The 115,343-nt window shown below is 60.4% G+C and carries 103 protein-coding genes, 2 pseudogenes and 1 riboswitch (2 of these 106 cut by a window edge); of the genes and pseudogenes, 61 read left to right on the top strand and 44 right to left on the bottom strand.

Going from position 1 to position 115,343, the window contains the following annotated elements:
* From ISN39_RS27035 to ISN39_RS27015, 5 genes are all read right to left on the bottom strand, one after another.
* Positions 1-724, bottom strand: partial view of a carbohydrate ABC transporter permease gene (locus tag ISN39_RS27035; RefSeq protein ID WP_022717691.1) — the 5' portion only. Its footprint begins 104 nt before the window's first position; only the first 724 of its 828 coding nucleotides appear in the window; it begins with the start codon at positions 722-724; the stop codon falls past the left edge of the window.
* Positions 721-1,623: a sugar ABC transporter permease gene (locus tag ISN39_RS27030; RefSeq protein ID WP_074071876.1), complete on the bottom strand. Its 903-nt coding sequence runs from the start codon at positions 1,621-1,623 to the stop codon at positions 721-723. The genes ISN39_RS27035 and ISN39_RS27030 overlap by 4 nt, the downstream gene beginning before the upstream one ends.
* A gap of 129 nt (positions 1,624-1,752) precedes the next feature.
* On the bottom strand, positions 1,753-2,985 hold the full coding sequence (locus ISN39_RS27025; RefSeq protein ID WP_194731171.1) for a sugar ABC transporter substrate-binding protein: 1,233 nt from the start codon (positions 2,983-2,985) through the stop codon (positions 1,753-1,755).
* Positions 2,986-3,050: 65 nt separating this feature from the next.
* Positions 3,051-3,953, bottom strand: coding sequence for a sugar phosphate isomerase/epimerase (locus ISN39_RS27020; protein WP_194731170.1), 903 nt, complete (start codon positions 3,951-3,953; stop codon positions 3,051-3,053).
* Between the two features lie 11 nt (positions 3,954-3,964).
* Positions 3,965-4,999, bottom strand: a complete 1,035-nt coding sequence (locus ISN39_RS27015) for a Gfo/Idh/MocA family oxidoreductase (protein WP_194731169.1) — start codon at positions 4,997-4,999, stop codon at positions 3,965-3,967.
* Positions 5,000-5,413: 414 nt separating this feature from the next.
* Here ISN39_RS27015 and ISN39_RS27010 point away from each other — a divergent pair, with 414 nt between their 5' ends.
* The 3 genes from ISN39_RS27010 to ISN39_RS27000 all read left to right on the top strand — a co-directional run bounded on the left by ISN39_RS27010 (position 5,414) and on the right by ISN39_RS27000 (position 8,440).
* Entirely contained in the window at positions 5,414-6,457 is a 1,044-nt protein-coding gene (locus tag ISN39_RS27010) for a LacI family DNA-binding transcriptional regulator (RefSeq protein ID WP_074073070.1), read from the top strand.
* A 459-nt stretch (positions 6,458-6,916) separates the two neighbouring features.
* A complete protein-coding gene (locus ISN39_RS27005; RefSeq protein WP_074071880.1) occupies positions 6,917-7,156 on the top strand; it encodes a DUF1127 domain-containing protein in 240 nt (79 codons plus the stop codon).
* A gap of 246 nt (positions 7,157-7,402) precedes the next feature.
* A complete protein-coding gene (locus ISN39_RS27000; protein WP_194731168.1) occupies positions 7,403-8,440 on the top strand; it encodes a substrate-binding domain-containing protein in 1,038 nt (345 codons plus the stop codon).
* Between the two features lie 36 nt (positions 8,441-8,476).
* Here the strand turns inward: ISN39_RS27000 and ISN39_RS26995 are convergent, their stop codons facing one another.
* A complete protein-coding gene (locus ISN39_RS26995) occupies positions 8,477-9,676 on the bottom strand; it encodes a multidrug effflux MFS transporter (protein WP_194731167.1) in 1,200 nt (399 codons plus the stop codon).
* Between the two features lie 177 nt (positions 9,677-9,853).
* On the opposite strand from ISN39_RS26995, the gene ISN39_RS26990 reads away from it, so the two are divergent.
* Entirely contained in the window at positions 9,854-10,585 is a 732-nt protein-coding gene (locus tag ISN39_RS26990; RefSeq protein WP_194731937.1) for a TetR/AcrR family transcriptional regulator, read from the top strand.
* Positions 10,586-10,588: 3 nt separating this feature from the next.
* Here ISN39_RS26990 and ISN39_RS26985 read toward each other — a convergent pair whose 3' ends face one another.
* A complete protein-coding gene (locus tag ISN39_RS26985) occupies positions 10,589-10,987 on the bottom strand; it encodes a response regulator (RefSeq protein ID WP_074071884.1) in 399 nt (132 codons plus the stop codon).
* A 307-nt stretch (positions 10,988-11,294) separates the two neighbouring features.
* Between ISN39_RS26985 and ISN39_RS26980 the strand changes: the two genes are divergently transcribed.
* From ISN39_RS26980 to cueR, 5 genes are all read left to right on the top strand, one after another.
* Positions 11,295-16,763 carry an alpha-2-macroglobulin family protein gene (locus ISN39_RS26980; protein ID WP_194731166.1) on the top strand — a complete coding sequence of 1,823 codons (5,469 nt, stop codon included), beginning with the start codon at positions 11,295-11,297 and terminating at the stop codon, positions 16,761-16,763.
* Entirely contained in the window at positions 16,763-18,844 is a 2,082-nt protein-coding gene (gene pbpC, locus ISN39_RS26975; protein WP_194731165.1) for a penicillin-binding protein 1C, read from the top strand. Before ISN39_RS26980 ends, pbpC begins: the two co-directional genes overlap by 1 nt.
* A gap of 73 nt (positions 18,845-18,917) precedes the next feature.
* Positions 18,918-21,437, top strand: a complete 2,520-nt coding sequence (gene treY / locus ISN39_RS26970; protein ID WP_194731164.1) for a malto-oligosyltrehalose synthase — start codon at positions 18,918-18,920, stop codon at positions 21,435-21,437.
* Between the two features lie 74 nt (positions 21,438-21,511).
* A complete protein-coding gene (locus ISN39_RS26965) occupies positions 21,512-24,025 on the top strand; it encodes a heavy metal translocating P-type ATPase (protein WP_194731163.1) in 2,514 nt (837 codons plus the stop codon).
* A gap of 12 nt (positions 24,026-24,037) precedes the next feature.
* Positions 24,038-24,433, top strand: a complete 396-nt coding sequence (gene cueR / locus ISN39_RS26960; protein WP_074071889.1) for a Cu(I)-responsive transcriptional regulator — start codon at positions 24,038-24,040, stop codon at positions 24,431-24,433.
* Here cueR and ISN39_RS38010 read toward each other — a convergent pair.
* Positions 24,430-24,588, bottom strand: coding sequence for a type II toxin-antitoxin system VapC family toxin (locus tag ISN39_RS38010; RefSeq protein ID WP_348651999.1), 159 nt, complete (start codon positions 24,586-24,588; stop codon positions 24,430-24,432). The genes cueR and ISN39_RS38010 overlap by 4 nt on opposite strands.
* A 231-nt stretch (positions 24,589-24,819) precedes the next feature.
* Here ISN39_RS38010 and ISN39_RS26955 point away from each other — a divergent pair, with 231 nt between their 5' ends.
* From ISN39_RS26955 to ISN39_RS26945, 3 genes are read left to right on the top strand one after another with little or no spacing between them, the layout of a single operon-like run.
* Complete coding sequence (locus tag ISN39_RS26955; RefSeq protein ID WP_194731162.1) at positions 24,820-25,359, top strand: sigma-70 family RNA polymerase sigma factor; 540 nt, start codon at positions 24,820-24,822, stop codon at positions 25,357-25,359.
* Positions 25,346-26,113, top strand: a complete 768-nt coding sequence (locus tag ISN39_RS26950; RefSeq protein WP_194731161.1) for an anti-sigma factor — start codon at positions 25,346-25,348, stop codon at positions 26,111-26,113. Before ISN39_RS26955 ends, ISN39_RS26950 begins: the two co-directional genes overlap by 14 nt.
* Before the next feature lie 21 nt (positions 26,114-26,134).
* Positions 26,135-26,851 carry a Bax inhibitor-1/YccA family protein gene (locus ISN39_RS26945; protein WP_074071892.1) on the top strand — a complete coding sequence of 239 codons (717 nt, stop codon included), beginning with the start codon at positions 26,135-26,137 and terminating at the stop codon, positions 26,849-26,851.
* A 127-nt stretch (positions 26,852-26,978) separates the two neighbouring features.
* Here ISN39_RS26945 and ISN39_RS26940 read toward each other — a convergent pair whose 3' ends face one another.
* The 3 genes from ISN39_RS26940 to ISN39_RS26930 form a co-directional block, all read right to left on the bottom strand.
* Complete coding sequence (locus tag ISN39_RS26940; protein ID WP_194731160.1) at positions 26,979-28,097, bottom strand: RHE_PE00001 family protein; 1,119 nt, start codon at positions 28,095-28,097, stop codon at positions 26,979-26,981.
* Between the two features lie 76 nt (positions 28,098-28,173).
* The gene (gene hutC, locus ISN39_RS26935) at positions 28,174-28,887 is read right to left on the bottom strand and encodes a histidine utilization repressor (protein ID WP_194731936.1); all 714 of its coding nucleotides are present in this window, start codon (positions 28,885-28,887) and stop codon (positions 28,174-28,176) included.
* A gap of 56 nt (positions 28,888-28,943) precedes the next feature.
* Positions 28,944-30,290, bottom strand: coding sequence for a formimidoylglutamate deiminase (locus tag ISN39_RS26930; protein WP_194731159.1), 1,347 nt, complete (start codon positions 30,288-30,290; stop codon positions 28,944-28,946).
* 119 nt (positions 30,291-30,409) lie between these two features.
* Here ISN39_RS26930 and hutI point away from each other — a divergent pair, with 119 nt between their 5' ends.
* Genes hutI through ISN39_RS26910 form a run of 4 tightly spaced genes read left to right on the top strand, consistent with a single transcriptional unit; the run spans position 30,410 to position 35,446 of the window.
* Entirely contained in the window at positions 30,410-31,660 is a 1,251-nt protein-coding gene (gene hutI / locus ISN39_RS26925) for an imidazolonepropionase (RefSeq protein WP_194731158.1), read from the top strand.
* Positions 31,657-33,192, top strand: a complete 1,536-nt coding sequence (gene hutH, locus ISN39_RS26920) for a histidine ammonia-lyase (protein ID WP_194731157.1) — start codon at positions 31,657-31,659, stop codon at positions 33,190-33,192. The genes hutI and hutH overlap by 4 nt, the downstream gene beginning before the upstream one ends.
* Before the next feature lies 1 nt (position 33,193).
* Positions 33,194-34,867, top strand: a complete 1,674-nt coding sequence (hutU, locus tag ISN39_RS26915) for a urocanate hydratase (protein ID WP_194731156.1) — start codon at positions 33,194-33,196, stop codon at positions 34,865-34,867.
* Positions 34,868-34,870: 3 nt separating this feature from the next.
* Positions 34,871-35,446 (top strand): HutD family protein, encoded by a 576-nt coding sequence (locus ISN39_RS26910; protein ID WP_194731155.1) that lies wholly within the window; start codon positions 34,871-34,873, stop codon positions 35,444-35,446.
* Positions 35,447-35,676: 230 nt separating this feature from the next.
* On the opposite strand, the gene cobM is transcribed toward ISN39_RS26910, so the two are convergent.
* Both cobM and cbiE read right to left on the bottom strand, forming a co-directional pair.
* Positions 35,677-36,435, bottom strand: coding sequence for a precorrin-4 C(11)-methyltransferase (gene cobM / locus ISN39_RS26905; RefSeq protein WP_074071899.1), 759 nt, complete (start codon positions 36,433-36,435; stop codon positions 35,677-35,679).
* Positions 36,436-36,437: 2 nt separating this feature from the next.
* On the bottom strand, positions 36,438-37,670 hold the full coding sequence (gene cbiE, locus ISN39_RS26900) for a precorrin-6y C5,15-methyltransferase (decarboxylating) subunit CbiE (protein ID WP_194731154.1): 1,233 nt from the start codon (positions 37,668-37,670) through the stop codon (positions 36,438-36,440).
* Between cbiE and ISN39_RS26895 the strand changes: the two genes are divergently transcribed.
* Positions 37,669-38,439: a cobalt-precorrin-6A reductase gene (locus ISN39_RS26895; protein ID WP_194731153.1), complete on the top strand. Its 771-nt coding sequence runs from the start codon at positions 37,669-37,671 to the stop codon at positions 38,437-38,439. The genes cbiE and ISN39_RS26895 overlap by 2 nt on opposite strands.
* Here ISN39_RS26895 and ISN39_RS26890 read toward each other — a convergent pair.
* From ISN39_RS26890 to ISN39_RS26865, 6 genes are all read right to left on the bottom strand, one after another.
* Positions 38,403-39,167 (bottom strand): precorrin-3B C(17)-methyltransferase, encoded by a 765-nt coding sequence (locus ISN39_RS26890; RefSeq protein ID WP_194731152.1) that lies wholly within the window; start codon positions 39,165-39,167, stop codon positions 38,403-38,405. The two genes, ISN39_RS26895 and ISN39_RS26890, sit on opposite strands and share 37 nt — an antisense overlap.
* Positions 39,164-39,895 carry a precorrin-2 C(20)-methyltransferase gene (locus ISN39_RS26885; protein WP_194731151.1) on the bottom strand — a complete coding sequence of 244 codons (732 nt, stop codon included), beginning with the start codon at positions 39,893-39,895 and terminating at the stop codon, positions 39,164-39,166. Before ISN39_RS26885 ends, ISN39_RS26890 begins: the two co-directional genes overlap by 4 nt.
* Positions 39,892-40,524, bottom strand: coding sequence for a precorrin-8X methylmutase (locus ISN39_RS26880; protein ID WP_074071904.1), 633 nt, complete (start codon positions 40,522-40,524; stop codon positions 39,892-39,894). Before ISN39_RS26880 ends, ISN39_RS26885 begins: the two co-directional genes overlap by 4 nt.
* Positions 40,525-40,526: 2 nt before the next feature.
* Complete coding sequence (cobG, locus tag ISN39_RS26875; protein ID WP_246763504.1) at positions 40,527-41,861, bottom strand: precorrin-3B synthase; 1,335 nt, start codon at positions 41,859-41,861, stop codon at positions 40,527-40,529.
* A 101-nt stretch (positions 41,862-41,962) separates the two neighbouring features.
* Positions 41,963-42,721, bottom strand: a complete 759-nt coding sequence (gene cobF / locus ISN39_RS26870; protein WP_194731149.1) for a precorrin-6A synthase (deacetylating) — start codon at positions 42,719-42,721, stop codon at positions 41,963-41,965.
* Positions 42,722-42,746: 25 nt separating this feature from the next.
* Positions 42,747-43,226, bottom strand: coding sequence for a DUF2938 domain-containing protein (locus tag ISN39_RS26865; RefSeq protein WP_194731148.1), 480 nt, complete (start codon positions 43,224-43,226; stop codon positions 42,747-42,749).
* 164 nt (positions 43,227-43,390) lie between these two features.
* On the opposite strand from ISN39_RS26865, the gene ISN39_RS26860 reads away from it, so the two are divergent.
* The 10 genes from ISN39_RS26860 to ISN39_RS26815 all read left to right on the top strand — a co-directional run bounded on the left by ISN39_RS26860 (position 43,391) and on the right by ISN39_RS26815 (position 53,512).
* Positions 43,391-44,323 (top strand): dihydrodipicolinate synthase family protein, encoded by a 933-nt coding sequence (locus tag ISN39_RS26860; RefSeq protein ID WP_194731147.1) that lies wholly within the window; start codon positions 43,391-43,393, stop codon positions 44,321-44,323.
* A 416-nt stretch (positions 44,324-44,739) separates the two neighbouring features.
* Positions 44,740-45,312, top strand: coding sequence for a GbsR/MarR family transcriptional regulator (locus ISN39_RS26855; RefSeq protein ID WP_194731146.1), 573 nt, complete (start codon positions 44,740-44,742; stop codon positions 45,310-45,312).
* A gap of 4 nt (positions 45,313-45,316) precedes the next feature.
* A complete protein-coding gene (gene cydD, locus ISN39_RS26850; RefSeq protein ID WP_194731145.1) occupies positions 45,317-47,017 on the top strand; it encodes a thiol reductant ABC exporter subunit CydD in 1,701 nt (566 codons plus the stop codon).
* The gene (locus ISN39_RS26845) at positions 47,017-48,705 is read left to right on the top strand and encodes an ATP-binding cassette domain-containing protein (RefSeq protein ID WP_194731144.1); all 1,689 of its coding nucleotides are present in this window, start codon (positions 47,017-47,019) and stop codon (positions 48,703-48,705) included. Before cydD ends, ISN39_RS26845 begins: the two co-directional genes overlap by 1 nt.
* Before the next feature lie 69 nt (positions 48,706-48,774).
* Positions 48,775-50,355 (top strand): cytochrome ubiquinol oxidase subunit I, encoded by a 1,581-nt coding sequence (locus ISN39_RS26840; protein ID WP_194731143.1) that lies wholly within the window; start codon positions 48,775-48,777, stop codon positions 50,353-50,355.
* Between the two features lie 5 nt (positions 50,356-50,360).
* Positions 50,361-51,512: a cytochrome d ubiquinol oxidase subunit II gene (cydB, locus tag ISN39_RS26835; RefSeq protein WP_194731142.1), complete on the top strand. Its 1,152-nt coding sequence runs from the start codon at positions 50,361-50,363 to the stop codon at positions 51,510-51,512.
* Between the two features lie 13 nt (positions 51,513-51,525).
* Positions 51,526-51,636 carry a cytochrome bd-I oxidase subunit CydX gene (gene cydX, locus ISN39_RS26830; RefSeq protein ID WP_040115511.1) on the top strand — a complete coding sequence of 37 codons (111 nt, stop codon included), beginning with the start codon at positions 51,526-51,528 and terminating at the stop codon, positions 51,634-51,636.
* A gap of 145 nt (positions 51,637-51,781) precedes the next feature.
* On the top strand, positions 51,782-52,087 hold the full coding sequence (locus tag ISN39_RS26825; protein WP_194731141.1) for a hypothetical protein: 306 nt from the start codon (positions 51,782-51,784) through the stop codon (positions 52,085-52,087).
* Between the two features lie 142 nt (positions 52,088-52,229).
* Complete coding sequence (locus tag ISN39_RS26820) at positions 52,230-52,844, top strand: TerC family protein (protein ID WP_040115513.1); 615 nt, start codon at positions 52,230-52,232, stop codon at positions 52,842-52,844.
* Between the two features lie 392 nt (positions 52,845-53,236).
* Positions 53,237-53,512, top strand: coding sequence for a hypothetical protein (locus ISN39_RS26815; RefSeq protein WP_194731140.1), 276 nt, complete (start codon positions 53,237-53,239; stop codon positions 53,510-53,512).
* A gap of 86 nt (positions 53,513-53,598) precedes the next feature.
* Here the strand turns inward: ISN39_RS26815 and ISN39_RS26810 are convergent, their stop codons facing one another.
* From ISN39_RS26810 to ISN39_RS26800, 3 genes and pseudogenes are all read right to left on the bottom strand, one after another.
* Positions 53,599-54,144, bottom strand: coding sequence for a substrate-binding domain-containing protein (locus ISN39_RS26810; protein WP_194731935.1), 546 nt, complete (start codon positions 54,142-54,144; stop codon positions 53,599-53,601).
* A gap of 50 nt (positions 54,145-54,194) precedes the next feature.
* A pseudogene (locus ISN39_RS26805) lies at positions 54,195-54,889 on the bottom strand (AraC family transcriptional regulator); the annotation flags it as partial.
* 131 nt (positions 54,890-55,020) lie between these two features.
* The gene (locus ISN39_RS26800) at positions 55,021-55,854 is read right to left on the bottom strand and encodes an amidohydrolase family protein (RefSeq protein WP_194731139.1); all 834 of its coding nucleotides are present in this window, start codon (positions 55,852-55,854) and stop codon (positions 55,021-55,023) included.
* Between the two features lie 159 nt (positions 55,855-56,013).
* On the opposite strand from ISN39_RS26800, the gene ISN39_RS26795 reads away from it, so the two are divergent.
* Together ISN39_RS26795 and ISN39_RS26790 are read left to right on the top strand one after the other, a co-directional pair.
* Positions 56,014-56,472 carry a YbaK/EbsC family protein gene (locus ISN39_RS26795; protein ID WP_074071923.1) on the top strand — a complete coding sequence of 153 codons (459 nt, stop codon included), beginning with the start codon at positions 56,014-56,016 and terminating at the stop codon, positions 56,470-56,472.
* An 85-nt stretch (positions 56,473-56,557) separates the two neighbouring features.
* Complete coding sequence (locus tag ISN39_RS26790) at positions 56,558-57,568, top strand: Tim44 domain-containing protein (protein ID WP_194731934.1); 1,011 nt, start codon at positions 56,558-56,560, stop codon at positions 57,566-57,568.
* Positions 57,569-57,572: 4 nt separating this feature from the next.
* Here ISN39_RS26790 and ISN39_RS26785 read toward each other — a convergent pair whose 3' ends face one another.
* Positions 57,573-58,850, bottom strand: coding sequence for an L-fuconate dehydratase (locus ISN39_RS26785; protein WP_194731138.1), 1,278 nt, complete (start codon positions 58,848-58,850; stop codon positions 57,573-57,575).
* A 26-nt stretch (positions 58,851-58,876) separates the two neighbouring features.
* Positions 58,877-59,611: an SDR family oxidoreductase gene (locus ISN39_RS26780; protein WP_194731137.1), complete on the bottom strand. Its 735-nt coding sequence runs from the start codon at positions 59,609-59,611 to the stop codon at positions 58,877-58,879.
* A gap of 290 nt (positions 59,612-59,901) precedes the next feature.
* On the opposite strand from ISN39_RS26780, the gene ISN39_RS26775 reads away from it, so the two are divergent.
* Positions 59,902-60,504: a gamma carbonic anhydrase family protein gene (locus tag ISN39_RS26775; protein ID WP_194731136.1), complete on the top strand. Its 603-nt coding sequence runs from the start codon at positions 59,902-59,904 to the stop codon at positions 60,502-60,504.
* Positions 60,505-60,746: 242 nt separating this feature from the next.
* Positions 60,747-61,064, top strand: a complete 318-nt coding sequence (locus tag ISN39_RS26770) for a hypothetical protein (RefSeq protein ID WP_246763441.1) — start codon at positions 60,747-60,749, stop codon at positions 61,062-61,064.
* Positions 61,065-61,288: 224 nt separating this feature from the next.
* On the opposite strand, the gene ppk2 is transcribed toward ISN39_RS26770, so the two are convergent.
* The gene (gene ppk2 / locus ISN39_RS26765; RefSeq protein WP_194731135.1) at positions 61,289-62,209 is read right to left on the bottom strand and encodes a polyphosphate kinase 2; all 921 of its coding nucleotides are present in this window, start codon (positions 62,207-62,209) and stop codon (positions 61,289-61,291) included.
* Positions 62,210-62,665: 456 nt separating this feature from the next.
* Here ppk2 and ISN39_RS26760 point away from each other — a divergent pair, with 456 nt between their 5' ends.
* The gene (locus tag ISN39_RS26760; RefSeq protein ID WP_194731134.1) at positions 62,666-63,439 is read left to right on the top strand and encodes a TIGR01458 family HAD-type hydrolase; all 774 of its coding nucleotides are present in this window, start codon (positions 62,666-62,668) and stop codon (positions 63,437-63,439) included.
* A 242-nt stretch (positions 63,440-63,681) separates the two neighbouring features.
* Here ISN39_RS26760 and ISN39_RS36805 read toward each other — a convergent pair whose 3' ends face one another.
* Complete coding sequence (locus ISN39_RS36805; RefSeq protein WP_348651991.1) at positions 63,682-64,014, bottom strand: DUF6665 family protein; 333 nt, start codon at positions 64,012-64,014, stop codon at positions 63,682-63,684.
* A gap of 243 nt (positions 64,015-64,257) precedes the next feature.
* On the opposite strand from ISN39_RS36805, the gene ISN39_RS36800 reads away from it, so the two are divergent.
* On the top strand, positions 64,258-64,488 hold the full coding sequence (locus tag ISN39_RS36800; protein ID WP_074073078.1) for a hypothetical protein: 231 nt from the start codon (positions 64,258-64,260) through the stop codon (positions 64,486-64,488).
* A gap of 238 nt (positions 64,489-64,726) precedes the next feature.
* Here ISN39_RS36800 and ISN39_RS26755 read toward each other — a convergent pair whose 3' ends face one another.
* Positions 64,727-65,785, bottom strand: a complete 1,059-nt coding sequence (locus ISN39_RS26755; RefSeq protein ID WP_040115523.1) for a LacI family DNA-binding transcriptional regulator — start codon at positions 65,783-65,785, stop codon at positions 64,727-64,729.
* A gap of 260 nt (positions 65,786-66,045) precedes the next feature.
* Between ISN39_RS26755 and ISN39_RS26750 the strand changes: the two genes are divergently transcribed.
* The 6 genes and pseudogenes from ISN39_RS26750 to ISN39_RS26725 form a co-directional block, all read left to right on the top strand.
* A complete protein-coding gene (locus ISN39_RS26750) occupies positions 66,046-67,029 on the top strand; it encodes an autoinducer 2 ABC transporter substrate-binding protein (RefSeq protein WP_194731133.1) in 984 nt (327 codons plus the stop codon).
* A gap of 93 nt (positions 67,030-67,122) precedes the next feature.
* On the top strand, positions 67,123-68,634 hold the full coding sequence (locus ISN39_RS26745; RefSeq protein WP_194731132.1) for a sugar ABC transporter ATP-binding protein: 1,512 nt from the start codon (positions 67,123-67,125) through the stop codon (positions 68,632-68,634).
* Complete coding sequence (locus ISN39_RS26740; RefSeq protein ID WP_194731131.1) at positions 68,627-69,628, top strand: ABC transporter permease; 1,002 nt, start codon at positions 68,627-68,629, stop codon at positions 69,626-69,628. Before ISN39_RS26745 ends, ISN39_RS26740 begins: the two co-directional genes overlap by 8 nt.
* Positions 69,625-70,620: an ABC transporter permease gene (locus ISN39_RS26735; RefSeq protein ID WP_194731130.1), complete on the top strand. Its 996-nt coding sequence runs from the start codon at positions 69,625-69,627 to the stop codon at positions 70,618-70,620. Before ISN39_RS26740 ends, ISN39_RS26735 begins: the two co-directional genes overlap by 4 nt.
* 4 nt (positions 70,621-70,624) lie before the next feature.
* The gene (locus ISN39_RS26730; RefSeq protein WP_074071935.1) at positions 70,625-71,473 is read left to right on the top strand and encodes a sugar phosphate isomerase/epimerase family protein; all 849 of its coding nucleotides are present in this window, start codon (positions 70,625-70,627) and stop codon (positions 71,471-71,473) included.
* 98 nt (positions 71,474-71,571) lie between these two features.
* Positions 71,572-72,023, top strand: a pseudogene (locus ISN39_RS26725) (hypothetical protein); the annotation flags it as partial.
* Here ISN39_RS26725 and ISN39_RS26720 read toward each other — a convergent pair.
* A complete protein-coding gene (locus tag ISN39_RS26720; RefSeq protein ID WP_194731129.1) occupies positions 71,953-72,918 on the bottom strand; it encodes a GNAT family N-acetyltransferase in 966 nt (321 codons plus the stop codon). The pseudogene ISN39_RS26725 and the gene ISN39_RS26720 overlap by 71 nt on opposite strands.
* A gap of 167 nt (positions 72,919-73,085) precedes the next feature.
* Positions 73,086-73,325 carry a hypothetical protein gene (locus ISN39_RS26715; RefSeq protein WP_194731128.1) on the bottom strand — a complete coding sequence of 80 codons (240 nt, stop codon included), beginning with the start codon at positions 73,323-73,325 and terminating at the stop codon, positions 73,086-73,088.
* Positions 73,326-73,622: 297 nt separating this feature from the next.
* On the opposite strand from ISN39_RS26715, the gene ISN39_RS26710 reads away from it, so the two are divergent.
* Positions 73,623-75,758: a PBP1A family penicillin-binding protein gene (locus ISN39_RS26710; protein WP_194731127.1), complete on the top strand. Its 2,136-nt coding sequence runs from the start codon at positions 73,623-73,625 to the stop codon at positions 75,756-75,758.
* A gap of 482 nt (positions 75,759-76,240) precedes the next feature.
* Here ISN39_RS26710 and ISN39_RS26705 read toward each other — a convergent pair whose 3' ends face one another.
* Genes ISN39_RS26705 through ISN39_RS26695 form a run of 3 tightly spaced genes read right to left on the bottom strand, consistent with a single transcriptional unit; the run spans position 76,241 to position 79,171 of the window.
* A complete protein-coding gene (locus ISN39_RS26705; RefSeq protein WP_194731126.1) occupies positions 76,241-76,918 on the bottom strand; it encodes an ABC transporter ATP-binding protein in 678 nt (225 codons plus the stop codon).
* Positions 76,915-78,156, bottom strand: a complete 1,242-nt coding sequence (locus ISN39_RS26700; RefSeq protein ID WP_194731125.1) for an ABC transporter permease — start codon at positions 78,154-78,156, stop codon at positions 76,915-76,917. Before ISN39_RS26700 ends, ISN39_RS26705 begins: the two co-directional genes overlap by 4 nt.
* 7 nt (positions 78,157-78,163) lie before the next feature.
* Positions 78,164-79,171 carry an efflux RND transporter periplasmic adaptor subunit gene (locus tag ISN39_RS26695; protein ID WP_194731124.1) on the bottom strand — a complete coding sequence of 336 codons (1,008 nt, stop codon included), beginning with the start codon at positions 79,169-79,171 and terminating at the stop codon, positions 78,164-78,166.
* Positions 79,172-79,314: 143 nt separating this feature from the next.
* Between ISN39_RS26695 and ISN39_RS26690 the strand changes: the two genes are divergently transcribed.
* The 9 genes from ISN39_RS26690 to ISN39_RS26650 all read left to right on the top strand — a co-directional run bounded on the left by ISN39_RS26690 (position 79,315) and on the right by ISN39_RS26650 (position 89,158).
* Positions 79,315-80,004: a TetR/AcrR family transcriptional regulator gene (locus ISN39_RS26690; RefSeq protein ID WP_194731123.1), complete on the top strand. Its 690-nt coding sequence runs from the start codon at positions 79,315-79,317 to the stop codon at positions 80,002-80,004.
* Between the two features lie 396 nt (positions 80,005-80,400).
* A complete protein-coding gene (locus tag ISN39_RS26685; protein WP_194731122.1) occupies positions 80,401-81,747 on the top strand; it encodes an extracellular solute-binding protein in 1,347 nt (448 codons plus the stop codon).
* 55 nt (positions 81,748-81,802) lie between these two features.
* Positions 81,803-83,104: a sugar ABC transporter permease gene (locus ISN39_RS26680; protein WP_074071945.1), complete on the top strand. Its 1,302-nt coding sequence runs from the start codon at positions 81,803-81,805 to the stop codon at positions 83,102-83,104.
* Positions 83,105-83,106: 2 nt separating this feature from the next.
* Positions 83,107-83,949 (top strand): carbohydrate ABC transporter permease, encoded by an 843-nt coding sequence (locus tag ISN39_RS26675; protein WP_074071946.1) that lies wholly within the window; start codon positions 83,107-83,109, stop codon positions 83,947-83,949.
* Positions 83,949-85,004 (top strand): ABC transporter ATP-binding protein, encoded by a 1,056-nt coding sequence (locus ISN39_RS26670; RefSeq protein ID WP_194731121.1) that lies wholly within the window; start codon positions 83,949-83,951, stop codon positions 85,002-85,004. Before ISN39_RS26675 ends, ISN39_RS26670 begins: the two co-directional genes overlap by 1 nt.
* Positions 85,004-85,783: a glycerophosphodiester phosphodiesterase gene (locus ISN39_RS26665; RefSeq protein WP_194731120.1), complete on the top strand. Its 780-nt coding sequence runs from the start codon at positions 85,004-85,006 to the stop codon at positions 85,781-85,783. Before ISN39_RS26670 ends, ISN39_RS26665 begins: the two co-directional genes overlap by 1 nt.
* Positions 85,767-86,771, top strand: a complete 1,005-nt coding sequence (locus tag ISN39_RS26660; RefSeq protein ID WP_194731119.1) for a LacI family DNA-binding transcriptional regulator — start codon at positions 85,767-85,769, stop codon at positions 86,769-86,771. Before ISN39_RS26665 ends, ISN39_RS26660 begins: the two co-directional genes overlap by 17 nt.
* Entirely contained in the window at positions 86,771-87,592 is an 822-nt protein-coding gene (locus tag ISN39_RS26655; RefSeq protein ID WP_194731118.1) for an inositol monophosphatase family protein, read from the top strand. Before ISN39_RS26660 ends, ISN39_RS26655 begins: the two co-directional genes overlap by 1 nt.
* Before the next feature lie 78 nt (positions 87,593-87,670).
* Complete coding sequence (locus ISN39_RS26650) at positions 87,671-89,158, top strand: sulfatase (protein WP_194731117.1); 1,488 nt, start codon at positions 87,671-87,673, stop codon at positions 89,156-89,158.
* Between the two features lie 61 nt (positions 89,159-89,219).
* Here ISN39_RS26650 and ISN39_RS26645 read toward each other — a convergent pair whose 3' ends face one another.
* Positions 89,220-90,137 (bottom strand): LysR family transcriptional regulator, encoded by a 918-nt coding sequence (locus ISN39_RS26645; protein ID WP_194731116.1) that lies wholly within the window; start codon positions 90,135-90,137, stop codon positions 89,220-89,222.
* A 123-nt stretch (positions 90,138-90,260) separates the two neighbouring features.
* On the opposite strand from ISN39_RS26645, the gene ISN39_RS26640 reads away from it, so the two are divergent.
* The 3 genes from ISN39_RS26640 (at position 90,261) to ISN39_RS26630 (ending at position 93,801) form a co-directional block, all read left to right on the top strand.
* Positions 90,261-90,872, top strand: coding sequence for a glutathione S-transferase (locus ISN39_RS26640; RefSeq protein WP_194731115.1), 612 nt, complete (start codon positions 90,261-90,263; stop codon positions 90,870-90,872).
* A gap of 11 nt (positions 90,873-90,883) precedes the next feature.
* Entirely contained in the window at positions 90,884-91,831 is a 948-nt protein-coding gene (locus tag ISN39_RS26635) for a pyridoxamine 5'-phosphate oxidase family protein (RefSeq protein ID WP_246763439.1), read from the top strand.
* 206 nt (positions 91,832-92,037) lie between these two features.
* Positions 92,038-93,801, top strand: a complete 1,764-nt coding sequence (locus ISN39_RS26630) for an adenylate/guanylate cyclase domain-containing protein (RefSeq protein ID WP_194731113.1) — start codon at positions 92,038-92,040, stop codon at positions 93,799-93,801.
* Between the two features lie 21 nt (positions 93,802-93,822).
* Here ISN39_RS26630 and ISN39_RS26625 read toward each other — a convergent pair whose 3' ends face one another.
* Entirely contained in the window at positions 93,823-94,725 is a 903-nt protein-coding gene (locus tag ISN39_RS26625; RefSeq protein WP_194731112.1) for a DMT family transporter, read from the bottom strand.
* 149 nt (positions 94,726-94,874) lie between these two features.
* Here ISN39_RS26625 and ISN39_RS26620 point away from each other — a divergent pair, with 149 nt between their 5' ends.
* Entirely contained in the window at positions 94,875-95,732 is an 858-nt protein-coding gene (locus ISN39_RS26620; protein WP_194731111.1) for an AraC family transcriptional regulator, read from the top strand.
* A 474-nt stretch (positions 95,733-96,206) separates the two neighbouring features.
* Positions 96,207-97,469 carry a glycerate kinase gene (locus ISN39_RS26615; protein ID WP_194731110.1) on the top strand — a complete coding sequence of 421 codons (1,263 nt, stop codon included), beginning with the start codon at positions 96,207-96,209 and terminating at the stop codon, positions 97,467-97,469.
* Positions 97,470-97,491: 22 nt separating this feature from the next.
* On the opposite strand, the gene ISN39_RS26610 is transcribed toward ISN39_RS26615, so the two are convergent.
* On the bottom strand, positions 97,492-98,505 hold the full coding sequence (locus ISN39_RS26610; RefSeq protein WP_194731109.1) for an AraC family transcriptional regulator: 1,014 nt from the start codon (positions 98,503-98,505) through the stop codon (positions 97,492-97,494).
* Between the two features lie 143 nt (positions 98,506-98,648).
* On the opposite strand from ISN39_RS26610, the gene ISN39_RS26605 reads away from it, so the two are divergent.
* The 7 genes from ISN39_RS26605 (at position 98,649) to lpdA (ending at position 106,744) form a co-directional block, all read left to right on the top strand.
* Positions 98,649-99,416, top strand: a complete 768-nt coding sequence (locus ISN39_RS26605; protein WP_194731108.1) for a 3-hydroxyacyl-CoA dehydrogenase — start codon at positions 98,649-98,651, stop codon at positions 99,414-99,416.
* 21 nt (positions 99,417-99,437) lie between these two features.
* Entirely contained in the window at positions 99,438-100,625 is a 1,188-nt protein-coding gene (locus tag ISN39_RS26600; protein WP_194731107.1) for an acetyl-CoA C-acyltransferase, read from the top strand.
* Between the two features lie 13 nt (positions 100,626-100,638).
* On the top strand, positions 100,639-101,766 hold the full coding sequence (locus tag ISN39_RS26595) for an acyl-CoA dehydrogenase family protein (RefSeq protein ID WP_074071965.1): 1,128 nt from the start codon (positions 100,639-100,641) through the stop codon (positions 101,764-101,766).
* Between the two features lie 64 nt (positions 101,767-101,830).
* Complete coding sequence (locus ISN39_RS26590; RefSeq protein ID WP_074071966.1) at positions 101,831-103,063, top strand: 3-methyl-2-oxobutanoate dehydrogenase (2-methylpropanoyl-transferring) subunit alpha; 1,233 nt, start codon at positions 101,831-101,833, stop codon at positions 103,061-103,063.
* 1 nt (position 103,064) lies between these two features.
* Entirely contained in the window at positions 103,065-104,078 is a 1,014-nt protein-coding gene (locus ISN39_RS26585) for an alpha-ketoacid dehydrogenase subunit beta (RefSeq protein ID WP_022717608.1), read from the top strand.
* Between the two features lie 3 nt (positions 104,079-104,081).
* Positions 104,082-105,341 (top strand): dihydrolipoamide acetyltransferase family protein, encoded by a 1,260-nt coding sequence (locus tag ISN39_RS26580; RefSeq protein WP_194731106.1) that lies wholly within the window; start codon positions 104,082-104,084, stop codon positions 105,339-105,341.
* Between the two features lie 5 nt (positions 105,342-105,346).
* Positions 105,347-106,744 (top strand): dihydrolipoyl dehydrogenase, encoded by a 1,398-nt coding sequence (gene lpdA, locus ISN39_RS26575; protein ID WP_194731105.1) that lies wholly within the window; start codon positions 105,347-105,349, stop codon positions 106,742-106,744.
* A gap of 326 nt (positions 106,745-107,070) precedes the next feature.
* Here lpdA and ISN39_RS26565 read toward each other — a convergent pair whose 3' ends face one another.
* From ISN39_RS26565 to ISN39_RS26525, 9 genes are all read right to left on the bottom strand, one after another.
* A complete protein-coding gene (locus ISN39_RS26565) occupies positions 107,071-107,679 on the bottom strand; it encodes a thiamine phosphate synthase (protein ID WP_194731104.1) in 609 nt (202 codons plus the stop codon).
* On the bottom strand, positions 107,676-108,449 hold the full coding sequence (locus ISN39_RS26560) for a thiazole synthase (protein ID WP_074071973.1): 774 nt from the start codon (positions 108,447-108,449) through the stop codon (positions 107,676-107,678). Before ISN39_RS26560 ends, ISN39_RS26565 begins: the two co-directional genes overlap by 4 nt.
* 3 nt (positions 108,450-108,452) lie before the next feature.
* The gene (gene thiS / locus ISN39_RS26555; RefSeq protein WP_074071974.1) at positions 108,453-108,650 is read right to left on the bottom strand and encodes a sulfur carrier protein ThiS; all 198 of its coding nucleotides are present in this window, start codon (positions 108,648-108,650) and stop codon (positions 108,453-108,455) included.
* Entirely contained in the window at positions 108,647-109,630 is a 984-nt protein-coding gene (gene thiO, locus ISN39_RS26550) for a glycine oxidase ThiO (protein WP_194731103.1), read from the bottom strand. Before thiO ends, thiS begins: the two co-directional genes overlap by 4 nt.
* 1 nt (position 109,631) lies before the next feature.
* Positions 109,632-111,458 carry a phosphomethylpyrimidine synthase ThiC gene (gene thiC / locus ISN39_RS26545; protein WP_194731102.1) on the bottom strand — a complete coding sequence of 609 codons (1,827 nt, stop codon included), beginning with the start codon at positions 111,456-111,458 and terminating at the stop codon, positions 109,632-109,634.
* Positions 111,459-111,550: 92 nt separating this feature from the next.
* A riboswitch (TPP riboswitch) is annotated at positions 111,551-111,662 on the bottom strand.
* A gap of 63 nt (positions 111,663-111,725) precedes the next feature.
* On the bottom strand, positions 111,726-112,481 hold the full coding sequence (kduD, locus tag ISN39_RS26540; RefSeq protein ID WP_074071977.1) for a 2-dehydro-3-deoxy-D-gluconate 5-dehydrogenase KduD: 756 nt from the start codon (positions 112,479-112,481) through the stop codon (positions 111,726-111,728).
* A 5-nt stretch (positions 112,482-112,486) separates the two neighbouring features.
* Positions 112,487-113,323, bottom strand: a complete 837-nt coding sequence (kduI, locus tag ISN39_RS26535) for a 5-dehydro-4-deoxy-D-glucuronate isomerase (RefSeq protein WP_194731101.1) — start codon at positions 113,321-113,323, stop codon at positions 112,487-112,489.
* Positions 113,320-114,090: a GntR family transcriptional regulator gene (locus ISN39_RS26530; RefSeq protein WP_194731100.1), complete on the bottom strand. Its 771-nt coding sequence runs from the start codon at positions 114,088-114,090 to the stop codon at positions 113,320-113,322. The genes kduI and ISN39_RS26530 overlap by 4 nt, the downstream gene beginning before the upstream one ends.
* Positions 114,091-114,280: 190 nt before the next feature.
* Positions 114,281-115,343, bottom strand: the 3' portion of a protein-coding gene (locus ISN39_RS26525) for a DUF5054 domain-containing protein (protein ID WP_194731099.1). It continues 863 nt past the right edge of the window; the window shows 1,063 of its 1,926 coding nt (coding positions 864-1,926); its start codon lies off the right edge, out of view; its stop codon occupies positions 114,281-114,283.

Below are 115,343 nucleotides of genomic sequence, written 5' to 3'. Positions count from 1 at the left end.
TGTTCCACTCGTTGGTGTTCGGTCCCATGAAGGAATTGAGACCGACACTCGCCGGCTGAAGCTCGGCGGCCTGGATCATCGATTTCGCATAGACGAATTCGCCGAAGGCCTGCATGAAAATGAGGATCGCGCTGACGAGGATGCCGTTGCGCGCCAGCGGCAGGACGATGTTGAAGAAGGCGCCGATGCGGGAATTGCCGTCGACAAGAGCGGCCTCTTCCAGTTCCTGCGGCACGGCCATGAAGGTGGCACGGACGAGGACGACGAAGAAGGGCATGCTTTTTGCTGCAATGGCGATGATAACGGCAAGGCGCGGATAGTTGAGCATGCCGAGCTGCGAGAACCCGACGAAGATCGGTGTAACCATCAGGGAGGCCGGAAGAACCTGCAGCATGAGGATCAGGAACAGGCCAATATCCACCCAGATGCTGCGATAACGCGCCAGCACGTAAGCGCAGCCAACGCCGAGAATGGTGATGAGCGCCACGGAACCGAGCGCGATCACCAGCGAATTCCAGAGATAGCGGCCCATGTTCCGGCTCTCCCAGACATAGGCATAGGTGCTCCATTGCGGAGAAGACGGCCAGAAGCTCGGCGGCGTAGCGAACATCTCCGAGCCGCTTTTCAGCGCCGTGATGTACATCCAGTAGAGCGGAAAGAGATAGATCGCCGCCATGGCGATGGCGATTGCGAACATCAGTCGGTTGCGGTTTGTATCACTCATCCGCGCACCTCATGGCGTGTCGAGCGGACATAGACCACAGAGGCGATCATGACGAAGACGATCATGATGACGGAGATCGTGGCACCCTTGGCGAAATCATATTGGCGGAAAGACAACTCCCAGGCCCAGTATTGCGTTACATTTGAGGAATTGTTCGGCCCGCCAGAGGTGATCGCGGCGAAGAGGTCGAACTGTTGCAGCGTGAAGATCAGGCCAAGGGCGATGATGGCGCCGATCGTCGAGCGCATCATCGGCACAGTGATGGTCCAGAAGCGCTGCCAGGCATTCGCACCATCGAGTTCTGCAGCTTCATAGAGATCGCCGGGGATGGCCGAAAGGCCGACGGATAGCAGGATCATGTTGAAGGAAGTGCCGAGCCAGATATTGGCAATAATGACGGCAAAGAGCGAATAGTGCGGGTCGGAACGCCAGAAGATGTTTCCCGAGATGATGCCGCTTTCTCGCAGGATGAAATTGAGCACGCCGAAGTCGCCTGACAAAATCCAGTTCCAGATGGCGCCGACAACGAGGCCCGGCATGACCCAGGACACGAGGAAGAGACCGCGCAGCCACGATGCACCGGGAAAGTTCACCCAGAAGAACAACGCAAGCCCGAAACCGATCAAGAACTGACCGGCGATCGAGCCGGTGACGAAGATCAGCGTGTTGTAAAGGATCCCCAGCGTCTCGGGCTGCGCGAAGATATCCGTGTAATTCTTGAAGCCGACGAAGGGGCGCGAGAAGGTCCCGAGGCTGAACATGTCAACCTCTTGGAAGCTCATCACAACATTGTAGATGAGCGGCAGACCCGCCATCAGGAACAGAAAGCCGAGCGGAAAGGCGACAAGCACGATATCGAAACCGCGGCCGTCCTTGACGCTCATCAGGATCCTCTTCATCGGGCCTCCGATAACTCCGAACGGGGCTGCCTGGCGCTCTCGCGGAAGACAGCCCCTGCCGGGAGGAATGGTTGAGTTTCTCCTTCTCCCCGGAGCGGGGAGAAGACGAAGCGATTAACTGGGTGCCAATTATCCAAGAACGGCCTTGATTTTGTCGGCGGCCTGGTCGAGTGCTTCCTTGGCGCTCATCTGGCCCGTCAATGCTGCCTGTATTGCGTCTTGGATCGCCTTGGAGATCTTCGGCCACTGCGGGTGCGGGCCGCGGGGCTTGGCATATTTCATCTGCTCGAGGAAGACCTTGAGAGCGTCATCCTTCAGCTTTTCGCCGGTCACCGGGGTGGTGATGTCGGAACGGGCCGGAAGGTGGCCGTAGTTCTTGAACAACTTGTCGTCCTGAGAGGCGAAATATTCAAGCGCCTTGAAGGCTTCGGCCGGGTGCTTGGAACTTGCGAAGATCGCCCAGTTGAAGTCGCCCATGGCCGACGAGCGGTCCGCGCCTGCCTTCGGAACCGGAAGCAGCGTTACACCCCAATCGAACTTGGCTTCCTTCACCATGCGGTCGAGTTCCCACGGACCGGAGATCGCCATTGCTGCATTGCCGGAATTGAAAGTGCCGGTCGAGTCCCACTGGCCGCGCGTCAGTGTATCGGGCGAGGCAAGCTTCTCGTCCATAATGGTCTTCCAGGTCTCAAGCGCCTTGACAGCGCCGTCGGCATTGATGTTCTCGTAGCCGCCACCGCCCATTTGGGCCCAGGGAAGGAACTGGAAGGTGCCCTCCTCGTTGGCTTTTGCAGAGAAGGCCAAGCCATAGACGTTCTTAGCCGGATCGGTCAGTTTGCGCGCGTCTTCAACGAGCTCATCCCAGGTCTGCGGCGGCTTGTTCGGGTCGAGGCCCTTCGCCTTGAACATATCCTTGTTGTAGTAGAGGGCGATCGTGTTGGTTGCTTTCGGCACGCCATAGTATTTCCCGTCCCATTCGACCGACTTCAGCGGCCCGGGAAAATAATTCTCCGGCTTGATCACGGTCGACTTCGAGATCATGTCGGTCAGATCGAGGAAGGCGCCACGCGAAGCGAACATCGCGTGTTCCGGATTATCGACGGCAATGATGTCGGGCGCCTGACCGGAGGCATAGGCGCGCATCGCTTCGGTAACGACGTCATCGAACTGGATCAGGCGGTACTCGATCTTAATGCCGTTGTTCTGCGCGTTGAATTCCTTGACGAGATTGGGCGCTGGTTGAATGTCGCGATCAAGCGACCAGACGCTGATGGTAACGTCTTCCGCCTTGGCTGAAAGGCCGAAGAGCGAGACGCCGGCAAGTGCCAAAGCGCCCAGAACTGCGAATTTGCGGATAGCCATGGTTCTCCTCCTTTGTGGTTACCCCCGACTGCCCGGCAAAATCCTCCTTGCCGGGCGCGGTATCATCAAACCGGATCGGCGACGAAATCGCCGCCCCGGGCATGCTTCAGATAATTCAGTGCGTAGACCTGGCCCGTCATCTCCAGCACGTCGCGGTAAACCGGATCGTGCCAGCCTTCGATATCGATCGAGCCCGACCAGCCGGCCAGACGCAGCTCCGAAATGATGTCCATCCAGTTGCTGTCGCCGAAACCCGGCGTGCGCATGAAGACGAACTTTTCCTTGCCGAAGATGCCATGCTCCTTGATGACATCCCAGCGGATCGTCGCATCCTTGCCGTGGACATGGAAGATTTTCTTTGCCCACTTTCGAATCTGCGGCAGCGGCTCGATCAGGTAAACCATCTGGTGGCAGGGTTCCCACTCAAGGCCGATATTGTCGTCCGGCGTCTCATTGAAGATCAGCTCCCAGGCATCCGGATTATGCGCGATGTTCCAGTCACCGGTTGCCCAGTTGCCGTCCATAGCGCAGTTTTCGAAGGCGATCTTGATGCCCTTGTCGGCGGCGCGCTTGGCAAGCTCGCTCCAGATCTGCTTGTAGCGCGGCAGGCTGTCGGTCAGCGGCGTACCGCGGATGCGGCCGGTAAAGCCGGCAACGCAGGTGGCGCCAAAATGATGGGCATTGTCGATGCAGTCCTTCCAGCCCTGCAGCGTCTGCAAGTCGATATCGGTTTCTTCCAGCGGATTGCCAAACATGCCGAGCGTCGAAATTGTAATGTCGCGATCGCCGATCGCGTCGAGTGAGCGCTTGCCGAGCTCGGCAAGATCCTGTCCGTTGGTCGTCTGCCAGAAAAAGGGCTCGAAGCTCTCGAACCCCATATCGGCGATCTGGCCGATGCGCTTGTCGGCGCCGCCCTTGGACGCGCTGACCATAGTTCCGATACGGATGGATTTTGCAGGATTGCTCACGATCTCATTCCTTATGCTGAAATTTCAACGCGCTTGCCGGTTCTGGCGCTCTCGATCGCGCCGAAGACCATGGCAAGGCTTCTGATGTTGTCGCTGCCGGCCGTCTCCGGCCGCTTGCCGGTCCGGATGGCGTCCACGAAACCGGCAATCACGCTGGCATGGCCGTGCGTCTCCTCGTCCCGCTCCGCCCCAGGAACGTCGACGGGCGTAACGCCGCGAAGCAGGCCCGTCTCTTCGCCGGCAACTGCGGCGCGGAATATTTGATCCCCGTCCCAGGTTAGCATTCCCTTGGAGCCGACGAGACGCCACTGGCTTTCCCAGCTCGTACGCTCGCCTTCTGCGCACCAGGAGCCGCGATAGGTGAAAACGACATCGTCGGAGAATTCAAAGGTGGCGTTGGCAGAGGCGCCGTGACGATACCACGACCCTTTTGGATTACGCTCGACGCAATAGACGGCGAGCGGCTTCTTGCCGGCGACAAAGCGTGCGGCATCGAAGGTATGGATCGCCATGTCGAGAAGCAGGACATTGTCCATGTCCTCGCGGAAGCCGCCGAAATGCGGGGCTATGAAGAAGTCGCAATGGATCGCGGTCACATCGCCGATTGCGCCGCTTTCGACAAAACGGCGCATGCGGCGAACTCCGGAAATGAAGCGTCGGTTCTGGATGATCGCATGGATCTTGCCGGTCTCCGCCGCAAGATCGATCAGGGCAGCTCCTTCCGCCAGCGAGGTAGCCATCGGCTTTTCGCTCAGCACATGGCATCCCGCCTTAAGTGCCGTAGAGACGACATTGAAACGGGCAGCAGGGGTGACGACGTCAAAGACGATATCCGCCCTCGCCTTTGCAATAACGCTGGAAAGATCAGTGCCGATGGAGGCCTTATTCAGGCCGAACTCCGAGGTGAGCGCTTCGGCCGCAGCCAGGTTCACATCGACGAGGCCGGTGACCTCGATCGATTCGGCTAGAGCCGGGGTTTCCTTTAAGGCGCGCAGCCAGCCTTTGGACATGGCTCCGCAACCGCACAGAACTGCATTCAATGTCACGATTTCCTCCCGCGGCGCGCGTCCGGCAAATCTCCGTTTGCGTGTCCCGTAAACGTTTACGATAGTAAGCGGAAACGTTTCTTGCTGTCAATAGAGGGCGAACCGGGGCGAAATGCTGCGGAAAACAGCTTTAAATGCGCGATCTTAGACAAATTCACATTGCAAGGCAGCACGGTCATGCCGGGCATGTCATCGGGCTGTCAAACAGACATTTTACCAAACCCCAAACCAGGTTGCACAGCGATGCAACGCAAGGGCAAACACGACGACCTACTGCTGTTTGCATGGCAAGCGCCAGTGGCAACTCAGGTTGCAGTGATGACCGCGCTCATTCTTGCATCCTGGATGTTTATGCTAATGATGAAGCGGGTCCTAACGGCAGACGTGCTTTCGCGGGTGGATAAAGGAATGCCAATGAAGGACGGCCCGACGATCGACGGAAAGAAGACCAAGCGCAAGGAGCGCATGCGATTTGTCAGCGCAGATCAGGTCGCACAGCTTGCGGGCGTTTCACGCTCCGCTGTTTCACGGACTTTCACGCCAGGCGCAAGCGTTGCGCCCGCCACCCGCGAGCGGGTGCAGAAGGCTGCCGAGGAGCTTGGTTATCATGTCAACGATCTGGCACGCGGCGTCCTTGCAAATCAAAGCCGCCTGGTCGGCATCGTTGCGACGCGGCCGGAAGTCGGCTTTCGCGCCCATCTGGCCGCAGCACTTGCAAAAGCGCTGATAAAGCGGGGCAGCATCCCGATCCTGATCAACACCGGCCAGACCGAGGATGAATTGCTTGCAGCGCAGAAGATGTTGATCGGCCACCGCGCCGAAGCAACGATCATTCTTTCGGGATCCCCACCCGCGAGCTTCGTAGATATCGCGCATCGCAACGGCCAGCCGCTGGTGGTCATCGGCCGCACCGAACCGGATGCGGACCATGTCAGTGCCGGAAACGCCGAAGCCTCCCGCAATGCAGCGACGGCCTTCTTCGACAAGGGATACCGGCGGCTTGCCGTTGCAGCGTCGCATTCGGCAACGTCCAGCATTGCCGAGCGCGAGGATGCCTTCTTGGCGGCAGCCGAGGAGTTCGGCGCTTCGGTCTCGGTCGGACGCGGCATAGATTCCGACTATGACAGCGGCATCGATGCCGCGCGTCAACTCTTCTCCCGGGCCGAAAGACCCGATGCGGTCTATTGCGCCAACGATTTGATTGCCTTCGGATTGATGGATCATGTCCGAAAGACGCTCGGCTTGCGGATACCGGAAGACGTCGCCGTGATCGGCTTTGACGATGTACCGGAGGCAGCCTGGCTCAGCTACCGGCTTACGACTTTCCGCCAGGATCCGGTCGTCATGGCACAGCGCGCCGTCGACCTTGTCGAGCGTCGGCTTGCCAGCCCGGACTTGCCGCCTGCCTATGAGAGGGTCATTCCGGAACTTATCTTCCGCGACAGCTTCACCCCCTGACCTCAGCGCTCGATATGTGTCACTTTTGCCGCTCGCCGGAGGTCATTCTCGATGCTGCCGAACGAGAGGTGTCGCATGATGGCGTGTTGCCGTTAGGCAACAAACTTCTCGGTGATAGTTACAATTCAAGATTTAATATTGCTGATCATCCGCTGTTGTGCAAATATAAGCCTATCTCGCAAATTTAATCAGAGGAGGCGTGAAATGAATCCCATTCTCGTGTTCATACGCCCCGCTGGCGGGATGGCTCGCAAGACGTCGATGCGTTGTGCATCCAATCCGGGCCGACATTCCTCCGAGGCTGTATAAACCCCGGATCACTGCCATTTCGGCATTTCCCAACTTGACCTGAATTGAGCCGGACCGCCGAACGACTACGTGTGTTCCACGTCCGCCTCCATGTGTCTTTTTAACCTTCGAGAGGACCTGGCTGCTTGAGCGCGCCGGGACGGAAAAATCATGCGTGAAGCACAAGTAGTAGTTGCTGAAACCCTTTCGGCGACGGTCGATGAACTGTACCAGAAATTTGGCGTCTGGAGGACAGCCCGCGCGCTGGTTCTGGCCGCCTGGAGGCATCACCAAACGGTGAACCAGGTCTCCCAGCTGTCAGATCGTATGCGCCGCGATATCGGCCTTCCGGAGGCCGAGGATGCGTACGGGGCGGCGAGATTCTGGAGCATCTGGCCCGATACAAGATGACTTCCAGCCCCGGCGGCCTGGCTGCCGGGGCTGGCGTCTGCCTGCGGACCATCGTCATGAGAAGCATACAATAGACGTCGGCTGCCGGCGCGAAGACGATGCGGCATCTTCATCTCGTGCCGATCTGACGTCTGTGCCGCACACCGCTGCCGCCCACGAGCGGGACCGCAGCCGCTTTGCGGAAACGCATTCCTGTGGCAATAAGAGAAGATCATGCGTTTTGATCGGGGAGGAAGAACGCAGCCGATGAAGGGAATCCGACAGCTTGCCAAGCATCTCGACATTTCGATCGGGACGGTTTCCCGCGCGCTAAACGACAAACCGGACGTCAACGAGGAAACGCGCAAGCGCGTGCTGGCGGCTGCCGAGGAGCTTGGCTATGTGGCAAATCAGTCCGGCCGCAGCCTGAGGCAGGGCACGACCAACGTTATCGGATTGATGATCGAATCCAGCAAGGAAACCGTCGAAAATAGCGACAACTTTTTTCTCGGCCTCACCGGCGGTCTGCAGAGCGTGCTTGCGCGGCACAAGCTCGACCTCGTGATGCTGCCCTGCCCCAGCGACGAGGATCCCTATGAATACCTGAAGCGCATGGTGGCGCGGCGCGTCGTTGACGCGATGATTATTTCAGCGACGCAGCGGATCGATAGGCGCATCGATCTTCTGGTGAAAGCCAAGATTCCTTTCGTCGCGCTCGGACGAAGCTCATCGGGCGGCAACTACACCTGGATAGATCTTGATTTCGAGGGCGTGGCGGCATCGGCGGTCGACCGGCTGGTGGCCAAGGGACATCGTAGGATCGCGATCGCAGCACCTTCGAGCGATATCAATCTCGGCTATGTCTTCGTCGATGCCTACCATCAGTCGCTTGAGCGCCACGGCATCCCGTATGATCCCAAGCTCGTCATTCGCGTCAAATCGAGCGAACAAGGTGGCTACCAGGCCGGACACGAATTGCTGCTCTTGGACAACAAGCCGACAGCCATCATCCTGATCTACGAGTTGATGGCGATTGGTCTTTACAGACGCTTGGTCGAGGCAGGCGTCGTTCCGGGGCGCGATCTGGCAGTGATCGGCTTCCGTGAGGAGCCACGCGCCAAATTCCTGCAACCTGCCCTCACCTGCTTCCGCATGTCGCTGCGCGATCTCGGTGTCGAACTGGCCGAAACGCTGCTTGCGACCATGCCCGCTTATGCGAAATATTATCCGAAGGGCGCGCGCAACACGATCTGGCCGCTGGAACTGGTCCCAGGCGAAAGCGACGCCTTTTTCCTCAATCCATGAAACTGGCCGCGCCGTTTTGGGACGCGGCCGCAATTGTCATTCAGCCGGTGCTGCGGCGGCGCGGCGGCCGAGCGTTGCTTGCGTCAGGACGAAGGCAAGCAGCGCGCAGGCCGCAATGCCTGCCGCCATCGGAACGGCCGTGCCATCGGCAAACAGGGCGGACACCACCATTGCGACAGCCGCAATGACGAAGTGCAATGTCCCCATCAACGACGAGGCCGTACCTGCGATCTGACCGTGATCCTCCAGAGCAAGAACCGCGCTCGTTGGAATGACAAGTCCGAGAAAGCCATATCCGATGAAAAGGAAGACGGCCATCACCGGAAGCTGGTTGATGCCCGCCGCCATTACGACGGCCATCACGACCATGACGAGGCAATAGAAGGTGACGGCTGAGCGCATGACGCGAACGAGGCCGAAACGCTCGCCGAGCCAGCCGGTCGCCTGCGATACGGCGAAGAAGGACACGGCGTTGACGGAGAATGCGAAGCTGTACTGCGTCGGCGTCAGGCCGTAGTGCTGGATGAGCACGAAGGGCGAGTTGGCGAGATAGACGAGGAAGCTCGAGATCCCGAGGCCACCGATGAAGGTGAGCGTCAAGAAGTTCCTGTCGCGCAAAAGGAAGCCATAGGCAGACATCGCGCTGCCGAGGCTGCTGCCCTTGCGATCCTGCGTCGGGCGAGTCTCGTCAAGCTGTGTGGCAAGCAGCACGAGCCCGATGAAAGCCGCGACCGTCACCGCCCAGAAGACACCGCGCCAGCCGTAGAACTCGATGACCGCACTGCCGGCCAGCGGAGCAAGAATGGGGGAAATTGAGAAGACGAGCATGAGAAGCGACATTAGACGGGCTGCCTGAATGCCAGTGTGCATGTCACGAACAACAGCGCGTGGTATGACCATGCCGGCCGCACCGCCGATGCCCTGGATGAAGCGGAAGGCAATCAGCGTTTCTATGTCTTGGGCCAGCGCGCAGCCGATGCTGGCAACGGTGAAGATGCCGATACCCAGGTACAGTGGCAGCTTGCGGCCCCACATGTCGGACAACGGACCGTAAAGCAGCTGGGCCAGTGCAAAGGAAATGAAGAACGACAGAAGGCTCAACTGGGTGACGTTGTTATCCGACCCCAGATCGACGCCAATCGAAGGCAGTGCCGGAAGGTACATGTCGATGGCAAAGGGACCTATGGCTGATAAAAGCCCAAGGATGAGCGCAATGCGAAAGAATGAAGCGGTCATTTTGATGATCTTTCATAAATGCGCAGCGAAAGGAAGCGGACTATGTCTCTCCGCCGCGTTGCTCTCGAGGGGTTCAAATGAGGGGCGGCTGCAACCCGCGACGCGCTTGGGAGAAGCGTCAGCGAATGCGAACCGAGGTGTCTAGTATTTTGGACACGAGTGTAAAATTAGACAGTGTTGTCTAACACGTCAAGGCGCATTATCCTTAGAGCGATGAAAAATCTCGCGCCACCCGAAAAGAGATTGGATGGGCCGACCCAGCGCGGCCAGTTCAAGAAGCGCGCTTCCATCCTGGAAGCAGCCGCGGATGTATTCTGCCGCCAGGGCTTTGCAGGAGCAAGCATCGACGAGATTGCGGTAGAGGCCAATGTCTCGCGCCAGACGATCTATAATCACTATTGCGAGAAAGAGACTTTGTTCGTCGCCGTCGTAGACGACGTGCTGAAGCGCGCCAATTCGATGGTTTTTTCGATGCTGGCAACGTTTCCGGTCAATGCCGACAATTTGGAAGAAGACCTTGTCGCCTTTGCGATCCGGATCAACAAAAACTGCATCTGCAACCAGGACGGAAAGTTCCTGCGCCGTCTCGTCCAGAACGAAGGTGAGCGCTATCCGCATCTTTTCGAGACCTGGCGCCAGCAAGGCCCGGGCCGGATCATTTCCGCGCTCGGCGCTCTGTTTGCGCGGTTGAGCGCCAGTGGTGCGCTGAAGATCGAAGACTTCGATGTGGCGGCACGCCAATTCCTCGCTCTCGGGAATGCGGATCTGCAGATCATGATGCTGTTCGGGCAAACGCCGAGCGATGAGCAACTCGAAAGTGCCGCCCGCAACGCGGTCAGGACGTTCCTTCGCGCTTACGGCACGGAGAGGTCCGCCGAGCGACCAGAGCTTGCGGCCGTCAGCGGCTGAGCGTCAGGCAAAGACGAGCATCTGCGACGGAACGGCAGCGAGCGCGCCATTGCGGCGTGCGACGGCATACTTCAGCGACTGCTCGACGACGGACGGCTTGACCGGCTTTTTGACGACGCCGAGCGTCCCCTTGACGCCGCCTGCCACCATCTCCGGGTTGCCTGTCATGAAGACGACGGCAATACCGTGGTCTTGCGCCAGCCGGCGGCCGATTTCCGGGCCAGTCGCACCATCCGACAGGTTGACGTCTACAAAAGCGACGTCCGCCGTCGGCGCAAAACGCAACGCCTGTTCCTTATTTGCGGCAAGCCCCGTCACTTCCATGCCCATGGCTTGAACGGTTGCTTCAAGATCGAGGGCGATCAAGAGCTCGTCCTCAACGATCAATACTCTCTGGTTCATGAGGTTATCCTGTAGCCAGCTTACGCAAAACATTCGTGGCCAGACGCCCTTGCCGGCCCGGGCACGCGAAAAACTTCGCACCAGTCGGCCGTGGCCGGCGGAACTTGAGCGGATAACGGGCAACGGCCGGATATGTTCCGAGCCGATACGCATTATTTTTCGATTAAGCCATTGTTAATACTAATAAAACATTAAGATCGGCGTAAGCCTTTGATAAAAAGCAGCTCTAAATTTGAAGTTGTATTGACAAGTCTTTTCGGCAGCAGGAGAGTGCCCCAATCCAGCGCCAGCGACCGGGGGGAAACCTATGTCTGTACGCTCGTTTTTCGCATCCGCCGCCATTGCTCTTTTAGCCATCGCGGCCAGCCTTCCCGCGACAGCTGCGGAGACCAAGCGCGATATCCAGACGATTAAGGACGCCGACTTCTTCGGCTTCGATCTGCGGACGGAGCAGAACGTTTCCCTCGAACAATGCAAAACCGCATGCATTGGCGACAAGAGCTGCAAGGCTTTCACCTATAACCCGAAGGTGAACTGGTGTTTCCTGAAGTCCGACTTCAAGACGATGAACGCTTTTCCAGGCGCAATTGCCGGTCGGATCGTCGAAACGACTGCGGGACCGCGCGAGCCCGATATCGGTGCGCCACCTCGCCTCAGCTTTCTCTCAGAAGACATCATCCAACAAGCCCGCGACTTCAAGGCCAATCTGGCGCTCACCGACGCTCAGCCGGGCCAGACCGTCGACAGCCTGACAGCAACGGCGCGCCTTGATCTTACCGCCAACAACCTCGCAGGCGCGATCGACGCTTTCCATCGCGCGCTGGCGCTGACGCCCGACGATGCCGATCTCTGGCTGGAGACGGCCCGCGCCGCAAATTCGCTCGGCGGCACTGGCAGCCAGGCCTTCGGCCAGGCACTTCTCGATGGGTTGAACGGCTACGAACTGACGCGCACAGCCTCAAAGCGGGCAGATGCTCTTGCCGTGCTTGCGACCTCGCTCGCCAAGAATTCGAATTTCCGCGCGGCCCTCAACGCCTATAAGGCAAGCCTTGCGCTGGCAAGCTCCAGGGAAGTCCAGGCGGCCTATCTCAAGCTCAAGTCGGAACAGGGCTTCCGCATCACCGAACACAATGTCGATGCCGACAGCGCAACGCCGCGTGCCTGCGTGACGTTCTCGGAATCCCTCGTCAAGACGGTCGACTATGCACCGTTTGTGACGCTGAACGGACAAGCCCCCAAGGCGCTCGAAGCCAAGGACAAGCAGATCTGCGTCGAGGGCCTGGGTCACGGCGAAACCTACAAGATTAGCTTCCGCACCGGCCTTCCCTCTTCCGTCGACGAGGTCCTGGACGCACCCGTCAGCCTCGATGTCTACGTCAAGGACCGCAGTCAAATGGTGCGGTTTACCGGCGATAGCTTCGTGCTGCCTTCGACGGCGCGCCGCGGCATTCCGCTCGTCAGCGTCAATATCGAAACTGCCAACCTCAAGCTCTACCGCATTGGCGATCGCGGTATTGCTCCGCTTCTTACCAGTTCGCAGTTCCTGACGCAGCTCGACGGCTATAGCGCGCAGCGCATTCAGGATGAAAGCGGCGAGCTCGTGTGGCAGGGTTCGATCGAGATCGCCAACGATCTTAACAAGGATGTCGTCACCAGCTTCCCCGTTGATGAAGCCTTGCCCGCGCGCAAGCCGGGCATCTATGTGCTGATCGCCTCGCCTGCCGACAAGCCGGAAAACGAGTGGGATTCCAAGGCGACACAATGGTTCGTCGTTTCCGATATCGGCGTTACTACCTACGCCGGAACCGACGGGCTCAACGTCTTTACGCGCTCGCTCGCTTCCGCCAAGCCGATCGCCGGCGTGGAGCTGCAACTGCTTGCCAAGAACAACGAGGTTCTGGGCACCGCGACGACGGATGAAAACGGCCGAGCCACCTTCACTGCCGGGCTGCTGCGCGGCACGGCAGCACTCGCTCCAGCAGTCCTGGCTGCCAGGAACGGGGCGTCCGACTACGTCTTCCTCGATATGACGAGGGCAGGCTTCGACTTGTCTGATCGCGGCGTGACGGGACGAGCCTCGCCCGGGGCGATCGATGTCATGACCTGGACCGAGCGCGGGATCTATCGGGTGGGCGAAACCGTCCATGCCACCGCCCTTGCTCGCGATACGGATGGCAGGGCGATCGAAAAGCTGCCGCTGACCTTCATCTTCATGCGCCCCGATGGCGTCGAAGACCGGCGCATCGTCCGGCAAAGCAGCGACGTCGGCGGCTATTTGATCGATCTCCCGATCCAGGAAAATGCCATGCGCGGCAGCTGGACAATGAACGTCCATACCGACCCCAAGGGGTCGCCGATCGGTACGAGAACATTCCTCGTCGACGATTTCGTCCCCGATCGCACCGACCTGGAGCTGAAGACAGAAGCCAAGGAAATCGGTCCCGATACGCCGGCAACGATCGATATCAGCGGCAAATATCTCTACGGCGCGCCGGCAGCCGGCCTGACGCTTGAAGGCGATGTCGTCATCAAGCCGGCTCGCGAAAGCCGAACCTTCCCGGGCTACTTCTTTGGTCTTTCTGACGAGGAGGCGAACGAGGAAAGCCGCCAGGCGATCGAAGGCCTGCCGGAATTGGACGAGAACGGCCAAGCAACGACCGATCTTTCGGTCGGTGATCTTCCCGCAACCACGCAGTTGTTGAACGCGACGGTCTATATCCGCATGCAAGAAACGGGCGGCCGGGCGCTGGAGCGCACGCTGCTGATCCCGGTCAAAAACCAGGGACCGATGATCGGCATCAAGCCTGAATTTTCAGGCGATATAGCCGAGAATTCGATCGCCAGCTTCAACGTGATCGGCGTCTCGGCCGACGGCCAGAAGCAGGAAATGAAGGGGCTGCGCTGGAAGCTTTCGCTCCTTGAGCGCGAATACCAATGGTATCGGGAAGGCACGGCATGGAAATACGAAACCGCTTTCAATGCGCGCCAGGTTGCCAGCGGCACGACTGATGCCGGCTTGGACGGCGGCAAGATAGCGCCTCAGGTTGGCTGGGGCCGCTACCGACTTGAAGTCGAGAGCCCGGACGCGGATGGCCCGACATCAAGTGTCGAATTCGACGCCGGCTGGATGGTGGAGGCTGTCTCGACCGAAACGCCGGACGGCCTCGAGATCGCGCTCGACAAAGAGAGCTACAAGGCCGGCGAGACGGCGAAGCTCAAGGTTTCTTCCCGTTATGGCGGCGGGTTGATGGTGACGGCCGGGACGGAAAACCTCCTTGCCGTACAAAATGCAACGATCGGCGAGACTGGGGGTGAAGTGGAGATCCCAGTCACCGCCGAATGGGGCGCTGGCGCCTATGTGACAGCAACCCTCTTCCGTCCGGGCGACGCACAGGACAGCCATATGCCGATGCGCTCGATCGGCATCAAATGGCTGAAGGTCGATCCCGAGCAGCGCGCGCTGCAGGTCGCAGTCGATGCACCGGAAAAGATGCTGCCGAACGCACCGCTGAACATCAGCCTTGCAGTGACGGGTGCTGGAGCCAATGAGGATGCTTATGTCACGGTTGCCGCCGTCGATGTCGGCATTCTCAACCTGACGCGCTACGAGGCCCCCAACCCCGAGGACTGGTATTTCGGCCAGCGCCAGCTCGGTCTTGAAATCCGCGATCTCTATGGCCGGCTGATTGACGGTTCGCTCGGCGCGACAGGCAAGCTCAGAACCGGCGGCGATGGTGGCGCGGTGGCGCTGCAGGGCAGCCCGCCGACGCAAAAACTGGTCGCCTTCTTCTCCGGTCCGGTGAAGCTTGACGCTGACGGAAAGGCCAATGTCAGCTTCGACATTCCGCAATTCAACGGCACGGCGCGTGTCATGGCCGTTGCCTGGTCGAAGGATGGAGTCGGCCACGGCATCAAGGATATCGTCATCCGAGATCCGGTGGTCGTCACCGCCAGCCTGCCGAAATTCCTGGCGCCTGGCGACATGGCGGAACTGCGCCTTGACATCGCCAATACCGATGCGCCGGCCGGCGATTTCAAACTGCAGCTGACCGGCAACGAAGCCATCGGCATCGAGGAGGCCGCAGCTTCGCGGACGATCCATCTGGATGCCGGTGCGAAATCCGATTTCACGCTGTCGGTGATCGGCAAGCAGCCCGGCAACGGCGCTGTTTCGATCAACCTGTCGGATGCATCTGGACTGTCGCTTGCTCAGACAGTCGACGTACCAGTCCGCCCATCGTCACTGCCCGTGACCGAAAGGCGCGTCATCGCCTTAAAACCAGGGGCGAAACTGAGGGTCGACAAGGAACTTCTGGCCAACAGCGTTTTGCCGGGCGCCTCGGTCAGCGTCAACGTCACGCGTTCGGCCGCCTTCGACATTCCCGCACTGCTGATGTCGCTCGACCGTTATCCTTTCGGCTGCGCCGAACAGACGACGAGCCGCGCCCTGCCGCTTCTTTATCTCAGCGAGCTTTCAAAACAAAACGGGCTCGAAGACGATGCAGACGTGAAGAAGCGCGTCCAGGATGCGATCTATCGTGTGCTGTCCTATCAGGCATCGGCGGGCAGCTTCGGCCTTTGGGGACCGGATTCGGGCGACCTCTGGCTCGATTCCTATGTCACGGATTTCCTGACGCGGGCGCGTGAAGAGAAGTACGATGTGCCCGACCGTGCGCTGGTCCAAGCGCTCGAGAACCTGCAGAACGCGCTGAGCTACGACGTCGACGTCAAGACGCAAGGCGATCAAATTGCCTATGCAATCTATGTTCTTGCCCGCAACAGGAAGGCCTCGATCAGCGATCTGCGCTACTACGCCGATACGATGATCAACGACTTCCCGACGCCGCTTGCCAAGGCGCATATCGCCGCGGCATTGGCACTTTACGGAGATGCGACGCGTTCGAAGAACATCTTCGTCGACGCTTTGCAGATGACCGAAAATTCCATCGTTCATCGCGTCAATCTTTCGCGCACCGACTACGGCTCGATCCTGCGCGACGGTGCGGCCATCCTGGCACTTGCGGCCGAAAGCCGCCCTGTCCCGCCAGTCATTCCGGAACTGGCAAAGGCCGTCGGCAGGGAGTGGGACCGCAGCAAGTGGACGAGCACCCAGGAGCAGGCCTGGACGCTGCTTGCCGCGCGCGCGATCCAGAGCGGCGATGATTCGCTGAAAGTGGACGTCAACGGCGCGCTGCATACCGGTGCCTACATGGCGAAGATGAGCGGCGACGCGCTGATGAACAATCCCCTGACACTGACGAGCGCAACGACCGATCCGGTATCGGCGGTCGTCACGACAGTCGCAGCGCCCGTCACGCCTCTGCCTGCCGGCGGCAACGGCTTTGCCATCGAGCGCACCTATTACACGCTTGATGGCGAGCCGGTGAATATCAGTGAGGCGCAGCAGAACGAGCGTTATGTGGTCGTGCTGCACGTGACCGAAACCAACGCCTGGCCGTCGCGTGTCGTCATGACCGATCTGCTGCCTGCCGGCCTCCAGATCGATAATCCGAGCCTGGTCGACAGCGCTCAGCTCACCAATTTCGACTGGATCGGCGAACAGACGGCGGCGCACACCGAATTCCGCAACGATCGCTTCGTTGCGGCCTTCAACCGGACTTCGGACGACAACCGTGAAATCAACGTCGCCTATATCGTGCGGGCCGTCACCCCAGGCGTTTATGACCATCCGGCGGCGACCGTTGAAGATATGTACCGCCCCGAATATTCGGCTCGCACCGCGACCGGCAAGATGGAGGTTGTCGCAGCACGATAATGCGGCTCTGGCGCAAGCTCACGATTGGAACTGCGACCGGTTTCATTCTTGCCGGCGCGGTTTTCTTCGCGTTGGACGCTGCCGACAGGGTCTTTCCGCCGCCGCTCGAAATGACCGGTGCGGTGTCGGCCGAAGTGCTCGATGCCGACGGTCAGTTGCTGCGCGCCTTTGCGACGCCGCAAGGCCGTTGGCGTCTGAAAACCACGGTTGCGGATGTCGACCCGCAATTCATGCGCATGCTGATCGCCTATGAGGACCGGCGCTTCTACGAGCATCACGGCATCGATCCGCTGGCGATCGGGCGGGCGGGCCTGCAGCTGGTCACCAACGGCCGCATCGTTTCCGGCGCCTCGACGCTTTCCATGCAGGTGGCGCGGCTGATCGAACCGCGCGCCGGACGTTCGCTTTCGGCGAAAATCCTGCAGGTGATACGCGCCGTCCAGATCGAGCGGCGGCTTTCGAAGGAAGAGATTCTCGATCTGTATCTGACGCATGCACCCTATGGCGGTAATCTGGAAGGCGTGCGCGCCGCAAGCCTTGCCTATTTCGGCAAGGAGCCGAAGCGGCTGACGGTGGCGCAGGCTGCCCTCCTCGTTGCCCTCCCCCAGCTTCCTGAACGGCGACGCCCCGACAAAAACCTGGCGGCAGCGGAAGCGGCACGAAAACGCGTTCTTGAGCGCTCCGCCGTGGCCGAAGTCATCGGCGAGGGTGAGGCCGAGCGCGCCGAGGCGACACTCGTTCCGGCAACGCGCATGCAGCTTCCAGCTCTTGCCGCGCATCTTGCCGAAGCAGCCCTTCGCAGCAAGCCGAACGAGCGCGAGCATCGCACGACGCTGAAGAAGCAGATACAGGCAGGACTAGAAGCGACGGCGAAAAGTGCCGCGATGAAACTTCGTCCGAGACTTTCTCTCGCGATCGTGATGGCCGATGCGCGCACGGGCGAGATCGTCGGCGAAGTGGGATCTGCGGACTATTTCGACGCGAGCCGTTCCGGCTGGATCGACATGACGCGTGTCAGCCGCTCGCCCGGCTCGACACTGAAACCCTTCATCTATGGACTTGCCTTCGAGCAGGGGCTGGTCAGCCAGGAAACGATCATCGAGGACCGGCCAGCCGATTTCTTCGGTTACCGGCCGCGCAATTTCGACATGAGCTATCAAGGCGACGTAACGGTCCGAGAGGCATTGCAGCTTTCGTTGAATGTGCCGGCCGTCAGGCTGCTTGACGCCGTCAATCCGGCGCGGCTTTTGGTGCGCTTCCGCCGCGCCGGCGTTCGCCCCATCCTGCCGCCGAACGAAGCGCCGGGACTGGCGATTGGGCTCGGCGGCGTAGGTATCACGTTGAAAGACCTCGTGCAGCTTTATGCGGCGCTTGCCAACAAGGGCGAGCCGGTTCGCATCGGCGACGGTGTAACTGCAAAGCCCGGCAAGATAGACGGCGAGCCGTTGCTGGAGCCGGTCGCCGTTTGGAATGTTTCGGATATTCTTTCCAGCGTCATCCCACCGACAGGCGCCCCGCAGCGCGGCATCGCCTACAAGACGGGGACCAGCTACGGCTATCGCGACGCATGGTCAGTCGGCTACGACGGGCGGTATGTGCTCGGTGTCTGGGTTGGAAGGCCGGACAATGGCGCGGTGCCGGGGTCGACCGGTTACGGCACGGCAGCCCCCATCCTGTTTGAGGCCTTTGCAAAGTCGAGCATTGCAACCACACCTTTGCCACGCCCGCCTTCTGGCGCAGTGCGCGTCGCCCAGGCGGATCTGCCGGTGAGCCAGCGGCGTTTCTCGATAAATGCCAGCGGATTGCCTTCCACCTCCAGCCGCGAACAGGCACCGCAGATCGTCTATCCACCGGAGGGCGCGCATGTCGACCTCGGCGCAAGAAGCGGTGATCTCTCGCCATTGATGTTGAAACTGCACGGCGGTCGGGCGCCGTTCCGCTGGCTTGCAAACGGCAAGCCGCTGCCCGATCTTTCTCGCCGCCGCACCAACCAATGGATGCCGGATGGTGGTGGCTACTCGAAACTGACGGTGATCGACGCGATGGGCCGTGCCGCAAGCGTCGGTGTCTTCATCGATTAAACCTTGGAATTGGGGGGAACAAAGGGCCCGTTATCACCGTTCCGGGCCGTCTCCTCCGGAACGGCAGGCGAACATGATGCTTCCGACATCGACATACCGCATTCAATTCCGCAACGGCATGACATTCGACCGGGCCATCGAATGTGTGCCCTATCTCAAAGCCCTTGGCATCAGCCATCTTTACGCTTCGCCGATCTTTGCCGCGACGAGCGGTTCCACGCATGGCTATGACGTAACCGATGTCAATGAAATCGAGCCGGCAATCGGCGGACGCGATGGCTTTGACCGCTTGAGCCATGCTTTGAAAGACGCCGGGCTCGGCCTCATCCTCGACATTGTGCCGAACCATATGGCCGCCTCGACGGAAAATCCCTGGTGGCGAAGCGTGTTGAAGCTCGGCCGGGGAAGCCCCTATGCGCGCCATTTCGATATCGACTGGAGCGAACGGCTCACCCTGCCGATCCTCGGCAAGCCGTTCAAGGATGCACTGTCTGATGGCGAGTTGCGGCTTAAACGCGATCCGGAAAGCGGCGAACTGGCGCTTGGCTACTGCGATACGCTTTTGCCCTTGAACCCCGACAGCACCAATCTTGTTCCAGCAAGCGCAGATGAGCCGGCGTTGGTCGACCTCGCAATAGACCAAGAGCTGATCGTCAGCCTACACCAGGCCCAGCATTGGCGGCTGACATATTGGAAAGAGGCGGCCAGACATCTGAGCTACCGGCGGTTTTTCGAAGTAACGGGTCTGGTCGGCCTGCGCGTTGAAGACGAGCAGGTTTTCGAAGATAGCCATCGGCTCATTCTCGAACTCGTTCGGTCCGGCCAGGTAGAGGGTTTGCGGCTCGACCATATCGATGGCTTGGCCGATCCGAAGCAATATCTGCAAAGGCTCCGCACTGAGACAGGACCCAAGACCTATATAGTCGTCGAGAAGATCCTCGGCCATGACGAGACACTGCCCGCAAGCTGGCCGATCGCCGGGACCACCGGCTACGAATTCATTTCGGCACTCGGCCATCTCTTCCTCGACGGCGGCGGCTTGCAACAGCTTGGTACCGCCTATGCGAATATTGCCCCGGATATGGCCGATATTACTGCTGGTCTTCGCGCGGCCAAGCAAGTGATGGTGGAGCGGAACTTTGAAGGCGAGACGACGCGGCTGGTGAAGATCGTCCATGGCCTTTATCCCGACCTTGACCGCGCCGCAATTGCGGCAGCTATCCACGAATCGCTGATCGCCTTTCCCGTCTATCGCATCTATGGCAGCAAGGGTCCGCTTGATGCACGGGATGCGGACGTGCTCAGCAGGGTCATTTCCAGCGCGGCTGCAAGGCTTGCCGACCGGCGGGCGATCGACGTTGTGGCAAGGCTATTGAAAGGCGAGGTACGGGAAGCAGCGGCGAAAGAATTCCGCCGCCGATTCCAGCAATTGAGCGGACCGGTCATGGCCAAGGCAATGGAGGACACGCACTTTTATCGCTACAACCGGTTGCTTGCGGTAAACGAAGTCGGCGGCGATCCGGATATCAAGCCGGGCGGCGTCGAGGCTTTCCATGCGCTGATGCTTAAGCGCGGGAAGCTTAATCCGCACGGGCTTTCGGCGACATCGACGCACGATACCAAGCGCGGCGAGGATGCGCGTGCGAGGCTTTATACCTTGAGTGAAGGAGCCGATGTCTGGGCGCAGGCGGTGGAGCGCTGGCGCGAGATGAACCGCGACCGTCTGATCGAACTGCCGGGCGGATTGACGCCGGAACCGAATGTCGAATGGATGCTCTATCAGGCGCTTGCCGGGATATGGCCGGAGGATTTCTTAAACGGAGAGGCCGAAGCGCTGATCGGGCGCTTCACGGCCTTTGCGGAGAAGGCGATCCGTGAAGCAAAGCTCGGCACGAACTGGAATGAGCCGCATGCCGGATACGAGGCGGCGGTCAGAGCTTATGCAACAGCGTTGCTTTCATCGACCAATCTCGTCTTCCACGAGGATTTCGGAGCGGTCATGCGGCCCTTCATCGAGGCCGGCTATCTAAACAGCCTGTCACAGACGCTGATTAAGCTGATGGCGCCCGGCATTCCAGATATTTATCAGGGGGCCGAGCTTTTGGATTTGAGCTTCGTCGATCCTGATAACCGCAGGCCTGTCGACATGACGGCCTTGTTTGCCAGCCTCTTAGAAGGAACGCCAATTGCAAGTCTGACGGTGCCCGCGCTGAAACAGCGCATCGTCCAAATCGGTCTTCATCTTCGAAAGCGGCAGCCGGAGCTTTTTGCGAAAGGCAACTATGTTCCGCTTAAGGTGTTAGGCGGCCGCAAGGATCATGTTGTCGCCTTTGCGCGAGAGTTGAACGGAACCTATGCGATGACCGTCGTTCCACGGTTGATGCTCGGCTGGCTCGATCCAGGCGTTTTATTCGCCGGTCCGGAATTTTGGAACGATACGGCAATTCAGGTGCCGGCCTTCCTTGAAGGTCGCCGCTGCGATCTCCTGACCGGTCGAATTCTTGATCCGGTAGGCCAGCTGCAACTTTCGGCGCTCCTTGGCAGCCAGCCTGTGGCGCTCATCGAACCTGTCGGAACCGACCGAGGACCATGAAATATCGCTTGACCATCCAGTTGCTGGAAGGTTCATAAGCCTATCCACTGCCTGTCCGGGCAAAGGAGAAGCCTATGAATACACAAGATCATCATCATCACCACGGAAGTAGCAATTGCTCCTGTCACCAAAGCCTGGACAATCTCGGCGAGGCCGCTTTGGCACGCGATCCCGTCTGCGGCATGACGGTTGATCCGGACGCGGGCAAGCCGAGCCTCAATTACCAGGGCCACGCTTATCATTTCTGCAGCGACGGTTGCCGGAAGAAATTCGAAGCCAATCCGAAAGATTATCTGACGGCGAAGGATCCGGTTTGCGGCATGTCCGTCGAGCGCGCGACAGCGCAGCATTTCCTGAAGCACGACGGTGATAAATTCTACTTCTGCTCGGCAGGGTGCAAGGCAAAGTTCGAGGCCGATCCAGAAATCTATCGTCAGGAAAAACGGCAGGGGCCGAAGCCTATGCCCAAGGGTACGCAGTATACCTGCCCCATGCATCCGGAAGTCGTCAACGATCACCCTGGCGACTGCCCGAAATGCGGCATGGCGTTGGAACCGATGGGTATTCCGCCGGCAGAAGAGGGTCCGAACCCGGAGCTTGCCGATTTCACGCGGAGGCTCTGGATAAGCGCCGCGTTGGCCATTCCGCTGCTCGTACTCAGCATGGGTCCGATGATCGGACTGCCGTTGCGCGATGCGATCGGCGAACCGCTGGTGAGTTTCACCGAACTCTTGCTCGCAACCCCTGTCGTGCTCTGGGCGGCCCTGCCCTTCTTCCGCCGGGCCTGGAACTCACTCCTCAACCGCAGTCCGAACATGTGGACGCTGATCGGCCTCGGCGTTGGTACCGCCTATGTCTACAGCGTCGTCGCCACCCTTGCGCCCGGCCTCTTTCCCATGAGTTTCAGAGGTCACGGCGAGACGGTGCCTGTCTATTTCGAGGCGGCTGCCGTCATCGTGGCGCTGGTCTTCGTCGGACAGGTGCTGGAACTGAAGGCGCGCGAGCGGACGGGCTCAGCCATTAGGGCGCTGCTCGACCTTGCGCCAAAGACGGCGCGCCGCCTTAGTGCCGACGGCAGCGAAACGGACATCGAAGTGGACGAGATCGCAAGCGGCGACCGACTGCGGGTGCGGCCGGGCGAGCGCGTGCCGGTCGACGGGTCGGTCAGCGAAGGGCGATCAACCGTCGATGAATCGATGATCACCGGTGAGCCGCTCCCCGTTGAAAAGACAAAAGGCGATGCTGTCACCGGCGGCACGATCAACCGCAACGGCACTTTCGTGATGACGGCCGAGCGCGTGGGCGCGGAAACAATGTTGTCGCGTATCGTCGATATGGTCGCCAAGGCACAGCGCTCGCGTGCGCCAATCCAGGGCGCAGTTGACCGGGTCTCGGCCATTTTCGTGCCTGTCGTCGTTGTAACAGCGATTGTTGCCTTCCTCGCCTGGGCCATTTTCGGACCGGAGCCGTCGATGGCGCATGGACTGCTTGCCGCAGTTGCCGTGCTCATCATCGCTTGCCCGTGCGCACTCGGCCTTGCGACGCCGATGTCGATCATGATTGCGACCGGCCGTGGCGCGCAGGAGGGCGTGCTGATCAAGGATGCCGAAGCACTGGAGCTTTTTTCGAAGGTCGATACGTTGATCGTCGACAAGACGGGCACATTGACCGAAGGCAATCCGCGTCTTACCGACGTCGGGCCGATGGACGCCATAAGCGAAGAACGGCTGCTGCTGCTGGCGGCGAGCCTGGAGCGCGGTTCCGAACATCCGCTTGCCGAAGCGATCGTTGCCGGCGCAGAAGAGCGGAACGTCAAACTGGTTGATGTCACCGGCTTCGAGGCTGTGACCGGCAAAGGCGTAAAAGGCAATGCCGACAATACGGCCGTGGCGCTTGGCAACGCCGCGATGATGAGTGATCTCGGCATCGATCCCGCGCCGCTTGCCGAAAGGACCCGCGCCTTGCGTGACGAAGGCAAGACCGTAATGTTCGTCACCATCGACGGCAGCCTTGCGGGTTTCGTTGCGGTTGCCGATCGCATCAAGGCGACGACGGCCGAGGCGATCGGCGCGTTGCACGAAAGCGGGCTGCGAATCATCATGGCGACCGGCGACAACGAGCGCACGGCAAGCGCCGTCGCAAAAAGCCTCGGGATCGATGAAGTGCGCGCCGACGTTTTGCCGGAAGGCAAGAAAGCGCTGATCGACGAACTGCATGCAAAGGGCGCGGTCGTTGCAATGGCCGGCGACGGCGTGAATGACGCTCCGGCGCTTGCGGCTGCAGATGTCGGTATCGCCATGGGAACGGGCGCAGATGTTGCGATGGAAAGCGCCGGCATTACCTTGGTGAAGGGTGACCTCAACGGAATCGTGCGTGCCCGGCGGCTGGCGGAGGCGACGATGCGCAACGTCCGCCAGAATCTTGGCTTCGCCTTCGGCTATAATGCGCTTGGCGTGCCAGTCGCCGCGGGCGTGCTCTACCCGGTCTTCGGCCTACTGCTCTCGCCGATGATTGCCGCAGCGGCCATGAGCCTGTCGTCGGTCTCCGTGATCGGCAACGCGTTGAGACTGAGGCTCCAGAAACTCTGAAAGGACACGAGGATGAACATCGGCGAAGCATCGGACCGGTCCGGTCTGCCATCAAAGACCATCCGCTATTACGAGGATATCGGCCTGATCCGCCCCGGCAGGGGCGGAAACGGTTATCGCGACTATGCCGCAGTCGATGTCCATAAGCTGCGCTTCCTCCAGCGCTCGCGTGGCTTGGGTTTCTCCGTCGAGGAATGCCGCCAGCTTTTGGCGCTCTACGAAGACAAAAGCCGAGCAAGCGCCGATGTGAAGGAGATCGCGCAAGGCAAGCTCAATGAGATTGATCGCAAGATCCGCGAGTTGATGGAACTGCGCCGGACGCTGGAGCATCTGGTGCATGCCTGCCACGGCAACGGCCGGCCGGATTGTCCAATTCTGGAGGAGTTGTCGGATGGAAAAACCGTCTAGAAATCAGGACCATTTGTCTTGAGATCGGTCAGCGCGAAACCGGCATCCCTCGTCAGGATCGGCATCTTGCCTGCCTTTGCCGCCGCATAGTGAAAACAATCTGCCAGATTGAGCGCACTGTTGCGGTTAGTAACGATGGCGGCCCTATTTTTCAAAGGCGCTGAGGCAATGTTATCGATACGACTGCGATCTCTGCAGACCGCAGAAATTCCTGGATCTGAGCCTCGGCTTCGGCCATCGGAATCTGTTTCTTGCGATAGAGGGCGGCCGACGCCTCCTACACAGCAAGCACGGAAGTGACGAGCTTGCCGCAAGAGTTCCTTCCATCCGTTAAAAAACTTCAGAAGAACTGGAATAAAACCTCACGGACAGTCGTATACTCAATCATGGAACGGAAAGAACGGCCATTCGACGTCATCGGGCAGCTCGCGGCGCTGAGGCGCTATGCGCGTGCCTTGGTGCGCAATTCGGATGACGCCGAAGATCTTGTCCATGATGCGCTGGTGCGTGCCTTCGAGAAGCGGCAGAGCTTTAGGCGCGGCGGCAACCTGAGGACCTGGCTGCTTTCCATTCTCCACAACGCCCATATCGACCGGGTTCGTCAGAACCGGTCTATAACGCGCCGCCACGATAAGGCAGCCATCGAGGCAGACCAGTCGCTGCCGGCGGGACAGGAACACGCTGTGCGACTTCAGCAGGTTCGCGATGCTTTCTTCAACCTGCCGGAAGAACAGCGCGAAGCACTGCATCTCGTTGCGATCGAGGATCTTTCCTACCAAGAAGCTGCAGCCTCGCTCGGCATCCCGGTCGGAACGCTGATGTCGCGCATCGCGCGCGCCCGGGCCCAGCTTCGCGAATTCGAGGCAGCGACGCCGCGTGCCTCGCACCTGAGGTTAATCGGAAGGAACGGCAATGAAAGCAGTTGATCCGATCATCGATGCCGATCTCGACGCCTATGTGGATGGCGAACTGGACGTGGCGCGCCGCATCCAGGTGGAGTCTTATCTCTCTGAGAATCCGGCGATTGCCGCAAAGGTAATGGCCGATCTTAGCATCAAGGGCGAGCTGCGTCTGGCGCTTGCCGGAGAGAACGCCTTTGGCCGGATCGAGACCCGCGATGCCGCACGGCGTCTGGAGCGGGGTCTTTCTTACGGCCGTATCTTGCATTCGGTTCAGCGGATTGCCGCCGTCGGCGTGCTCGTGACGGCAGGCTGGGTGGCGCATACATCCTTTGGTGCCTTTACTGCGACGGAGGTGGCCGCATCCGTTCCGGCCCCGCCCTACGTCGAGGATGCGGTGCGCGCCTACCAGACAGCCAAGCTTCGCGAAACGATGCCTTCGCAGCCGGCGGCGCAATATAATGCCGACGACATTCGTGCGGCGACCGCAATCGCGATGCCGGAGCTCCCGAAAGACTGGAAGGTTTCCGATGTCCAGATCTTTCCGTCTGAGTTCGGCCCCAGTGTCGAAATGGCAATCCGGGAACCGGACGGAAAGCGGCTTTCGCTTTTTGCCGTGCGGCCCGGCGCGTTTGCTGTTCAGCCGGTCAGCCATCTGGCGCTCGACAATGCCGAGGCTGCTTACTGGCAGATCGGCGAGGTCGCCTATGCGCTGATTGCCAGCGACAAGGATCTTGAACTCGATCGGGCTGCCGAAGGGCTCGCCCGTTCGCTCTACTAGTGTCAACCCGAGGAGATCAACATGAATCCGAACAATCCGCGATACGGCTACGGCTCCGCCGCAGGCTCGCAAGCTATCTTCGACGAGGGCCTCCGCCAGCATATGCTGCGCGTCTACAACTACATGGGTCTCGGCCTGGTCATCACCGGGATCGTCGCCTTCATCGTCGGCAGCACGCCGGCCCTTTACGTGCCGATCTTCCAGTCACCCTTGAAGTGGGTGGTGATGCTCGCACCGCTTGCCTTCGTCTTCTTCTTCACGTTCCGCATCCAGACGATGTCGGCAAGTGCTGCGCAGATGACTTTCTGGGCGTTCTGCGCGGTAATGGGACTGTCGCTTGCCTCGGTGTTTCTGGTCTTTACCGGCACGAGCATCGCGCGCACTTTCTTCATCGCCGCGACGATGTTCGGCGCGACCAGTCTCTATGGCTACGCGACAAAGCGTGATCTTTCCCGCTTCGGCTCGTTTCTGATCATGGGCCTGATCGGCGTCATCATCGCCAGCATCGTCAACCTCTTCCTGGGTTCGAGCGCGCTGCAGTTCGCCATTTCGGTGATCGGTATCCTCGTCTTCGTCGGCCTGACCGCCTGGGACACGCAAAACATCAAGGAACAGTTTTCGGAAAATCACGATCAGGAATCGAACCAGAAGCTTGCTGTCTTCGGCGCGCTCTCGCTCTATCTGAACTTCGTGAACATCTTCCAGCTCCTGCTCAATTTCACGGGAGAGCGGGAATAAAGACTGCGCTTCTGGGGGCAATGGAAGCGCAAGAACGCTCGGTCCGTAGTCTGTGACAGGATGGCGGGCCGGGCGTTCACTGAGAAAAAGACGGCCGGGCCTCATGCCCGGCCGTCTTCATTTTGTGTCAGATGATACCCCAGGCGCGGTAGCGTCCGCGGCCGGTGATTTCGCGGATGCCAATCTCGTTGAGAAGATTGAGTGCGCCCCGGCTCGTCACCCGCAACTGACGGGCAACCATCGTCGAGGAGACCATGGGCCGCGAAAGGACGAATTCCGCAAGCTGCGGCAGGCTGCTGTTCGAGCGGCGATCCCTGAACCGCAGTTCCATCTGGGTGCGGGCAAGGGACAAACGATCCATATCCTTCAGGCCGGCCGCCGCACTCTCACGCATTGCCTCCAGGAAGGCGAGCAGGCGCGTCGCCCGATCGCGCGAGCGGCGGCGCTCATGGCGGATTACCTTCAATCCGGCATAGAAGGAAAAGAGATGAGAGGCGACCTTGCCGCGTGATCGTAGATAGCTCGAAACCAGAAGGCCGCCCAGCCAGTGCTGACGTCGAAGCGGTTCGGTTCTCTCCCAGGCCTCGAAAAGGACGGCTGCGCCTAAGGCGGCAGGCAGCTCCTCGGCGAGCGGAATCACCGCACGCCAATCGGATAGACGCTGGGCCTCGTCCCATTCATCGTCGCCGAACAGGCCAAGCGGATCGGCAGGCGTCTCCTTCGGCCTTTCTTCCACCTTAGAACCTCTGCCGAGATGAGTGTCGAGCAATCGTTGAGAGCGCGCGAGTACGGCGTCGATCTCGGCAAGTTCCATCGACAGCAGCGCTTCGCCTTCGTCCTTTTCCTCTTCAGGCGACGCTAGCGTGCTCCTTACCTCGGGTGCCCGCCCCGCATCCTCTAGACCGGCGCCGGCAAGTACATTCAATCCGGCGCCACTCAGCGCCCAGATGGGGTCGGCCGTCCAGATGCGACGCCGTGCGCGCAGCACGGCATGGGCAATCGTCAACTCGTGGCTCGGCGTCCGGCTGTCCATATGCGCGTCATGCAGCACCAGGTCTTCGACATGCACGAGTTCTCCAGCAACCCAGAGCGCGCTTGCAGCGTCGAAAAAGTGGCCGCGCTCGGCAAAACCAGCGCCGACCGGCGAACGGGCCACCCTCTCATCCAGCCTGGCCAGCATATCCTCCGCCAGCGCGAATGCGGGCAGCAGGCTCTTCAGCAGGGTATTGTCGATTTCGTAGCGCATCTCATCGGCCGGAAGTCATCTTGATGTTTACTTCCGCTATTTGTGGGATGATTCGCAATAGACCTGCTGCGAATTCTCAGGAGGCCGGGCTGAAACGGGCAACGAGCGCATGGCGGTCGCCGGGATAGGTAAGGCGCACATGCGTCACAGGCCCGGCACTGCTCCAGGTGCGGCGCTCGATGACGAGGCAGGCCGCAGAGCGGGGAATGTCGAGTGCTGCGGCTTCCTCAGCACCAGCCGCAAACGCGTAAATCTTGTGCTCCGCCTTGCTCCACGGAACTTGTTTTAGAAGCCAGGGGCCAGGCGCGATTGCGCCGAAGTCGGCATCAACCGCTTCCGGAACGGTGCCAAGATTGATCAGGCGCTCTTCCAGGCAGAAAGGCCGGGTACCCGCAAAATGGACGCAAACGACCTCTTTAACGAGACCGCCGACCGAAAGATCGAGTTTGTCATCCGCCTTTGTTTTGCGGCTCGCGTTTTTTGTGACCGAATAGGCGTACGGCAAATTCAGCGATTGAACTTCTGCTTTGATGTCGTGGATTTCCAGCACAGCGGACTGCGCCTGCGGCTGGGTGACGAAGCTGCCGGACTTCTTGCGGCGCTCGATCAACCCGGCCTTCGCCAGCTGCGTCAGCACTTTGTTGACGGTCATTCGTGAGCAATCGTATTGCGCAGCGAGATCGACCTCGAAGGGGATGCGATAGCCCGGCGGCCACTCGCCCGAAACGATGCGACCTTCGATCTCGCTCAAAATGCGCTGATGCAGGGTCGCATCCTTGCTGTCGTTCATCATTCTCTCCGCTTCGCGCCACCTGCTCTATTGCGAATGCAGCAGCAAGGAAAGACTTAGGCGGCAAGCAGTTCGCGCATCGCAGCGAGGAAACGCCGACTGATCGCCTCGCGCTGCCGATGACGGCCGGCTTCGACCTGTTTGCGGCCAAGGGCCCAGAGGCAATCGACAGCGACGCTGCCGGCGAATATCCAGTGGTCGAGGATTTGATCATCTGCGAGATAAGGCACCGTGCTGCAGTCAAGCGCGACGATATCCGCATAATTGCCTTCGGCGAGGCCCCCGGCAGCACCGAGCGCGGCACCACCACCTAAAAGCGCGTGATCGAACAGCGTGCGGCCCGTCGAGCCGCTGGTTTCTGCAATCACGTTGCGGGCCCGAAGCGCCAGGCGCTCGGAATATTCGAGCTGGCGGAGTTCTCCGGCAAGCGTAATCTGCACATTCGAGTCCGAACCAATGCCATAACGCCCGCCCTCTTCGAGAAAGATCGGCGCTGGAAAAACCCCGTCGCCGAGATTGGCTTCAGTGATGGGGCAGAGACCGGCGACCGATCCGCTTTTTGCCATGCGCCGCGTTTCATCCTCGGTCATGTGGGTAGCATGGATGAGGCACCAGCGGCGGTCGACGGGCGCATGCTCAAGGAGCCACTCGATAGGTCTTGCGCCTGACCAGGCGATGCAATCGTCCACTTCCTTGACCTGTTCGGCGACGTGGATATGGACCGGACCGCCTTCTGCAAGCGGCAAAAGCTTTGCCAACTCATCAGGCGTGACGGCGCGAAGGCTGTGTGGCGCAATCCCAATCTTTGCGCCTTCCAGCTTGCGGGTGATCGTGTGAGCCCGCTCCATCAGCTTGCCGAAGCTCTCAAGCGAGTTGATGAAGCGCCGCTGGCCTTCGAGGGGAGCAGCACCACCGAAGCTCGAATGCGCGTAAAAGACCGGTAGCAATGTCAGGCCGATACCGGCCGTCTCGCTCGCCGCGCCGATGCGTTCCGCCAACTCCGCAATATTGGCATAAGGACTGCCGTCCTTGTCATGATGCAGATAGTGGAATTCGCCGACGCGCGAAAAGCCGGCTTCAAGCATTTCCATGTAAAGCTGTGCGGCAACGGCCTGGACATGCTCCGGCGTCATTGAATGCGCGAACCTGTACATGACCGTCCGCCAACTCCAGAAGCTGTCGTTTGCAGGACCACGGACTTCAGCAAGGCCCGCCATGGCGCGCTGGAAGGCATGGCTGTGCAGGTTGGGCATCGCAGGAACAAGGAGGTTGTGACACTCGTCGCTCGACTCGGCCTTCGCGCCGACCTCAATCTTCGCGATAAGGCCGCCATCAATTGTGAGACGTACGTCGCTTTGCCACCCCTTAGGCAGGAGCGCAGTCGCCGCATGAAGTGTCGTCATCGTCTTTTCCCTTCCTGTCGGCCTTCCATCTTTCTTTTCCATGGAAACGCCCAATTTTCCACTTGTCACCCGATTATTATGTATATACATGTTTCGACCTAAGGAAAGGCGTAAAGCTGATGAGCGGGAACAATCTTTTTACGCGGCAGCAGAGACCGAACCTCTGGCGAAATGGCCGGCTCGCGACGCTCGATCCGGGTAAGCCGGGGCTGGGTATTGTTGAAAAAGGCGCGATCGTCACGGAAAACGGCCGAATCCGCTATGCCGGCCCGGAGGGCGAATTGCCGGTTTCCGTCATCGAACGTGCCGAAATCATCGACCTTGAGGGCCGCTGGGTGACGCCGGGGCTCGTCGATTGCCACACCCACATCGTTCATGGCGGCAACCGGGCGCGCGAATTCGAAATGCGCCTTGACGGCGCGACCTATGAAGAGATTGCCCGCGCTGGCGGCGGCATCGTCTCCTCGGTCAAGGCGACGAATGCGCTTTCAGTCGAAGGCCTTGTGCAAGCTTCCCTGCCCCGCCTCGATACGTTGCTTTGCGAAGGGGTGACGACGATCGAGATCAAGTCGGGCTACGGCCTCAGCATCGCTGGCGAAGTGAAGATGCTGGAGGCCGCCCGTGTTCTCGGCAGTATGCGGCCAGTGCGCGTCAAGACGAGCTATCTCGGCGCCCATGCGACACCCGCCGAATACAAGGACCGCAATAGCGACTATATAGCCGAAATCGTGCTGCCCGCGCTCGAAGAGGCACACGGCAAAGGCCTTGTCGATGCCGTCGATGGGTTCTGCGAAGGCATCGCCTTCTCAACGGAAGAGATCGGCCTTGTCTTTGATCGCGCCGAGGCGCTTGGCCTTCCGGTGAAGCTGCATGCCGAGCAGTTGTCCAATCTCGGCGGAGCTGCACTTGCCGCTGAGTATGGTGCGCTTTCAGCGGATCATCTCGAATATCTCGACGATGACGGCGTGGTCGCCATGGCGGCAGCCGGAACCGTCGCGGTGCTGCTGCCCGGCGCATTCTATTCCATCAACGAAAAACAGAAACCACCCGTGAAGGCGCTGCGCGCCGCCGGTGTTCCGATCGCGGTCGCGACGGATTGTAACCCAGGCACATCACCTCTCACCTCCCTGCTTTTGACGATGAATATGTCGGCGACGCTCTTCGGCCTAACGGTTGAGGAGTGTATTGGAGGGGCCACACGTGAAGGCGCTCGCGCACTCGGCCTTATTGCCGAAACGGGAACAATACAGGCCGAAAAATCCGCCGATCTTGCCATCTGGGAGATCGAGAGCCTGGCCGAACTTGTCTATCGCATCGGCTTCAACCCGCTCTTTGCGCGTGTCTTCAAGGGCGAAAGGATCGACCGTTGACCATCATTCTCCACCCAGGCTCCGTTTCGCTGAAACAGCTGGAAAAAATTTACTGGACCGGCGAACCGGCAGAACTCGATCCCGCATTTGATGCCGGCATAAAGAAGGCGGCGGCGCGCATAGCAGAGATCGCCGCCGGCAATGCGCCCGTCTACGGCATCAATACCGGCTTCGGAAAACTCGCTTCGATTAAGATCGACAGTGCCGATGTCGCCACACTTCAACGCAATCTCATCCTCTCGCATTGCTGCGGTGTGGGCGCGCCGCTACCCGAAAATATCGTGCGTCTCGTCATGGCGCTGAAGCTCGTCTCACTCGGTCGCGGCGCCTCCGGCGTGCGACTGGAACTGGTGCGGCTGATCGAAGCAATGCTCGACAAGGGCGTCATACCGGTCATTCCGGAAAAAGGTTCCGTCGGCGCCTCGGGCGATCTTGCGCCGCTTGCGCATCTGGCGGCCGTGATGATGGGAGAGGCCGAAGCCTACTTCAAAGGCGAGCGGCTTCCAGGCGCGGAAGCCTTGAACAAGGCGGGCCTTACGCCGGTCGTTCTCGCCGCAAAAGAAGGCCTTGCGCTGATCAACGGCACGCAGACCTCGACCGCACTTACACTTGCCGGCCTATTTCGTGCGCATCGTGCCGCCCATGCGGCCCTGATCACCGGCGCCATGTCCACCGATGCGGCCATGGGCTCTTCGGCACCGTTCCATCCGGATATCCACACGCTTCGCGGTCATCGCGGCCAGATCGATACGGCCGCGGCTTTGCGGGCGCTGCTTGAAGGCTCCGTTATCCGTGAAAGCCATATTGAGGGCGACGAGCGCGTGCAGGATCCCTATTGCATTCGTTGTCAGCCGCAAGTCGATGGCGCCTGCCTCGATCTTCTCCGGTCGGTCGCACGCACGCTCGAAATCGAAGCCAATGCAGTGACCGACAATCCGTTGGTGCTTTCCGACAACTCCGTCGTTTCCGGCGGCAACTTCCATGCGGAGCCGATCGCCTTCGCTGCCGATCAGATCGCGCTTGCGGTCTGCGAGGTCGGTGCAATTTCGCAGCGCCGCATCGCGCTGCTCGTCGATCCGGCTCTATCTTACGGGCTTCCAGCCTTCCTCGCCAAGAAGCCAGGGCTCAATTCCGGTCTGATGATTGCGGAGGTCACCTCTGCCGCGCTGATGTCCGAAAACAAGCAGATGTCGCATCCAGCTTCCGTCGACTCGACGCCGACTTCGGCGAACCAGGAAGACCATGTTTCCATGGCCTGCCATGGCGCACGCCGTCTGTTGCAGATGACCGAAAACCTCTTCGGCATCATCGGCATCGAGGCATTGACGGCCGCACAAGGCGTAGAATTGCGCACACCGCTTGCGACCAGCCCTGAACTGCAAAAGGCGATCGCTGCCATCCGCAATGTGGTACCGACGCTGGAGGTCGATCGCTACATGGCGGGCGACCTGCAAGCCGTCAGCGAACTTGTTGCAACCGGCGTATTGAACGCGTCCGTTTCCGAAAACATCCTTCCGTCCCTGGAGATCTGAGATGAGCAATCCCCGTCACAACATCCGCGAAATCCGGGCACCTCGCGGACCGGAGCTCAATGCCAAGAGCTGGATGACCGAAGCGCCGCTTCGCATGCTGATGAACAATCTAGATCCAGATGTGGCGGAAAATCCGAACGAACTCGTCGTCTATGGCGGCATCGGCCGCGCCGCCCGCACCTGGGAGGATTTCGACCGCATCGTCGCGACGTTGAAGACGCTTACCGAAGACGAGACGCTTCTGGTGCAGTCCGGCAAGCCGGTCGGCGTCTTCCGCACACACAAGGATGCACCGCGCGTCCTGATCGCCAATTCCAACCTCGTGCCGCACTGGGCGACTTGGGACCACTTCAACGAGCTCGATAAGAAGGGCTTGGCGATGTATGGTCAGATGACGGCAGGCTCATGGATCTATATCGGCACACAAGGCATCGTCCAGGGGACCTATGAAACCTTTGTCGAGGCGGGCCGGCAGCATTATGGCGGCAACCTCAAGGGCAAATGGATTTTGACCGGTGGCCTTGGCGGCATGGGTGGCGCGCAGCCCCTCGCTGCCGTCATGGCAGGTGCCTGCTGCCTTGCCGTCGAGTGCAATCCGGACTCGATCGATTTCCGCTTGCGTACCCGATATCTCGATGCCAAGGCCGAAACGTTGGACGAAGCCCTCGAGATGATCGGCGGCTGGACAAAGGCAGGCGAAGCCAGATCGGTCGGTCTTCTCGGCAACGCCGCCGAAATCCTGCCTGAAATGGTCCGCCGCGGCATCCGCCCGGATATTGTCACCGACCAAACGTCAGCGCACGACCCGATCAACGGCTATCTACCGAAAGGATGGACGATCGCGCAATGGAAAGCGATGCGCGAAAGCGATCCGAAGGCTGTCGAAAGAGCGGCTCGCGCATCTATGCGCGAGCATGTCGAAGCGATGATCGCATTCTGGGATGCAGGTATTCCGACGCTCGATTACGGCAACAATATCCGGCAGGTTGCTCAAGATGAGGGTCTCGAAAACGCCTTCGCTTTCCCCGGCTTTGTACCTGCCTATATCCGCCCGCTCTTTTGCCGCGGCATCGGTCCCTTTCGCTGGGCAGCACTCTCGGGCGATCCGGAGGATATCTACAGGACCGACGCCAAGGTGAAGGAATTGCTGCCGGACAACAAGCACCTGCACAACTGGCTGGACATGGCCCGCGCGCGTATCGCCTTCCAGGGTCTGCCGGCGCGCATCTGCTGGGTCGGCCTTGGCGACCGCCATCGTCTCGGCCTTGCCTTCAACGAGATGGTGAAGAGCGGCGAGTTGAAGGCGCCGATCGTGATCGGCCGCGACCACCTCGATTCCGGCTCGGTTGCATCACCGAACCGCGAGACGGAAGCGATGAAGGATGGTTCTGATGCCGTCTCCGACTGGCCGCTGTTGAACGCTCTTTTGAACACCGCCTCCGGCGCAACTTGGGTTTCGCTCCATCACGGCGGCGGCGTCGGCATGGGCTATTCGCAGCATTCAGGCATGGTCATCTGCTGCGACGGCACCGACGATGCGGCGCGCCGCATCGAACGCGTGCTTTGGAACGACCCGGCAACCGGCGTCATGCGCCATGCCGACGCGGGCTACGATATCGCGCTTGATTGTGCCAAGGAGAAGGGGCTAAGGCTGCCGGGGATCTTGGGGGATTGAACCATGCAGATCCTTCGCGCGGCCAATCACCGGCGCATGCCGTGGAAGAACGGCGGCGGCGAGACAGTGGAGGTGGCCGTTTCGCCGCAAGGTGCAACCCTCGGCGATTTCGACTGGCGGGTCAGCATGGCCACGGTTGCTTTCGATGGACCGTTTTCGATCTTTCCCGGCATCGACCGCACACTTTCAATCCTGTCCGGCAGTGGCATGACGCTGGAGATCGATGGGCATGAGCCTGTGCTCTTGGCGCAGCAGAGCCCGCCATTTGCTTTTGCAGCCGACATTGCCGTGACGGCACAGCTTATCGCGGGGCCGATCACCGACCTCAATGTCATGACGCGGCGCGACGCCTTTATGCACAAGGTCGAAAGGCTGCATATCGAGCGGAGTTGGAGCGGCTCTCTACCGGCCGCAATATCGCTTGTGCTGTGTCACGAAGGCGAAGCAGCATTCGAATTGGCCGAAGAAAGCGGCATGATATATGCCGGCGACGTATTGATGATCGAGGCTCATTGCCGCGCCTCTTTGACGCTTGCTGGTGCCGCCACCTGCTATTTGATCAGCATCACAGCCGTCTGAAGCGGCGACGATTTACTCGGATTTCGAGGTCGTCGAGACGCTCATCAACCGCGAGGCTCATGCGCGATCCGCACTCGAGTTCTCGTCGGCGCCTCCGACCGCCTCGAAAATGCCGGGCAGATGCGCGCGCTCTTGCAGGCTCAAAGGTCCCTTCTCCTTCGAGCCTTTCGCAGCCGAACTATCTGTCGGCAAAGCTCTGAGCGTGGATAGCGAGCCGGCATTCCGGCTCGCTATTGTCTGCCCCTGAACCGCCGCTGATAGGCGGCGTCGTAAAGGGCGCTTTCGCGAAAATCGCGGGCAGCAAGCGTTGGACCGACGAAGATGATCGCCGTGCGCTCGATCGGCTCGATGGCGACCCTCGCCTCGATGTCAGCAAGCGTGCCATGCAGGACGCGCTCGTCCGGCCAGGAGGCTTTGACGACGATCGCAACAGGACAATCAGCGCCATAAAGCGGTGTCAGTTCTTCGACGACCTGGCCGAGTGCATGAATTGCCAGATGGATTGCAAGCGTCGAACCCGTTGCGCCAAACCTGGCAAGCGTTTCTTCATTCGGCATCGGCGAAGCGCGGCCCGAGACGCGGGTCAGCACCAGGCTCTGGGCAACGGCCGGAATTGTCAGTTCCCGGCCAAGTGCGGAGGCCGCAGCAGCAAAGGCCGGAACGCCCGGTGTCATCGTGTAGGCGATGCCATGCTTTTGAAGGCGCCGAACCTGCTCAGCAACCGCGCTCCAGACGGAAAGATCGCCGGAGTGCAGACGAGCTACATCCTCCCCGGCGTTGGCCGCACGCAGATATTCCGCCTCGATCTCATCGAGCGACATCGGCGCGGTATCGATGACGCGCGCATCCGGCGGGCAATATTTGAGCAGTTCCGGGGATACGATCGATCCGGCATAAAGGCATACAGGGCATCTGCCAATGAGGTCGCGGCCGCGAACGGTGATGAGATCGGCTGCACCTGGGCCTGCTCCGATGAAGTGAACCGTCATTTTTAGTCCTTGATCCAGCGCCATTGCACCACGGGCATTGCCGGGCGCCAGCCGCTCATTGCGCCGAGGGGGCCGGCTCGGGAAATCTCGATCCTTGTCAGAAAACCGCCGCGCCTGGCTTGTTCGGCAAGCAGCACGGCCTCCATTTCCAGTGTCACCGCGTTGGCGACAAGGCGCCCGCCGCTTTTGAGCGAGACGATTGCGACATCCATGACGCCCGGTTCGCTGCCGCCTCCGCCAACAAATATGGCGTCAGGTTCCGGCAATCCACTCAATGCCGCAGGGGCTGTTCCCTCGACAACGGCAAGGCCCGGCACGCCGAACGCAGAAGCATTGCGCGCGATCCGGCTGACGCGATCTGGCGATTGCTCGATGGCGACCGTCTTCAGTGATGGGTCGCAGAGCATCCACTCGATGCCGATCGAACCTGAGCCGGCCCCGATATCCCACAGCAGTTCCCCATGGCGCGGCGCAAGTGCCGACAGCGTCAGAGCGCGGATTTCACGCTTGGTGATCTGCCCGTCGTGTTCAAAGAGTTCGTCGTCCAGGCCGGTGGCAAAAGGCAGGACGCGAGCTTCTTTTCCTGCCTTAACCTCGACGGCGCAGACATTGAGAGGGTCGATATCTCTAAACTGGAAGTCTTCTGCAGACGTGCTGAGGATACGCTCGCGCGCGCCGCCGAGCGCCTCCAGAACAGTTATGCGGGAATGGCCGAAGCCGCTGTTTGACAGCAGCACAGCCAGTTCCTCGGGCCCCTTCCCGTCGGAAGTCAGCGCAATAATGCGCCGTCCGGAATGAAGATGCGGGCGGATGAGTTGGATGGAACGGCCATGAAGCGAGAGGCAGGCGGTTTCCTGCAAGGGCCAGCCGAGACGCGACGCGGCCATGCTGAAGGCCGACGGAGCTGGAATGGTGCGCATCTCCTCAGCATTCACATGCCGCGAGAGTGTCGCGCCGACACCAAAAAGAAATGGGTCACCGGAAGCGAGTACGACGACCGGTGTGCCGCGCCGCCTAAGGATCGCATCGATCGACTTCTCAAAGGGGCTTTGCCAGACGAGCCGCTCGCCGGCAATCAGATTATCCATCAGCGCATGGTGCCGTTCGCCGCCGAAGACGACGGGCGCGGCCAGGATAAGCCGCTTGGCGTGATCGCCAAGTCCTTCTGGACCATCCTCGCCGATACCGATAATGGTTAGCCAGGGTTTCGGGGTGTGGCTAGGCATATCAGACATGGCAAAAATCCGCGTGCTGATACTGGGCGGAACGAGCGAAGCGCGCGCTTTGGCGCAGATGCTCTCCAAGAAGGCCGGGTTTGACATCCTGCTGTCTTTGGCCGGCCGCACAGAAAAACCGTCCATCCAGCCTGTTCCCGTCCGTATTGGCGGTTTCGGCGGAGCTGAGGGGCTTGCTTCTTTTCTGCGCGACGGAGGATTTGACCTTCTCGTCGATGCGACACATCCCTTTGCCGCCCGCATCTCCACCAATGCCTTCGCCGCAGCACGACTTTCCAAAATTGCGGCACTTGCCCTTCGCCGGCCCGAATGGATCGAGAGGCCGGGCGACATATGGACCGCGAGCAGAAACATCCCGCAGGCAATCGCCGCGCTTGGGCCTGCCGCCCGCCGCGTCTTCCTGGCGATCGGGCGTCAGGAGGCGCACTATGCCGAGGCGGCGGCACATCATTTCTATCTCGTTCGTAGCGTCGACCCCGTCACCCCGCCGCTCAATATTGCGAACGTCGAATATATTCTCGATCGCGGCCCCTTCGATGTGGACGGCGAGGCCGCGCTTCTTGCCTCTCACCGCATCGATGCGATCGTTGCCAAAAATAGCGGCGGCGCGGCGACCTACGCGAAAATCGAGGCGGCTCGCCATCTCGGCATTGAAGTCTTCATGATCGCCCGTGCGCCCGCGCCTGCCATGAGAGCGGTCGAAACCGTCGAGAAAGCGCTCGGCGTGATCGGTCACTTGTTTCCTCCCGCCATGGAACGGGGGGTATAGACGAGTTCGGGCCTGCCGCCGCCGGAAATAATCCGTGTTTCCGGCGACCCGATGATGATGCAGGTCGCCATATCCGCCACCGAAGCGTGGGCGTCACCGAGCGGCTGAATGATGATCCGCTCATCGGGACGTCCGGCGGCGCGGCCGAAGATCACCGGCGTCTGCCGCGGCAGATGTGCGCGCAGCAGTTCAAAGGCCTTGCCGAGCTGCCAGGGCCGCGCTTTGCTGATTGGATTGTAAAGCGCAATCACGAAGCCCGCCTTTGCAGCCAATGTCAGGCGCTTTTCGATGATCTCCCAGGATTTGAGGTTATCCGAAAGCGAGATCGCGCAGAAATCGTGGCCGAGCGGGGCGCCGACACGCGCTGCAACCGCAAGCATTGCGGTAATGCCCGGAACGACGACCAGCTCGACGGAACGCCACTCCGCCGGACCTGTGTCGATTGCCTCGCAGACTGCCGAGGCCATGGCGAAAACACCGGGATCGCCGCCGGAGACGATACAGACCTTGCGGCCGCCTGCCGCCATCGTCAAAGCATCCCCTGCTCGCCTCATCTCCTCGCGATTGTCAGAGGGATGACGGTTTTGATGGGCGCCGAGCTGCAGCCGGTCGAGATAGGGACCATAGCCGAAGAAATCGGTCGATGCCGAAACGGCTGAATGCGCTTCCGGCGTCATCTGCTCTGGGTTGCCAGGACCGGTGCCAATGACAAACAGGATTCCACTCATCGGTTTGCCTCCCAGCCTGGCACCAGCACCAGCGAGAAATACGGCGCGTCACCCTCCGGCCGTTCCGCAAGCTTCAGCATGGCGGCATTCGCCATCGTCCCACGCTCGACATAGACGGCTTGGCCGAGACGCCCTGCCGCTTCAAGAGCGCGGCGGATCTTCGGAAGATTGCGGCCGACCTTCATAATGACGGCTGCCTGGGTATCGCCAAGCCGCCGCGTCAGTTCCGCTTCCGCCATGGTGCCCGGCAGAACGGAAAGCACATCGTCACCTTGGACGATCGGCATGCCGGCAAGCGACCAGCAACCGGACATGGCGCTGATGCCCGGGATCACCTCGGTCGGATAGCGATCGGCGAGGCGCACATGCAGGTGCATATAAGATCCGTAGAACATCGGATCGCCTTCGCTGAGGACCGCAACGGTTTTTCCGGCATCGAGGTAGGCTGCGACCACGGCTGCAGAATCATTGTAGAAGGCGGTGATCTGGCTTTGATAGAGCGCTTCGCTCTTTTCGATTTCAGTGGTAACCGGATAGTAGAGCGGCAGCAGTTCTGTCTCGGGACCGATCAGGTGCTGGACGACCGCTCGGCCGTTGCCGGCCCTGCCCTGTTTGGCGAAATAGGCAATGACGTCCGCAGCTTCGATCGCCTTCTTTGCCTTGATGGTCAGCAGATCCGGGTCGCCTGGACCCGTGCCGACGCCGATCAGACGGCTGGGTCTGCTCATAGTCCCGACCTCGCCAGCGCGTTGATTGCGGCCGCCGTCATTGCACTGCCGCCCAGGCGGCCGCGAACGATCGCAAAGGGCACGCCATAAGAATTTTCCGCCAACGCGTCCTTGGATTCTGCCGCACCGACGAAGCCGACCGGCATGCCGATGATGGCAGCCGGCTTTGGTGCGCCGCCGCGCAGCAGTTCAAGAAGGTGGAAAAGTGCCGTTGGAGCATTGCCTATCGCGACAACGCTGCCGGCCAGACGGTCGACCCAAAGGTCGATGGCCGCCGCCGAACGTGTGTTGCCGCTTGCTTCTGCCATTTCGGGGGTGCGCGGGTCGCGCAGAGTGCAGATCACGTCGTTCTTTTCTGGCAGCCTGGCGCGTGTGATGCCATGAGCCACCATCTCTGCGTCGCAGAAGATCGGTGCGCCTTTTTTGAGCGCGCCGCGCGCTGCAAAGACGAAATCCGCAGAGAAGTCGAAATGTGTGGCGGCTTCGACCAGCCCGCATGCATGGATCATGCGCACGGCAATCTCGGCCTCTTCCGGCGAAAAGCGCGAGAGGTCCGCTTCGCCGCGGATAATCGCAAAGGAGCGCTCGTAGATCGCCTCGCCGCTGCGGATATAATCGTAATCTGGCATACCTATTCCTGTTTCAGCGCCTTCACGATCGTCTGGGGGCCGAGCCGCGTCAGGCAGGCAGCAGCCGATTCATCAGCGCTCTTGTTCTTCCCGACAAGCCGGGCGAGCTTCTCTATAGCGAAATCAATCTCGCCGCCAGCAATCGTTGCATCGGGGCTGTCGCCTGCATGTCCGCTCAACACAATACCATAACCACTCGGCATTCCAGTCAGCGCCAGCGCCGGTCGCGGATGAGCGCATCCCTTGGAACAACCCGAGAGATGAAACGTCAGCGATCCATCGAAAAGAACCGGTGAATGCCGCAGTAAATGCTGTGCCCGCATCCTTGTTTCATAAAAGCCAGAGGCGCAGGCACCCGCCCCGGCGCAAGCCGCAATATTTGCAGATGGATCATTCGGATCGGAGCTAAAGCCATACTCCTTTGCAGCTGTCTGCAACGCCTTCGCCTCCTCTGTGCTGCAGCCCGTCACGAAGAACTGGCGGCCCGGTGCCAGGCGAATTTCCGCTGCACCGAGGCGTTCGGTTTCTCCCAGAAATCTTGACAGGTCGCTTGCCTTCATCTGGCCGAAACGCGGCCTGAGGCCAAGGACCGGGCTGTGATCGGAGAGCTGATGAAGGCCAGGCCCCGGCATTTCCGAATGTGGCCCGGTGGCAAATTGCGCTTCCATTGCCGGAAACACATCGCGCAATGCAAGCAGTCCAATGTCGCGCGTTCGAGAATTCTTGCCAATTTCCATGAGCATCGCCAGCAATTGCCCGACCGCCCGGGCGGCGTCATCCGCTGAACCGATACAAACCGGTTTTGCCGTTTTTGCATCGCCGTTTATCGCGACCAGCCAGCGGCCTGCGTCCAGAGCGACAACGCGGATATCGGCCGAAAGACCGGATAGACCGAAACGTCCTCCACCGTCGACGATGATGGAGAGCTTCGGGGCCAAAAGTGGTGAAGACAGCGCGATCTTGAGCTCATCTCGCAGCCGGGCTTCGATCGCGGCGGCACTTCCTATCTCACCCGGGTCGATGCCATGCAGCGGCGATAGCTCGATCGGCGGACCTGCTGGCACAAGGATCCCAGCCGCATCAACATCAGAGGCGAGCCGCCCGACAGTTTCCGGCCGCAGGCCGCGGACTTGCAGACTTCCCCGCGCAGAAATTTCCAGAAGGCCATTGCCGTATGCCGCTGCGGAGGCTGCAAGCATATTCAATTGCGAAGGCGTTAGCGCGCCGCCGGCCGGCCGCAACCGTACAAGAAGGCCGTCGCCGGTCGCCATGGGTGCAGCAAGCGTCGGACAGGCGCCTCGGCGCGAGCCTGGTGCAGCAATGGCGCGCCCTTCCATGTCGATCTCTTTTTCGCCGGCATGGCCCATGGCTCGTCCTTTCATCCATGCCTCTACGGGGCGGCACCCTTGCGGTAAAGCGCCCGGACTAATCCTCTGGACTAATCCTGAAAGTCGCGACCTTTGCGCAGCAGGTAGATATCCATGATCCAACCGTGCCGTTCGCGCGCTTCGGCCCGGGTCCTTACGATGTCATCGGCGACGTCGCCGAGCCGCCCGGCACGGATGATTTCGTCCTGCGTGCCAAGATAGGCTCCCCAGAAGATCTCCGTATCCGGGCCGTCGATCTTCGTAAACGCCTGGATGCCGTCGAGCATTACAACCGTACTTTCCGTCTTAAGCCCCTCTTCGGCAAGCCTTCGGCCGGTCGTAATCTCCACCGGCTTGCCGACGAGACTGATAGAAATGCGGTGGCTGGCGGCAAGCGCCTGAATGCTGGTAATGCCCGGGATGACGGTGAGATCGAATTCCACTTTATCCCGCACCCGTTCCAAGATGCGCAACGTGCTGTCGTAAAGGCTCGGATCGCCCCATACGAGGAAAGCAGCCGTGCCATTTTCAGGCAACTCGCTGATCAGCTGACGATAGGTGGCAGCAATCGCGGCGTGCCATTCATCGACGCTTTGGCCATAGCTGCGCTCCTTCGTCTCGCGAAGAGGCACCGCAAATTCGAGGATCTTGCCATCCGCCTGCTTGAGATACCGCTCACAGATTTCGCGGCGGACATCTGCAAGCTCTTCTTTCTGTGCACCTTTTGTGGGAATGAAAACTAAATCGGCAGCATTCATGGCATTGATCGCCTGAATGGTTATGTGCTCCGGGTTCCCGGTGCCGATGCCGATCGCGTAAATATGCTTCACTGAGCCTCCTTGCGGTCTTGCGCCGTTAGGCGATCAAAAGCGCCGTGCCGTAGAGCCCAATGGCAAAGACGGTATGCGCGATCAGATTGAGCGCGCGCACCTTGTTCGGGTTCGCCGTCTTCGACGCGGCCCAGCCGATGCCAAGCCCAGGCTGCAGCAGGAACCAGCCGGCCCCGACCGTGACAATACCAAGGATCCAGGCGGGGAGGAAGGTCGGCGCTGCCAGCCAGGATGGCCCCGTGATAGCCGCAAGAGCAAGGCCATAGATGATGCCGGTCGCATAATGGCCGATCCACCCGAGTGCCAGCTCGTGCCTATAGGGCTCTGCATTGGCGATACTGTCGTGAAATACCTTGCCGCGCCCGAGGTGCCAGAACCACCGTCCGACAGGCGCCCAGTTGGCAGGCGCCTGACCGAGGGCCTGGAAAAGGACGATTGCCCAAATATCCATGAGGATCGTCGCACCGATCCCCATTGCAATGCCGCGCCATAAAATATCGAACATGAAGAATATCCAGAGTCGTAAATTGCTGGACCTGTCTTAAACACGCGCGGCAAGCCCTGCAACAGCGCTCTTACACTTCCATCGGATCCCTGCGCAAACGGCGCATTTCAATTGATCGGAACGATGACTACTTCTAAGTTCCGGCCAAAAAGGGAGAGTGCGCAATGAAGCTCGATCACACAGCCAAGGGCGTCTATGCCATCGCCGCAACGCCGTTTCATCCGGACGGACGGCTGGACACGGTGTCGGTCGACCGGCTCACCGATTTCTATCTCGGGTGCGGCGTGAGCGGGCTTACCATTCTCGGGATCATGGGCGAAGCACCGAAGCTTGAGCCGGAGGAGTCGCTTGCAATCACCCGGCAGGTCGTGAAGCGCGCCGGCGTTCCGGTGATCGTCGGTGTCTCGGCGCCGGGCTTTGCGGCGATGCGCTCACTTGCGCGTGGCGCCATGGATATTGGTGCTCAGGGCGTCATGATCGCCCCACCGCCGTCTCTTCGGACGGACGATCAAATCATCGGCTACTATGCCCAGGCGGTCGAGGCGATCGGCGAGGATATTCCTTTCGTCATCCAGGACTATCCGCTGACGCTGACCGTGGTGATGACGCCTGGCGTCATCCAGAAGATCGTCAACAATCATCCATCCTGCGTGATGCTGAAGCACGAAGACTGGCCGGGGCTTGAGAAGATTTCCCGGTTGCGGGCAGCGCAAAAGGCGAGCGAGATGCGCGACATTTCGATCCTTTGTGGCAACGGCGGATTGTTTCTCGATTTCGAGATGGAGCGCGGCGCCGATGGCGCGATGACCGGTTATGCCTTCCCGGATATGCTGGTCGACGTCGTGAATTTCCAGCAGGCCGGAAACCGCGAGGCGGCACATGACCTCTTCGATGCGCATCTGCCGCTCGTTCGCTATGAGCAGCAGCAGGGCGTTGGCCTTGCCATACGCAAATATGTCCTCAAGAAGCGCGGCGCGATCGCCAGCGATTCCCAGCGCAAGCCCGCGGGAAGCATTTCGGAGAGGGCAAAGGCGGAGATCGATTACCTCCTTTCACGCGTTGCAAGATACGACAAGCGCGCGGCGTTCAGAACCTAGCCCGCCTCTTTTATTCGGCGCTCTATGTTTCTCGATCGTTTTTGAGCGGACTAAATATGCTCAATCCGTCGTAATCTCGCGCGTTATCCGTGATGAATAAGCATTTGTTGGCCTCGGCGATGGCGGCAATCATGATGTCGAGAGCGCTTCGTGATCGACTGGAAATTTTGCGATTCGACATGAGTCGCGCTCAGATCTGCCCAGCTCTTTTCATCAAGTGACAGCACGCGGCCAGCAAAAAGAGCCTGCGGTCCGTCTGGGCATTGTGACAAGGTAATGGAGTTGTGACGCTCAGTGGGCTGAGCTCGGCCTGCGACCAAATTGCCGCAGCCCTGGTTACCTCGATTGAGAGCTGCGAAAACCGGTGTATAGTTGTTTCACAAAATTCTGAAATCATAGAAACAACGGAATCGCTAATGAATCTTCCGCCGCTCGTTCAATCCTTCGTTCTGCATTTCGGTGAGATGGGCTCGCGCTGGGGCATCAATCGCACGGTCGGCCAGATCTATGCGCTTCTTTATGCTTCGCCCTCGCCGCTTTGCGCCGATGAGATCGTCGACGCGCTCGGCATCTCAAGATCGAATGTTTCGATGAGCCTGCGGGAGCTGCAGGCATGGAACCTTGTGCTTTTGAAACATAGACCTGACGACCGAAGGGATTTCTTTACCACGCCTGACGATGTCTGGCTCATCCTGCGCACGCTTGCTGAAGAGCGGAAGAAGCGCGAGGTCGATCCAACACTCTCGGTTCTGCGTGAAATCCTCATGCAAAGGCCGGCGAGCGAAGCCGAACGCTTCGCCCAGGAGCGGATGAGCGAAATGCACGGTCTGATCGAGCAGCTGACGCATTGGTATGAGGACGTGAAACAACTTGAAACAGAACGCCTCGCAACGCTACTCTCTTTGGGAGCAAAGGTTACGAAGCTTCTGGAAGCCAAGGACCGGGTGGTTTCACTCGGCCGTGGCCGGCGGCCTGCGAACAAGAGCTAGCGCGATGGGGAGTGCTTTCTTCGACGAGGGAAAAGCCCATGCAGCCGGAGCGCCAGCAACTGGCTTGCCGGGCCGCTCGACCCGGCCCTTAGGTCTTCGTCATGCCGTTTCGCTTCAAACCGCTGCCGCTCTCTTGTGGATCCCGCAAGCCAGTCTGCTCGCTTATGCCGTCGGCGGCATTGCAGATGGCGATGGTCTTCGTGATGTCCTTTGGCCTGCCTTTTTTGTGTTGGTACTCGGTATTGCAAAGGCGCTGCTTGACGCGGTTGGCGGCCAGATTGCCCTCGACAGCGCGCGGACCGAACTGAGTTTGAGGAGACAGGTTGCCGTTGCAGCACTTGCCCGGCGATCGCCGATCGACGGCACGCGCCCTGCTTCCGGGCAGGTTGCGAGCATTCTCGGCGAGCAGGCGGAGCTTGTCGTTCCCTACCTCGCGCGCTTTTTTCCCGCTCGCTTCAAAGCGAGCGTCACCCCTTTCGTCATCCTTGCTTGCGTGCTAGCGACCTCCTGGGTTGCCGCGCTCGTGCTCTTCATTGCAATGCCGCTTATTCCGCTTTTCATGGCACTCATCGGCTGGCGCGCACAGGCCGCGAGCGAAAAGCAGCTCGCTGCAACAGGCAGGCTCAATGCATTCCTTCTCGACCGGCTCCGTGGACTGGCCACGATCCGCTCGTTTGATGCAGTCGGGCCGACTGCCACGCGGCTGCGGGCAGATGCTGAAGACCTCAAGACACGCACCATGGCGGTGCTTAAAATCGCCTTTCTCTCCTCGGCCGTGCTGGAGCTCTTTGCTGCGCTCGGCGTTGCAATGGTCGCGGTCTATGTGGGCTTCAGCCTCCTTGGCGAAATCCACTTCGGGACATGGTCGGGCAAGCTCAGCCTGGCCGAAGGCCTTTTCATACTCCTTCTCGCACCCGCGTTTTTCGAACCCTTGCGCGAACTTTCTTCCGTTTGGCACGATCGTGCCGCCGGAGAAGCGGCGATAAAGGCGCTCGACAGCCTCGGCGAGTGCGGCATTGAGATCGTAGATACGGAGAGCACCGGCCCGGCGCCGCGCGTTGACCGGCTCGACATTGAATTCAACGATGTCAGCTTCCGTTACGATTGCTTGCGGCCTTCCGCGCTTTCCGGCTTCAACTGTCTTATCACGGACGGTGAGCATGTCGCGCTTTCAGGTGCGAGCGGCGCGGGAAAATCCACGCTGCTTGCGCTGATCGCTGGTCTGGCACCACCTCAGACGGGTCAAGTCCTGATTGATGGCCGGTCCGTCGATGCGGGCGTGCGCAGCACCATGGCCTGGATCGGCCAGACGCCGCATATATTTGCCGGAAGCTTGGCGGGCAACGTCTTGCTGAACAGACATTGCGGCGTTCTGCAGGAGGCTTTGGCGCTTGCCAGACTGGACGGCGTTGCGGCCGCCTACGGCAAGCGGCCACTCGGCGAAGGCGGTGCCGGTCTTTCCGGCGGCGAAGCGTTGCGACTTGCGATCGCACGGGCGGCCGCCAATCCTTTCATTCGCATCATCCTGGCGGACGAACCGACGGCGCATCTCGACGCAGTGACTGCTGCGGAGATCACGGAAAGCCTGATTGCCCTTGCCAGCGAGAGGACGCTTATCGTTGCCACGCATGATACGCGTCTTGCTGCGCGCATGGACCGCAGGATCGTCATCGATGCACCGTTCTTACAAGAGGCTGCTGAGTAATGAGAAATCTGATCCGGATCCTTGCGCCGATCCTCAAGCTTTTCTTTTCTGAAAGGCCGCTTCGTCTGTTGGCCGGTGCCTTGCTTTCTGCCGTCACGGTCATTGCGGGCCTTGCCCTGCTCGGCTTGTCGGGCTGGTTCATCACTGCCGCGTCGATCGCCGGCCTCTCTGCGGCAGCCGTCGCCTTCGACGTCTTTGCGCCGGCAGCCGCAATCCGCTTGCTTGCAATCAGCCGTACGGCCGCGCGCTACGGCGAGCGGATGACGACGCATGATGCGACGCTGGGCATATTGGCGGCGCTTCGTGAGACGCTTTTTCGCGGCTGGGCGGCACCTGATGCCGCACGCAATCTTCTCCGCCGGCCCTCCAAAGCGCTATTTCGCCTGACGGCTGATATCGATGCGCTGGATTCGCTCTACCTTAGAATTCTCGTCCCGATGGGTGCCGCGATCGGTGCCGCGGTTGTCGCTGTCGTCACGCTGGGCATCATGCACCCCGCCTTCGGGGTCTTGGCCGGCGCGGTTTTGCTAGGCTCCGGCATCTGCGTTCCGATCGCCGCAGGCGGCCTTGCCAGAAAGCCTGCCCGGCGCCGCGCTTACGGCATCGAGGCGCTTCGCTCGCGCGCCATCGACCTGACAGCCGGCCAGACAGACCTCATGATGGCATCGCGCATGGAAGCGCAATGCGCGTCCGTTCTCGCAGCCGATCGCTATACCGCCAGGGCCGATCGTCATCTAAATCGGATCGAAACGGGCGTCACCTTAACCTTCGGCCTCGTCACCGCGCTCTTGCTCGCCGGCTCGCTTCTTGCGGTAGCGGCGCTTACCGAAGTAAAGGCTGTCACTGTACCGGTTGCCGCATTGGGGCTGCTGATCGCCTTTGCAGCCGTCGAACCCTTCACGGCCCTGCGGCGCGGGGCCCTGGAATTCGGCCGTGTCCTAGTCGCAGCCAAGCGGATCGGTCCGCGCCTGACTGACGAGACGTTGCGACAAAAAAGAAGTGCCCCTGAAGCCGGTATCGCTCTTGGTCTGCAGGAGGTAAGCGTTAGACATGACGGCTCCGCCGGAGATGCGCTCCATGCAATCAGCCTGGAATTGAGGTTGGGTGAAGCATTGGCCGTCATCGGCCCGAGCGGTGCCGGAAAATCGACACTGCTGTCGCTGCTCGCAGATGAAGTGGAGCCGCGCCTTGGGACTGCTGCATGCGTCGATGCGACGCTTCTTACGCAACGGACCGAACTCTTTCAGGATACGCTCGAAGGCAATCTGCGGCTCGCCAAGCCTGAGGCGAGCGACGCGGAATTGCGCGAAGCGCTTCTCGCCGCGGGGCTGCTTTCGGATGTCGAGGCTTTGCCGAAAGGGCTCGGCACACCTCTTGGTGAAGGCGGTTTCGGTCTTTCGGGCGGCCAGTCCCGTCGTCTGGCGCTTGCACGCCTGTTCCTTCGCGACACGCCGCTTTGGCTGCTCGATGAGGCGACGGAAGGTTTCGACAGCGCAACGGCAAGCGACGTCATGTCCCGCCTCAAGGAACGGGCGTGTGGCCGTTCCCTCGTCATTGCATGCCATGCCCGCCGGGAGGCTGCGATCGCCGATCAGATCGCAGTCATCGAGGGCGGTCGTATTGTAGAAGTATCGCGCCGTGGAGAGGCGGCGTTCGAAAGAGCGCTCGAGCGGCTAAGGCCGGATTGAGTGCTGCGCTAACCGCGGACGCCGGCGGCGCCCGTTCGACATCCTGTGGGACCGTGGGAAGAAAAAACAATGGAATTAGATATCGTCGCGCTATCGCGCTTCCAGTTCGCCCTGACGGCGCTTTATCACTTCCTGTTCGTGCCGCTGACGCTCGGTCTGTCGGTGCTGCTCGCGATCATGGAAACGACCTATGTGATGACCGGCAGGCAGATCTGGCGGCAGATGACAAAATTTTGGGGCACGCTCTTCGGCATCAACTTCGTACTGGGCGTTGCGACCGGCATCGTCATGGAGTTCCAGTTCGGTATGAACTGGAGCTACTACAGCTATTATGTCGGCGACATCTTCGGTGCGCCGCTGGCGATCGAAGGGCTGATGGCCTTCTTTCTGGAAGCGACGTTCGTCGGCCTCTTCTTCTTCGGCTGGGACAAGCTGTCCAAAGTGGGGCATCTGGTTGCTACCTGGGCCGTGGCGCTCGGCTCCAACTTCTCGGCGCTCTGGATCCTGATCGCCAATGGCTGGATGCAGAACCCGGTCGGCTCGGCGCTCAACCCGCAGACCATGCGCATGGAGATTACGAGCTTCTTCGAGGTGGTCTTCAATCCCGTCGCGCAGGCGAAGTTCGTGCATACGGTTTCTGCCGGCTACGTCTGTGCCTCGATCTTCGTGCTCGGTGTCTCGGCTTGGTACCTGCTGAAAGGCCGCCATATCGAGCTTGCCAAGCGCTCGATGACGGTTGCCGCCTCCTTCGGACTTGCCTCGGCTCTCTCGGTGGTCGTACTCGGCGACGAGAGCGGCTATCTGGCAACGGAAAACCAAAAGATGAAGCTCGCCGCAATCGAGGCTATGTGGGAGACGGAACCGGCGCCTGCAGCCTTCACGGCCTTCGGCTTTCCAGACCAGCAATCGCGTGAGACGCATTTCGCCGTCCATATCCCATGGGTCATGGGGCTGATCGGGACACGCTCGCTGACCACCGAAATTCCAGGGATCGACAAGCTTGAACAGCAGGCCGAAACCCGTATCCGCGAAGGCATCAAAGCCTACGATGCGCTGATGCAAATCCGCGCGGCTTCAACACCGGCCGGCATTGCGCAGGAGGTTCGCAGCTCCTTCGACGACCTAGGCCACCAGCTCGGCTATGCGCTTCTATTGAAGCGCTATGTCGATGATCCACGCCAGGCAACAGATGAACAGATTGCCCGGGCTGCACGCGACACGATCCCGCATGTACCGACCCTTTTCTGGTCGTTCCGCATCATGGTCGGGCTCGGCATGTTCTTCATCCTGCTGACGGCGGTCTTCTTCTGGCTGTCGGCCCGCCGCCACCTCGACAAATATCCGCTGCTCCTGAAGGTCGCCGTTTTCGCCATACCACTTCCTTGGATTGCCATCGAGGCGGGCTGGATCGTCGCCGAGATCGGCCGCCAGCCCTGGGTCATCGAAGGGGTGCTGCCGACGGCGATGGCAGTTTCCAGCCTGGGGGCAAGCACGGTGCTCCTCACCATCATCGGCTTTGCCGCACTTTATACGACGCTCATCGTCGTCGAAATGAGCCTGATGATCAAAGCGATCCGGCAAGGGCCCGATCCGGATGACGAGCCGGACGCCGCACTTATTTCCGAAACCCTCGTACCAGCAGCGGAGTGATCGCCATGATCCTTCATGAACTCATCGACTACGAAACCCTACGCGTCATCTGGTGGCTGCTGCTCGGCGTATTGCTGATCGGCTTTGCGGCAACCGACGGCTTCGATCTGGGTGTCGGCACGCTGTTGCCCTTCGTCGCGAAGACCGACACGGAACGCCGTATCGCAATCAACACGATCGGCCCGGTCTGGGAAGGCAATCAGGTCTGGCTGATCCTTGCGGGCGGCTCCATCTTCGCCGCGTGGCCGCCGCTCTATGCCGTTTCCTTCTCGGGCTTTTATCTCGCCATGTTTGCGATCCTCCTTGCGCTCATCTTGCGCCCGGTCGGCTTCAAGTACCGTTCGAAGCGTGATAGTGCGCGCTGGCGCAACAACTGGGACTGGGCGCTGTTCATCGGCGGCTTCGTACCGTCGCTGATCTTCGGCGTTGCCGTCGGCAATGTACTGCAGGGAGTGCCTTTCCGTTTTGCCGACGACATGCGCATTTTTTACGAAGGCTCATTCTTCGGCCTTCTCAATCCATATGCGCTGCTTTGCGGCCTGCTCTCGGTTGCCATGCTCGTGCTGCACGGCGCATCCTGGCTGGTGCTGAAGGCGAGCGGTCCCGTTGCCGAGCGCGCCAGAAACTATGGAAGTATCGCTGCCCTTTGCGTTATCGTACTCTTTGCCCTCGGCGGCCTTTTCCTGGCGCTCGGCATCGATGGCTATCGCATCACCAGCACCATCAGCCCGGCCGGTCCGTCAAATCCGCTCTTGAAAACGGCGCAGCATGATGGTTCGTGGCTTGCGAACTACAGCACCTATCCGTGGCTGCTGATTGCTCCGGTACTCGGCTTGCTGGGTGCGGCACTTTCGTTTGCGGCAATGCGGGCGAGGCGCGAGGTCTCGACCCTGCTCTTCAGCAAGCTCTCGATCTTCGGCATCATCGCAACGGTCGGCGTCTCGATGTTTCCCTTCATTCTGCCCTCCTCGCTCGATCCGCGATCAAGCCTGACGGTCTGGGATGCTTCCTCGAGCCATATGACGCTTTTCATCATGCTCGTCGTTTCGCTGATCTTTCTGCCGATTGTCGCCGCTTACACTGCCTGGGTCTACAAAGTGCTGTGGGGCAAAGTCGACGAAAAGTCGGTTACCGACAAAAGCGGACACGCCTACTGAGGGAGACAAGATGATGTGGTACTTCGCATGGATGCTCGGGCTGCCGCTGGCGGCCGCCTTCGCCGTCCTTAACGCCATGTGGTACGAGCTCGTCGACGACGAAGCCAAGAAAAAGAAACAATGACAAACAAAAAGGTCAGGCCCAAAATCCCGACCCTGAATGCAGCCTGCCACACCGCCGCCCCGTCCCCATAGCGACTTTGGTCAATCTGGCACAAGGATTGCGTCTTAATACCCATCGGAAGAATGGCGCGTGGGCAGGAGAAGATATGACGGTGTCAGTCACGGATATGATTGGTGCGACATGGCGTCTCGAAGATGCAATCCGGGAGGTCATCGCCGATCCGCAGAGTTTTACCAATGAAACCAAACCTATGAAGGAAAAGGCTAAGGTTCTACCCCATCTTCTGGTGCAGAAATATCCACATCTCTCGGATATCGAAAACGAACTACGCGGCGTCTTCGAAACCTGCCGCCTGGCGATTGACCACAAATCGATCAGTCCGGTCGTTGTAAAGGCAGCGATTGCCATTGCCGACGAATACCGGGAGATCATCATCAAGCTGAAGCACTGAATTTGCTGGTACGCGCGCCCCTAAAAACTTGGGGACAGAGCGCTTCCCCGCTTCGCATTTTCTTGACCTTGCGTCATTCATGGTTGACGTGGCGTTCCGGGGACACTAGCACGCTTCTCGAAGGCATTCTGGGGACGTTTCCATGGAAATCTTTACTGCTGCGGGCCTGACTGCACTCCTGCAGGTCATCGCGATCGATCTTGTTCTTGCCGGCGACAACGCCGTCGTCATTGGTCTTGCTGCAGCCGGGCTTCCGGTCGTACAGCGCAAGAAGGCCATTCTGGTCGGCATTCTTGCCGCCACCGTTCTGCGCATTCTTTTTGCATCCGTGACAGTTCAGCTCTTGAGCATCGTCGGCTTGCTGCTTGCCGGTGGTCTGCTCCTGCTCTGGGTCTGCTGGAAGATGTGGCGCGAGCTTCGCTCCCAGCACGCAAACGGCGGGGAGATTGGTCTGGAAGGCGAAGCGTCCACCGGACCTAAGAAGACCTTCATGCAAGCTGCAACCCAGATCGTCGTCGCCGACGTGTCGATGTCGCTCGACAACGTGCTGGCCGTTGCCGGTGCCGCACGCGACCACCCGACCGTGCTTATCCTGGGCCTTGCGCTTTCGATCGCTATGATGGGTGTCGCGGCGAACATCATCGCCCGCCTGCTCAACCGCCATCGCTGGATCGCCTATGTCGGCCTGCTGATCATCCTTTATGTCTCCCTCGACATGATTCATCGCGGCGTCCTGGAAGTGTGGCCACATCTCTAGCCTAAAGAGCGGACGCAATTGCCCTTTTAAGCGGATCGGCGAGAGCCGCTCCGCTTTTACTTATTCACAAACAGTGATGCTCATAGGTAGCGACTGCGGCACGCCGTTCGCTTGACGCCTAACCTGTCGCAGCCACCTTCTGTGCAAGATGACCGCCAGGTCGTCCCCGTTTTGGATGCGGCCGAGCCGATAACGACCTTCGCGATCGCGAAGCGCGGACAAGTGACGATGTACGCGATACCGAGAGAAGAGCTCGTCCCGGCGCAGGCTATGGTGGCTGCACCTTGCCGAGCATCGGGCCGAGGGCCTTTCACAAACCACATTCTACAATGACAGTGCGGGTGCGGCGAACCGCACGGCCGGCCCTCCACCGCACTCCCCGAGCTGGGCGATTGCGCCGGAACCGCTCATCGTCGCGTCAGGCCCCTAATACGTCGATCGCCAGGAGCACGACAATCTGGGGCTGGGCCTGGTCTTTCCGCGGCATCACTGAGGTCGAGGTCAGCGTCGATGGTGGGGCGAGCTATGAGCGCGCCGCCCTGGATGAGCGGCGAGACTGGGCCTGGCAGTGCTACTCGCAGTCTTGGACGCCGGCCAAATCTGTGCGCGCCATAGACGCGACTGGTGCCGGGCAGCCGCAGGATGGCGCGCGCAACGCAGTAGGATGATCGAGACGACGCGATGCTCGCATCGCGTAATTCGACGTTGCCGAAATCAACGGGCGAGCCACCTGGCGATTGCCAGCTTTTCTTCCTTATGTCGGTTTGCCTTCAAACACCGCGCGCTCGCCGACAAGGCCCTCGCCAACAACATCGAAGAACGCGCGCACGCGAGCAGTCCCTTTCAGGTCGGCATGGGTCACGATCCAGAGCTCGCCTGCTAATTCCGGGATAGGATCAGCAAGTGCGCGCACCAGCGCGTGATGACCGTCGCCGAGATAGCAGGGAAGCAGTGCAACGCCTATCCCGGCTTTGGCAGCGACCAACTGATTGACCAGACTGCTCGTTCGGTAGACGAAGGCGATGCCCGGCGCGTAACTGGCGAGCCAGTCAGCGGCCGCGATCCCGGCGATATGTTCTTCCCATCCGATCAGCGGACGCCCGACCACATCCTCACCGCGTGTTAACGGTCCGCCGATAGCGTCGAGAACCGCTGGCGATGCGTAGAGCGTCCAGCCGACGTCCGCGAGTTTACGCCCCCAAAGATCACCCTCCCTCGGGCGGACCGGACGGAGCGCGATATCAGCCTCGCGGCGAGACAGGCTCAGCACGCGATTATCGATCAAGAGCTCGACGACAATGCCGGGATAGGCTCAGATCATGATGGCCGCGCCCCTCACGGGCGCCGGTCACCGGTCGACGCCTTGAAAGCGTGACTGAAATGCGATTGCGAAAGGCCGGTGAGATTTGCGAGTTCTTCCAGCCTGATATTGCGAAGGCAATTCTGTTCAATAAACTCAATCACGCGTCGAAGCTGCCAGCTTGCAAGCTTGCTTCGCTTGCGTGCAGGCGCTTTCGTGAGCTTCATCACGTCGATAATCAGCGACAAGCAGAGGCCATCGCCATAAAGATCATGCAGGGGCTCTGGATTGATGCATTCTGCGGCGATTAGGTTTGCCAGCGTCAAAACGCGCTCGTCGTAAAAGAGCAGCCGCGCGTCACCCAGCCGCTTCGGATCGATATCCTCCATCAGCCGACGGCCGACGATGTCTGCGTCGAAATGGATATCCAGATGACGGACGAACTGGACATCAATGAGATCGGCCCAAAGTTCCATGCCGGCCGGAACATAGGAGATCGGCCGCCGCACCGTATCCTGCACCAACCCGCTGCTTTTGGCGCCAGCTTGATCATCGAATTGCCGGGACCGCGCAAGTCGAGAAGAATGAACAGCCGTGGATCGCTGGCAACATAATTGCCGCCCGCATAAGGCGCGCACTCGACATCCCACACGTCTGCGACGATGCCGTTCCAGTTCCGGCGGTTCATCCCGCCGACAACGGAAAAGCCTTCAATCTTGTTTTGCATCCGCGGCTGAAACGTCATATCGGATCCCGCCCGACTGGGTCATGATAAACCTTCTTGCAATAATCAAGTTTTCCTATCGAAAACACCGCCGATGGGCAATAGAAAACCGGGCGCAAAAGCGCTGCGCGATAAGCTTCATGTCGGCCGTGTCAAAGCCCGTAAAATCGCTCACCGTTTGATGCCCAGATCTTTTGCTGGTCGGCGGCGGGCAGGCTCTTCATGGCGTGGTCGAGCGTCTCGATCCAGCGGCTGTAATCCGCGACGAGATTGACGACAGGCCAGTCGCTGCCGAAGACGAGGCGATCGGGTCCGAAAATGTCGAACACCGTCTCGAGATAAGGTTGAAGCCGCTCCGGCGTCCAATTCGGCCCGTCCTCGGTCACGATGCCGGAGATCTTGCAATGTACATGGTCGAGATCACGGAAGCGTTCCATGTCGCGCCGCCAGGGTTCAAAGTTGCCGCTTCCGATTTCGGGCTTGGCCATGTGATCGACGATCACCGGCAGATCGGGATAGCGCTCGATGAACCTCACCGTGTTGAGGATATGCCGCGGCTTGATCAATGCGTCAAATCGCAGTCCATGGTCGAGCATGGCGCGGAAAGCCGGATCGAGTTCTTTCTTTAGGATCCAATCCTCTTCAGGCAGATCCTGAAGATAGGGACGGATGCTCTTCAGCTTCGCAAAGCGTGCCCAGTTCCCAAGGTCGTCGGCGGCCGTCGGCGCGAGAAGATCAAGCCAGGCAACAACGCCCTTGATGAAATCCCGCCCGTCGGCAAGGCCGAGAAGATAGCCGGTTTCATGAACGGAAGACGCAGCCGAAACGACAACGACGCCCTCGACATTGTTCTTCTCCATCAGCGGAACGGCATCGCGCGGCCCATAGTCACGATAGAGCACCTTGTCATCCGGCGACATCCAGAGCGAATAGTAAGGCTCCATCGCCAGCGTCCAGAAATGCATATGGCAATCTACGCGCCGCATCGCTTTCCTCCCTCAAATGTCTCTCGGCGCGACAAAGAAGCTCAGAAAACCGGCCGGATCGCAAGTGCATTCAGGTTCGAAATGCGATTGAAATTCCTCTAGCATCAGATACTTTCCAAGGTCATTTAGATCCCGATCGTTCTGGTCCTGTATCCGCCCATGAGCTTTGAATCCGTCCGCGCATTTTTCAGCGCACATGCACCTGAGATCGAAATCATCGAAACCGCCGAAAGCTCGTCGACGGTGGCGCTTGCGGCAGAAGCGCACGGAGTCGAGCCGGGGCAGATCGCCAAAACGATCTGCCTCAGGGTCGGCGATGAGACGATGCTCGTTGTCGCAAGCGGCACGGCTCGCCTCGACAACCGGAAATTCAAGGATGCATTCGGCGGCAAGGGCCGCATGCTGGGACCGGAAGAAGTCCTGGAAGTCACCAGCCATCCGGTGGGCGGTGTCTGCCCCTTTGGATTGCCCGCCCCAATTCCAGTCTATTGCGATGTTTCATTGAAGCGTTTCGACGAAGTCGTGCCGGCCGCCGGTTCCACGCATTCGGCGGTCCGTATCGCGACGGAACGGCTGGCCGAACTCACCAGAGCCAAATGGGTCGATGTCTGTCAATAAGTCGAGTCGGCGAACTTCAAATTGTCAAGAGAACACCTATATTAGCTCGCAAACATGCCATGGTTGTTGCATGACAGGAGATATGATGCAGAGTGCCGTTTCGCGTTTTGCCAAGATTGCGGCGATAGCCGTTCTGACGAGCGCTACCGTTTTTGCTGCCTATAGCGATGCCGAGGCGCGCCGCGCCGGAGGTTTTGGCGGGTTCGGCAGCCGCGGAACGCGCACCTTCCAGGCGCCCCCGGTCACACGCACGGCGCCTGCTCCGGCCGCGCCGATGGAACGTTCGATGACGCCGCGCCCACAGACCCCCGCTGCCGCCCAACAGCCTGCTAACGCGCAGCGTTCCGGCGGTCTCTTCGGGGGGTTTGGTCGTTCGATGATAGGCGGCCTGATAGCCGGCGGCCTGCTCGGCATGCTCCTCGGCCACGGTTTCGGTGGCGGCTTCGGGTTCCTCGGCATGCTGCTGCAGATTGCCCTGATCTTCGGCGCAGTCATGCTTGCCATGCGCTTCTTTGCCAATCGACGCCAGCCGTCCTACGGTGCGGCAGGCGGCCGGAGTGCCTCGTCCTACAGCAATATGTCGTCTAACAGCAATTCGTCGTTTAACATTCCGGCGATGGGCTCAGGTGCTGCAGGCTATCAACAGCAGCAACAGCGCAACGACAGACCAAGCGACGAAATCGGCTTGGCGCAGGCCGATCTGGATCAGTTCGAGGAGCTGCTGACCAAGGTGCAGACCGCCTACGGCGCCGAGGACTATAATACGTTGCGCAAGCTGACAACGCCCGAAGCCATGTCCTATCTTGCCGAAGAACTCGGCGAAAATGCCACCAACGGCGTGCGCAACCGCGTCTCGGACGTCAAGCTGCTGCAGGGTGACATTGCCGAAGCCTGGCGCGAGGACGGTCAGGATTATGCAACGCTTGCAATGCGCTATTCGTCGATCGACGCAATGGTCGATCGTGACAGCGGCCGCGTCGTTTCCGGTGACGATCGCCACCCCGGCGAAAGCACCGAAATCTGGACCTTTGTACGCAGGACCGGCAGCGACTGGAAGCTAGCCGCCATTCAGAGCACAGAGCAGCGCGCTGCCTGAAATATCAGCCCTTGAAGGTGTAGTCGGTGATCGACTGCGCCTTCATTTCAACTGAAAAACCAGGCTTTGACGGCGGCATATAGGCCGCGTCCTTGATCACGCACGGGTCGAGGAAGTGTTCGTGCAAATGATCGACATACTCGATCACGCGGCCGTCCTTGCTACCGGACACGGCAACGTAGTCGATCATTGACAGATGTTGCACATATTCGCAAAGGCCGACGCCGCCCGCATGCGGCCAGACCGGCAGACGGTATTTTGCGGCGATCAGCAGCACGGCCAGCACCTCGTTCAGGCCGCCCATGCGGCAGGAATCGATCTGCACGATGTCGATCGCGCCTTCGGCGATGAATTGCTTGAACATGATCCGGTTTTGGCACATCTCGCCGGTTGCGACCTTGACCGGTCGGATGGCCTCACGAATTTTCCGGTGTCCGGCCACGTCATCGGGACTTGTCGGCTCCTCGATGAAATAGGGCTCGGCGAAGGCTAGTTCCTTCACCCAGTCGATTGCCTGCTTAACCTCCCAGACCTGATTGGCATCGATCATCAGGTATCGATCCGGGCCAATCACCTCGCGGGCGATACGCAGACGGCGGATATCATCCTGGAGATCGCGGCCGACCTTCATCTTTACATGGTTGAAACCTGCGTCGATCGCTTCCTGACAGAGACGGCGCAGCTTTGCATCATCATATCCGAGCCAGCCGGCAGAGGTCGTGTAGCAGGCGTAACCTTCTTTCTCGAGCGTTGCGATCCGCTCGGCCTTCCCCGCCCCGGCATGTTTCAGGATCGTGACCGCCTCGTCGCGCGTCAGCACGTCGGTGAGGTAGCGGTAGTCGACGATGTCTGCGATTTCCTCCGCCGCCATCTCCGCGACCAGCCGCCACACAGGCTTTTCCGCCTGCTTCGCGAGAAGATCCCAGACAGCGTTGACCACGGCCCCCGTCGCCAAATGGATGGCGCCCTTCTCCGGACCAATCCAGCGAAGCTGGCTGTCGCCTGTCAGATGCCGCCAGAATCCACCTGGATTGGCGAGAACCTGGCTAAGATCTGCGCCGACAACCAAATGCTCCATCGCCTTTATTGCCAGGCAGCAGATGTCGTTGCCGCGGCCGATCGTGAACGTGAGCCCGTGGCCCGAAAGCCCCGGCTCGTCCGTATCCAGAATAACGTAGGCCGCCGAATAGTCCGGGTCCGGATTCATCGCATCGGAGCCGTCGAGGCTTTGCGAAGTGGGAAAGCGAAGATCAAAGACACGAAGGCCGGTAATGCCTGTCATGGGTTCCTCCCGAACTGGCCGGGCGGTCAGATCGTCCAGCCGCCGTCGATCGCGTAGGCCTGTCCACTGGTATAGGTAGCACCGGCAAGATAGACGGCAAGGTCGGCAATCTCTTCCGGCGTGCCGAGACGGCCCATCGGCTGGCGAGAAATAAAGGCAGCGCGGGCTGCATCATAGTCGCCCTGCGCGCGCATGCGATCCTGCAGCGACGGGCTTTCGACCGTGCCGGGGCAAATGGCATTGCAGCGGACGCCCTCGGCGACGTAATCGGCGGCAACGGATTTCGTAAGGCCAATCACCGCCGCTTTTGTGACGCCATAGGCAAAGCGGTTCGGCACACCCTTGATGCTGGAGGCAACCGAAGCCATGTTGATGATCGACCCGTCCTTCCGCTCCAGCATGCCGGGAAGCACGGCGCGGATCGTGCGGATCATCGCCTTGACATTGAGGTCGAAAGCAAATTCCAGGTCGGCATCCTGCATTTCCAAAATGGATCCGGCGTGCACGAAGCCGGCGCAGTTGAAGAGCACGTCGACCGCGCCGATTTCAGCGACCAATGCCTTCACCGCCCCTTCGTCGAGCACGTTCAGCTTGTGCGTCGACACCCCGGTGTCGGCGGCAAGCGTTGCCAGCGCATTCGCATTGATATCCGTCGCGTGAACCTTTGCCCCGGCCTGCTGAAAGGCGATTGCGCTGGCACGGCCGATGCCTTGCGCTGCCGCTGTGATCAGAACGGTCTTGCCGGAAAGAGTGATCGTCATGTCTTGGCCTTCTCAGGGTTTTCAATACGTGGGGGTAGAGCTCGGTTTCATCGGTGCCGAACCTGAACGGCGGCTCTTATGGTGTCAATCGAATAGTGAATCTGTCTCTCGCTCGACGTCGATGGGAGACTATATCGAGGACGAGGCCGTCAATTCTTGATTCTCGATTGGGGGACAGTTCCGCCATTACCCCGCGCGTCAGGACACTCACACATTAGCGTTGCGAGGTTGGCGACGAGGTTTGTTCGGATCGCTTTTTCCAAAACGAAACGTCATCTGGAGGAAGGCATATGCTCATTGGACACCAGGGCAAGCGTCCTAAGATCGACCCAGCCGCGTGGGTCGCGCCTGATGCAATTTGCGGTGACGTCACCATTGGCCCGGGCGCACGCATATTGCATGGCGCGCGCATCATCGGAGAAGGAGGTGGCGCCATCCGCATCGGCCGCTGCTGCATCGTCATGGAGAACGCCGTTGTGCGCGGCAGCCCCCGACACTCCTGCTTGATCGGTGACTATTGCCTGATCGGTCCGAACGCGCATGTGACCGGCGCAGAGCTCGAGAACGAGGTATTCGTCGCGACCGGGGCTGCGATCTTCCATGGCGCCCGGGTCGGCCACGGCAGCGAGGTACGCGTCCACGCTACGGTGCATTTGCGCACCCGGCTCGATCCTGGGACCACGGTGCCGATCGGATGGGTGGCCGTCGGGGACCCTGCCGGCATCCTGCCGCCCGATCGGCACGATGACATCTGGGCCGTGCAGGAGTCGCTGAATTTCCCCGACTGGGTCTACGGCTTCGATCGCGCCACACCCGATCTTATGCGGTATGTCACCGAACGGCTATCGGACACGCTGGGGGCGCATGAAAGCGACACAGTGCTTGGTTCATAGTGACGGCACGCCAATATATGCTTTGGCAGCGATCCCAAAGCCGCGTTCAGCAAGGTCGAGCCGAGTTGACAGACTGGCGGCACTGCTTCGACAGTCACGCTAGCATGTGCGCTTCGATGTTGGCAGCGACAAAAGCATCGGGCACAAAATCGGACGATTCGCGTCGATTGACCGCCGCGCGAACACATTCGGAACATTTGATATTCCAAAGTGTTTCCACGACAGCGAACTAAGGAGGGTTCATGCTCTCCATTCAAGAAAATGTCGTCAATTGCACGAAGCGCATCGGCGCATGTGCCGTCGGACTTCTGTGCGGATTGGCGGTTGCCCAACCGCTCGCCAGTCAGTCGGATCGCTGCCAGGCGCCAGATCAGCAGCAGAACCGGGCGCGCGCCCTTGAGAACGGCAATTCAGGACTTACGGATTGGTCGGATACCTCGAAATTGTCTGATTGCAACGGCGTGCTAAAGCCGCCGTCCATCGGCGACGGAGACCTTGTCAAGCCTGCGCCGCCTATTGGCAATACGCCCGTAATCCCGCCGGATTTTCCGAAGCAGTAGGCAGAATTGTGCCCGGATGTACGTGACAACCCGTGGCGACGACAACGACAACGCTGCCGTGGTCGTGTGGATTGTGCTGAAGGCGAGAAGATATCCGTCATCTCTACGCAGACGGAAGCCTTTTCCAACAGCATTACCTTCTCCTGGCGGGAACAGTAGACGACGAGCCAGCAGCTAAGAAGGTTGCGCGATCCGCACAGTGTCTTGATGCTTTTGGGCTGGCATCAGTATTTCGGCGGCACGTAGAGCTCCGGCGGGAGGACCTTGCGTTCGTAGTCGGGGTTAAACACGCGCTCTGGGAGCGTGATGTTCTCATGCGGCACGTCTTCGTAAGGAATCTGCTTAAGCAGGTGGTCGATGCAGTTGAGGCGGGCCCGCTTCTTGTCGTTGCCCTCGACGATGTACCAGGGCGCCTCAGCGATATTCGTGCGGGCGAAGGTCTCTTCCTTTGCCTTGGTATAGGCTTCCCAGCGCACGCGCGATTGCAAGTCCATCGGCGACAGCTTCCACTGCTTCAGAGGATCGTGGATGCGCATCAAAAAACGCATCTGCTGTTCCTCGTCAGTGATCGAGAACCAGTATTTGACCAGCCGGATGCCGGAGCGCACCAGCATGCGCTCGAACTCGGGCACATCGTTGAAGAATTGTTCCACCTGGTCTTCGGTCGCAAACCCCATGACGCGCTCAACGCCGGACCGATTATACCAGGACCGATCGAAGAGCACGATCTCGCCACCGGCCGGCAGATGTGGCACGTAACGCTGGAAATACCATTGGGTTTTCTCTCGGTCCGAAGGAGCCGGCAGCGCCACCACTCTCACCACGCGAGGGTTGAGCCGCTGCGTGATGCGCTTGATCACGCCGCCCTTGCCGGCCGAGTCGCGTCCCTCGAAGATCACGACGACCTTCTCCCTGTGATAGGAGACCCAGTCCTGCAATTTGATCAGCTCGGCCTGCAGCGCCAGAAGAGCGCGGAAGTAATCGACACGCGGCATCGGGGGCGGATGCGACGTGCGATAGATCTTACGGATTTCTTCTGACAGCGCCGGTTCGGAGAGCTCGAGTTCGTAGTCCTCGTCGAGCGTATCGGCCAATTCGGCTTCCAGCCAGTCTGGTTTATCGAGATCATCCTTTGACGTATTCATATCTCTCTCCGATGTGCCCCGCATCATGCCACGCATCGCAATTTATTTCATGCCAGCATGACGGGATTTTGAAGCCATAGTAGCGCCATCCCCTCCTGCAGCATGACGGAGCGATTACACCAGGTAATATTGTTGCGGGAGAGCTCGTACTCTTCGAAGGCCCATGCGCTTGATGAGCTCGATATAGCGGTAATGCAGGCGTGCGTGAAAAACGCATCAGCATAGCGCGCTGCGCCTTAAAGACGACGATCCTCGCGCCATTCTGTGGGTTTGCCCTCACCGCAAATAGGCCGCAAATATCACCGACGGCCACGAGGCGGATGCGGAAGTCGGTCGCGAAAGTCAGTGGGTTGAGTGACAAGACCGGCGACTTCCTTGTCGCCCACGGATTCGCGATAAGATCTCTGCCGAATTCCTAAATTTGACGCACGATGCTTCGGCGTTCATTCTCCGTCCATGATCAGCGGAGTACTTCTGGATCTCGCTGGCGTTATCTATGACGGCGAGGAAGTCATACCGGGCGCTACCGATGCTGTTGCGCGCTTGCGCGAAGCCGGCCTACTCATCCGGTTCGTGAGCAATACGACACGCTCGAACAAGCAGGCGCTCTTGCAGCGACTTGCAGGACTTGGACTTTACGCCACAAGCGATGAGCTCTTTACTCCGGCGCAAGCCGCGCGGGAGTGGCTCGATAAGCACGATCGATCGCCATACCTGTTGGTTCATCCCGATCTCGCGCTGGATTTCCACGACCTGGCAGGAGGGCCACAGAAGGCTCTTGTTGTCGGCGACGCCGGCGAGGCTTTCGATTACCAGACCCTGAATGCCGCATTTCGCGAGCTGGTCACAGGCGCGGAATTCCTAGGGCTCGCGCCAAACCGGACGTTCCAGGATGTTGACGGCAAACTCAGTCTCGACGCGGGCGCGTTCATCGCGGCGCTGGAGTTCGCAAGTCAGAGGCGTGCCACTATCCTGGGAAAGCCGTCACCCGAATTCTTCCTGTCCGCGCTCGCCAGCATGAATTGTCCGAAAGCAAAGGCCGTCATGGTGGGCGACGACGCGGAAACGGACGTCGCGGGTGCCTTGCAGGCCGGACTTTCCAAAGCAGTGCTCGTCCGCACAGGCAAGTATCGTCGCGGGGACGACACACGATTTAAGCCTTCGCCAACTGCAACGGTCGACGATATCTCTGCTGCGGCAGACTGGATCCTCGCGGCACGCAACATTTAATGGCGGCCGTGGCGATACATCGCGGCGGCAGCCGCTTAGCGACGTCAGCTGAAGCTTCTGGTATAGGCATGGCGAGTACCGCCTTTGCGTGGTTTCATTGACGACTTCTTGCAGCCGAGTTCTGCGTGGCGCCCATGGTTAGTCTTCGCGCTTCTCTGACATTCTAAATTTTCTGGCAATGACGGTCGCGTGCTGCGAACGCACATGTCTTTTGCTGTCGAATAGAGGCCAGCCTGATGAGTTCATCGCCGTATGGCCCCGACCCTCGCAAGCACTTCGCCGGGAATCCCATACCGTGTGACGAGGTCCCAGTTGTTGCGGAGTCCGCAGATCTCCCGCTGAATGAACAATGCCCAGACAGCCTCCGCGGCGTCATTCAGGAGGCCTTCTCGATCAGCTGTGCGATTATCGCTCTTTGTCGAGGCGGCAAGTTTTGCAAGTGCCGCCTCGACTTTACGGCCTTGGCGACCAAGTGCATCGGCCCGCTCCGAGGCAAGTTCGTATTCCAAAGGGCTCAAAGGGCTGAATGCGGAATTCGGCCGATCCGAGAACGATCGTGGTGGTCTGAAGCTCACAAGGCGCCTTTCCATGTTAGGATGGGCAAGCTTTGCCGTCAGCTTGCATGTGAGGTGTCGACGGCCCTGATATCCTCCTGATCAAGCGAAGCAACACGACGTTGGCCAATCGCCGACTGCCACCAGCCTGACTTCGTCGGCTTCGAGCGGCGGCAGCGTTATGATACTCGGAAGCGCAAAGAGGAACAGTTATGCCCCACGGAAGTTTGGTACTTTATGAGGCGAGATCAAGAGGAGGAGACCGTGTGGACAATCTCGATTGGCGCTATTTTCATCATATGCGGCATACTCCTCCTGTGTCGGGAGGCTCTTGGCCGACGGCCTCTCAGCGACCCTCACCAATCATCCCTTAGCGGGCGGACACTGGAACCTAGAAGCCAAGGGGTTCGATTTCTAGGATTGACGAGGAACTGGCTGGGTGTGGGCATGATCGCGGCCGGAGCAGCGTTCTTATTGCTGGTCGCATTCACGTAGTGCGTTTTGTCGATCGGCATGGTGAACAGCCACGTAGCAAAGCCGATTTGCGGCGCGCGCCGGCAAAGGCGGTGGTGGTCGTGACGCCTGCGACACGGCAAAAGGCCAAAAGATTGACCGGCAGCCCCAGAGGTTGCCCTTCCGCAATGTCTTTTCGTCGGGGGCATATCGCGAGAAGTCGCAGAAATTCAGATAGAGCGCTGCCGTGCGAGTAGGCGCGCCAAAGGCCAAGGCCCTTTCAGTCGATGTCCTTCAATGCGTCGAGAGGGCCGGCCAGCGCCGTGCGGGGTTTGATGAGTTCCGGCCGGATCATGTGAACGGTTGGCGCAGGACGCGGCTCTTCCATGACCTCGAACGCCTTTGCCAGCATGCTCTCGATATCCTGCCTTATCATGATCACGGGAAAGGGCAGGAAAGAGGCGAAGGGATCGTAGTCGTAGCAGCCGACCACCATGTCGGAGAAGGTCTCGTGCGGATGACCAGCCATGAAACGGAGGAAACCTTCGAAGTTGATGGACGAATTAACGAAGAGAGCGCGCGGCAGCCGGCCTTCCCGTTCGTAGAACGCTTCGAAGGCAAGGCGCGTGTTGTTTGGCGAATAGCCCGTCGTTTGAATGCAAATGTCGGGGTCGCCTGCGAGCAGGTCGCGTTTGACGGCGCGAAAGCCGCGGATGCGCTCGTGGCTCGCATGGTCGTTGCGGCCGCCGAAGAGGTAGAGCTCTTCGGGTGCAAGGGGCTTATCGGCCGGAAATTGGCGGATGATCGCTTCTGTCAGCATCCGCGCGCCCTCGTAGTTATCGCTGATGACGGAGGGAACCTTGCTGCCTGGAAGATCGATGTTGATGTGCTTCAGCCCTGCTTTTTCGCAGACCTCGTGTACGCCGTCTGGATCGGTCGCGCCGCAGATGAAGAGCTCATCGATCGAATAGGAAATGAGCGTCGCTGCCGTTTCGCGCTCTTCCTGGGGATCGCGGCTGGCGCTGACGACGATGGGGCACTGGCCCTTGCTGCGCACGTGCGCCTCAAAAGTCTGGGCCATAGAAGAGAAGTAGCGGTTGTCGTGGACCGGCAGCAGCAGACCCACCAGGCCGGACCGGGAACTGCGTAGTCCCTGGGCCTGGCGGTTTGCAGTATACTGGTACTTCTCTGCAAGCTCACGGATCAGTGCGGCGGTCGCTTCCTTGATGCGGCGCTTGCGCCAAGTGCCGTTCAGCACGGCGCTGACTGTCGAGGGCGAGCTGCCCGACAGCACCGACAGATCGTAGATCGTCGCCTTCTTCCTCATGGCGTTCTTCATTCAAAACCCTCGGATTTTCCTTAGTGCCGATTTCGAAGCGGCGAAAGGCGTTTCCGCTTGACGAAAGTATAACTCTGACCGATAGTCTTTGCACTATCGATTGTGCAAAGAGAAATATCGATTGTGCAACGTAGGGCCGCTTGAGGAGGCGGCTTCGAAGGGAGGCGGGAATTCACATTCTTCGCCAGCTACTTGCAACGGGAGGCCGGCGGTCTTCAGCAGGCCCTGTGCCCATCTCGAAACGATGGAGGAGGAACAAGATGAGGAAATTGCTTGTCGCCGCATTCGCGGCTTCGCTGTCGCTGGCGGCCGCTTTCGGCGCCCTGGCGCAGGAGGCCGGTAAGGTTGGTGTCGTCGTCAAGATCGGCGGCATCCCGTGGTTCAACGCGATGGAGGCCGGCATTAAAGAGAAGGGTGCCGCGCTCGGTATCGATGCCTTCATGATTGGCCCGACCAGCGCCGACCCGGCGCTGCAGGTGCGCGCCATCGAGGATCTCATCGCCCAGGGCGTCAAGGTGATCGGCGTCGTGCCCAACGATGCGAAAGTGCTGGAGCCGGTTCTCACCAAGGCCAAGGAAAACGGCATTATCGTCATCACGCATGAATCACCCGGTCAAAAGGGCGCGGATTGGAATTTCGAACTCGCCTCGGCAAACGGCTTCGGCGAAGCGCATGCCGAGCTTCTTGCAAAGAAGATGGGCGGCAAGGGGAAATATGCAGTCTTCGTCGGCTCGCTCACCGTGCCGCTGCACAATGCCTGGGCCGATGCGGCGATTGCCTATCTCAAAGAGAAATATCCGGAGATGGAAGTGGTCGGCGAGCGCTACGGCGTTGCTGAAGATGCCGACAAGAGCCGGTCGACCGCGCTCGACCTGATTTCGGCCAATCCCGACCTCAAGGGCTTCCTCGCCTTCGGCAGCCAGGGGCCGATCGGCGCCGGCCGTGCCGTGGAAGAGCGCCGCAAGGTTGGCGAGATCTTCGTACTCGGCCCCTTCTCACCAGGCCAGGGCCAGAAACTCATTAAATCCGACGCGATTTCCGGCGGATTCATGTGGAATCCGAAACAGGCCGGCGAAGTCTTCGTGACACTCGCCGACAAGCTCATGAAGGGCGAGGAGATCAAGGCGGGTGACGAGATCGAAGGCCTCGGGAAGATCAATCCGACCGGAAATGATATTATCGTCGACCAGCTCGTGACCATCAACAAGGATACGGTCGACGAACTCGCGGCCATGGGCCTCTAAACCTTTCGAAGGCACCTCCCAGACCGCCGGGCTGGCTGCGGCTGGCTCGGTGGACTGCGAGCATGGCCGGCGGACCACTACGGCAGGCGCGATATGGAATCTCCAACTGGCGCAGACGCCCAACGACCTCTGTTGTCGATGAAGAACATCAACATGACCTTCGGCGGTGTGCGCGCGCTCCGCGACGTCTCCTTCGAGGTGCGACCGGGCGAGGTGCATTGCCTCGCCGGCGAAAACGGTTCCGGCAAGAGTACCCTCATCAAGGTCATCACCGGGGTCTATCGCCCGCAGGCCGGTGCTGCAATCGAATATGACGGCCAGCCCTATACGCATATGTCGCCAGTCACGGCGCAAGCCTCCGGCATTCAGGTGATCTGGCAGGATCTCGCACTCTTCCCGGAAATGTCGGTGGCAGAAAACATCGCTTTCCAGACCGTGCTCGGCCATCGCCCGCGCCGGGTCAACCACAAGGCCATGCGCGAGACCGCCGAACGCGTGTTGGCGCGCCTCGGCGTTACCCTCGACGTCGATCTGCCGCTGCGCGAATACGCTGTCGCCCAGCGGCAGATCGTGGCGATCGCACGAGCCTTGGTCGGCGAGGCAAAGGTCGTCTTCATGGACGAGCCGACTGCTTCGCTGACGCAGTCAGAAACCGACCATCTGCTTGAGATCGTCCGTAATCTTTCCGCCTCGGGCGTCGCCGTCGTCTTCGTCAGCCACCGACTGGCCGAGGTGCTGGAAATATCGGACCGTATCACCGTGCTGCGCGACGGCAGGCTCGTCGGCGTCTATCCGGCCGAAGGCATGACGCAGTCGCGCATCACCGAACTCATGACCGGCAAGATTTTCGACCACGCCGTGCGCGCCCAATCGCATGATGGGGCTGCGCCTGTCATTGCGGTTGAGGGGCTGACACGGCGCGGTGAGTTTAGGAACATCTCCTTCTCCGTCCGCCGCGGCGAGACGCTCGGTATCACCGGCCTGCTGGGCGCCGGCCGCACGGAACTGGCACTGACGCTCTTCGGTATGCGCCGTCCCGATCGCGGCACAATCAGGCTTGATGGCGAGCCCGTGCGCTTTTCCTCCAATCGGGACGCGATCGCTGCCGGCATTGCCTATCTCTCCGAAGACCGACTGTCGCTTGGGCTCATCCAACCGCAGTCGATTGCCGACAACCTGGTGATTTCCTCCCTGCGCAAGATTCTGTCCCACGGGTTCATTTCGGAGCGTAAGAAGCACGGTCTTGCGGCACGCTGGATTGCCGATCTCGCAATAAGGATTGGGCTGCAGCAGGATGCCATCTCGACTCTCTCGGGCGGCAACCAGCAGCGTATTGCCATCGCAAAATGGTTGGCGACCGACCCTAAGCTGCTGATCCTCGACGCACCTACGGTCGGCGTCGACGTCGGTGCGCGCGCCGGTATCTTCGACATCGTGGCACGGCTTGCGCAAAGCGGGCTTTCCATCATCCTCATCTCCGACGAGGTGCCCGAGGTCTACTTCAACGCCGACCGGGTGCTGCACATGGCACAGGGGGAGATCGCCGGCGAATACGATCCGCGCGCGACAGCGCTTAGAGACATGGAGGCTGCCGTCTATGCGTAGGCTCTTCCGCACCCATGCGACGGAGATCTGCCTGCTTGCCGTCATTGTTCTGATCGGCGCCTTTCTTTCCTTCGCGACGCCGCGTTTCTTTACGCTCGGCAATGCCTTCGACCTTTTGAACATCAGTTCAGTCAACATCATCTTCGCAGTCGGTCTGCTCGTTGTATTGATCGCGGGCGGCATAGACATCTCGTTTGCGGTCGCCGCCTCGGTCGTGCAGTACGTGACCGCCCTTATCCTCGGCCAGGTCGGCGGCGGAGGCTGGGCAAGCGGGCTGCTGATCGCCGGCGGCATCGGCACGCTGCTCGGCGCCTTCAACGCTTTCCTGATCCACCGGTTCAAGATCATCTCGATCGTCGTTACGATCGCCACCTTCAATATTTACTTCGGACTTTTGATGTTCTTCACCCGCGGCGTATCGATCTACACGCTGCCCGACTGGTGGACGGAGCGGATCATCCTCTACGAACGGGAGATGGCTGACGGCAGCTGGGCCGAAATCCGCCTTCCGGTCCTTGTCATGGCAATCTGCGTTGCGGCGACCTGGTTCCTGATCCGCCACACGACGACCGGGCGCCAGCTTTATGCCTTCGGCGACAATCCCGAGGGCGCGCGCCGCTTCGGAATCTCGATCGGCGCCATGCAGTTCATCGCCTTCGGCTGGTTGGGGCTCATGGCCGGTATTGGCGGATTGATCCAGGCACACTATGCCCAGGAAGTCGTGCCAAATGCGCTCTACGGCCGCGAGCTGGATGTGCTTGCCGCCGCCGTGCTCGGCGGCGCCCGCCTCGGTGGCGGCAAGGGCTCGGTGCTCGGCTGCGTGCTCGGCGTGCTGCTGATCTCGATCACCCAGAACGGCCTCAACCTGATGGGCGTTTCACCCTTCGCGTTCAAGATGATTATTGGCGCCATCATTCTCGTCGCGATCACGCTCTCGAATTCCCGCATCGAGCAGCTGCTTCCTATCCTGAAGAACGAGCGGAGGCGCAGATGACGACGCTTGTCCGGCGGACTCGCCACCTCCTGGGATCGGAAATCGCGGGATCGGTCGTCGCCTTCGTGTTCGTGGTCGTGGTCTTCGGCCTCGCTTCGCCGCAGTTCCTGTCGCGGGCCACCTTCGGTTCCGTTGCCTTCCAGCTTCCGGAGCTCGGCCTTCTTACTCTTGCCATGCTGCTGCCGATCTTGACGGGAGGGCTCAACCTCGCGATCACCTTCACCGCCAACATCGCAGGCCTCACCGTGGCTTGGACGCTCCAGGCCAACGGCGGCGTCGACGCGGGACCGGGATCCTTCCTGCTCGGCGTGGCGCTTGCGCTTGCAGCAGGTGCGGCAAGCGGCGTCGTCATGGGTCTTGTCATTGCCTATACGAAGGCTCACCCGATCCTTGTCTCGCTGTCGATGATGATCTTCCTGCGCGGGCTCGGCGAGTTCTTGACCCGCGGCGGGGACGTGTCGGGCTTTCCCGCCTTCCTGCGGCCGTTCGGCCATGGCTCTGTGATGGGAATTCCCGTGCCGCTCCTCATCTTCATCCTGTGCGTCGCGCTCTGGCATGTGCTGCTATCGCGCACGAGGCTTGGCTTCAACACCTACATGATCGGCTCCAACATCGAGGCGGCGCGCTATTCCGGGGTCAACACACGCAGGGTCATCGTTCTCGTCTATACGCTGTCGGGCGCGATGTGTGCCGTCGCCGGCATCATCATGCTGGCACGCTTCAACTCGGTGCGCGTCGGCCACGGTGAGTCCTACCTGCTCATCACCGTTCTCGCCTGCTTCCTTGGCGGGGTAAATCCCTTCGGCGGCTTCGGCCGCGTGATCCCGGTCTTCGCGGCGCTTGTGGTACTTCAGCTGTTTTCGTCCGGGCTCAATCTTCTCGGCGCCAACCAGCATCTGGCGACGGCCGTGTGGGGTATCCTGCTCGTCGGCGTCATGATGCTGCGCTGGCTTGCCGGACACTTCAGAACCGTTCTGCGCAGAAAGGAATGAGACGATGCAAGGCTTCGGCGTACATACCAGCATGTGGACAATGAACTGGGACAAGGCAGGCGCCGAAAAGGCGATCGCAGCTGCGGTGTCCTACAAGATGGACTTCATCGAAATTGCGCTCCTCAACGCACCCGCCGTCGATGCGCCACACACCCGGGCGCTTCTCGAAAAGCACAGCCTGCCGGCCGTCTGCTCGCTCGGGCTGCCCGAGCACGCCTGGGCGTCGGTGCGGCCGGAGGCGGCAATCGAGCATCTGAAGGTCGCGATCGACAAAGCGGCCGACATGGGCGCATTGGCGCTATCCGGCGTCATCTTCGGCGGCATTGGCGAGCGCACTGGCGTGCCGCCGACGGAGAAAGAGTACGACAACATCGCCCGCGCGCTGACGGCCGCCGCCAAGCACGCCAAGTCCCGCAGCATCGAGCTCGGCGTCGAGGCAGTGAACCGCTATGAAAACCATTTGATAAATACCGGAAGGCAAGCAGTCGAGATGATCGAGCGCGTCGGCGCTGACAATATCTTCGTGCATCTCGACACCTATCACATGAACATCGAGGAGAAGGGCGCTGCCACGGGCATCCTCGATGCGCGCGAACATCTAAAATATATCCACCTGTCTGAAAGCGACCGTGGCACGCCCGGCTACGGAAACGTCCCTTGGGACGAGATATATACAGCACTTGCGGCCATTGGGTTCAAAGGCGGCCTTGCTATGGAGAGCTTCATCAACATGCCAGCGGAAGTCGCCTACGGTCTCGCAGTCTGGCGTCCTGTCGCCAGGGACGAGGCAGAGGTGATGGGCAACGGCCTGCCCTTTCTGCGCAATAAGGCGAAACAATATGGCCTGATCTGAGGCCTTAGGACGCGCAGCGCAAGATGGCGCAAAAGGCAGAAAGGATTATGACCGGGGTGGCTGCAACCTTGACGCCGGCAAGACGGACGTCACGCCGAGTCAGCGCCAGTGCCGTACGGCGCATCTGGCGAGCCCATGGTCTCCAGCTGCATCGCTATCGCCAGTTCAAGCTCTCCAACGATCCCAAGTTTGGCGAGAAGCTCAGCGACGTGGTCGGGCTCTACGTCGATCCACCCGCTCATGCCATCGTTCTCTCTGTTGATGAGAAGAGCCAGATCCAGGCGCGCGACCGCACCCAACCAAGCTGACCCGCCAGCGGCTCAAGCGCGGCGCCTTCCGTTCGGTGGTCGATCTTCAGGAGGCCATCAACCGGTACGTCGCTGAAACCAATGCGCGTCCCAAGCCTTTCACCTGGACGGCTGATCCGGATGAAATCATCGCTGCCGTTAGGCGTGGGCACCAAGCGTTAGATTCCATCCCTAGCGCCAGTCGTCGAGCACGAAGAGGCCGGCGCGACTGTAACCCGGCTCATTGGGCCGGTGCATCGTGACCCCTTGGATTTCGGTTCGAAAGCCACGCCCGACCAAGTGCCGGTACGCCTCGTGGCGGGCCATGTTCACCCCGGCCAGCAGCTTGGGCATCCCCTCCGCTACGGCAAGCGCCTCGCAGGCATGCAGCAAGCTGTCGAAGGTCTCCCCAGCCGCCGATCCTGGACGCACGGTCCCGAACTTGATGAAGCAAGCACCGTCGCCTGCTTCGCTGCGCGGCCCATGGTGGCACACGGCAAAACCGTCCAAGCCCGCACCCCCCATATCGCCGAGCAGGACCGTCTCCCCAAGCTCATGCGCCTCTACGGCCTGGATTTCCGGCCCCAGGTCGAGCCCGTCGTAAAGGGCGCCGGTCAGGTCACGGCAGGACTTCAGGCATTCCACTCTCTGCTCCTCTGTCAGATCGGAATACCGCGACCAGCGCACCGGCTCGGTCTGGTTGTGACGGACCGGCGCCGACATGATGGCCGTGAGGAAACGAGCCCAGTATCCGTACTTCTGGTACAGGCCCACGTGCTTGGCGCTCTGGGCGAAGGTGAACAGGCCTGCATGCCGCGTGCCCCATTCATCGAAGCTCGCCGTGACGGCCTCGACGAGCCGCGCGCCGATGCCCCGGTCCCAAAGGTCGGGGCGGATCGTCAACGGTCCGAAGAAGCCGACGCTGCCCCAGCGGGTTGCGAAGTTGGAGCCCACCAGTTCACCGCCCACCTCCGCGGCGAAGGCGGCGACGTAGGGCGCCTGCCAGCGGCCGCGTACATAGTCGCGGTCGGACCAGAACGTCTCTGGTTCGGGTGCTCCCAAGAAGGTGCCAAAGGCCAGCCGGAAAATTCTTTCGGCTTCCGGCAGATCGGTCTCGGCCAGCGCGCGGATGGCTACGCTCGGTGCAGCCGTTCCCATATCGCCCTCCCTGGTTCGCTAAGGTATGCAGGCCCGATGCGCTGCCCAAGGGCGCTGCGGTCGGGCTGTAGTCTACTCTTCTCCAGACGAATGGTCACGTCGCATGGGAGATGTCGGCCACCGGATCGGTCCTCTGGCGTTTGGTACCATCCGTCAGGCTTCTGCCACTAGTCTTTCGCGATGAAGCCGGACGAGCTGGTGGAGATGGTTCGACGTTCGAGCAGATGCGCACCATGCGCTATGGCCATACCGGATGCCGACGCCAGACGGGGCGAACGCCGCTCACGCGCGCTGTTGACTTGGTATTGCGTTGCCATGAAAAGGCTGGCTTCGGATGTGAGAACATTTCCCGCATCAATTTTCAGGATTGGGCCTCTATTCGAAGAGACTTGGGAGAGCAGTGCCAATGTCGTCTTTCCTCCGCTCCATTGCGCGCTAATTGCTTCAAAACAACCAGCCGGTAAGAAATGGCAAGCACCGCAGACACCTCAAAACAAACCGGCAGCTCAAATCAGACTGGTGATCGCACCGCCGCCGAATCTGCGCAGCTGCCGCAGAGCGAAGGATTTCCAGCTGAAGGCGCTGAAGGAGAAACCGGGGCTCACGAGGGAGAATCCGGATCTTCATCACCGTTGGAACAATCCAAAGAGGCTGTGAACCCTTCCTCGCCTTTTGCTCAAAGCGCACGAGCCGTTCGTGACCTGATGGCCGCCCTCCGTCATGATCTCCGTGCGGTTTTGCGAAGCAGCCCGTTCTGGATGAGAAAGGGCATCGCAACCATCAAGAAAAGACAACAGACGTCTGGCACTCGAACGCCAAATGAGAAGTTTCGGCGGGTATCTGCTGCTTTTGCATCGCTTTCTTCCAAAGCGCGGTCCCGCACGGCAGCCATTCGAGCCGGACTGACCGGCATAAAGCAGGCCCGTCCACTGAAACTGCGGTCATGGAAAGGGCTCGCCGCGCTCGCTCCTTTGCTCGGCTTGCTGATCGTGGCCGGCGTTCTGACTTGGGCGTTGAAGGATGTGCCGTGGCAAGAGATTGCCGATGGTTCCATGAAGCCCGTCATTGTATTGGAAACGGCGGACGGCGAACCTCTTGTTCGGCAGGGGCCCTATCAGGGACCCTATGCAGGGTACGAACAATTCCCCCCTCACCTCGTGGATGCAGTGCTTTCAATCGAGGACCGCCGGTTTATGGATCACCACGGCATCGACCTGAAAGGCATTGCGCGCGCGCTAGTACGGAACTTTGAGGCAGGCTCGGTCGTCCAGGGGGGAAGCACGATCACGCAGCAGTTGATCAAGCTGCAGTATCTCGAAAGCGACCGAACGCTGAAGCGAAAGATCCAGGAACTGGTGATCGCGTTCTGGCTGGAATGGAAGCTCGGCAAGCAGGAGATCCTGACGCGGTACCTGAATTCGGTCTACCTCGGTTCCGGCGCTACGGGAATGCCGGCAGCGGCACGGATCTATTTCAACAAGGATATCGGTGCGCTCGATATTCCAGAATCGGCGATGCTGGCAGGTCTGCTGAAGGCTCCGAGCCAGTTGAACCCGATCGACAATTTCGAGGGTGCACGCCAACGCACGGCAACAGTGCTCGACGCGATGGCCGCCAACGGCAAGCTTACCCCGCAAGAAGCCGACGCCGCCAAGAATGAATTTGCCGAACTGCACCCCACGACACCGACGCCGCGCTCCGGCAGCTGGTTCGCCGATTGGGTTTCGCCACAAGCGAGCGAGATCGCGGGTTCCTCTCCCGGCTCGACGACAGTGCGCACGACGTTGGTACCGCGCCTGCAGGAAATCGCCGAACGGGTGGTGAGACAGGCGCTCGATGAAGAGGGAAAGGCTCGCGGCGCATCGCAGGCGGCGCTGGTCGCCATGACGCCCGATGGCGCGGTTGTCGCAATGGTCGGCGGACACGACTACAAGACCAGCCAGTTCAACCGTGCCGTCACGGCGATGCGTCAGCCAGGCTCCACATTCAAGTTGTTCGTGTACTATGCTGCGTTGAAAAAGGGGCTTTCTCTATCGGATCAGGTCCTCGACGGCCCTATCGAGATAAACGGATGGTCGCCCCAAAATTCCGGGGGTGGTTACCGCGGTTGGGTTACGCTGGCGGAGGCTTTTGCTCGCTCGTTGAATGCCGCCACCGCAGCCCTTGCCCAGGAGGTGGGACTGGACAGTGTCGCCGCGGCAGCCAAGGAGCTCGGCATAAACGCGGCCCTGACGACGGCACCTGCCTTGTCGCTTGGTGCTTCGGAGGTGAGTTTGCTCGATCTGACCGGCGCCTACGCATCGGTTCGCCTTGGAAAGGCGCCCGTCGAGCCGTGGGGTATTATCGAATTTCAGGCATCTGGCCAACCCAGAGGCTTCCGCGTGGGTGCGCAAGTGCCTGCGGCTATTGATCTCTCTCCGTATCAGCCGGACCTTCTTGCGTTACTGCAGTTGGTCGTTGAGCGTGGGACTGGCCGCGACGCCGATCCCGGCATGTTTGCGGCCGGCAAGACAGGTACCAGTCAGGACAACCGTGACGCCTGGTTCGTCGGCTTCACGGACGCCTTGGTCGCCGGAGTCTGGGTCGGGAACGACGATGACGCGCCGATGAAGGGTGTCACCGGAGGCGCACTTCCGGCTCGCATCTGGCGGGAATTCATGCACGCGGCGATGGCTGAGCCTGCTCCGCAGATCGATCCGGATACAGGAATGATGACAAGCGAAGAGAACGCCGCACCGTCCTGCAACATCACGGCCTGCTCCCGCAGTTATCGTTCGTTCCGCGCTTCCGACTGTACCTACCAACCCTATTATGGCGCTCGGCGTCTTTGCGAGAAATAGCCCAACCCGCTTGTTGCTCTCCGCGACGAAGATGGGAAACCGCAGAGACCCGGCAGCGCGAAGCACAAATGCAGGAACGAGGGATCTGGCAACAATATTTCCCGCCTTCGAGGCTTTCCTCTTTGCCACCGCATCGCGCCTTCAAGCGGCGGTTACGGGCACTGGCGGGCGGCCACCGCCCGAAGGGTCATCTCGGCGATCTTGGTGCTTGGTCTATTCGCATGCCTCGTTCGACCGGCGTCGGCGCGCATGATCGCCCTTGCCGTCCAAGTCTTCGCGCTTTTCGGAGCATTTGGAGCCTTCACCATCGCCATCGGATTTCGACCACAAACAACTGGCAACTAGGTGTTTCACCTGGTCTTGCTGGTGGCGGGGCGTTGCGTCGCTTTCAGATCGAACAGGCCGTGACGAACAATGGCTGGGCTTCATCGCGAAGGCCGTCGCTGCTGCTGGCTGGCCAAATGCCTCCGCTCGCACCGATCTCAAGGATCGGCGATCTTGCCATCCATGAGATGAATGCGCCGCCCCATACGGGCCGCCATATCGAGATCATGGGTGACGGCGATAACCGTCTTGCCGCGTTCGCGCACGAGCCCTTCGAGGATCAAAAAGACCTGCTCGGAATTTTGACTGTCGAGGCTTCCCGTCGGCTCGTCCGCAAGCAGGATGGGTGGATCATTCGCAAGCGAACGTGCGACAGCGACCCGCTGGCGTTGACCGCCGGAAAGCTGATCTGGCCTCTTATCGATATGGCCGGCAAGGCCGAGCGATGCCAAGAGTTCTTCAGCCCGCGCCTGCATGGCCGACCGGCTCAAACGACCAAGCTTACGCATCGGGATCTCGACGTTCTGCCGCGCCGTGAATTCTGGCAGGAGAAAATGGAACTGGAAGACGAAGCCCAGCATAGAGAGGCGGGTTTCGGCGCGTTCCCTTTGGTCCATCGGATCGGTATCTCTGCCGCCAATCGAAAGCCTGCCGCTCGTCGGCTCGTCGAGCAGCCCCAACAGATAGAGCAGCGAAGACTTGCCGGAACCGGAAGGTCCAGTGATTGCAACGAATTCCCGCTCACCTATCGTCAAAGACACATCCTCGACCAGCGTTACGGGGACGGTTTCCGTCAGGATGCGTGTGAGGTTCTGCGCTTCAATCAAGGCGCTCATGTCGCACCCCTTATGATATCCACGGGATTAAGGCGTGCAGCACGCCTAGCCGGGAGATAGCCGGCAAAAGCCGCCGAACTGAGCGCGAAACCAGAGGCGATCACGTAATGCAGAATGCTCCAGGCAATCGGCAGGCGTGTCATTTCCTGTCCCGTCGCGGCAAGCTCGAAGCGCACCAGGGACAAGGCATAGACGAGCGCGAAGCCAAGCAGCCAACCGAGCGCCGATCCGCCGGCCCCGATGGCGACACCTTCGAGCAGAAACAGGCGCCGCATGTCCGCCTCGGCAAAACCGAGCGACTTCATGATGGCGATATCGCGCGCCTTTTCGTGAGTAATCGTCGAGATAATATTATAGATGCCAAAACCAGCGACCAGCATGATTGCTGCGACAACGGTGTACATGATGACATTGCGGATCACGAGCGCTTCGAGGAGCGATTCATTGGCCTCCTGCCAAGCCTCGGCCCTGTAGCCGAGTTCGGCCTCGATCCGGCGCGCCACCACTGGTGCGTCATCGGGATTGGCAAGCTTGATGCGGATCTCATTGATGGCGTTGGTGCGCGCGCTCAAGATCTGCGCGTTCTTCAGCAGTACATAAGCTTCGCCCTCATCCCGCGCGGTCGTGCCGGTATGAAAGAGGCCGACGATCTTGAAATTGCGCGTGAGTCCCTCGGACGAAACCGCGGCGACTGTATCGTTCAGTCCGGCGCCGAGGCGTTTTGCCATCGTATCGCCGATGACGATATTGTTCCCGCCTGCCGCAAGGGCTCCGAAACTTCCCTCCACGAAATCGCCGAGGATAGGTGAAACGCTGCGCTCGGCGACCGGTTCGATGCCGATCACCGATGCTCCGACCTCGCGGCTGGAGTAACGAATGACACCTTGCAGCTTCAGGTCTGGTGCGAGCCGGCCGGGTATCCATGCCTCGAGCCAGGAGCGCGCGGCAGTCGGATTGATGATGCCGCGGCGGTCCTCCCGCGGCCTCAGTCCGAAGATCTCCGTCGTACGGAATACGGTTTCGGCAGGCTGCCGTCGCGCCGTTCGCTGCTCGTCGGTGATCTCGACATGCGGCATGGTATTGATCAACTGTTCCACAAAATCGTCCTGGCCGCCCTGCATGAGTGCCGCCATGGCGATGGAAAAGCCGACACCGACGGCAACGCCGAACACGGCAACAAGTGTCTGCCGGCCGCGGCCGGCAATATGGGTGACGGCGATCTCGAAAATCAGCCGCATCGTAACCTCACTTCGCAGCACCGGTTATCTTGACCCAGGCCCCATCCTTCAGATCTTGCGGAAACGGTGAAATCACCCGCGCCTTTTCATCCAGACCGGACCTAATCTCGATGCCACTCGGGCCGCGGATACCGGTTTTGATCTCACGTAGCCGGGCAGAGTTTCCTTCGACGGTGAAGACCTTCTCAGTCTGCATCGCAACGGTGGGGACCAGCAATGCGTTTTCCGAGACGTGGACGATGACGTTCACATCGGTCGACATACCGATCATCAGCGGCGTGTCGTCGGGAAGACGCAGCTTCACGCGATAAGTCTTCGTCACCGGATCGCCCTTCGGCGTTATGCTGCTGACGGTTGCATCGAGGGTCTGATCCTTGAAGGCATCCGATTTGAGCAGGGCCTTCTGCCCCAGCCGGAGCCGCGGAATATCCTCCTCGTTGACATCGGCGACCACGAGCAGCGGTTTTTGTTCCCCGACCCAGAAGAGCGCCGTTCCTAGATCTGCGACCTCGCCCACCTCGCCGTCCTGGCGAAGCACGACACCATCGATCGGAGCGCGAATGATATAGCTGTCAAGGCGCGCCCTTTGGCCGGCGGCCAGCGCCTTGAGCTGCTCCACCTCACTGCTTGCCCGGTCGACTGACTGCTGGGCTGCGGTGTTTTTCTCCAGCATCAAATTGTAGCGCCGAAATTCCTGCTCCGCCAGCGCGAGCCGCGCCTCGAGTTCGGCAAGGGCCGCCCTCGCCTCGCTATCATCGAGGCGAGCAAGTATGTCGCCCTTTTTTACGGCTGCACCTTCGCAGTTGCATTGCTCGACGATCCGTTCGCGCACCAGCGGCGTGACTTTTGCCCAAGTGAGAGGTTCGACAACGCCACTGGCATAGACGATTTCGGCAGCACTACCACGCGCGGGGACGACGACCGATACGGGGATGGGGCGCCAGACGTACCAAGCAGCCAAACCGCCTGCCACGGAGAGGGCGACGACAACGGAAAGCAAGCGGAACGGTTTCACGCCATCTGCCTTGAACTGCTGCTGTTGCCGACCCTATAGCATTAGACCGACCGTCGGTCTATGAATACAGCTGAAGAATTCGGCCGCAGCATCGAATTCCGCTCCGCTAGTCAGGGGAATATACGAAAGAAACGAGCGCCGCTATGCGTGTCAAAAAACACCCAGAAATCCGCTCGGGCGAATTGTTGGATTGCGCTCAGCGGCTCTTCTTCGCTCATGGCTACAATCATACCACGATTAACGACATCATTCGCGAAGCAGGCGTGTCGAAGGGTGCCTTCTATCACTATTTTCCTTCCAAGGAGGCGCTGCTTGAAGCATTCGCTGCCCGCCTTGCCCGCGAAAGCCTTGAAGAGATTCGACCGCTCCTCGACGATCCTACGCTCGACGCCGTGGGACGGCTGAACACCTTGTTCGCCGGATCGCGGCGCCTCAAGGTCGAGCTTGCCCCGCAACTGCGAACAGTATTCGATGTCATTTTCCGCCCGGAAAACATCGTGCTGTTCCACCGCATCGATCAGGCTGTGACCCGCATCGTGGTCCCGCTTTTGGCCGATGTTCTCCGAGAGGGAACAGAGGAGGGTCTCTTCGATGCGCCAGACCCCGAAGCGTTCGCAGAGATGCTTCTTCTCTTTCGGCTTTCCCTCAGCAGCGTGATGCACGAGGCCCTGATAAGGAGCCGCGAGGGCAATATCGAGCAGGCCGTGAAGATGCTCGACGATCGCCTCAGGCTCTATGGTACTGCCATCGATCGCATCCTGAAGTTGCCCGAGGGAACGATCGAAGTAACTGAAACGAGCTTTGTCCGAGCTTTGCTTGATGACTCTCAATAAAATAGGAACCGTTGCGCAAACCTCTGCCGGATGAGATTTAAGCGACCGACCGGATGGTTGGAATATCCGCAGCGCGATTCTGTTCTCCTCGCTGGAATCCGGCTTGGGGCCGGCTGAACTAGCAAACGGCATGTGACCGATCCCCAGCGAATAGCGTTCCATTCGCATTCGAACGGTGTTTCGAAGCCGGATTCGGCGCGCTGCGAAACGTCGCTTGCAATGTTTTCCCGCCGAGTCATAATAATTTTGCACACGTGCTCAATTTTGTCACGCGGTCGTTACGCAGATCCCCTAGAGCGGAAACCGTTCGCGCTTTTCATGGGATCTCCGGGCCGGCCGTCAGCAATGGTGATGGCCCGCCAAGAGGCTCGCACCAATCTCTGGGGAGATGAAGAGATGACTATTCTGCCGACACTGAAGTGCATGACCGTCGCGGCCGCCATCCTAGCCTCGACGACCGCCCTGTCCTTTGCCAAGGATCTGACCGTTACGGTCTGGGCCGGCGGCACAGGCCCAAACGACGTCTATCGCCTCGACGCAATCGATATTGCAGCCGAGCAGCTTCAGCGGGAAGCCGCTATCAAGGGCGAAGACCTCAAGATCAAGGTCGAGAAAAAGGCCTATAGCGGCTGGGAGGACTTCAAGCAGGCGATGACGCTTGCCGCCGAGGCGAAAACCGCTCCGAACATCGTCGTCACCGGCCACGAGGACATTGGCCCCTGGGCACAGTCCGGCTTGATCGTGCCGATTGAGGACTATGTCGACCTCGATTCCTGGCCGCTTAACAACATCTATGAAAACCTAATGGACATTGCCTCCTTCAGCGGCACGGTCTACGGCATCCCGCAGGACGCCGAGTCCCGCCCGATGTTCTTCTGGAAGCCTCACATGAAGGCGATCGGCTATAACGATGCTGATCTCGACGCTCTGCCGCAGAAGGTCCAGGACGGCAGCTACACGATGAAGAACCTGCTGGAAGACGCCAAGAAGATGCAGGACAAGGGCCTCGTGCAGCCAGGCTATGGCTTCTACCCGCGCTACACCAACGGTCCGGATTTCTGGCAGTTTTACACGAGCTTCGGCGGGACGATGGAAGAAGACGGCAAGCTGGTCTTCGACAAAGCTGCGATGCAGCGCGCGTACCAATTCTTCGCCGACGCTGTAAAAGACGGCGTCACCAAGAAGAACCATATCGGGATGCCGGCCGACCAGTGGTGGAAGGAAGTGGCTTCCGGCAAGGCCGGGATCTGGCACGGCGGCACCTGGCATTATGCCCGCTACGTCAACCAGGAAGGCTTGAAGGACTTTTTCGGCAACGTCATCTTCACGCTGATCCCGGCCGGCGAAGGCGGCAAAGCCAACACGCTGACGCATCCGCTCGTCTATCTTCTGACCTCGGGCCACGACAAGGACGACACCGAGATTGCCGCCCAGTTGATCAAGATCGCCTCCGAGCCGCGCATCAATGTGCTGCATGCGGTCAAGTCCGCTCATCTCGGCATTTCGAAGTCGGAAACCGAGATCGAGCTCTACTCCTCCGACCGCTGGACGCGCGAAGCCACCGAGCGGCTTCTGCCCTACGCCAACGCGATGCCCAACAATGCCGATTTCGGCACCTACTGGAACATCATGTGGAAGGGCCTCGAGGCCTCCTGGACAGGCGCCAAGAGCGTCGATGCTGCCGTCAACGACGTAGAAGGCGAGCTGAAAAACACGCTCGGCGACAAAATCATCATCCGCTAAGCGCAGGCAAGCCTCCGGGCGGCCTCATCCGCCCGGACATTTTGCGGAGGCTTTCATGAGATCGTCCAGAACGCTCGGGCTCATAATGATCGCGCCGGCCGCGATCATGATTGTGCTGTTCTTCTTGATGCCGGTAGTGCTAACCGCCGTCTTTTCCTTCACGAACATGACGACCGCCACGGGCATTTCGGGCGGCGCCTACCAGATCGCCCCAAATTCGCTCATCGCGCTCAAGGACGAGATGCCGGAGGTCGTGCAGCAGCTTACCGAGCCGCGCTACGCGATCGACGAGGAGGGTATCAAAGGCGTCGAGGGCCTTGCGCTTGGGCCTGGCATCGCCACGGAGCTGCGCGAAAAACATCTCGGTGAGGTCTTCTCCTCGCGCCGCGAAGCCGAGCGCATGATCAAGGATCTTAACGACCGGCCGTCGACCCGGGACGTCAAGCAAATCTCAGAGCAGTTCAACCGCTCCGTTGCCAATCTGCGTTTCTCGAGCAAGGAGGACCTTTTCGCCTCGCTCGACAAGTTCGGCTTCAAGATGACGTCGGAACAGAAGGAAGGCCTCGCCAGCGCGACCTATACCGGCTGGAGCTGGACGACGGAGAACTTCTCGCGCATCGCCTCGTCACCGGACATGGCGCAGATCCTTTTCAACACATTGCTCTACGTCGCCCTTGTGCTCGTGCTCTTCAACACGAGCTACGCCATGCTCCTGGCGATCTGGACTCACTACATGCCGAACACGCAGGCAACGATTTTTCGCTCCGTCTGGCTCCTGCCGCGCATCACGCCCGTCGTTATCTATGTGCTGATGTGGAAATGGCTCGCCTGGGATACCGGCTTCATCTCCACCTTCATGGGCAAGTTCGGCTACTCGCCGAAGAACTATCTTCTCGACAACGCTTATAACGCTTGGCTCTTCGTGGTGCTGATCAACGGCTTCATCGGCGCCTCGATGGGCATGCTGGTCTTTTCCTCGGCGCTGAAGGCGATCCCGAAGAGCCAGTTCTTCGCAAGCGAGGTGGACGGCGCCAGCCGCTGGCAGCAGATCCGCTACATCATCCTGCCGCAGATGCGCTGGCCGATCCTGTTCGTCACCTGCTACCAGACGCTGTCGCTGCTTGCCTCCTTCAACGAAATCCTCCTTTCGACCCGCGGCGGGCCGGGCAAGGCGACCGAAGTCTGGTCGCTTGCCGCCTATCACACGGCGCTCAATAACTATGCCGGCAATCTGGAATATGGCCTTGGCGCCGCTATGGCGCTGGTCCTCGTGATTATCGGCATCATCCTGTCGCTCGCCTATCTGCGCGTCTTCAATTACGCCACGCTGGTTGCGCGGCCGCTCATCGAGGATTGATCATGGCGGAGAAATCGCAGCCCTCGGCGAACTACCGCACCTGGCCGGTCGTTCTGGCGCTCGCCATCGTCAGCCTGCCGCTGGTGCTGATGTATGCCTATCTCTTCATCGATACGATCACCGACAAGCAACCGGCGGCGCTGATGCCGGATACGCTTACCCTGCGGCACTGGACATTCCTTTGGCAGACGCCGCCTGGAAGGCCGAACATCTGGCTGGTGACGCTGAACACGCTGATCTTCACGGCGAGTACGACGGCCGTCGTACTCCTTGTCTCTTCCATGGCGGGCTATGTGCTGTCGCGGTTGAACGTGCCTGCCCGCGGCTTCTTCCTTGCCGGCGTCATGGTGCTGCACGCCTTCCCGTCGGTCACACTCATCATCGCGATCTTCATCGTACTGCAGATGGTCGGCCTCTATAATTCACTGATCGGCGTCATCCTTGTGAAGGCCGCGATCGACCTGCCACTCGGCATATGGCTGATGAAAGGCTTCTACGACAGCGTGCCCTGGGAGATAGAAATGGCCGGTGTCGTCGACGGCGCCTCGCGCTTCCGGGTCTGGCGCAGTCTCGTGCTGCCGCAGGTGCGTCCGGCGATCATGGCGCTGGCGCTCTTCTCCTTCCTTTCGGGCTGGGGAGAATTCATCCTGCCGCAGGTATTGGCCCCAGGCGGTCAGGTACAGGTGCTCTCGGTCTACCTTTCGGGGCTGATCGCCGATGACAACAATTTCGACTTCGGCACCTTCAAGGCGGTAGGCGTGTTCTACGTGATCCCGGTGCTGCTGCTTTACGGATTCTTCCACAAATATCTCATGAATATCTATGGCGGCGGGAGCAAAGGCTGATGCGTATCCTCCTCGACAATTTCTCGAAGAGCTTCGGCGCCACCAAGGTCATCGAGAACATGAACCTGGAAGTGGCTCACGGCGAGATGCTAGCCCTGCTCGGTCCGTCAGGCTGCGGCAAGTCGACGACGCTCTTTGCCATCTGCGGCATCCATCGCCCGACCGGGGGCCGCATCCTGTTCGGCGACCGCGATGTTACCGATCTTCCGAGCCAGGTGCGCAATATCGGCGTCGTGTTTCAGTCCTACGCGCTCTATCCGCACATGACGGTTGCCGAAAACATCGGCTTTCCGCTGAGGGTCAAGGCAATGCCCTCAGCCGACATCCGCAAGGAGGTCGACCGCATCGCTGCTCTCGTGCAGATCGGCAACCTGATGGGCCGCCGCCCCTCTGAGCTTTCCGGCGGGCAGCAGCAGCGCGTGGCGCTCGCCCGCGCGCTGATCCGCAAACCGGACGTCCTGCTTCTCGACGAGCCGCTCGCCAATCTCGACGCAAAGCTCCGGCTGGAGATGCGCTCGGAAATCCGTCGCATCCAGCGCGAGACGGGCATCACCGCGATCCTGGTCACCCACGACCAGGTGGAAGCCATGAGCATGTGCGACCGCATCGCCATCATGAAGGAAGGTGAGATCATACAGATTGCAACACCGGCAGAGATGTATAACGACCCGCGCACCGCCTTCGTTGCCGGCTTCCTGGGAAACCCGCCGATCACCTTCCTGCACGGCGTGGCGGCAAAGGGTGTCTTCTCCATTCCAGGCAGCGAGATCAAAGTTCCACTCCCCGCTTGCGTGGACGCCTCGGATGGCGCCAAGCTGATACTCGGCGTGCGGCCGGAGCACTACAATCCAACCGGCGACGTGCCGGTCACAGGCGTCGTGAACTTCGCCGAAACGCAGGGCCGTGAAAATCTTTATGACGTGCGGCTTGCCGGGGGACCACTGCTGCGCTCCATCCAGCCGGTCCGCCACGACATCAAGATCGGCGACGAGGTCACCTGGGCAATCGACAGCCGCAACGTGCTCATTTTCGACGAAGACGGACGGAGGCTCTGATGCAACGCGATTTCTCAGCCTTCTTCGAGCGCTATGGCTGGCCCGCCGGCAAGGGCCGGCTGCCTCTCTGCATCGGCCATCGTGGCGCAAGCGGGCATGCCCGCGAAAATACGCTCGCCGCCTTCCGTCTGGCGGCGGACCTCGGGGCAGAAATGTGGGAGCTCGACACGCAGTTGACCAAGGACGGCGTAGTCGTCGTTTCCCATGACGACCATCTCGAGCGCGTCTTCGGCGTGGACAAGCGTATTTCGGAGATGATCGCAACCGAGCTTGCCGCGCTGGACGGCGTCGACGTCCCGACCTTCGAGGCGGTCGCCGCCCTTGGCCGCGCGACCGGAACCGGGCTCTATATTGAGCTGAAAGCACCGGGAAGCGGCCTCCCTTGCTGGCAGCAACTGCTCGAAAAGGGCCAGCGCTTCGCCTGCCTCGGCTCCTTCGACATCGCACAGGTCCGCGAGCTTCGCGAGGCCGGTTGCGACTTTCCGCTGTCTGTGCTTGTTCGCGTCGGCGATAATCCGCACGTGATCGGCGACGAGGCGGATGCCGATATCTTGCATCTTTGCTGGGAGCGCGCCGGCGAGCGGCCGCAGGATCTGGTCACCCCGGCACTGATGGAGCGCGCCTTCGCAACAGGCCGCGAGATCGTTTTGTGGCATGAGGAAAGACGGCCGATCCTCGATGAGATCATGAAGCTGCCGGTGCTGGGTATCTGCACGGATCTGCCGGATATGATGCGCACCGTGCCGGGTGGGGAAAGAGCGTTTGGCAGACAAGGATAAAGGACCGCGCAGAGTAACGTCCTTCGACGTGGCGCGTGTTGCGGGCGTCTCGCGCGCGGCCGTATCGCGCGCATTCACGCCGGATGCGAGCGTTTCGGCGAAGACCCGCGAAAAGGTCTATCAAGCGGCCAAGGAGCTCGGCTACCGCGTCAACTACCTCGCGCGGAGCCTGACGAACAAGCGCTCCGATCTCGTCGGCGTCGTCGCCGCCGGGCTGGACAACCCATTCCGCACGCTTCAGATCGAGCATCTGGCGCGCACGCTCATTTTCCGCAATTTCCGTCCGATTCTGTTGCCGACCTCCAAGGAGGCGGATACCTCGACCGTCATCGGCCAGCTTCTGCATTATGCCGTCTCCGGCGTAATCGTGACATCGGACGCGCCGCCGACGGAAATCTGCGAGCAGTGCGCCGCCGAGGGCGTGCCGATCGTGCTGATCAACAAGGGCGACGAGATTCCCTTTGTCGACCGCATCATTTCCGATGACCACACCGCCGGAAATCTGGCCGCCGATCACCTGGTCGATAAAGGCGCCAGGCGTCTCGCCGCAATTGCCGCGTCCTCCGTCTCCTACACGGCACGCCGCCGCAGCGAGGCCTTCCTTTCCCGCTGCCGCCAGCGCGGCCTCGAGGCGCAGCTCTTCACCGTCGCCCTAAACGACTATCGAAGCGGCTTCGACGCGGCATCCGGGCTCATCTCCTTGGGAATCGACGGCGCCTTCTGCGCCAACGACTACATGGCCTGCGGCGTGATCGACCGTCTGATGTCGGGCCGCAGCCGCCAAGACGTACCCGCCATGCGCGTGATCGGCCATGACGATATTCCCCAGGCAAGCTGGTCTGCCTATGAGCTCACAACCATCCGCCAGCCGTGCGACCTTCAGGCCGACCAGGCGATCGGCCTGCTGATGAGCCGGATGGCTAAGCCGGATATGACGGCGCGCGTAGAATTCACACCCGTTTCGTTGATCAAGAGAAGGACTGCCTGATGAGTTCCGCATTCGATCTCTCCGCCCTTGAGGCCCGCGCTGCGGCTGCGATAGAGATCGCACGTCATGTCGGCCGCGAGGCGGCCCGCTTCCGCGCGGAAATGGGTTCGGGATTGAAGGTCGAAAACAAGGGCCTGCAGGATTTCGTGACCGTCGCCGACCGCAATGCCGAGCGGGCCATTCGCGACGGGCTGCTTGGGCTGTTCCCGCAAGACACCTTTGTGGGTGAGGAAAGCGGCGGCGGAGCCGGCCGCGCTGGAACCTGGGTAGTCGATCCGATCGACGGTACAACGAACTACATTAGAGGCTTCCGCCACTGGGGCGTATCGATCGCATTTTGCGCCGAAGGCCGCCTGGAGATCGGCGTCGTTTACGATGCCGCCAAGGATTCTGTCGTCTCGGCAATCCGTGGCAGCGGCGCGTTTCGCGAGGGGACACCCATTCGTGCTGCAGCGACGAGCGATCCGGCCAATGCCATCTGCATCCTCGGCCATTCGCGCAAAACGAGCTTCGACGAGCACCTTGCCATCTCCCGGCGCCTACATGAGCGCGGAATGGACTACCGCCGCATGGGCGCGGCCGCGATCGACCTCCTACGTGTCGCCGAGGGTGCGGCCGATCTCTATTACGAGCGGCATCTGAACGCATGGGATATGCTCGCAGGCGCACTGATCGCTTGCGAAGCGGGCGCGAAAGTCGCCATGCCCGCGTTACCGGCTCTTCTGTTCGAAGGCGGCCCGGTCGTCGCCTATTCGCCGGGGCTTGCCCGGGAATTCGAATTCATCATGGAGATCGAGGGTTTGGCGCCGATGACGGACTAACCAGACTGCCATGCGCAACGCCCAGGCGGGGCGGGCTGCGCTTGTCGTCACGAGCAACCGCGTAAGAGGAGATTGCCAATGAAAACCGTCTTTGTTCTCTTCGATTCCCTCAATCGCCACATGCTCGGCTGCTACGGCGGATCTCGAATACCAACGCCGAACTTTGACCGCCTTGCCGGGCGCTCGATGGTTTATGACAAGCATTATGTGGGCTCGCTGCCCTGCATGCCGGCACGACGGGATCTCCTGACAGGACGTCTGACTTTTCTGCATCGCAGTTGGGGCCCACTCGAACCATTTGACAATGCCTTTCCAGAGCTTCTCAAGCAGAAGGGCGTGCATAGCCACCTGATCACCGATCACTACCATTATTGGGAAGACGGCGGCGCGACCTATCACAATCGGTATTCGACCTTCGAGTTCGTGCGAGGTCAGGAGTCGGATCCGTGGAAGGCAATGGTGCAGCCTCATTGGGAGCGTCTTCGGGAAAAATATCACCAAGCACAGACCGGCAGCGGCCCGATCAGCAAGTACGGGCCATACATGATCAATCGAGAATTTATCAGGCAAGAAAAGGACTTTCCCTCTGTACAGTGCTTTGCGCATGGTTTGGAGTTTCTCGATCTCAATCGCGAGGCTGATGACTGGCTACTGCAGATCGAAACATTCGATCCGCACGAACCCTTCTTCGCGCCGGAGCGCTTCAAGGAACCTTTCAAAACCGGATGGAACGGGCCCATCCGTGATTGGCCCCGCTATGGACGGGTTGAGGAACTGCCGGAAGAAGCTGATGAACTCAGAGCGAACTATTACGCGATCGTGTCGCTATGCGATTTTCTGCTCGGCCAGCTGCTCGATTACTTCGATGCGCACGATATGTGGAAAGACACCGCGCTCATCGTCACAACCGATCACGGGTTCCTTCTCGGGGAACACGATTTTTGGGCCAAGAACCGTATGAACATGTACGAGGAGATCGTACACATCCCCTTGTTCATCCATGATCCGCGCTGGCCTGCTGCGGGAAGGATTGACCGGCTGACCCAGTCCATCGACGTGGGGCCGACATTTCTCGATATATTCGGAGTAGATGCCCCGCCTGAGACAGAAGGGCAGTCACTTCTGAAGCCGAATTCCAAGGATGCAGTTATCTTTGGCTATTTCGGCGGCGCAGTCAACGTAACCGATGGCCGCTATACCTACCACAGGTTTCCAGCCGATCTCCTGAAGCAGGATATCTATCAGTATACGGTTATGCCTACGCACATAACGCGGCCATTCACGCCGGAAGAGCTATCAGGAGCGACGCTGGCCAAGCCGTTTTCGTGGACCAAGGAGGTTCCTCTGCTGCGGGTGCCGGTGACCGAAAGATCGCCGATGTTCGACAATTATGGACCTGGAGCATTGCTTGAGAAACAAACGCGTCTCTATGATCTGGCGATCGATCCCGGGCAGGAGACGCCCCTTCAGGATCCCGCTCGGGAACGGTGGATGCTTGAGTTGATGAAGGCCCTCATGCGATCAAACGATGCGCCTGCGGAAGCCTTCAAGCGCCTCGAACTATAAGTGACGTCATCGCCCGGACGTCGCTGGTGAGTATCTCGCGGCGTGCTTTTTTCGCTGGCGTTCATCTGCTTTTCGAAAGCTCTGCATTCACGCCCGCGCGGCGCCGCAAGCGTTCTGCCGCGAAATCCACGAAGGCACGCACCCGGGCGGAAACCATGCGCCCTTGCGCGTGAACGATGTGAACTGGGACCGGCTCGCGCTCGTACTCTGCAAGCATCACCTTGAGACGGCCGGCCTGTATCTCTGGCGCCACTTGGTAGGACTGGAAGCGGGAAAGCCCCCAGCCCGCCACAGCGGCCGCGATCGCTGCGTCATTCGTGTTGCAGATGAGCCTGGCGCTTATGGGCACGCGAATGCTGCTGTCCTTTCCGAACAGCCACTCTGAATGGCCAAAAAGGCCGTCGCGTCCGATAATTCTGTGACCCGCAAGATCCTCCGGCTTTTTTGGCTCGCCCTGACGGGCGAAATAGTCTGGCGAACCGCAAAGCACCTGCCGGATAGACCCGATCCGACGCGCGACGAGGCCGGAGGCGGGAAGTACTGCGATACGCACGGCAACGTCCAGACCTTCCTCAACCAGGTTGGTGACGCGATCGACGAATACGGTTTTGACCTGCATGGCAGGATAAAGATCGAGAAAATCGAGTATCACGGGAAGCACGTGGATGCGCCCGAAAAGCGCAGGCGCCGTCACGGTAAGCAATCCCGCCGGATGCGTGAAGCTGCCCGCCGCATTGGCCTCCGCCTCGGCAATTTCCGCGAGTATCCGTCGACAGTCGGTCATATAGCCTTCGCCAGCTGCCGTCAGCTTTAGCGAACGGGTCGTGCGGACGAGGAGTCGTGTACCGATCAAGCTTTCCAGTTTGGATACCGCTCGCGTTACCGATGGAGGGCTCATATGCAGGACTTTAGCCGCTGGCGCGAAACCGCCGCTGTCCACCACCTGTACGAATACCCGCATCGCCTGCCACCGGTCCATCAACCTCTCCTTGGCCGAGTCTATTATTTCAACTTGTGAAATGGTTTAGTGCCTTCTTTCACTCTTACCATCATTGATCTTAATAATCATCATGCAGCCGACCTTATGACTCAGGAGGCTGACATGAAGCTCTACTATCATCCGCTGTCGGGCCACGCCCATCGTGCGCGACTCTTTCTCTCCCTGCTTGGCATCGACCACGAGCTTGTGCTCGTCGATCTGGCGAAACTGGAGCACAAGCAGGCTGAATTCCTCAAGCTGAACCCGTTCGGCCAGGTCCCGGTACTCGACGACCACGGCACCATTATTTGCGATTCCAATGCCATTCTTGTCTATCTTGCGAAGAAGGCAGGACGGAACGACTGGCTTCCCGAGCACCCCAAAGGTGCCGCCGCCGTCCAGCGATGGCTATCAGTGGCGGCCGGTCAGATCGCGCATGGTCCGGCGCAGGCGCGGCTTATCAACGTTTTCAAGGCACCCTATAGCCCGGAAGAAGTCATCCCGCGCGCTCATGCCATACTGGTGCTCATAGAGGCTGAGCTGGAAGGCCGGGACTGGATCGCTGCCGACCGAGCGACGATTGCCGATGTCGCCCTTTACAGCTACGTGGCCCGCGCCCCGGAGGGCGACGTGGATCTCAAGAACTATTCAAACATCCGCGCCTGGCTAAGCCGTGTCGAGGCACTGCCCGGCTTTGTCGACTTCCAGAAGACCCCAGTCGGCCTTGCGGCTTGAGGAGTATCGCTGTGGAAGGCCCGACTTTGTTTGCGTCGCCATGGCATCATGGCGAAATCGCTCTCCAGACGCGGCTCGGCGTCGAAGCGCGAATGGATGAGGTCGGGCGCCGCGTCGTGCGCGATCATCTGATCGACCAGCACAGGGAATTTTATCCGCTGCTACCGATGGTGGTCTTGGGGGCCGTGGACCGAGAAGGCGACGTCTGGGCCACTCTTCGTTCAGGTCGGCCGGGCTTTCTCCATGCGCGGGATTCCCGCAGGCTCTGCGTCGAGCTGGAAAGGGAGTTTGCCGATCCCGCCGAAACCGGCATGGACCACGGCTCCCCTCTCGCCCTTCTTGGCATCGATCTCGGCACGCGCCGCCGCAACCGCTTGAACGGCACATTGCAGAGGCATGCGGGCGGCTTCGATGTTTTGGTCGATCAGAGCTTCGGCAACTGCCCGAAATACATCCAGCTTCGGCAGGTCCGGTTCGTTCGCGATCCGGCGCGACTCTCTTCCGTGCCACCGCGTGAAAGTTCTTGGCTTGACGATGCGGCCCGCGCACTGGTGGAGCAGGCGGATACCTTTTTCGTCGCTACCTATGTAGACGTTTCCGGAGCACGACAGGTCGATGTGTCGCATCGCGGCGGTCGTTCGGGCTTTGTCCATATCGGCGAAGACGGGTGGCTGACGATTCCCGATTACACTGGCAACCGCTTTTTCAACACACTTGGCAATATCATGCTCAAGCCGTACGCCGGGCTTGCGTTTTTTGACTTTTCGACCGGCGATCTCCTGCAACTGACCGGCGAGGCCGAGCTGTTATTCGATCACCCTTGCGTCAAGCCCCTAGAAGGGGCCGAACGCTACTGGCGTTTTCGTCCACGCCGTGTTGTGTGGCGCGCTGACGCACTGCCGATCCGCTACGACTTTGCCGAATGGTCACCATTCGCACTCGCCACCGGCACTTGGTAGCAGTCGCCGAGAGGAAGAGCGTCGCACCCGGCAAATTGCCGTCTCATCTTCGGCGGCACCCACGTATAAAAGCATAAACTAATTTAGATAGTCGATTTCCTCGACGTGCTGTAGAATCGAATGTCGGGCGCCCAAACTGGGAGATTATCGGACTCTGGGTTAGCGCTCTCGCGAAAAAATGTCATTCTTGTATGTTGGCAAATGAAATGGAACAGAGATTAGCCGCGATCCTGGCGGCCGACATGGCAGGCTACAGCCGGCTGATGGAGATGGATGAAGCAGGCACGCTCGCCCGCTTGAAAACTCACCGAATCGAACTGATGGACCCCGCGATCGCGAAGAACAAGGGTCACATCATTAAGACCACGGGTGACGGCATGCTTGTCGAATTCCAAAGCGTTTCTGATGCGGTAAAGTGCGCCGTGGAGATCCAGCAGCGTATGAAGCGGCGTAATTCGGACGTGCCGCAAGATCGGCGGATCGAATTCAGGATCGGGATCAACCTCGGCGACATCATTTTTGACGAGCAGGATATTTTTGGTGATGGTGTGAATATTGCTTCTCGGATCGAGCAATTGGCCGACGTCGGCGGCGTCTGCATCACCGCGGCCGTAGCGACACAAATTGTCGACCGGCTCGAAGTCGCCATCGAGGATTTGGGAGAAAAGACGCTCAAGAATATAAGCCGTCCGGTTCATCTCTTTCGTGTCGGGCTCGAAGCGTCCGCCCTGCCCGGTCAATTGGATGACCTGGATGCGAAACGATCCGTTGCGAAACCTTCTATCGTTGTGCTGCCATTCATCAACATGAGCGGCGACCCCGATCAGGAATTTTTCGCCGACGGCCTTACAGAGGACATCATTACCGAACTATCCCGCCGTCACGAGCTGTTCGTCATTTCGCGCAATTCGAGCTTTGTCTATAAAAACCGCGCCGTGAACGTACGCGAAGTCGCGCAAAAGCTTGGGGCTCAGTACTTGGTGGAGGGAAGTGTTCGCAAGATAGGCGACAGGGTGCGTGTGACCGTCCAGCTCATCGATGCAGTCAGCGATGCTCATATTTGGGCGGACAAATACGATCGGAAGCTTGACGACATATTCGCGATACAGGACGAGGTAACGGGCGCGATAGTGGCGACTTTGCCCGGTCGCGTCGAAGCAGCCCAACGCGACCAGCTTACACGAACAAAACCAGCGAATATGGCCGCATACGAGTGCGCGCTTGCCGCCAAGGTACTGCATCACAAGGGCACTGTGTCGGACAATCAGCAGGCGCAATTGCTTATAGACAGGGCCGTCGCGCTCGACGCAGGTTATGCCCATGCCCATGCGTGGCGGGCGTGCATTCTGGGCCAAGCCTGGGTCAACGGCTGGTGCGAAGACAAGGATGCAGTGTGGGATGAGATCGTTGCCGCGTTGGATCGGGCGCTGGCGCTGGATGACAACGACGCCGACGTCCACCGAATTTTGGCAGCGGTGAACGTGAACAATAATGCCTTGACCACAGCGCGGTATCACCAGGAGCGCGCGCTTTCCCTCAATCCAAATTATGACCTGGTGGTGGTTCAGCAAGGCGAGCTGCTGACGTGGCTCGGGCGGCCCGAAGAGGGGATAGAATGGATCCGTAAAGCAATGCGGCTCAATCCTCATCACCCCGAGCGGTTTTGGAGCCACCTCGGAAAATCACATTTTGCTGCGCATCAGTACGGCGAGGCGATCGAAGCATTTATGCATCTGTCAGTTATGGATCACGTCCAGCACGCCTTCGTCGCTGCATGCTACGGTTGGCTCGGTGATGAAATCGCCGCTACAGGTCATCTGGAGAAAGTAAGAGCGCTTGCCCCGCAATTTGACATACCGTCATTTCTTGCAACGATGCACTACGCTCAGGAATCCGATGTTCAACACCTTCGCGAAGGCCTCGTCAAAGCGGAAAACAACCGCGACGACACATCACCAAAGGCAGTTTAAATTGCCTGCCAGATCCAACACTCACGTCGGGCTTGCTGGGGCGGCTCGCCGCAGCCTGATGGGCCTGCCGAACATGATGACGTTGCCGCCAAGCGCGAAGATGAGGCCGAGCACGGCTTCGGCGGTCCAGACGTAGCCTTCGAAGAGTGTCGAGACCGTCAAGGCGACGAGCGGAAACAGCACTGTCGCATAGGAAGCGCGCGCCGGACCCCATCGGCCAACGAGCGCCAGATAGGCGAGGAAGCCGACGACGCTTCCCGGGATCGCAAGGTAGAGCAGCGCGCCCGTATAGACCGGCGATGGATCGAAAGTAAGAGGCAGGCCGCGGACAAGTACAATGGCGCCCAGCGCCGCCACGCCGCAGACCATCGCATAGGCCGTCGTCGACGAAAGATCGAGCCCCAGACTTTGATGGCGAGCTGAGAGGAAATTGCCGAGCGAGAAGCAATAGGTGCCGGCAAGTGCCAGCAAAAGGCCAAGTCCGCCCTGAGGCGTGGTGTCGAGCGCGCGCATCTCATCTGCAAAAAGAAGCATCAGGCCGACGAGGCCAACGGCGCCTGCCAACATCACACGGGCGCTCGGGCGATTTCCTTGAAGGAGCCAGCCGTTCGCCGCGTTAAATAAGGTTGCCATTGCAAAAACGACCGAGACGATGCCGCTCGGCAGCATGCCGGCGGCATAATAGAAGCAGAGGAAATTGCAACAGAACAGGCAAAGGCCCTGAGCGCCGACTGTCAGCCAATGATTCAATGGCGGTGGCGGCAGGCGCCGGCGCAGCGCCAGCAATCCAAGCAGCAGAATGGCTGCGAGCGCGAAACGGTAGAGGATCGAAACCTCCGCGGGCACGATGCCGACCTGCAGCTTGATCGCAAACCACGTGGTGCCCCATATAAGGACGGTGAGAACGAAGAGAAGCGGCGCCATTAGCTGTCTTTCCTGTCGGAGGCATCGAACGGCGCCTTCTATGGCGCTGCACCACCCGCCGCTATCATAGACTTGCGCGACTATCGAAATCTTGCGGTCTTCGGCAGCACCCAGTTGCAGGAGATACCGCCGCGGCCTTATGAGAAAGCATGCAAACGGGATCGATTTCATCCGCTTTGGAAGGTGTAGGCGCCAAGCTGCTGCGGCAGGTTGATCTCGGCGGCGGCCTGACGATTGCGCAATGGCGAAACTTCGCCAACAGCCGCCTTGCCTATCGCGATCCCGGGCACCACACCGTTAGCCTTTATCTCGATGGTACCGTGCGCCGCATGGACAGCGGTCAGACGGGGATAGGCTCGTCGGGAGCGCTCTGTCTGCTGCCGGCAGATGGTGACAGCGCCTGGCATGTACTCCGAGACGTCTATTTCTGTCACATCTACATCTCTCAGGGCCGGTTTCAGAGGCTGGCCGGCGAGGTTTTCGATCGCGACAGTCGGACGTTGACGCTTCCCGACCTGAGTTTCTTTTCCGACGGCTTCATTGCGGACATCATCAACCGGGCGATCCTGCCCAACGACTGGTCGGAAAGCGCCAATCGCCTTTTACTTGCCCAGGCGGCTGATCTCATCTTGCTCGAAGTGCTGCGCAAGAACGGTCCAGTCCGGTCCAGCAGCCTTGTCCTCCAGGGCGGGCTTTCACCCCACGTTTTGAAACGCATTATACAATTGATCGATGCCGATCTCGCCGGCGACCTCAGCCTCGACCGGCTTGCCGCGGAGGCAGGCCTCAGCTCCTATCATTTCGCCCGTATGTTCAAACTGACCACGGGCCAGACGCCGCACCGTTTCGTGCATGAGCGGCGGCTTGCGGTGGCTTATGAGTTCATACGCGCTGGCAAAGCCAGCATCACGGAAATCGCAGCCGCCTGCGGATTCTCGACACCGGCGCATTTCGCCGCAAGCTTCAAGGCGAAATTCGGCACGAGCCCGTCCGCTATCCGCGTCTGACGGCACGCAAGAACGTGCCCAACGCGTTCACCGGATGAAGCACTTGCTACCGGTTATCGGTAGCCTCCGGAATCGGCCCGACGGCGGCGGAAGAGAGCGGGAGTCGAACCCACAAAAGACCGTCTTTCGGACCCTCGGCCCACGGATCCCCAGACCTCGGGACTGCTTGCGTCATGCATGGCTCAGACGAAAGAATTTGCTCGGAAAAATCGTTGCGATGGGTTATTCCGCAGCAATAATCATCGGTTAAGTGGCGGACGGCGAGGCCGTATTGCGCGTCGCTGCTTAGTCCTCCTCTGCCATACGGTGGACGCGGCGGTCAGTCTCGCGTGCCGCTTGGCCCCCGTCGATGGCGCGAATACACAAAACTGGCCAAACGTGCCTTGCCTAAGCTGTTAATCTCTTGGAAGCTGCAGCTTGAGGAGATGCCGGTGCGTTAACGCGTCCGGCAATGCAGATTCGAAAGATTTACTTGTGGTTGTTTCATCCCCCCGCACCTTTTTGACATCCCTGTTTCACGCAGCTGTCGGTGCCGCCGATCCCCTGTCGGGTATCAAGGCGCATCTGCCTGCGAAGCCAAAAGGCCGAACGGTGGTGATCGGGGCGGGCAAGGGAGCAGCGCAAATGGCTCGCGCGCTTGAAAGCGTCTGGGACGCGGCGCTCGATGGCGTGGTCGTGACGCGCTACGGCTACGGCTGCGAAACACAGAAGATCGACATCATCGAAGCTGCCCATCCGGTGCCGGATGCCGCTGGTCTTTCCGCATCGAAGCGGTTGGTCGAAGCGCTAAAAGATCTGACGGCGGACGATTTGGTGATTGCACTGATCTGCGGCGGTGGCTCGGCGCTTCTGCCGGCGCCGCCCGAAGGCCTGACGCTTGAAGGTGAGATCGCGCTCAATGAAATGCTGCTGGCTTCCGGAGCGCCGATCTCGGCCATGAACGTCGTGCGCAAGCATCTATCCACCATCAAGGGCGGGCGGCTCGCGGCGGCCACAAAAGCGCGCGTCGTCAGCCTGATCGTCTCGGATATCCCGGGAGACAATCCCGCGCATGTCGCCTCAGGTCCCACCGTTCCCGATCGTTCCACCCGGTATGAGGCTATCGAGATCGTCCGGCAATATGGCCTGCAGCTTCCGAAGGCAGCGCTCGATCACCTGGGCTCCCCGGCTGCAGACGCGCCCTTTCCGGACGATCCGATCTTTGGCGGACACGAACATCACATCATCGCTTCGGCCGGTGTGTCGCTCGAGGCCGCCGCTCAACTGGCGAAGTCCAATGGCATCACCCCCGTGATCCTGTCGGATTCGATCGAGGGCGAATCTCGTGACGCTGCACTGGTGCACGCGGCAATCGCCCGTGAGGTTCTTGGCCGCAACCGACCGTTCGAAAAGCCAGTGGTCATTCTCTCGGGCGGCGAGACAACCGTGACACTGCGCGCCAAAGGCGGCAGAGGCGGGCGCAACGGGGAATTTGCGCTTGCCGCCGCACTCGCAATCGATGGACACGACATCCATCTCCTGGCAGCAGACACCGACGGCATCGACGGCTCGCAAGACAACGCCGGCGCATTTGCCGATGGCACCACCGTCAGGCGCCTGCGCGAAGGCGGCCTCGATCCCCGCCGCCTGCTTGATGGCAATGACAGCTATTCGGCCTTCCAGGCTATCGGCGACCTCTTCGAGACTGGCCCGACAGGCACCAACGTCAACGATTTCAGGGCATTCTTGATTCGTTGATGGCGGAGCCAGGCGCCGGCGTCTACATTGTCGGCACCGCTTGCCTGCTTTCCCGGCGGAAAGCATCCGGGCTCGTCGACATCCATTTGCGGAAGGCCCGGAAAAATGCGCTGGGTTCGGAATAGCCGAGTTGTGTGGCGATGTCGCCGATCGTCTTTGGCGTATTGAGCAGCAAGTCGACGGCCATATCTCGGCGGATATCATCTTTGATGCCGGCATAGCTCTGCCCTTCGTCACTCAGGCGATGACGCAGGGTGGAAACCGGCATGCGCATGTCGGCCGCAAGGTCCACGAAATTCGACCATGCAGCCGGCGGCAGCCTGCTCAGCCTCCGGCGGACACTGGAAGCGAGCCCGGCATCGTAGCGATAGCGCACGAGGATGTTCGCCGGTGCGCCACGCAGGAACTGTTTTAGTGCCTGCTCGGTCCGCGAAACCGGCAGGTCCAGCATGGCGCTGTCGAAACCCAGCCGACTGACGGGTTGAGAGAATCCGACGGGGGCACCGAAGAAGAGCCGGTAATCGGCTCCCTGTTTTGGCTCATCACAGCGGAAATCGACGAGCCGGATGGGGATCCGGCGGCCCACCAGCCAGCACGTGATACCATGCAAAATGATCCAGTAGGTGCGATAGGCGAAAGCCGAGCGAGGCCCGCCGGCGTCCGCAAGCTCGATCTCAGCCAGGCCGTCGCGGACGACGAGTTCGCCGCGCGGATCCTCCAGGACGACATTGAGGAAGCGCAGTGCCCGGCGTAACGCCTGGCCGAGGCTTCGTGCGTGCAGCACGCAGTGACAGAGCAGCGTGAAGCTTCCGCTGCGCATCGGCCTTCCTCCCATTCCGAAGAATTCGTCATCGAGCTCGGCCGCAATCGCGAGCCACAGTGCACCATAGCGCTCGGCCGATATCGGCTGGTCGACACGCTGAGGCAGTCCGAGCGCAGCAATGAGCGGGGCTGTCGGTTTTCCTATCCGGCGCAGGCTTTCGAGTGCCTCTTCGACGAATCCCGGTGCGATCATGCGCCTTTCGAGTTCAGTCATCCCCTTCCCTCTCCGTGTGGTAAAATTGTCCAAAAATATGAAGCAGTTCTGTCATCGCTTGCAATAGTGGGACGACATAAAGTCCGTGCTATTCTGGCTGGGCGCTACATGAGAGGAGCATCGTAGGGCTGTGGGAGATGATCATGCTGATTCGTGGAGGAACCTTCATCGTCACAGGCGGCGGGTCCGGTCTCGGCGCAGCAACCGTGCGGATGCTGGTCGAAGACGGGGCGCGCGTCGTCATTGCGGATCTTAATGAAGAGGCAGGTGAGATGGTCGCCGCAGAGCTCGGCGCGCAGGTTTCATACCTGTGTGCCGACGTGACGAGCGAGGAAGATGGTGTGCGCGTTGTCGCCGCTGCGCTCGATACCTTCGGTGGCCTGCGTGGGCTCGTCAACTGCGCCGGCGTTGCCCCGGCCGAAAAGGTCATTGGACGCGATGGGCCGCATCGGCTCGAAAGCTTTTCGCACGCGATCGGCATCAATCTGATCGGCACGTTCAACATGACGCGCCTCGCCGCGTCAGCCATTCAGCAACAGGAGCCGGATGGCGAAGGCGAGCGTGGCGTCATCATCAATACGGCCTCGGTTGCCGCCTTCGACGGCCAGATCGGCCAGGCGGCCTACTCCGCCTCCAAGGGTGGTGTGGCCGCCATGACGCTGCCGATTGCCCGCGAGCTTGCCCGCCACGGTATTCGCGTCCTCTCAATCGCTCCCGGCATCTTCGAAACACCGATGATGGCAGGCATGCCGTCTGAGGTTCGCGAATCACTCGGCAGGAGCGTGCCCTTCCCGCCGCGGCTCGGCCGGCCTGCTGAATTCGCCGCCCTGGTGCGCCATATATGTGAGAACAGCATGCTGAACGGCGAGGTCATTCGCCTCGACGGCGCATTGCGGATGGGCGCGCGTTAGGCGCTACCAGGGAGGAGTAAAATGCCATTGCAGGATCCTGTCGTGATTGTCGGCTCGGCACGCACCCCGATCGGCGGATTTCAGGGCGAGCTCAAGGATGCTACGGCGCCCGCGCTCGGAGCTTGCGCAATACGGGCCGCACTTGAACGCAGCCGCGTCGAGGCCGTGGCCGTTGATGAAGTGGTGTTCGGCTGCGTGCTGCCAGCCGGCCAGGGCCAGGCGCCGGCGAGGCAGGCGGCCATCGGCGCTGGCCTTGCCTTTTCGACCGGCGCCAGCACCATTAACAAGATGTGCGGCTCCGGCATGAAAGCCACGATGATTGCTCATGACCTCATTGCCGCAGGAAGTGCCTCGGTCACCATCGCCGGCGGCATGGAAAGCATGTCGAATGCGCCCTATCTCCTCGATCGGGCACGTAGCGGCTACCGGCTCGGCCACGGGCGCGTTGTCGATCATATGTTCCTCGACGGGCTTGAGGATGCTTATGACAAGGGACGTTTGATGGGCACTTTCGCGGAAGACTGCGCCGAGGCCTATCAATTCACACGCGCCGCACAGGATAGCTATGCGATCGCCTCGCTGACGCGGGCGCAAAAGGCGATCGAGGCCGGCTATTTCGACGAAGAGATCACACCGGTGACCATCAAGACCGGCAAAAGCGAACTGACGGTTGCGCGCGACGAACAGCCGGGCAAGGCAAAACTTGAAAAGATTCCGGCCCTGAAGCCTGCCTTCCGCGACGGCGGAACCGTGACCGCTGCCAATTCAAGCTCGATTTCCGATGGTGCGGCGGCCCTGGTCCTCATGCGCCGCTCGCAGGCCGAACGCCGCGGATTGCAGCCGCTTGCCACGATCACTGCCCAGGCCACCCATTCGCAGGCGCCCAATCTCTTTGCAACGGCGCCGGTCGGTGCTCTTGAGAAGCTTTCCGATCGCGCCGGCTGGTCGTTTGATACAGTCGATCTTTTCGAAATCAACGAGGCTTTCGCCGTCGTCGCCATGGCTGCGATGCGCGATCTCCATCTGCCGCACGACAAGGTCAACGTGCACGGCGGCGCCTGTGCGCTTGGCCATCCGATCGGTGCGTCGGGAGCACGTATCATTGTCACGCTGCTTGCGGCTCTTGAGCGATACGACCTGAAGCGCGGCATGGCCGCACTTTGCATCGGCGGCGGCGAGGCAACTGCAGTCGCCCTCGAACGGCACTAAGGGAGGAACGCAGATGATCCTTTCCGACCTGCAGCAGCAAATTCGCGATCTCGCGCGCGATTTCGCCCGCGAGCGCCTGGCGCCGGGCGCGGCCGCCCGCGACCGCGATCACGCCTTCCCTCGCGAGGAACTGAAGGAGATGGGCGAGCTCGGCCTGCTCGGCATGCTCGTTCCGGAAGCCTTTGGAGGCTCCGACACCGGCACTGTCGCCTATGCTGCCGCGCTCGAAGAGATCGCCGCCGGCGACGGGCCGTGCTCGACCATCATGAGCGTCCATAGCTCGGTTGCCTGCGTGCCGATCCTGAAATTCGGCAATGAAGAACAAAAGCAGCACTTCTTGCCAAGGCTTGCGAGCGGCGAATGGATCGGCGGTTTCGCACTGACCGAGGCGCAGGCGGGCTCCGATGCCTCAAACCTGCACAGCCGCGCGCGCCGCAACGGCGATCATTATGTGCTCGACGGGGCCAAGCAGTTCATCACCTCGGGCAAGAATGGCCAGATGATCATCGTCTTCGCGGTCACCGATCCCGAAGCCGGCAAGAAGGGTATCACCGCCTTCATCGTGCCGACCGATACACCCGGTTACGAAGTCATCCGTGTCGAAGAAAAGCTTGGCCTCCATTCGACCGATACCTGCCAGATCGCCTTCAACGGCATGCTCATCCCCGCCGAACTCAGGCTCGGAGCGGAAGGGGAAGGATACCGCATCGCGCTGGCCAATCTCGAAGGCGGGCGGATCGGCATTGCCGCGCAGGCGGTTGGCATGGCACGCGCGGCCTATGAGGCGGCGCGCGACTATGCGCGCGAGCGTGTCGCTTTTGGCAAACCGATCATCGAGCACCAGGCCGTCGCCTTCCGTCTTGCCGACATGGCGACGCAGATCGAGGCCGCGCGCCAGCTCGTCCTCCATGCAGCGGCATTGCGCGAAAGCGGCCTGCCTTGTCTTTCTGAAGCGTCGATGGCGAAGCTCTTTGCCTCCGAAATGGCAGAGCGGGTCTGCTCCGACGCGATCCAGATCCATGGCGGCTACGGCTATATGGCCGATTATCCGGTCGAGCGGATCTACCGGGATGTCCGCATCTGTCAGATTTATGAAGGAACGAGCGATGTGCAGCGCATGGTGATTGCGCGCAATCTGTAAACCAAGGATGCGCCGTCCCCTCCTGGAGGAGAGGAGCGGACGGCAAAGGGAGGAATGAGACCATATGGCGGAATTCGCTCAACTGAGCTTGCATGTCCCCGAACCCGCCGTCCGTCCGGGCGGCCAGCCTGATTTTTCCAACGTCAAGATCGCCAAGGCAGGCGCGGTGCCGCGCCCTGAGGTGGATGTCGCGTCTGAGGACATCCGCGAGCTCGCCTATTCGATCATCCGTGTACTTAATCGCGACGGTGAGGCCGTCGGCCCGTGGTCGGGCATGCTTTCCGACGGCGAACTGCTCACCGGCCTTCGCCACATGATGAAGCTCAGGGCCTTCGACGCCCGCATGCTGATGGCGCAGCGCCAGGGAAAGACATCCTTCTACATGCAGCATCTCGGGGAGGAAGCCGTCAGCTGCGCCTTCCGCAAGGCGTTGCGCAAGGGCGACATGAACTTTCCGACCTATCGCCAGGCGGGACTGTTGATCGCCGACGACTATCCGATGGTCGAGATGATGAACCAGATCTACTCGAATGAGAGCGACCCGCTGCACGGCCGGCAGCTGCCGATCATGTATTCCTCGAAGGACCACGGTTTCTTCACGATCTCCGGAAATCTCGCGACGCAATATGTTCAGGCAGTCGGCTGGGCGATGGCGTCGGCCATCAAGAACGACAGCAAAATCGCCGCCGGCTGGATCGGCGATGGCTCGACAGCCGAATCCGACTTTCACTCCGCGTTGGTTTTCGCCTCCACGTACAAGGCTCCGGTGATCCTCAATATCGTCAACAATCAATGGGCGATCTCGACGTTCCAGGGCATCGCCCGCGGTGGCTCCGGTACTTTCGCTGCCCGCGGTCTCGGCTTCGGCATCCCGGCGCTGCGTGTCGACGGCAACGACTATCTCGCCGTTTATGCCGTTGCCTGCTGGGCAGCCGAGCGCGCCAGACGGAATCTCGGCCCGACGCTGATCGAATATGTGACCTATCGCGTCGGCGCCCATTCGACGTCGGACGATCCGAGCGCTTATCGTCCGAAGACGGAGTCTGAGGCCTGGCCGCTTGGCGATCCGGTTCTTCGCCTGAAAAAGCATCTGATCGTCAGGGGCGTCTGGTCCGAAGAACGTCATCTTCAGGCGGAGGCCGAGATCATCGACGAGGTGATCGAGGCGCAGAGAAAGGCCGAGCAGCACGGCACACTGCATGCCGGGGGCAGGCCTTCCGTGCGCGACATCTTCGAGGGCGTCTATGCCGAGATGCCGCCGCATATTCGCCGCCAGCGGCAGAAAGCGGGATACTGAGATGGCCAGAATGACGATGATTGAGGCCGTGCGCAGTGCCATGGACGTATCGATGGCCCGCGACGACAGCGTCGTGGTGTTCGGCGAGGACGTCGGTTACTTCGGCGGTGTTTTCCGCTGCACGCAAGGGCTTCAGGCAAAATACGGCAAGACCCGCTGCTTCGATACGCCGATCAGCGAATCCGGCATCGTCGGAACGGCGATCGGCATGGCGGCTTACGGGTTAAAGCCCTGCGTCGAAATCCAATTTGCCGATTACATGTATCCTGCCTACGACCAGATCACTCAGGAGGCCGCCCGTATCCGTTACCGCTCGAACGGCGATTTCACCTGCCCGATCGTGCTGCGTATGCCAACCGGCGGCGGTATCTTCGGCGGTCAGACGCACAGTCAGAGCCCGGAGGCGCTCTTTACTCATGTCTGCGGCCTGAAGGTTGTCGTGCCTTCCAATCCTTTTGATGCCAAAGGCCTGCTCATCTCGTCCATCGAGGATCCGGATCCGGTGATGTTCCTGGAGCCGAAGCGGCTCTACAACGGTCCCTTCGACGGTCATCACGAGCGCCCTGTCACCCCCTGGTCGAAACATGACCTCGGCGAAGTACCTGAGGGACATTATACCGTCCCGATCGGCAGGGCGGAGATCAGGCGGTTGGGATCGGCCGTGACAGTCATTGCCTATGGTACCATGGTGCATGTGGCGCTTGCAGCTGCGGAGGATGCCGGCATCGATGCCGAAGTCATCGATTTACGAAGCCTTCTGCCACTCGATCTCGATACCATCGTACAGTCGGTCACGAAGACCGGCCGCTGCGTCGTCGTCCATGAGGCAACGCTTACGTCTGGCTTTGGTGCCGAAGTGGTGTCGCTCGTGCAGGAGCATTGTTTCTACCATCTGGAAGCGCCGGTCATGCGTGTCGCCGGTTGGGACACGCCCTATCCGCACGCACAGGAATGGGACTATTTCCCCGGGCCTGCGCGTGTCGGGCGGGCACTTGCAGAAGTCATGGAGGCGTAAGCCATGGGCGAGTTTACGATCAAGATGCCCGATGTCGGCGAAGGCGTGGCCGAGGCTGAGCTTGTCGAATGGCACGTGAAGGCCGGTGACCCCGTGCGAGAGGACATGGTGATCGCCGCCGTCATGACGGATAAGGCGACGGTCGAAATCCCTTCTCCCGTTACCGGCACCGTCGTCTGGCTCGGTGCAGAGATCGGCGACCGGGTCGCCGTGAAGGCGCCGTTGGTGCGCATCGAGACGGCCGGTGAAGGCGGCGAGATTCGAACCGAAATCCCTGCGGCTGTAACGCCCGCGAAAGCTCCTGAGCCACCGTTGCCTGCTTTAGATCTCACAAAGGGAACGGTACCGAAACCCGCTACCGCGCCTGGTGCAGTTGCTGCGGTGCCCGCCGAAAAGCCGCTCGCCTCCCCTGCCGTCCGGCTCCTTGCCCGGGAGAACGGCATCGATCTCAGGCAGGTGACGGGAAGCGGTCCTGCCGGCCGTATCCTGCGCGAGGATATCGACCAGTTTCTCGCACACGGCGCGGCCCCCTTCCCGGCGCAAGTGGTTCCAGGAAGAAAGACTGCGACGGAAGAGATCAAACTTACCGGCCTTCGCCGGCGCATTGCCGAGAAGATGTCGCTGTCGGCCTCCCGCATTCCCCACATTACCTATGTCGAGGAGATCGACATGGCGGCGCTGGAGGAACTGAGAGCCACCATGAACCGCGACCGCAAGCCGGAACAGCCGAAGCTTACCGTCCTGCCTTTCCTGATGCGGGCAATCGTCAAGGCGGTTGCTGAACAGCCAAACCTCAACGCTACCTTCGACGATCACACAGGCGTACTCACCCGTCATGCGGCCGTCCACATCGGCATTGCAGCGCAGACGCCCGCCGGGCTGATGGTGCCTGTCGTGCGACATGCGGAGGCGCGCGGCATCTGGGATTGCGCCAGCGAGATGAACCGGCTTGCGGAGGCCGCGCGCACGGGTTCAGCGACCCGTGATGAGCTCGGCGGCTCGACGATCACCATCAGTTCGCTCGGCGCGCTCGGCGGCATCGTCTCGACGCCTGTGATCAATCATCCCGAAGTCGCCATCATCGGCGTCAACAAGATCGCCGTCCGTCCGGTCTGGGACGGCACGCAGTTCGTGCCGCGGAAGATGATGAACCTCTCCTCAAGCTTCGACCATCGCATCGTAGACGGATGGGATGCTGCCACCTTCGTCCAGCGCGTCCGGGTTCTTCTCGAAACGCCGGCACTCATTTTCATCGAAAGCTGAGTTTTATGAAAGAGATCGTCTGCAAGCTCCTCGTCATCGGCGCCGGTCCTGGAGGCTATGTCTGCGCCATCCGGGCGGGCCAGCTCGGCATCGACACCGTCATCGTGGAGGAGAGCAAACCGGGCGGAACCTGCCTGAATGTCGGCTGCATCCCGTCCAAGGCGCTAATTCATGCGGCAGAAGAGTTCGCCGTAGTCCGCCGTATGGCTGCCGGAAGGAGCCCGATCGGCATCCGTGTGGGGGACGCTGCCATCGACCTGGCGAAAACCATCGGTTGGAAGGATGGTATCGTTGGCCGGCTCACCAGCGGTGTCTCAACGCTGCTTCATAAGGCGAATGTCAAGATCGTCCACGGACGCGCGGCTTTTCGCGACGGCAAGACCGTGGAGGTGGAGACGGAAACGGGCGCGCAGATCATTCGCGCCGACACCGTGGTCATCGCCACCGGCTCGGAGCCGGTCGACCTTGCAAGTCTTCCCTTCGGTGGTCGCGTCATATCCTCAACCGGGGCCTTGTCGCTTAAGGATCTGCCGGAGAAGCTTGTGGTTGTCGGCGGCGGCTATATCGGCCTCGAGCTCGGTACCGCCTTTGCCAAGATGGGCTCCGAGGTGACCGTTGTCGAAGCGATGCCGCAGATCCTGCCGCAATATGATGCCGATCTCGTGCGCCCTGTGCTACGCAAGCTCGGAGAACTTGGCATTCGCGTGCTGACCGGTGCAAAAGCGAAGGGGCTCTCCGGCGACGGAAATGCACTCTTTGTCGAGGCGGCGGATAGTCAGGAACAGCAGCTGCCGGCCGACCGCATCCTGGTCACCGTCGGACGCAAACCGAAAACCGCAGGATCGGGGCTGGAAGAGCTCGATCTAGATCGTTCAGGGCCTTACCTGCGCATCGACGAGCGCTGCCGCACGTCGATGCGCGGCATATATGCGATCGGCGACGTCACCGGCGAGCCGATGCTTGCCCATCGCGCCATGGCGCAGGGCGAAATGGTGGCCGAGATTGTGGCCGGCCGGAAGCGTGCCTGGGACAAGCGCTGCATTCCGGCGGTTTGCTTCACGGACCCGGAGATCGTGACGGCGGGTCTTTCCCCCGGCGAGGCTCGTGCTCAGGGCTATGAGATCCGCGTCGGCCAGTTTCCCTTCAGCGCCAACGGCCGCGCCATGACGATGCATTCGGACGAAGGCTTCGTGCGCGTCGTGGCACGGGCCGACAGCAATCTTGTCCTCGGCCTTCAGGCCGTCGGCGCCGGGGTTTCGGAGCTTTCGGCCACCTTCGCACATGCCATGGAGATGGGCGCGCGCCTGGAGGATATCGCCGGTACGATCCATGCCCATCCGACACGCAGCGAAGCAATCCAGGAAGCAGCCCTTAAGGCACTCGGCCATGCATTGCACGCATGACGCGTAGTTGACGGTCCGTAGATTGCGATGGTGGGATTTGCCCGCCGATGTCAGAGCCTAGTTCTTGCATCTTCCATTTCCGCGCGAGCCGGGAATCGCGTCTTGTGAGCACGGCAACAGTGCTTTTCGGTCTGGCAGCCGTCATGTGAGTTTCTCGCAGCTTTTGGTAAAGTCCTCCCCGAGAGGGGAGACGATCCAAAGACGGGAAGCACCCCGCCTGGATACGCCGGTCGGTCACGATACGGCCAATCATTGCATGGTCGGCAACTGCTTCAAGGGATTGGCGAGCGGCACACCGAGCGGCTCGAAATGGCGCTCATTGGCCGTCAGCTTCTCCATCTGGCGGTGGCCTTTAGCCACTGCCTGGTTCTTGCCTCTGGATCGCTGTTCAGCGTGATGTCGGTCACAACGGCCGCGCTGTCTGCGCCATGGGCAAAGACGCCGTCGATGCGATCGACATTCAGCCCGCCGATGGCGACAAGCGGCAGGCCGGCGATGCGTGTTTTCCATTGGCTGAGCCGTTCCAGCCCTTGCGGCGCCCATTTCATCTGCTTCAGGATCGTCGCATAGATTGGGCCGAGCGCGACATAGTCCGGCTTTGCGGCGAGCGCTGTCTCCAGCTCGGCTCCGTCATGGGTCGAGAGCCCGAGCTTCAGTCCGGCCTCACGGATCGCTTGAAGATCAGCTCCGGCCAGATCCTCCTGTCCCAGATGGAGGAAATCGCATCCCTCCTCGATCGCCAGTTGCCAGTAGTCGTTGATGATCAGCTGGCATCCATTTGCGGAGCAGATCGTCTTTGCGTTGCGGATATCAGCACGGATTTCTGCCTCCGTCCGGTCCTTGATGCGGAGTTGAACCAGCTTGACGCCGAGCGGGACCAAGCGGGCTATCCACTCTGCACTGTCGACAATCAGGTAGAATGGATCGAGCCTCATGCAAAGACCGCCCTACCGATCACCGGTGTCGAGGGCACGGCCATCTCGCGCGGCTCCAGCATACCGGCACCGAATGCCTGATGGCCGGCCTCGATCGCCCTGGCGAAAGCCACGGCCATGGAGACAGGATCGCCGGCGCCCGCCACAGCGGTGTTGAGAAGAACCGCATCAAAGCCGAGTTCCATGACGGTTGCTGCATGCGAGGGCCTGCCGATGCCGGCGTCGACAATCAGCGGCACCTCGGGAAAATGCCCGCGTATGGCCCGAAGGGCAGAAAGATTGAGCGGCCCGGCGGCACTGCCGATCGGCGCGCACCAGGGCATCAAGACCTTGCACCCCGCTTCCAGCAAGCGTTCCGCCACGACAAGATCATCGGTCGTGTAAGGGAAGACTTCGAAGCCCTCACCCGAGAGGATACGCGCGGCTTCGACCAGCCCAAAGACATCGGGCTGCAGCGTATCGTGATTGCCGATCACCTCCAGCTTGATCCAGTTGGTCTGAAACACCTCGCGCGCCATCTTCGCCGTCAGCACCGCTTCGGAGACGCCATGGCAGCCGGCCGTATTGGGCAGCACACGTACGCCGAGCGCCCGGATCATGTCGAAGAACGCACCACCGTTCCGGCCGCCGGCGGTTTCACGGCGCAAGGAGACGGTGACGATTGCGGTCTGCGATCGCTGGACGGCTTCAGTCAAGATTGCCGGTGAGGGATAGCGAGCCGTTCCGAGAAGAAGGCGGGACGCAATTTCGGCTCCATAAAGGTTCAGCATGGCTCAACCTCCCTGCATCGGCGTCAGGATTTCTATCCGGTCATTCTCGTCAAGCGCATGGTCAGCCCGATCCTCCCGGTGGACGAGCTCGCCGTTGACGGCGGTCGCGAGCCACTCGCCTTCGTAGTCCATCAGCCTCAGCAGCTCGGAAAGCGTCTTGGCACAGATATTCTGAGCTTCGCCATTGATGATCAGTCTCATGAAAACATACCTTCTTGTTGGCTTACTTGTTGGAGTTTGCCGAATACAAGCTCCGCAGCTTCCGCCGCCATTGCCGGTGCCAGCAAAAAACCGTGACGATACAAGCCGTTGACGAATACTGTGTTCGCGTCGCGGGCGGCGCGGGGAAAGTTGTCGGCGAAGGCGGGGCGGATTCCGGCCCCGGTCTCGACGACGGTTGCGTCCGCAAAGGCCGGATGAAGCGCGTAGGCGGCATTCAGCAGTTCCAGCAACGAGCGTGCCGAAATCGGCCCGTCGAAATCGGTTTCGATCATCGTGGCACCGAGCATGAAAAGCCCGTCGCCGCGGGGGACGATGTAGAGCGGGATGCGCGGATGCAGCAGGCGAACCGGGCGGGCAAGGTCCACCTCCCAGGTCTTGAGATAGAGCATCTCGCCGCGAACGCCGCGCAGCCCGCCGGCCTTGCCAATCTGCGCCGCACCCGTGCAGTCGACACAGTCGTCGAAGCTGCCCTCGTCGGCATCTCGAACGAACGACACGCCCTGCGTTGCAAGCCTCTCCCTCAACCTTGCGAGCGTCCGGCGGGGATCAAGATGGGCTTCGCGAGGAAAGAACAGGCCTTGCCGGAAGCGCCCGGCAAGGGCGGGTTCCAGCCCAGCAATGGCCTTCCCATCGAGCCATTCGCAACCGGTCGTGCGGCTGGCGAAGCGTTGCAGTTCACCAAGATCGCGGGCCGGCGCGACCACGAGCGTACCATTGCGTCGCACTTCTCCCGGCACCATTACCTCCCACCGGTCGGCGGCATCGAGGCCCTGTAGAAGCACAGCCTCGCCAGCACTTTCCCGCTCGCACCAAGGCGCCAGCATCCCGCCGGCAAACCAGGATGCGGCACCCCTGAAACCCTCATTCGGATCCACGACCGTCACACCAGCACCGCCGGCGTGAAGCGCATGGGCAACCGAGAGGCCGGCAACGCCGGCCCCTTTGACAAGCACGCGCATCTCAGTCGCCCGAATGCTGAAGCGCTTCGACCGGAACGTAGAGATCGCCGCCCTCGCGGAATTTTGCCGCCATCGCATCCAAGCCCTCCTTCTGCGCCTCGGCGCGAATGTCGTGCGAAATTCGCATGGAGCAGAATTTCGGGCCGCACATCGAGCAGAAATGCGCGACCTTGTGCGCCTCTTTCGGCAGCGTTTCGTCATGGAAGCTGCGGGCTGTTTCCGGGTCCAGGGAGAGATTGAACTGATCCTCCCAGCGGAACTCGAAGCGGGCGCGTGACAGTGCATCGTCGCGAAGACGCGCGGCCGGATGTCCCTTGGCGAGGTCGGCGGCATGCGCTGCGATTTTGTAGGTGATGACCCCGATCTTGACATCATTCCGATCGGGCAACCCCAGATGCTCCTTTGGCGTGACATAGCAAAGCATGGCCGTCCCGAACCAACCGATCATCGCAGCCCCTATGCCTGAGGTAATATGGTCGTAGCCGGGTGCGATATCCGTCGTCAGAGGGCCGAGCGTGTAGAAGGGCGCCTCGCCGCAGACGGCAAGCTGCTTGTCCATGTTTTCCTTGATCTTGTGCATCGGAACATGGCCTGGCCCTTCGATCATCACCTGGCAGTCCTTCGCCCAGGCAATCTTCGTCAGTTCGCCAAGGGTTTCGAGCTCGGCGAACTGCGCTGCGTCATTGGCATCGGCAATCGAGCCCGGCCGCAGGCCGTCGCCGAGCGAGAAGGAGACGTCATAGGCGCGGCAGATATCGCAGATCTCCTCGAAATGCTCGTAAAGAAAGCTCTCACGGTGGTGATGCAGACACCACTTCGCCATGATCGAGCCGCCGCGCGAGACGATTCCGGTCACCCGGTTGACGGTCAGCGGGATATAGTGGAGCCGCACGCCGGCATGAATGGTGAAATAGTCGACACCCTGTTCCGCCTGTTCGATCAGCGTGTCACGATAAACCTCCCATGTCAGGTTCTCGGCAATGCCTTCGACCTTTTCCAGCGCCTGGTAGAGCGGCACGGTGCCGATCGGCAATGGCGAATTGCGGATGATCCATTCGCGGATATTGTGGATGTTGCGGCCGGTCGAAAGGTCCATGACCGTATCGGCACCCCAGCGCGCCGCCCAAACCATCTTTTCGACCTCTTCGGCCATCGACGAGGTGACGGCGGAATTGCCGATATTGGCGTTGATCTTCACCAGGAAGTTGCGGCCGATGATCATCGGTTCGGCCTCTGGATGATTGATGTTGGCGGGGATGATCGCGCGGCCTGAGGCCACTTCCTGCCGGACGAATTCAGGTGTGACATAGTCGGGGATATGGGCACCGAAGCTTTCGCCGTCGCGAACCATGGCCTCGCATTGTGCCTTTCGGCCGAGATTTTCGCGGATGGCGATGAATTCCATTTCCGGCGTGATGATGCCGGCACGCGCATAGGCAAGCTGGGTGACGGCCCTGCCGTTCTTGGCCCGCAGCGGCTGGCGCTGGCCGGGAAATTCGGGCGTCAGCCGCTCACCGCTGGCAAAACCATTGTCTTCCGGGCGCACGTGGCGACCCTGATAGGCCTCGACGTCGCCGCGGGCCAGCACCCAGTCGCGCCGAAGCTGAGGCAAGCCCTCTTCGATGCGAATATCGGCCCCCTCGACCGTATAGGGGCCAGACGAATCATAGACCGCGACTGGCGGCTCGCCTGCGGTCGGATGAACGCTGATCTCGCGCATAGGCACGCGAATGCCGGGATGGATATCTCCCGCAACGTAAACTTTGCGGGATGCCGGCAAAGGGCCGGTGGTAACGCTCGGGGTAATGGTCTTTGCGGCAATATTCATGGTTTGAGGCTCCAAGTTGTGATTGGAGACCCAGTCCTCAGCCGGAATGATGGAAAGACGCCGGCATGGATTCCACGCGTGAATTCCAAGCCTTTCGAGCGCTCGCACCGTCCCTACGCCAGTATGAACTGGATCAGGTTCAACGGGTCACTGCGCGCGACAGCAGTATCTCAGCCCCTTGCCGGGACCCCCCTGGTGAATGTTCAAAGGTTAAGGTCGGGTGTCGCCGGTGTCAAGACGAGCGGCTCAAGTCACCCTCCTTTGCAGTCAGCGAGCCAGCCACCCGCCGTCGACCGGCAGGACGGTGCCGTGGACGTAGTCGGACGCCGATGAGGCGAGAAACACCGCCGCACCGCCGAGTTCGGCGGGCACTCCCCACCGCCCTGCCGGGATGCGTGCCAGAATGGCGGTACTGCGGTCCGGATCTTCGCGGAGCGCCGTCGTGTTGTTGGTGACAAAGTAGCCGGGCGCGATGGCGTTGACGTTGACGCCTTTGCCTGCCCATTCGCAGGCAAGCAGCCTCGTGACGCCGGCAAGGCCGCTCTTCGAGGCCGTGTAGGACGGAATCCGGATGCCGCCTTGGAAGGACAGCAGCGAGGCGATGTTGATAATCTTGCCCCTGCCCTTTTCGATCATGTGGCGGCCAGCGGCCTGAGATAGGAAGAAGGCCGTTTTGAGATTGGTGTCGATGACGGCGTCCCAGTCTTCCTCGGTGAAGTCGATCGCATCGGCGCGGCGAATGATACCGGCATTGTTGACGAGGATGTCGAGTGCACCGAAGGCCGAGAGCGTTTCGGCGACGATACGCTTTACCGGCGCGATCGTGCCAAGATCGGCCTTGATGGCATGGAAGCGTGCCCCAGCCTCCGTGACCATCGCCTCGGTTTCATCCATAGACGAGCGGCCGACGGCGGCAATCGAGGCACCTGCTTCCGCAAGCGCCATCGCAATGCCCTGCCCTATGCCAGTATTGGCGCCCGTGACAATGGCCACGCGACCGGAAAGATCAAATGGATTTGCCATTGGACTTACCTTAAATCTGCGATCGCGATCTGATCCATGTCGGTGAAGCTCTTGTTGTCACCGGCCATCGCCCAGATGAAGCTGTAATTCTTGGTGCCAGCACCCGAATGGATCGACCACGGAGGCGAGATGATCGCCTGCTCGTTTGCGACCAGCATGTGCCGGGTCTCCTGCGGTTCGCCCATGAAATGGAAGACGCGCTGATCGGTATCGAGATCGAAGTATAGGTAGGCTTCCATGCGCCGGTCATGGATGTGGCTCGGCATGGTGTTCCAGATGCTGCCCGGCTCCAGCATCGTCAGTCCCATGGTGAGCTGGCAGGACTGGCAGACCTCGGGATGGATGAACTGGAAGATTGATCGCTTGTTGGCAGTTGCCGCTTCGCCAAACGTTAGATGCCGAGCCTGTTCGCGCGTCAAGAGCACCGTGGGATGCGGTTGATGTGCCGGCGTCGAGACGAGGTAGAACTTGGCGGGATTACCGGCATCAGCACTTTCGAAGCGGATGTCCACCGCGCCCTTGCCGATATATAGGCAATCGTATTTCGCGATATCGTACGCCTTGCCGTCGATCAGGACGCGGCCTGCTGCCCCGATGTTCAGCGCACCGAGCTCGCGTTCGGCAAGGAAGGTTTCCTGGCCGATTGCCTTTGGCGCCGACAACGTGAGTGCGGCGCCGAGCGGCATTGCGCCACCGATCACCATGCGGTCGTAATGCGAATAGGTAAGCCTGATTTCGCCACCTTCGAAGACGGTGTCGACAAGAAAGTGGCGTCGCAGTGTGTCCGTGTCGTAGGCGCGGACGGCCTCGGGATGGGAAGCGTGTCTTACGTCGACTTTCATTGAAAATGTCCTTTCTTTTCAGTGCATACCATAGGTTTTTTCGCATCCTCGATAAAGTAATTCGGGTCCCAGATTTCGGCCCTTTCGACCTCGTGCAGAAGTCTGCCGAGATGGAGGTCCATGGCCTCGACGGCACCCTTCTTGTCGCCCTTGCGCATGCAGTCGATGACGGTCGAATGCTCCTCGATGACGCGGGCGAGACGGCCATCCTGCGGCAACGTCAGGAGGCGGTAACGGTCGCTGTGCACCTTGACCTGCTCGATGATTGCCCAGATGCCGGAAAAGCCGGCGATATCGCTGATCAGTTTGTGGAAGTCGATATCAAGCCGGTGGAATGCCGTCACCTCGCCATTGCGAAGGCAGGCGCCAAGATCGTCGAGATTGCGATCGAGCAGACGGATGCCGGCGGGCGTCATCTTGTCCACGGCATGGCCGACGGTGGTTATCTCGAGGGCTTTGCGCACAAGGATGGCTTCATAGAGCGCGCGGCGCGGAATGCGCGAGACGAACGTGCCGGATTGGGGAAAGATATCAACGAGGCCATCGTCGCAAAGACGTAAGATCGCCTCGCGGATCGGCGTTCGGCTGACGCCGAAGTGCGCCTCCAACTCCTTCTCGCTCAACAAGTCCATGGGCTTGCGCCGAAGCGAGAGGATGTCGTCGCGCAAAACATCGTAGACCAGGGTTGCGGCGCGGGGAGCTGTGGCACGCTGGTGGGAAAGTTGGGTTACGCCCGCCAAGGAACGCTTCTTGCGCGCTTCGCTCATTGGCCACGCATTTTGTCAAATCGCAGTTTGAAATACCGACTGACTTGCACCGATTGCCCTCCCGCAGGCCTTCGGCGGAAGTAGTATATTAGTATCTGACTCCGGGCAAACGGAAAATCGCACGATGGAAAAGCGAATAGAGAAGGGCCGCCTGAGAGCGGCAAATGTGCGCAACCAGGAGGCTTGCTTCTTAGGTGACACTGAGTCGGTAGCGCGCCGAAAAGTCGCCTTCCCACCACATGGGGAAGTTCGTACCCCATTTATTGTTGTGCAGGTTGAAGCGCACGCCGTCGGCAAAGTCAGGTAACGCTTTGCAAAAAGTCATAAAATCCCAGCTTTGCGGTGCGACGAGCGGCGTGTCGAATGGTTGGATGGACAGCACAGTCCCATTCATGTCGCCACGAACGCCGCTAACAGCCTGGAGTTGAGCGCCGCCGCCTCGAGCAATATCGCCGCTTTTGTGCCAGAGCCCCATCTTGCGCAAGCTCCATTCGGCCCTTGCTTGCGGTGTGAAGGAAAGAAAGCTTGCCTCCGGCATGCGGTTCGCCGCTTTTGAATGCATCGTCACCCGAAACTCAAGGACATCGCCGTGCGCTAAAAATTGCAGCATAACATACTCCGGCGCGCCGTATCGGCTGACCGCTTCATCGGGCATAGCAAGCAGCACCCCTGCTCGACCAGCTGCCTTCAAGGCAGGCATGTAGGTTCTCGACAGCGCAGCACCGGACCTGGCAAGCCCCGGCTTGTCGTGATCGAGGATCGCCCATTCCTGACGATGCGTAAGATATGTATCCATATGCCGGCCGACATCGCTGGCGTCATAGCTCTCGTATCGATAGGCAATCAGCGATCCGCTGCGACCGGCAATCGTCCTGCCGGTAGGCACCGTAAGAGCGGAAATGTCGCCGGTTACAGGATCGAGATCAATGGCCCAACCGCCGGCCGAAAGGCGCTGCTGGCGCTCGCCCACCGAGATCATGACGGGCGCGGAAAGCTCGGCAAGAGCGGCCTTTGCGGCCCTGGCATCGGCGCCATCCAGCTGCCGTACGGCTTCATCAAGATAGGAGCGCTGCTCATTCCAGGAGGCTTCGGCATAGGCAAACCGGTAGTCGCTCGCCCGGGCTGTTTCGAAATCCTCGCGGGACCAGGCCTGGTCGTCTCGGAGATAGGATTTGATGTCGACGCCACAGGTATGTTCCGCAACCAGAGTAAGCTTGCGGCCGAATGCGAGCCGGGCGGAATTCAGGCCCTCA

Origin of the sequence: Rhizobium sp. 007, assembly GCF_015353075.1 — a bacterium.
Classification (GTDB): Bacteria; Pseudomonadota; Alphaproteobacteria; order Rhizobiales; family Rhizobiaceae; genus Rhizobium.
The sequence above is the reverse complement of the archived record's forward strand: the minus strand, read 5'-3'. Positions and strand labels throughout refer to the sequence as shown.

Excerpts from the sequence above, each read along its gene's own strand:
- cobG (WP_246763504.1), bottom strand. The coding sequence starts at position 41,861 with ATGGAAGGGCGCGCCATTGCTGCACCAGGCTCGCGCCGAGGCGCCTGT.
- ISN39_RS26630 (WP_194731113.1), top strand. The coding sequence starts at position 92,038 with ATGGAACAGAGATTAGCCGCGATCCTGGCGGCCGACATGGCAGGCTAC.
- ISN39_RS26680 (WP_074071945.1), top strand. The coding sequence starts at position 81,803 with ATGAGATCGTCCAGAACGCTCGGGCTCATAATGATCGCGCCGGCCGCG.
- ISN39_RS26675 (WP_074071946.1), top strand. The coding sequence starts at position 83,107 with ATGGCGGAGAAATCGCAGCCCTCGGCGAACTACCGCACCTGGCCGGTC.
- ISN39_RS26610 (WP_194731109.1), bottom strand. The coding sequence starts at position 98,505 with ATGACTGAACTCGAAAGGCGCATGATCGCACCGGGATTCGTCGAAGAG.
- cueR (WP_074071889.1), top strand. The coding sequence starts at position 24,038 with ATGAACATCGGCGAAGCATCGGACCGGTCCGGTCTGCCATCAAAGACC.
- ppk2 (WP_194731135.1), bottom strand. The coding sequence starts at position 62,209 with ATGAATACGTCAAAGGATGATCTCGATAAACCAGACTGGCTGGAAGCC.
- treY (WP_194731164.1), top strand. The coding sequence starts at position 18,918 with ATGATGCTTCCGACATCGACATACCGCATTCAATTCCGCAACGGCATG.
- ISN39_RS26750 (WP_194731133.1), top strand. The coding sequence starts at position 66,046 with ATGAGGAAATTGCTTGTCGCCGCATTCGCGGCTTCGCTGTCGCTGGCG.
- lpdA (WP_194731105.1), top strand. The coding sequence starts at position 105,347 with ATGAAAGAGATCGTCTGCAAGCTCCTCGTCATCGGCGCCGGTCCTGGA.
- ISN39_RS26950 (WP_194731161.1), top strand. The coding sequence starts at position 25,346 with ATGAAAGCAGTTGATCCGATCATCGATGCCGATCTCGACGCCTATGTG.
- ISN39_RS26940 (WP_194731160.1), bottom strand. The coding sequence starts at position 28,097 with ATGCGCTACGAAATCGACAATACCCTGCTGAAGAGCCTGCTGCCCGCA.
- ISN39_RS26670 (WP_194731121.1), top strand. The coding sequence starts at position 83,949 with ATGCGTATCCTCCTCGACAATTTCTCGAAGAGCTTCGGCGCCACCAAG.
- ISN39_RS26625 (WP_194731112.1), bottom strand. The coding sequence starts at position 94,725 with ATGGCGCCGCTTCTCTTCGTTCTCACCGTCCTTATATGGGGCACCACG.
- hutC (WP_194731936.1), bottom strand. The coding sequence starts at position 28,887 with ATGAACGACAGCAAGGATGCGACCCTGCATCAGCGCATTTTGAGCGAG.
- ISN39_RS26825 (WP_194731141.1), top strand. The coding sequence starts at position 51,782 with ATGACGGTGTCAGTCACGGATATGATTGGTGCGACATGGCGTCTCGAA.
- ISN39_RS26865 (WP_194731148.1), bottom strand. The coding sequence starts at position 43,226 with ATGTTCGATATTTTATGGCGCGGCATTGCAATGGGGATCGGTGCGACG.
- pbpC (WP_194731165.1), top strand. The coding sequence starts at position 16,763 with ATGCGGCTCTGGCGCAAGCTCACGATTGGAACTGCGACCGGTTTCATT.
- ISN39_RS26785 (WP_194731138.1), bottom strand. The coding sequence starts at position 58,850 with ATGACAGGCATTACCGGCCTTCGTGTCTTTGATCTTCGCTTTCCCACT.
- ISN39_RS26590 (WP_074071966.1), top strand. The coding sequence starts at position 101,831 with ATGGCGGAATTCGCTCAACTGAGCTTGCATGTCCCCGAACCCGCCGTC.
- ISN39_RS27010 (WP_074073070.1), top strand. The coding sequence starts at position 5,414 with ATGAAGGACGGCCCGACGATCGACGGAAAGAAGACCAAGCGCAAGGAG.
- cydD (WP_194731145.1), top strand. The coding sequence starts at position 45,317 with ATGGGGAGTGCTTTCTTCGACGAGGGAAAAGCCCATGCAGCCGGAGCG.
- ISN39_RS26755 (WP_040115523.1), bottom strand. The coding sequence starts at position 65,785 with ATGAAGAACGCCATGAGGAAGAAGGCGACGATCTACGATCTGTCGGTG.
- ISN39_RS26890 (WP_194731152.1), bottom strand. The coding sequence starts at position 39,167 with ATGAGTGGAATCCTGTTTGTCATTGGCACCGGTCCTGGCAACCCAGAG.
- cydX (WP_040115511.1), top strand. The coding sequence starts at position 51,526 with ATGTGGTACTTCGCATGGATGCTCGGGCTGCCGCTGGCGGCCGCCTTC.
- cbiE (WP_194731154.1), bottom strand. The coding sequence starts at position 37,670 with ATGTCTGATATGCCTAGCCACACCCCGAAACCCTGGCTAACCATTATC.
- ISN39_RS26770 (WP_246763441.1), top strand. The coding sequence starts at position 60,747 with ATGCTCTCCATTCAAGAAAATGTCGTCAATTGCACGAAGCGCATCGGC.
- thiS (WP_074071974.1), bottom strand. The coding sequence starts at position 108,650 with ATGAGACTGATCATCAATGGCGAAGCTCAGAATATCTGTGCCAAGACG.
- ISN39_RS26800 (WP_194731139.1), bottom strand. The coding sequence starts at position 55,854 with ATGCGGCGCGTAGATTGCCATATGCATTTCTGGACGCTGGCGATGGAG.
- ISN39_RS26685 (WP_194731122.1), top strand. The coding sequence starts at position 80,401 with ATGACTATTCTGCCGACACTGAAGTGCATGACCGTCGCGGCCGCCATC.
- cydB (WP_194731142.1), top strand. The coding sequence starts at position 50,361 with ATGATCCTTCATGAACTCATCGACTACGAAACCCTACGCGTCATCTGG.
- ISN39_RS26780 (WP_194731137.1), bottom strand. The coding sequence starts at position 59,611 with ATGACGATCACTCTTTCCGGCAAGACCGTTCTGATCACAGCGGCAGCG.
- ISN39_RS26605 (WP_194731108.1), top strand. The coding sequence starts at position 98,649 with ATGCTGATTCGTGGAGGAACCTTCATCGTCACAGGCGGCGGGTCCGGT.
- ISN39_RS26645 (WP_194731116.1), bottom strand. The coding sequence starts at position 90,137 with ATGGACCGGTGGCAGGCGATGCGGGTATTCGTACAGGTGGTGGACAGC.
- ISN39_RS26560 (WP_074071973.1), bottom strand. The coding sequence starts at position 108,449 with ATGCTGAACCTTTATGGAGCCGAAATTGCGTCCCGCCTTCTTCTCGGA.
- ISN39_RS27005 (WP_074071880.1), top strand. The coding sequence starts at position 6,917 with ATGCGTGAAGCACAAGTAGTAGTTGCTGAAACCCTTTCGGCGACGGTC.
- ISN39_RS26530 (WP_194731100.1), bottom strand. The coding sequence starts at position 114,090 with ATGAGCGAAGCGCGCAAGAAGCGTTCCTTGGCGGGCGTAACCCAACTT.
- ISN39_RS26980 (WP_194731166.1), top strand. The coding sequence starts at position 11,295 with ATGTCTGTACGCTCGTTTTTCGCATCCGCCGCCATTGCTCTTTTAGCC.
- ISN39_RS26740 (WP_194731131.1), top strand. The coding sequence starts at position 68,627 with ATGCGTAGGCTCTTCCGCACCCATGCGACGGAGATCTGCCTGCTTGCC.
- ISN39_RS26730 (WP_074071935.1), top strand. The coding sequence starts at position 70,625 with ATGCAAGGCTTCGGCGTACATACCAGCATGTGGACAATGAACTGGGAC.
- ISN39_RS26720 (WP_194731129.1), bottom strand. The coding sequence starts at position 72,918 with ATGGGAACGGCTGCACCGAGCGTAGCCATCCGCGCGCTGGCCGAGACC.
- ISN39_RS26910 (WP_194731155.1), top strand. The coding sequence starts at position 34,871 with ATGCAGATCCTTCGCGCGGCCAATCACCGGCGCATGCCGTGGAAGAAC.
- ISN39_RS26860 (WP_194731147.1), top strand. The coding sequence starts at position 43,391 with ATGAAGCTCGATCACACAGCCAAGGGCGTCTATGCCATCGCCGCAACG.
- ISN39_RS26745 (WP_194731132.1), top strand. The coding sequence starts at position 67,123 with ATGGAATCTCCAACTGGCGCAGACGCCCAACGACCTCTGTTGTCGATG.
- ISN39_RS26895 (WP_194731153.1), top strand. The coding sequence starts at position 37,669 with ATGGCAAAAATCCGCGTGCTGATACTGGGCGGAACGAGCGAAGCGCGC.
- ISN39_RS26845 (WP_194731144.1), top strand. The coding sequence starts at position 47,017 with ATGAGAAATCTGATCCGGATCCTTGCGCCGATCCTCAAGCTTTTCTTT.
- ISN39_RS27025 (WP_194731171.1), bottom strand. The coding sequence starts at position 2,985 with ATGGCTATCCGCAAATTCGCAGTTCTGGGCGCTTTGGCACTTGCCGGC.
- ISN39_RS26700 (WP_194731125.1), bottom strand. The coding sequence starts at position 78,156 with ATGCGGCTGATTTTCGAGATCGCCGTCACCCATATTGCCGGCCGCGGC.
- ISN39_RS26955 (WP_194731162.1), top strand. The coding sequence starts at position 24,820 with ATGGAACGGAAAGAACGGCCATTCGACGTCATCGGGCAGCTCGCGGCG.
- ISN39_RS26795 (WP_074071923.1), top strand. The coding sequence starts at position 56,014 with ATGAGCTTTGAATCCGTCCGCGCATTTTTCAGCGCACATGCACCTGAG.
- ISN39_RS26790 (WP_194731934.1), top strand. The coding sequence starts at position 56,558 with ATGCAGAGTGCCGTTTCGCGTTTTGCCAAGATTGCGGCGATAGCCGTT.
- ISN39_RS26620 (WP_194731111.1), top strand. The coding sequence starts at position 94,875 with ATGCAAACGGGATCGATTTCATCCGCTTTGGAAGGTGTAGGCGCCAAG.
- ISN39_RS26595 (WP_074071965.1), top strand. The coding sequence starts at position 100,639 with ATGATCCTTTCCGACCTGCAGCAGCAAATTCGCGATCTCGCGCGCGAT.
- ISN39_RS26600 (WP_194731107.1), top strand. The coding sequence starts at position 99,438 with ATGCCATTGCAGGATCCTGTCGTGATTGTCGGCTCGGCACGCACCCCG.
- ISN39_RS26705 (WP_194731126.1), bottom strand. The coding sequence starts at position 76,918 with ATGAGCGCCTTGATTGAAGCGCAGAACCTCACACGCATCCTGACGGAA.
- ISN39_RS26880 (WP_074071904.1), bottom strand. The coding sequence starts at position 40,524 with ATGCCAGATTACGATTATATCCGCAGCGGCGAGGCGATCTACGAGCGC.
- ISN39_RS26710 (WP_194731127.1), top strand. The coding sequence starts at position 73,623 with ATGGCCGCCCTCCGTCATGATCTCCGTGCGGTTTTGCGAAGCAGCCCG.
- ISN39_RS26665 (WP_194731120.1), top strand. The coding sequence starts at position 85,004 with ATGCAACGCGATTTCTCAGCCTTCTTCGAGCGCTATGGCTGGCCCGCC.
- ISN39_RS27000 (WP_194731168.1), top strand. The coding sequence starts at position 7,403 with ATGAAGGGAATCCGACAGCTTGCCAAGCATCTCGACATTTCGATCGGG.
- ISN39_RS26640 (WP_194731115.1), top strand. The coding sequence starts at position 90,261 with ATGAAGCTCTACTATCATCCGCTGTCGGGCCACGCCCATCGTGCGCGA.
- hutU (WP_194731156.1), top strand. The coding sequence starts at position 33,194 with ATGAGCAATCCCCGTCACAACATCCGCGAAATCCGGGCACCTCGCGGA.
- hutI (WP_194731158.1), top strand. The coding sequence starts at position 30,410 with ATGAGCGGGAACAATCTTTTTACGCGGCAGCAGAGACCGAACCTCTGG.
- ISN39_RS27030 (WP_074071876.1), bottom strand. The coding sequence starts at position 1,623 with ATGAAGAGGATCCTGATGAGCGTCAAGGACGGCCGCGGTTTCGATATC.
- ISN39_RS26775 (WP_194731136.1), top strand. The coding sequence starts at position 59,902 with ATGCTCATTGGACACCAGGGCAAGCGTCCTAAGATCGACCCAGCCGCG.
- ISN39_RS26985 (WP_074071884.1), bottom strand. The coding sequence starts at position 10,987 with ATGAACCAGAGAGTATTGATCGTTGAGGACGAGCTCTTGATCGCCCTC.
- ISN39_RS26855 (WP_194731146.1), top strand. The coding sequence starts at position 44,740 with ATGAATCTTCCGCCGCTCGTTCAATCCTTCGTTCTGCATTTCGGTGAG.
- ISN39_RS26585 (WP_022717608.1), top strand. The coding sequence starts at position 103,065 with ATGGCCAGAATGACGATGATTGAGGCCGTGCGCAGTGCCATGGACGTA.
- ISN39_RS26565 (WP_194731104.1), bottom strand. The coding sequence starts at position 107,679 with ATGAGGCTCGATCCATTCTACCTGATTGTCGACAGTGCAGAGTGGATA.
- ISN39_RS26930 (WP_194731159.1), bottom strand. The coding sequence starts at position 30,290 with ATGACGACACTTCATGCGGCGACTGCGCTCCTGCCTAAGGGGTGGCAA.
- kduI (WP_194731101.1), bottom strand. The coding sequence starts at position 113,323 with ATGAAAGTCGACGTAAGACACGCTTCCCATCCCGAGGCCGTCCGCGCC.
- ISN39_RS26945 (WP_074071892.1), top strand. The coding sequence starts at position 26,135 with ATGAATCCGAACAATCCGCGATACGGCTACGGCTCCGCCGCAGGCTCG.
- ISN39_RS26965 (WP_194731163.1), top strand. The coding sequence starts at position 21,512 with ATGAATACACAAGATCATCATCATCACCACGGAAGTAGCAATTGCTCC.
- ISN39_RS26820 (WP_040115513.1), top strand. The coding sequence starts at position 52,230 with ATGGAAATCTTTACTGCTGCGGGCCTGACTGCACTCCTGCAGGTCATC.
- ISN39_RS26760 (WP_194731134.1), top strand. The coding sequence starts at position 62,666 with ATGATCAGCGGAGTACTTCTGGATCTCGCTGGCGTTATCTATGACGGC.
- ISN39_RS26885 (WP_194731151.1), bottom strand. The coding sequence starts at position 39,895 with ATGAGCAGACCCAGCCGTCTGATCGGCGTCGGCACGGGTCCAGGCGAC.
- thiO (WP_194731103.1), bottom strand. The coding sequence starts at position 109,630 with ATGCGCGTGCTTGTCAAAGGGGCCGGCGTTGCCGGCCTCTCGGTTGCC.
- thiC (WP_194731102.1), bottom strand. The coding sequence starts at position 111,458 with ATGAATATTGCCGCAAAGACCATTACCCCGAGCGTTACCACCGGCCCT.
- ISN39_RS26840 (WP_194731143.1), top strand. The coding sequence starts at position 48,775 with ATGGAATTAGATATCGTCGCGCTATCGCGCTTCCAGTTCGCCCTGACG.
- ISN39_RS26650 (WP_194731117.1), top strand. The coding sequence starts at position 87,671 with ATGAAAACCGTCTTTGTTCTCTTCGATTCCCTCAATCGCCACATGCTC.
- ISN39_RS26690 (WP_194731123.1), top strand. The coding sequence starts at position 79,315 with ATGCGTGTCAAAAAACACCCAGAAATCCGCTCGGGCGAATTGTTGGAT.
- ISN39_RS26995 (WP_194731167.1), bottom strand. The coding sequence starts at position 9,676 with ATGACCGCTTCATTCTTTCGCATTGCGCTCATCCTTGGGCTTTTATCA.
- ISN39_RS26655 (WP_194731118.1), top strand. The coding sequence starts at position 86,771 with ATGAGTTCCGCATTCGATCTCTCCGCCCTTGAGGCCCGCGCTGCGGCT.
- ISN39_RS26735 (WP_194731130.1), top strand. The coding sequence starts at position 69,625 with ATGACGACGCTTGTCCGGCGGACTCGCCACCTCCTGGGATCGGAAATC.
- cobM (WP_074071899.1), bottom strand. The coding sequence starts at position 36,435 with ATGACGGTTCACTTCATCGGAGCAGGCCCAGGTGCAGCCGATCTCATC.
- ISN39_RS26580 (WP_194731106.1), top strand. The coding sequence starts at position 104,082 with ATGGGCGAGTTTACGATCAAGATGCCCGATGTCGGCGAAGGCGTGGCC.
- kduD (WP_074071977.1), bottom strand. The coding sequence starts at position 112,481 with ATGGCAAATCCATTTGATCTTTCCGGTCGCGTGGCCATTGTCACGGGC.